The 112,225-nt window shown below is 72.3% G+C and carries 103 protein-coding genes and 3 pseudogenes (2 of these 106 running past the window's edge); 70 read left to right on the forward strand and 36 right to left on the reverse strand.

Going from position 1 to position 112,225, the window contains the following annotated elements; translation table 11 throughout:
• Positions 1-97: the start of a 50S ribosomal protein L28 gene (gene rpmB / locus N5I75_RS35100; RefSeq protein ID WP_476684196.1), read on the reverse strand. 140 nt of this gene lie to the left of the window's left edge; only the first 97 of its 237 coding nucleotides appear in the window; the start codon lies at positions 95-97; its stop codon lies beyond the left edge, outside the window.
• 166 nt (positions 98-263) lie between these two features.
• On the opposite strand from rpmB, the gene N5I75_RS35105 reads away from it, so the two are divergent.
• From N5I75_RS35105 to N5I75_RS35135, 7 genes and pseudogenes are all read left to right on the forward strand, one after another.
• A complete protein-coding gene (locus N5I75_RS35105) occupies positions 264-1,415 on the forward strand; it encodes a CobW family GTP-binding protein (protein WP_476684197.1) in 1,152 nt (383 codons plus the stop codon).
• A 142-nt stretch (positions 1,416-1,557) separates the two neighbouring features.
• Positions 1,558-2,163: a flavodoxin family protein gene (locus tag N5I75_RS35110; protein ID WP_476684198.1), complete on the forward strand. Its 606-nt coding sequence runs from the start codon at positions 1,558-1,560 to the stop codon at positions 2,161-2,163.
• 160 nt (positions 2,164-2,323) lie between these two features.
• The gene (locus tag N5I75_RS35115) at positions 2,324-3,274 is read left to right on the forward strand and encodes a D-alanyl-D-alanine carboxypeptidase family protein (protein WP_476684199.1); all 951 of its coding nucleotides are present in this window, start codon (positions 2,324-2,326) and stop codon (positions 3,272-3,274) included.
• Positions 3,275-3,368: 94 nt separating this feature from the next.
• Positions 3,369-4,109: a VOC family protein gene (locus N5I75_RS35120; protein ID WP_476684200.1), complete on the forward strand. Its 741-nt coding sequence runs from the start codon at positions 3,369-3,371 to the stop codon at positions 4,107-4,109.
• An 84-nt stretch (positions 4,110-4,193) separates the two neighbouring features.
• Positions 4,194-4,319: pseudogene (locus N5I75_RS35125) on the forward strand (exo-alpha-sialidase); the annotation flags it as partial.
• Positions 4,320-4,600: 281 nt separating this feature from the next.
• Positions 4,601-5,362, forward strand: a complete 762-nt coding sequence (locus tag N5I75_RS35130) for an alpha/beta fold hydrolase (protein WP_476684201.1) — start codon at positions 4,601-4,603, stop codon at positions 5,360-5,362.
• Entirely contained in the window at positions 5,359-5,868 is a 510-nt protein-coding gene (locus N5I75_RS35135) for a hypothetical protein (protein WP_476684202.1), read from the forward strand. Before N5I75_RS35130 ends, N5I75_RS35135 begins: the two co-directional genes overlap by 4 nt.
• 97 nt (positions 5,869-5,965) lie before the next feature.
• On the opposite strand, the gene N5I75_RS35140 is transcribed toward N5I75_RS35135, so the two are convergent.
• From N5I75_RS35140 to N5I75_RS35155, 4 genes are all read right to left on the reverse strand, one after another.
• On the reverse strand, positions 5,966-8,140 hold the full coding sequence (locus N5I75_RS35140; RefSeq protein ID WP_476684203.1) for a hypothetical protein: 2,175 nt from the start codon (positions 8,138-8,140) through the stop codon (positions 5,966-5,968).
• 85 nt (positions 8,141-8,225) lie between these two features.
• A complete protein-coding gene (locus N5I75_RS35145) occupies positions 8,226-8,849 on the reverse strand; it encodes a TOPRIM nucleotidyl transferase/hydrolase domain-containing protein (RefSeq protein WP_476684204.1) in 624 nt (207 codons plus the stop codon).
• Between the two features lie 17 nt (positions 8,850-8,866).
• Positions 8,867-9,397, reverse strand: coding sequence for a GNAT family N-acetyltransferase (locus N5I75_RS35150; protein WP_476684205.1), 531 nt, complete (start codon positions 9,395-9,397; stop codon positions 8,867-8,869).
• 9 nt (positions 9,398-9,406) lie between these two features.
• Positions 9,407-10,546: a helix-turn-helix domain-containing protein gene (locus tag N5I75_RS35155; protein ID WP_476684206.1), complete on the reverse strand. Its 1,140-nt coding sequence runs from the start codon at positions 10,544-10,546 to the stop codon at positions 9,407-9,409.
• 340 nt (positions 10,547-10,886) lie between these two features.
• Here N5I75_RS35155 and N5I75_RS35160 point away from each other — a divergent pair, with 340 nt between their 5' ends.
• The 4 genes from N5I75_RS35160 to N5I75_RS35175 all read left to right on the forward strand — a co-directional run bounded on the left by N5I75_RS35160 (position 10,887) and on the right by N5I75_RS35175 (position 16,406).
• Positions 10,887-12,464 carry an ArnT family glycosyltransferase gene (locus N5I75_RS35160; RefSeq protein WP_476684207.1) on the forward strand — a complete coding sequence of 526 codons (1,578 nt, stop codon included), beginning with the start codon at positions 10,887-10,889 and terminating at the stop codon, positions 12,462-12,464.
• Between the two features lie 143 nt (positions 12,465-12,607).
• Positions 12,608-13,846 (forward strand): choice-of-anchor K domain-containing protein, encoded by a 1,239-nt coding sequence (locus tag N5I75_RS35165; protein WP_476684208.1) that lies wholly within the window; start codon positions 12,608-12,610, stop codon positions 13,844-13,846.
• An 80-nt stretch (positions 13,847-13,926) separates the two neighbouring features.
• Complete coding sequence (locus N5I75_RS35170) at positions 13,927-15,183, forward strand: glycosyltransferase (RefSeq protein ID WP_476684209.1); 1,257 nt, start codon at positions 13,927-13,929, stop codon at positions 15,181-15,183.
• Positions 15,180-16,406, forward strand: a complete 1,227-nt coding sequence (locus N5I75_RS35175; protein ID WP_476684210.1) for a glycosyltransferase — start codon at positions 15,180-15,182, stop codon at positions 16,404-16,406. The genes N5I75_RS35170 and N5I75_RS35175 overlap by 4 nt, the downstream gene beginning before the upstream one ends.
• Here N5I75_RS35175 and N5I75_RS35180 read toward each other — a convergent pair.
• The 3 genes from N5I75_RS35180 to N5I75_RS35190 form a co-directional block, all read right to left on the reverse strand.
• Positions 16,358-17,245: a geranyl diphosphate 2-C-methyltransferase gene (locus N5I75_RS35180; protein WP_476684211.1), complete on the reverse strand. Its 888-nt coding sequence runs from the start codon at positions 17,243-17,245 to the stop codon at positions 16,358-16,360. The genes N5I75_RS35175 and N5I75_RS35180 overlap by 49 nt on opposite strands.
• 16 nt (positions 17,246-17,261) lie before the next feature.
• Positions 17,262-18,560, reverse strand: a complete 1,299-nt coding sequence (locus tag N5I75_RS35185; RefSeq protein ID WP_476684212.1) for a family 2 encapsulin nanocompartment cargo protein terpene cyclase — start codon at positions 18,558-18,560, stop codon at positions 17,262-17,264.
• A gap of 61 nt (positions 18,561-18,621) precedes the next feature.
• Positions 18,622-20,037 carry a family 2B encapsulin nanocompartment shell protein gene (locus tag N5I75_RS35190; protein ID WP_476684213.1) on the reverse strand — a complete coding sequence of 472 codons (1,416 nt, stop codon included), beginning with the start codon at positions 20,035-20,037 and terminating at the stop codon, positions 18,622-18,624.
• 472 nt (positions 20,038-20,509) lie between these two features.
• Here N5I75_RS35190 and N5I75_RS35195 point away from each other — a divergent pair, with 472 nt between their 5' ends.
• On the forward strand, positions 20,510-21,109 hold the full coding sequence (locus tag N5I75_RS35195) for a GPP34 family phosphoprotein (protein WP_476684214.1): 600 nt from the start codon (positions 20,510-20,512) through the stop codon (positions 21,107-21,109).
• On the opposite strand, the gene N5I75_RS35200 is transcribed toward N5I75_RS35195, so the two are convergent.
• From N5I75_RS35200 to N5I75_RS35210, 3 genes are all read right to left on the reverse strand, one after another.
• Complete coding sequence (locus N5I75_RS35200) at positions 21,106-22,797, reverse strand: methyltransferase (protein WP_476684215.1); 1,692 nt, start codon at positions 22,795-22,797, stop codon at positions 21,106-21,108. The genes N5I75_RS35195 and N5I75_RS35200 overlap by 4 nt on opposite strands.
• Before the next feature lie 39 nt (positions 22,798-22,836).
• On the reverse strand, positions 22,837-24,048 hold the full coding sequence (locus N5I75_RS35205; RefSeq protein WP_476684216.1) for a 4-hydroxybenzoate 3-monooxygenase: 1,212 nt from the start codon (positions 24,046-24,048) through the stop codon (positions 22,837-22,839).
• Between the two features lie 109 nt (positions 24,049-24,157).
• The gene (locus N5I75_RS35210) at positions 24,158-25,384 is read right to left on the reverse strand and encodes a CaiB/BaiF CoA transferase family protein (protein ID WP_476684217.1); all 1,227 of its coding nucleotides are present in this window, start codon (positions 25,382-25,384) and stop codon (positions 24,158-24,160) included.
• A gap of 283 nt (positions 25,385-25,667) precedes the next feature.
• Between N5I75_RS35210 and N5I75_RS35215 the strand changes: the two genes are divergently transcribed.
• From N5I75_RS35215 to N5I75_RS35255, 9 genes are all read left to right on the forward strand, one after another.
• Positions 25,668-26,567 (forward strand): PP2C family protein-serine/threonine phosphatase, encoded by a 900-nt coding sequence (locus N5I75_RS35215; RefSeq protein ID WP_476684218.1) that lies wholly within the window; start codon positions 25,668-25,670, stop codon positions 26,565-26,567.
• Positions 26,567-27,568: an MASE1 domain-containing protein gene (locus N5I75_RS35220; RefSeq protein WP_476684219.1), complete on the forward strand. Its 1,002-nt coding sequence runs from the start codon at positions 26,567-26,569 to the stop codon at positions 27,566-27,568. The genes N5I75_RS35215 and N5I75_RS35220 overlap by 1 nt, the downstream gene beginning before the upstream one ends.
• Before the next feature lie 137 nt (positions 27,569-27,705).
• Positions 27,706-29,355, forward strand: coding sequence for an MFS transporter (locus N5I75_RS35225; RefSeq protein ID WP_476684220.1), 1,650 nt, complete (start codon positions 27,706-27,708; stop codon positions 29,353-29,355).
• 269 nt (positions 29,356-29,624) lie between these two features.
• On the forward strand, positions 29,625-30,110 hold the full coding sequence (locus N5I75_RS35230; RefSeq protein WP_476684221.1) for a MarR family winged helix-turn-helix transcriptional regulator: 486 nt from the start codon (positions 29,625-29,627) through the stop codon (positions 30,108-30,110).
• A gap of 200 nt (positions 30,111-30,310) precedes the next feature.
• Positions 30,311-31,342 carry an AvrD family protein gene (locus tag N5I75_RS35235; RefSeq protein ID WP_476684222.1) on the forward strand — a complete coding sequence of 344 codons (1,032 nt, stop codon included), beginning with the start codon at positions 30,311-30,313 and terminating at the stop codon, positions 31,340-31,342.
• Between the two features lie 174 nt (positions 31,343-31,516).
• On the forward strand, positions 31,517-32,122 hold the full coding sequence (locus tag N5I75_RS35240; RefSeq protein ID WP_476684223.1) for a hypothetical protein: 606 nt from the start codon (positions 31,517-31,519) through the stop codon (positions 32,120-32,122).
• Positions 32,119-32,292: a hypothetical protein gene (locus N5I75_RS35245; RefSeq protein ID WP_476684224.1), complete on the forward strand. Its 174-nt coding sequence runs from the start codon at positions 32,119-32,121 to the stop codon at positions 32,290-32,292. Before N5I75_RS35240 ends, N5I75_RS35245 begins: the two co-directional genes overlap by 4 nt.
• Positions 32,292-32,996: a 3-oxoacyl-ACP reductase FabG gene (fabG, locus tag N5I75_RS35250; protein ID WP_476684225.1), complete on the forward strand. Its 705-nt coding sequence runs from the start codon at positions 32,292-32,294 to the stop codon at positions 32,994-32,996. The genes N5I75_RS35245 and fabG overlap by 1 nt, the downstream gene beginning before the upstream one ends.
• 54 nt (positions 32,997-33,050) lie before the next feature.
• A complete protein-coding gene (locus N5I75_RS35255) occupies positions 33,051-33,848 on the forward strand; it encodes an AAA family ATPase (protein WP_476684226.1) in 798 nt (265 codons plus the stop codon).
• 56 nt (positions 33,849-33,904) lie between these two features.
• On the opposite strand, the gene N5I75_RS35260 is transcribed toward N5I75_RS35255, so the two are convergent.
• A complete protein-coding gene (locus tag N5I75_RS35260) occupies positions 33,905-35,032 on the reverse strand; it encodes an NADH:flavin oxidoreductase (protein WP_476684227.1) in 1,128 nt (375 codons plus the stop codon).
• Positions 35,033-35,214: 182 nt separating this feature from the next.
• Complete coding sequence (locus N5I75_RS35265) at positions 35,215-37,770, reverse strand: discoidin domain-containing protein (protein ID WP_476684228.1); 2,556 nt, start codon at positions 37,768-37,770, stop codon at positions 35,215-35,217.
• A 316-nt stretch (positions 37,771-38,086) separates the two neighbouring features.
• On the opposite strand from N5I75_RS35265, the gene N5I75_RS35270 reads away from it, so the two are divergent.
• From N5I75_RS35270 to melA, 7 genes are all read left to right on the forward strand, one after another.
• On the forward strand, positions 38,087-39,313 hold the full coding sequence (locus N5I75_RS35270) for a hypothetical protein (RefSeq protein WP_476684229.1): 1,227 nt from the start codon (positions 38,087-38,089) through the stop codon (positions 39,311-39,313).
• 258 nt (positions 39,314-39,571) lie between these two features.
• A complete protein-coding gene (locus tag N5I75_RS35275; protein WP_476684230.1) occupies positions 39,572-40,363 on the forward strand; it encodes an endo alpha-1,4 polygalactosaminidase in 792 nt (263 codons plus the stop codon).
• A 36-nt stretch (positions 40,364-40,399) separates the two neighbouring features.
• Positions 40,400-41,731 carry an ABC transporter substrate-binding protein gene (locus tag N5I75_RS35280; protein WP_476684231.1) on the forward strand — a complete coding sequence of 444 codons (1,332 nt, stop codon included), beginning with the start codon at positions 40,400-40,402 and terminating at the stop codon, positions 41,729-41,731.
• A 9-nt stretch (positions 41,732-41,740) separates the two neighbouring features.
• Entirely contained in the window at positions 41,741-42,697 is a 957-nt protein-coding gene (locus N5I75_RS35285) for a carbohydrate ABC transporter permease (protein ID WP_476684232.1), read from the forward strand.
• Positions 42,694-43,587, forward strand: coding sequence for a carbohydrate ABC transporter permease (locus N5I75_RS35290; protein ID WP_476684233.1), 894 nt, complete (start codon positions 42,694-42,696; stop codon positions 43,585-43,587). Before N5I75_RS35285 ends, N5I75_RS35290 begins: the two co-directional genes overlap by 4 nt.
• A gap of 49 nt (positions 43,588-43,636) precedes the next feature.
• Complete coding sequence (locus N5I75_RS35295; RefSeq protein ID WP_476684234.1) at positions 43,637-44,587, forward strand: carbohydrate kinase family protein; 951 nt, start codon at positions 43,637-43,639, stop codon at positions 44,585-44,587.
• A complete protein-coding gene (gene melA / locus N5I75_RS35300; RefSeq protein WP_476684235.1) occupies positions 44,584-45,897 on the forward strand; it encodes an alpha-galactosidase in 1,314 nt (437 codons plus the stop codon). Before N5I75_RS35295 ends, melA begins: the two co-directional genes overlap by 4 nt.
• A 40-nt stretch (positions 45,898-45,937) precedes the next feature.
• Here melA and N5I75_RS35305 read toward each other — a convergent pair whose 3' ends face one another.
• The 3 genes from N5I75_RS35305 to rpsR all read right to left on the reverse strand — a co-directional run bounded on the left by N5I75_RS35305 (position 45,938) and on the right by rpsR (position 47,301).
• On the reverse strand, positions 45,938-46,708 hold the full coding sequence (locus N5I75_RS35305; protein ID WP_476684236.1) for a polysaccharide deacetylase family protein: 771 nt from the start codon (positions 46,706-46,708) through the stop codon (positions 45,938-45,940).
• Between the two features lie 150 nt (positions 46,709-46,858).
• Positions 46,859-47,023, reverse strand: coding sequence for a 50S ribosomal protein L32 (rpmF, locus tag N5I75_RS35310; RefSeq protein WP_476684237.1), 165 nt, complete (start codon positions 47,021-47,023; stop codon positions 46,859-46,861).
• A 41-nt stretch (positions 47,024-47,064) separates the two neighbouring features.
• The gene (rpsR, locus tag N5I75_RS35315) at positions 47,065-47,301 is read right to left on the reverse strand and encodes a 30S ribosomal protein S18 (RefSeq protein ID WP_476684238.1); all 237 of its coding nucleotides are present in this window, start codon (positions 47,299-47,301) and stop codon (positions 47,065-47,067) included.
• A 116-nt stretch (positions 47,302-47,417) separates the two neighbouring features.
• Between rpsR and N5I75_RS35320 the strand changes: the two genes are divergently transcribed.
• Positions 47,418-47,696 carry a hypothetical protein gene (locus N5I75_RS35320; RefSeq protein WP_476684239.1) on the forward strand — a complete coding sequence of 93 codons (279 nt, stop codon included), beginning with the start codon at positions 47,418-47,420 and terminating at the stop codon, positions 47,694-47,696.
• Between the two features lie 87 nt (positions 47,697-47,783).
• Here N5I75_RS35320 and N5I75_RS35325 read toward each other — a convergent pair whose 3' ends face one another.
• Positions 47,784-49,286: an MFS transporter gene (locus tag N5I75_RS35325; protein ID WP_476684240.1), complete on the reverse strand. Its 1,503-nt coding sequence runs from the start codon at positions 49,284-49,286 to the stop codon at positions 47,784-47,786.
• Positions 49,287-49,537: 251 nt separating this feature from the next.
• On the opposite strand from N5I75_RS35325, the gene N5I75_RS35330 reads away from it, so the two are divergent.
• Positions 49,538-50,035: a MarR family winged helix-turn-helix transcriptional regulator gene (locus N5I75_RS35330; RefSeq protein ID WP_476684241.1), complete on the forward strand. Its 498-nt coding sequence runs from the start codon at positions 49,538-49,540 to the stop codon at positions 50,033-50,035.
• 201 nt (positions 50,036-50,236) lie between these two features.
• Positions 50,237-50,386 (forward strand): hypothetical protein, encoded by a 150-nt coding sequence (locus N5I75_RS35335; protein ID WP_476684242.1) that lies wholly within the window; start codon positions 50,237-50,239, stop codon positions 50,384-50,386.
• 54 nt (positions 50,387-50,440) lie between these two features.
• Here N5I75_RS35335 and N5I75_RS35340 read toward each other — a convergent pair whose 3' ends face one another.
• Positions 50,441-51,310 carry a helix-turn-helix transcriptional regulator gene (locus tag N5I75_RS35340; RefSeq protein ID WP_476684895.1) on the reverse strand — a complete coding sequence of 290 codons (870 nt, stop codon included), beginning with the start codon at positions 51,308-51,310 and terminating at the stop codon, positions 50,441-50,443.
• Positions 51,311-51,388: 78 nt separating this feature from the next.
• Between N5I75_RS35340 and N5I75_RS35345 the strand changes: the two genes are divergently transcribed.
• Complete coding sequence (locus tag N5I75_RS35345) at positions 51,389-52,159, forward strand: SDR family oxidoreductase (protein WP_476684243.1); 771 nt, start codon at positions 51,389-51,391, stop codon at positions 52,157-52,159.
• A 58-nt stretch (positions 52,160-52,217) separates the two neighbouring features.
• Positions 52,218-52,427 (forward strand): 4-oxalocrotonate tautomerase family protein, encoded by a 210-nt coding sequence (locus tag N5I75_RS35350; RefSeq protein WP_476684244.1) that lies wholly within the window; start codon positions 52,218-52,220, stop codon positions 52,425-52,427.
• A gap of 48 nt (positions 52,428-52,475) precedes the next feature.
• Here the strand turns inward: N5I75_RS35350 and N5I75_RS35355 are convergent, their stop codons facing one another.
• Positions 52,476-53,759, reverse strand: a complete 1,284-nt coding sequence (locus N5I75_RS35355; protein ID WP_476684245.1) for an MFS transporter — start codon at positions 53,757-53,759, stop codon at positions 52,476-52,478.
• A gap of 131 nt (positions 53,760-53,890) precedes the next feature.
• Between N5I75_RS35355 and N5I75_RS35360 the strand changes: the two genes are divergently transcribed.
• The 4 genes from N5I75_RS35360 (at position 53,891) to N5I75_RS35375 (ending at position 57,144) form a co-directional block, all read left to right on the forward strand.
• Positions 53,891-54,463, forward strand: a complete 573-nt coding sequence (locus tag N5I75_RS35360) for a TetR/AcrR family transcriptional regulator (protein ID WP_476684246.1) — start codon at positions 53,891-53,893, stop codon at positions 54,461-54,463.
• Between the two features lie 9 nt (positions 54,464-54,472).
• Entirely contained in the window at positions 54,473-54,868 is a 396-nt protein-coding gene (locus tag N5I75_RS35365) for an Imm7 family immunity protein (RefSeq protein ID WP_476684247.1), read from the forward strand.
• A gap of 163 nt (positions 54,869-55,031) precedes the next feature.
• Entirely contained in the window at positions 55,032-55,976 is a 945-nt protein-coding gene (locus N5I75_RS35370) for an endo-beta-N-acetylglucosaminidase H (RefSeq protein ID WP_476684248.1), read from the forward strand.
• Between the two features lie 103 nt (positions 55,977-56,079).
• Positions 56,080-57,144: a PHP domain-containing protein gene (locus N5I75_RS35375; RefSeq protein ID WP_476684249.1), complete on the forward strand. Its 1,065-nt coding sequence runs from the start codon at positions 56,080-56,082 to the stop codon at positions 57,142-57,144.
• A 148-nt stretch (positions 57,145-57,292) separates the two neighbouring features.
• Here N5I75_RS35375 and N5I75_RS35380 read toward each other — a convergent pair whose 3' ends face one another.
• Positions 57,293-57,853, reverse strand: coding sequence for a GNAT family N-acetyltransferase (locus N5I75_RS35380; RefSeq protein ID WP_476684250.1), 561 nt, complete (start codon positions 57,851-57,853; stop codon positions 57,293-57,295).
• A 104-nt stretch (positions 57,854-57,957) separates the two neighbouring features.
• Here N5I75_RS35380 and N5I75_RS35385 point away from each other — a divergent pair, with 104 nt between their 5' ends.
• Both N5I75_RS35385 and N5I75_RS35390 read left to right on the forward strand, forming a co-directional pair.
• Positions 57,958-58,350 (forward strand): hypothetical protein, encoded by a 393-nt coding sequence (locus tag N5I75_RS35385; RefSeq protein ID WP_476684251.1) that lies wholly within the window; start codon positions 57,958-57,960, stop codon positions 58,348-58,350.
• Between the two features lie 33 nt (positions 58,351-58,383).
• Positions 58,384-59,145, forward strand: coding sequence for a nucleotidyltransferase domain-containing protein (locus N5I75_RS35390; protein ID WP_476684252.1), 762 nt, complete (start codon positions 58,384-58,386; stop codon positions 59,143-59,145).
• An 18-nt stretch (positions 59,146-59,163) separates the two neighbouring features.
• On the opposite strand, the gene N5I75_RS35395 is transcribed toward N5I75_RS35390, so the two are convergent.
• Positions 59,164-59,712 (reverse strand): EF-hand domain-containing protein, encoded by a 549-nt coding sequence (locus N5I75_RS35395; protein WP_476684253.1) that lies wholly within the window; start codon positions 59,710-59,712, stop codon positions 59,164-59,166.
• Positions 59,713-59,770: 58 nt separating this feature from the next.
• Entirely contained in the window at positions 59,771-60,481 is a 711-nt protein-coding gene (locus tag N5I75_RS35400) for a type III effector protein (RefSeq protein WP_476684254.1), read from the reverse strand.
• A 143-nt stretch (positions 60,482-60,624) separates the two neighbouring features.
• Between N5I75_RS35400 and N5I75_RS35405 the strand changes: the two genes are divergently transcribed.
• Together N5I75_RS35405 and N5I75_RS35410 are read left to right on the forward strand one after the other, a co-directional pair.
• Positions 60,625-61,068 (forward strand): Hsp20/alpha crystallin family protein, encoded by a 444-nt coding sequence (locus N5I75_RS35405; RefSeq protein ID WP_476684255.1) that lies wholly within the window; start codon positions 60,625-60,627, stop codon positions 61,066-61,068.
• Between the two features lie 126 nt (positions 61,069-61,194).
• Positions 61,195-61,725: a DUF2267 domain-containing protein gene (locus N5I75_RS35410; RefSeq protein WP_476684256.1), complete on the forward strand. Its 531-nt coding sequence runs from the start codon at positions 61,195-61,197 to the stop codon at positions 61,723-61,725.
• A gap of 29 nt (positions 61,726-61,754) precedes the next feature.
• On the opposite strand, the gene N5I75_RS35415 is transcribed toward N5I75_RS35410, so the two are convergent.
• Positions 61,755-62,699, reverse strand: a complete 945-nt coding sequence (locus N5I75_RS35415) for an SDR family oxidoreductase (RefSeq protein ID WP_476684257.1) — start codon at positions 62,697-62,699, stop codon at positions 61,755-61,757.
• Between the two features lie 134 nt (positions 62,700-62,833).
• Here N5I75_RS35415 and N5I75_RS35420 point away from each other — a divergent pair, with 134 nt between their 5' ends.
• A complete protein-coding gene (locus N5I75_RS35420; protein ID WP_476684258.1) occupies positions 62,834-63,427 on the forward strand; it encodes a TetR/AcrR family transcriptional regulator in 594 nt (197 codons plus the stop codon).
• A 145-nt stretch (positions 63,428-63,572) separates the two neighbouring features.
• Complete coding sequence (locus N5I75_RS35425) at positions 63,573-64,196, forward strand: dihydrofolate reductase family protein (protein WP_476684259.1); 624 nt, start codon at positions 63,573-63,575, stop codon at positions 64,194-64,196.
• 63 nt (positions 64,197-64,259) lie between these two features.
• Here N5I75_RS35425 and N5I75_RS35430 read toward each other — a convergent pair whose 3' ends face one another.
• Positions 64,260-65,507: a PucR family transcriptional regulator gene (locus N5I75_RS35430; protein WP_476684260.1), complete on the reverse strand. Its 1,248-nt coding sequence runs from the start codon at positions 65,505-65,507 to the stop codon at positions 64,260-64,262.
• 248 nt (positions 65,508-65,755) lie between these two features.
• Positions 65,756-67,219, reverse strand: coding sequence for an MFS transporter (locus tag N5I75_RS35435; protein ID WP_476684261.1), 1,464 nt, complete (start codon positions 67,217-67,219; stop codon positions 65,756-65,758).
• 280 nt (positions 67,220-67,499) lie between these two features.
• Here N5I75_RS35435 and N5I75_RS35440 point away from each other — a divergent pair, with 280 nt between their 5' ends.
• The 7 genes from N5I75_RS35440 (at position 67,500) to N5I75_RS35470 (ending at position 80,061) form a co-directional block, all read left to right on the forward strand.
• Positions 67,500-69,233: a fatty acyl-AMP ligase gene (locus N5I75_RS35440; RefSeq protein ID WP_476684262.1), complete on the forward strand. Its 1,734-nt coding sequence runs from the start codon at positions 67,500-67,502 to the stop codon at positions 69,231-69,233.
• Positions 69,230-73,321, forward strand: a complete 4,092-nt coding sequence (locus N5I75_RS35445; protein ID WP_476684263.1) for a beta-ketoacyl synthase N-terminal-like domain-containing protein — start codon at positions 69,230-69,232, stop codon at positions 73,319-73,321. Before N5I75_RS35440 ends, N5I75_RS35445 begins: the two co-directional genes overlap by 4 nt.
• Positions 73,322-73,344: 23 nt before the next feature.
• Entirely contained in the window at positions 73,345-74,355 is a 1,011-nt protein-coding gene (locus tag N5I75_RS35450; protein ID WP_476684264.1) for an alpha/beta hydrolase, read from the forward strand.
• A gap of 35 nt (positions 74,356-74,390) precedes the next feature.
• Positions 74,391-75,692 carry a crotonyl-CoA carboxylase/reductase gene (ccrA, locus tag N5I75_RS35455; RefSeq protein ID WP_476684265.1) on the forward strand — a complete coding sequence of 434 codons (1,302 nt, stop codon included), beginning with the start codon at positions 74,391-74,393 and terminating at the stop codon, positions 75,690-75,692.
• A 174-nt stretch (positions 75,693-75,866) separates the two neighbouring features.
• Positions 75,867-77,393 (forward strand): flavin-containing monooxygenase, encoded by a 1,527-nt coding sequence (locus tag N5I75_RS35460; protein WP_476684266.1) that lies wholly within the window; start codon positions 75,867-75,869, stop codon positions 77,391-77,393.
• Between the two features lie 31 nt (positions 77,394-77,424).
• Complete coding sequence (locus N5I75_RS35465) at positions 77,425-78,396, forward strand: AurF N-oxygenase family protein (protein WP_476684267.1); 972 nt, start codon at positions 77,425-77,427, stop codon at positions 78,394-78,396.
• A 51-nt stretch (positions 78,397-78,447) separates the two neighbouring features.
• Positions 78,448-80,061 carry an FAD-dependent oxidoreductase gene (locus N5I75_RS35470; RefSeq protein WP_476684268.1) on the forward strand — a complete coding sequence of 538 codons (1,614 nt, stop codon included), beginning with the start codon at positions 78,448-78,450 and terminating at the stop codon, positions 80,059-80,061.
• A 25-nt stretch (positions 80,062-80,086) separates the two neighbouring features.
• On the opposite strand, the gene N5I75_RS35475 is transcribed toward N5I75_RS35470, so the two are convergent.
• Positions 80,087-80,776 (reverse strand): TetR/AcrR family transcriptional regulator, encoded by a 690-nt coding sequence (locus N5I75_RS35475; protein WP_476684269.1) that lies wholly within the window; start codon positions 80,774-80,776, stop codon positions 80,087-80,089.
• Positions 80,777-80,940: 164 nt separating this feature from the next.
• Here N5I75_RS35475 and N5I75_RS35480 point away from each other — a divergent pair, with 164 nt between their 5' ends.
• From N5I75_RS35480 to N5I75_RS35490, 3 genes are all read left to right on the forward strand, one after another.
• The gene (locus N5I75_RS35480; protein ID WP_476684270.1) at positions 80,941-81,801 is read left to right on the forward strand and encodes a class I SAM-dependent methyltransferase; all 861 of its coding nucleotides are present in this window, start codon (positions 80,941-80,943) and stop codon (positions 81,799-81,801) included.
• Positions 81,802-81,921: 120 nt separating this feature from the next.
• Positions 81,922-82,296, forward strand: coding sequence for a hypothetical protein (locus N5I75_RS35485; protein WP_476684271.1), 375 nt, complete (start codon positions 81,922-81,924; stop codon positions 82,294-82,296).
• A gap of 12 nt (positions 82,297-82,308) precedes the next feature.
• A complete protein-coding gene (locus tag N5I75_RS35490) occupies positions 82,309-83,190 on the forward strand; it encodes an alpha/beta fold hydrolase (protein WP_476684272.1) in 882 nt (293 codons plus the stop codon).
• Positions 83,191-83,255: 65 nt separating this feature from the next.
• Here the strand turns inward: N5I75_RS35490 and N5I75_RS35495 are convergent, their stop codons facing one another.
• The gene (locus N5I75_RS35495; protein WP_476684273.1) at positions 83,256-83,867 is read right to left on the reverse strand and encodes an LOG family protein; all 612 of its coding nucleotides are present in this window, start codon (positions 83,865-83,867) and stop codon (positions 83,256-83,258) included.
• A gap of 350 nt (positions 83,868-84,217) precedes the next feature.
• Between N5I75_RS35495 and N5I75_RS35500 the strand changes: the two genes are divergently transcribed.
• The 3 genes from N5I75_RS35500 (at position 84,218) to N5I75_RS35510 (ending at position 89,738) form a co-directional block, all read left to right on the forward strand.
• Positions 84,218-85,576, forward strand: coding sequence for a glycoside hydrolase family 10 protein (locus N5I75_RS35500; RefSeq protein ID WP_476684274.1), 1,359 nt, complete (start codon positions 84,218-84,220; stop codon positions 85,574-85,576).
• 319 nt (positions 85,577-85,895) lie between these two features.
• Complete coding sequence (locus N5I75_RS35505) at positions 85,896-88,154, forward strand: PQQ-dependent sugar dehydrogenase (RefSeq protein ID WP_476684275.1); 2,259 nt, start codon at positions 85,896-85,898, stop codon at positions 88,152-88,154.
• 123 nt (positions 88,155-88,277) lie between these two features.
• Positions 88,278-89,738, forward strand: a complete 1,461-nt coding sequence (locus tag N5I75_RS35510; protein WP_476684276.1) for a glycoside hydrolase family 76 protein — start codon at positions 88,278-88,280, stop codon at positions 89,736-89,738.
• 3 nt (positions 89,739-89,741) lie between these two features.
• Here N5I75_RS35510 and N5I75_RS35515 read toward each other — a convergent pair whose 3' ends face one another.
• The gene (locus N5I75_RS35515) at positions 89,742-90,641 is read right to left on the reverse strand and encodes an NAD(+)/NADH kinase (RefSeq protein ID WP_476684277.1); all 900 of its coding nucleotides are present in this window, start codon (positions 90,639-90,641) and stop codon (positions 89,742-89,744) included.
• Positions 90,638-91,648 (reverse strand): SPFH domain-containing protein, encoded by a 1,011-nt coding sequence (locus N5I75_RS35520; RefSeq protein ID WP_476684278.1) that lies wholly within the window; start codon positions 91,646-91,648, stop codon positions 90,638-90,640. Before N5I75_RS35520 ends, N5I75_RS35515 begins: the two co-directional genes overlap by 4 nt.
• Positions 91,649-91,848: 200 nt before the next feature.
• Between N5I75_RS35520 and N5I75_RS35525 the strand changes: the two genes are divergently transcribed.
• Positions 91,849-92,550 (forward strand): scabin-related ADP-ribosyltransferase, encoded by a 702-nt coding sequence (locus tag N5I75_RS35525; protein ID WP_476684279.1) that lies wholly within the window; start codon positions 91,849-91,851, stop codon positions 92,548-92,550.
• A gap of 66 nt (positions 92,551-92,616) precedes the next feature.
• On the opposite strand, the gene N5I75_RS35530 is transcribed toward N5I75_RS35525, so the two are convergent.
• The 3 genes from N5I75_RS35530 to N5I75_RS35540 all read right to left on the reverse strand — a co-directional run bounded on the left by N5I75_RS35530 (position 92,617) and on the right by N5I75_RS35540 (position 94,850).
• Positions 92,617-93,189, reverse strand: coding sequence for a TetR/AcrR family transcriptional regulator (locus N5I75_RS35530; protein WP_476684280.1), 573 nt, complete (start codon positions 93,187-93,189; stop codon positions 92,617-92,619).
• A 70-nt stretch (positions 93,190-93,259) separates the two neighbouring features.
• The gene (locus N5I75_RS35535; RefSeq protein ID WP_476684281.1) at positions 93,260-94,651 is read right to left on the reverse strand and encodes an amidase; all 1,392 of its coding nucleotides are present in this window, start codon (positions 94,649-94,651) and stop codon (positions 93,260-93,262) included.
• Positions 94,638-94,850, reverse strand: coding sequence for a hypothetical protein (locus N5I75_RS35540; protein ID WP_476684282.1), 213 nt, complete (start codon positions 94,848-94,850; stop codon positions 94,638-94,640). Before N5I75_RS35540 ends, N5I75_RS35535 begins: the two co-directional genes overlap by 14 nt.
• 150 nt (positions 94,851-95,000) lie before the next feature.
• Here N5I75_RS35540 and N5I75_RS35545 point away from each other — a divergent pair, with 150 nt between their 5' ends.
• Positions 95,001-95,918, forward strand: a complete 918-nt coding sequence (locus N5I75_RS35545; RefSeq protein ID WP_476684283.1) for an MBL fold metallo-hydrolase — start codon at positions 95,001-95,003, stop codon at positions 95,916-95,918.
• A gap of 96 nt (positions 95,919-96,014) precedes the next feature.
• A complete protein-coding gene (locus N5I75_RS35550) occupies positions 96,015-96,791 on the forward strand; it encodes a hypothetical protein (RefSeq protein WP_476684284.1) in 777 nt (258 codons plus the stop codon).
• Positions 96,792-96,925: 134 nt separating this feature from the next.
• Here N5I75_RS35550 and N5I75_RS35555 read toward each other — a convergent pair whose 3' ends face one another.
• The gene (locus tag N5I75_RS35555) at positions 96,926-98,473 is read right to left on the reverse strand and encodes a carotenoid oxygenase family protein (RefSeq protein ID WP_476684285.1); all 1,548 of its coding nucleotides are present in this window, start codon (positions 98,471-98,473) and stop codon (positions 96,926-96,928) included.
• A gap of 192 nt (positions 98,474-98,665) precedes the next feature.
• On the opposite strand from N5I75_RS35555, the gene N5I75_RS35560 reads away from it, so the two are divergent.
• The 3 genes from N5I75_RS35560 to N5I75_RS35570 all read left to right on the forward strand — a co-directional run bounded on the left by N5I75_RS35560 (position 98,666) and on the right by N5I75_RS35570 (position 102,561).
• The gene (locus N5I75_RS35560) at positions 98,666-99,688 is read left to right on the forward strand and encodes a LacI family DNA-binding transcriptional regulator (RefSeq protein WP_476684286.1); all 1,023 of its coding nucleotides are present in this window, start codon (positions 98,666-98,668) and stop codon (positions 99,686-99,688) included.
• A 263-nt stretch (positions 99,689-99,951) separates the two neighbouring features.
• Positions 99,952-101,091 carry a glycoside hydrolase family 12 protein gene (locus tag N5I75_RS35565; protein ID WP_476684287.1) on the forward strand — a complete coding sequence of 380 codons (1,140 nt, stop codon included), beginning with the start codon at positions 99,952-99,954 and terminating at the stop codon, positions 101,089-101,091.
• A 207-nt stretch (positions 101,092-101,298) separates the two neighbouring features.
• Positions 101,299-102,561, forward strand: coding sequence for a Cmx/CmrA family chloramphenicol efflux MFS transporter (locus tag N5I75_RS35570; protein ID WP_476684288.1), 1,263 nt, complete (start codon positions 101,299-101,301; stop codon positions 102,559-102,561).
• Here N5I75_RS35570 and N5I75_RS35575 read toward each other — a convergent pair.
• A complete protein-coding gene (locus tag N5I75_RS35575) occupies positions 102,486-102,995 on the reverse strand; it encodes a nucleoside deaminase (RefSeq protein WP_476684289.1) in 510 nt (169 codons plus the stop codon). The two genes, N5I75_RS35570 and N5I75_RS35575, sit on opposite strands and share 76 nt — an antisense overlap.
• A gap of 181 nt (positions 102,996-103,176) precedes the next feature.
• Here N5I75_RS35575 and N5I75_RS35580 point away from each other — a divergent pair.
• Positions 103,177-103,278: pseudogene (locus N5I75_RS35580) on the forward strand (LysR family transcriptional regulator); the annotation flags it as partial.
• Positions 103,279-103,585: 307 nt separating this feature from the next.
• Entirely contained in the window at positions 103,586-104,959 is a 1,374-nt protein-coding gene (locus N5I75_RS35585; RefSeq protein WP_476684290.1) for a Fic family protein, read from the forward strand.
• Here N5I75_RS35585 and N5I75_RS35590 read toward each other — a convergent pair.
• On the reverse strand, positions 104,853-105,791 hold the full coding sequence (locus tag N5I75_RS35590) for a LysR family transcriptional regulator (RefSeq protein ID WP_476684291.1): 939 nt from the start codon (positions 105,789-105,791) through the stop codon (positions 104,853-104,855). The two genes, N5I75_RS35585 and N5I75_RS35590, sit on opposite strands and share 107 nt — an antisense overlap.
• A gap of 89 nt (positions 105,792-105,880) precedes the next feature.
• Here N5I75_RS35590 and N5I75_RS35595 point away from each other — a divergent pair.
• The 3 genes and pseudogenes from N5I75_RS35595 to N5I75_RS35605 all read left to right on the forward strand — a co-directional run bounded on the left by N5I75_RS35595 (position 105,881) and on the right by N5I75_RS35605 (position 108,440).
• A pseudogene (locus tag N5I75_RS35595) lies at positions 105,881-106,803 on the forward strand (zinc-binding dehydrogenase).
• Positions 106,800-107,774: an alpha/beta hydrolase family protein gene (locus tag N5I75_RS35600; RefSeq protein ID WP_476684292.1), complete on the forward strand. Its 975-nt coding sequence runs from the start codon at positions 106,800-106,802 to the stop codon at positions 107,772-107,774. Before N5I75_RS35595 ends, N5I75_RS35600 begins: the two are co-directional and overlap by 4 nt.
• A 321-nt stretch (positions 107,775-108,095) precedes the next feature.
• Positions 108,096-108,440 (forward strand): ANTAR domain-containing protein, encoded by a 345-nt coding sequence (locus N5I75_RS35605; RefSeq protein WP_476684293.1) that lies wholly within the window; start codon positions 108,096-108,098, stop codon positions 108,438-108,440.
• Here the strand turns inward: N5I75_RS35605 and N5I75_RS35610 are convergent.
• Positions 108,437-108,868, reverse strand: coding sequence for a VOC family protein (locus tag N5I75_RS35610; protein WP_476684294.1), 432 nt, complete (start codon positions 108,866-108,868; stop codon positions 108,437-108,439). The genes N5I75_RS35605 and N5I75_RS35610 overlap by 4 nt on opposite strands.
• Before the next feature lie 217 nt (positions 108,869-109,085).
• Between N5I75_RS35610 and N5I75_RS35615 the strand changes: the two genes are divergently transcribed.
• The 3 genes from N5I75_RS35615 to N5I75_RS35625 all read left to right on the forward strand — a co-directional run.
• Complete coding sequence (locus N5I75_RS35615) at positions 109,086-109,769, forward strand: ANTAR domain-containing protein (RefSeq protein WP_476684295.1); 684 nt, start codon at positions 109,086-109,088, stop codon at positions 109,767-109,769.
• Positions 109,770-109,826: 57 nt separating this feature from the next.
• A complete protein-coding gene (locus N5I75_RS35620; protein ID WP_476684296.1) occupies positions 109,827-110,582 on the forward strand; it encodes an ANTAR domain-containing protein in 756 nt (251 codons plus the stop codon).
• A 182-nt stretch (positions 110,583-110,764) separates the two neighbouring features.
• Positions 110,765-112,225 carry the 5' portion of an ATP-binding SpoIIE family protein phosphatase gene (locus N5I75_RS35625; RefSeq protein ID WP_476684297.1) on the forward strand. The gene runs 834 nt beyond the window's last position, so 1,461 of the gene's 2,295 nt are visible here — the first part of the coding sequence; it begins with the start codon at positions 110,765-110,767; the stop codon falls past the right edge of the window.

Raw genomic sequence — 112,225 nt, forward strand, 5'->3', positions numbered from 1 at the left:
TGTTGGGGTCGAAGCGGCGCGAGGTGCGCCGGTGCGAATGGGACACGGAGTTGCCGAAGCCCGGCTGTGCTCCGGTCAGTTGGCAGTGGGCGGACACGGGGTGACCTGCCTTTCAGAGGGCTTTCACGGGGCAAGCGCGGACATGCGACTTGGAAATGGAAACCATTGTCATTAGAGTACGGCATGGCATCCGGCGCGATGCTTACCCGCCCCGCACCCGCACCCGCACCGAGCCCCCCGGCTCGCCCGCCCGGAGGACCCCTATGAACCACGGAACCCGCATGCCCGTCCTGATCGTGGCCGGGCTCCACTCCACCGCACGCCGGGAGACGGTGGACGGCCTGCTGCGCACCGTTCCCGACAGCGTCGCCCTCCACCACGACCTGTCCACCGCCGGTGACGGCACCGTCCTGCGCGTCCTGCGCGACGCCTCGGGCGAGCTGTCCCGCGGCGAGACCCCGCTCGTGAACGACTGCGCGTGCTGCGCCCTGCGCGAGGACCTGATCCCCGAACTGGAGCGGCTGGCGGACGGCGGCCTCACCCGGCTCGCGATCGTCGAACTGTGGGACTCCGTCGAGCCGCGGGCGATGGCCGAGGTCGTCGCAGCGCACGGCGGCGACACACTCCGACTCACCAATGTCGTCACGGCCGTCGATCCCGCTCTCGTCCTGCCCTGCCTCGGCAACGGCGACGACCTCGCCGACGTGGGGCTCGCGGCCGCGGCGAGCGACCAGCGGACGGTCAGCGACACGTGGGCGAGGCAGCTGGAGTACGCGCCCGTCCTCGCCGTCGTCGACAGCGAGGAGGCGGACGACGAGGACCGCGCCCTCCTCGCTCAACTCCACCCCCTCGCCCAGCGCGTGACCGCCGGATCTCCCGAACTCGCACGCCTCGCCTTCGCGGGGTTCGACGTGGAGACGGCCGCCGCCGCCCAGCACCCGGCGTGCGCGCTGCTGCCACAGGATGCGGACGCGGCCGGCGTCGTCACCTTCGTCTGGCACCACGACCGGCCGTTCCACCCCGGCCGTCTCTACCAGGCGCTCGAGGACCTGTGCTGCGCCGCCGCGCGCAGCCGGGGCCGCTTCTGGCTCGCGGACCGCCCCGACACCCTGCTCGCCTGGGACGCGGCGGGCGGCGCCCTGTGCGTCGAGAACGCCGGGCCCTGGCTCGCCTCGCTGCCCGACGCGGCCTGGGACCTGGTCCCGCCCGTGCGCAGGGCGGCCGCCGCGCTCGACTGGCATCCCGCGCACGGCGACCGCTGCCAGCACCTCGTCTTCACCTCGCCCGGCCTCGACCGCGACAACCTGGCCCGGTTGCTCGACTCGTGCCTGCTCACCGACGCGGAGTACGCCGCCGGGCGCGAGGCGTGGAAGCGCCTGCCGTCCGCCTTCGACACCCTGCTCGACGCCGCTTGAGACACCCGAGCACACCTGGCCGGGTGGCCACCTGGACATCCGCGCACACGGCCGGGTGACCGCTTGAGACACCTGCGCACACGGCCGGGTGAATACCCGGCGGGCGCGCTCCTCAGGTGTGCGAAACGGGGAGGGACGCTCCATGCGAGCACTGGTCATCAACTGCACCCTCAAACCCTCACCCCAGCCCTCGAACACCGAGGCCCTCGCGGGCACGGTCATCGCGGCCCTCAAAGGGCACGGCGTCGACGTGGACCTCGTACGGGCCGTCGACCTGAACCTGAAACCCGGAGTCGAGACGGACATGGGGGAGGGGGACGACTGGCCGGACGTGCACGAGAAGCTGCTCGCGGCGCAGATCCTGGTCATCGCCTCGCCGACCTGGGTCGGCCGTCCTTCCTCCGTCGCCCAGCGGGTGCTTGAGCGGATGGACGCGATGCTCAGCGAGACCGACGACCAGGAGCGCCCCGTCGCCTTCAACCGGGTGGCGGGCGTCCTCGTCACCGGCAACGAGGACGGCGCCCACCACGTCATCAGCGAGATCAGCGGCGCCCTCGGCGACATCGGCTACACCGTCCCCGGCCAGGCGTGGACCTACTGGCACCTCGGTCCGGGCCCCGGCCCCGACTACCTCGACGACGAGCGCGGCCACGACTGGTCGGCGTCGACCGGCCGCGCCATGGCCTCCCATCTCGTCCACGTGGCCCAGGCGCTCGACCGTCACCCGGTGCCCGCGCCGCCCTCATAGGACCTGCCGAGTGTCTGCACGGCACCTTCATCGTTGTCCCTCCTGTTACCGGGCCATGACATGTCGATCTTGACAATGACTGTCCGCGCGCACGTAGGTTCGGTATGCACCGAGTTCTGCCACGAGCCGACGCGCCCGCGCCGGGAAAGAAGGACGCCTGATGGGTTCGCACGCCCGCCCCCACCGGATCCACCGCACCGGAGCCAGGATCGCGACGGTCGCGCTCGTCGGGGCCGTCCTGCCGATCACGGCCGGCGGCCTCGCCGAGGCGGCCACCGCCGCACCTGCCGTGCGGGACCAGGGCGCGGCGACCGCGAGAGACCAGGCCGCCCCGGACATCACCGCCGACCACGCCTTCCTCCTCGACGCCCGCGACGGCAGCCAGGAACGCGCCATGTGGGCGGGTGTCAAGGCCGACGTCAGCGTCTCGATGGCCAGCACGACCAAGATCATGACGGCCATGGTGGTGCTCCAGCACCCGGAGTGGCTCGACCGGCAGATCACCGTGAAGCAGGAGTACCGGGACTACGTGGCGGAGAACGGCGCCAGCACCGCCGACCTCCAGGTCGGCGACAGGCTGACCGCCCGTCAGCTTCTGCACGCCATGCTGATCCCCTCCGGCGGCGACGCCGCGATGGCCCTCGCCGACAGCTTCGGCGCCGGTGACACCATCGACGCGCGGATCGCCGACTTCCAGGACCGGATGAACGCCGAGGCGCGCGAACTCGGCCTCACCGGCACGCACTTCGACTCCTTCGACGGCATCTCGCACGGCGACAACCGCTCCACCGCCCGCGATCTCGCCAAGCTCGGCCAGCGCGCCATGCTCAAGCCGGTCTTCGCCGACATCGTGAAGCTCAAGCAGTTCAAGACGGAGGCCCCCGCCGCCAACGGCCGCACCCGGTACTACACCTGGAACACCACCAACGACCTGCTGAGCGCCTACGAGGGCGCCCTCGGCATCAAGACCGGCAGCGGCGCCGAGGCCGGCTACTCCCTCGTGTTCGCGGCCGAGCGCGACCACCGCACCCTCGTCGGCGCCATCGTCGGCTCCGACAAGGAGGTCTTCGACGACGCCGCGAAGATGCTCGACTGGGGCTTCGCGAACTAGCGAGCAGGCCGACCAGGGGCCGGGCGCGACAAGTTGATCTCTGTTCGGTGACGGCATCTGTCGGCGTCCGTGCCGAATGCGTAGGGTCACCGCCATGGCACTGCGACCTGTGAACGTGAACATCAAGGCCCTGGACGACGCGGTGGTCGGCGGTTTCTGGGCCGAGGCGCTCGGCTGGGGTGTCTCCAGCGAGGCACCCGGCGTCACCAACGTCGAACCCGGCGGCGGCTTCGTCTGGCCGGACGCGTCCGCCGTCTGCATCGACGTCGTCACCGTCCCGGAACCCAAGTCGGCCACCAAGAACCGGGTGCACCTCGACCTCGCCACCACCTCGACGGCGCACCAGGCGGAGCTGGTCGCCCGCCTGCGCGCGCTCGGCGCGACCCCCGTCGACGTGGGACAGGGCGACGTGCCCTGGGTGGTCCTCGCCGACCCCGAGGGCAACGAGTTCTGCGTGCTCGAACCGCGTGACATGTACCGCGACACCGGCCCGGTCGCCGCCATCGTGATCGACTGCGTGGATCCGCGCGCCATGGCCGAGTTCTGGGACGCGGCCACGGACTGGACCCTCCACGAGGTCGACGACGACCATGCGCGCCTGCGCTCCGCCCAGGGCGTCGGCCCGTACATCGAGTTCCTCCGCAAGGGCGGGAAGACGGTGCCGGACCGTGTCCACGTCGACCTGCTGCCGTACGCGGGCGACGACCAGGGGGCGGAGGTGGCGCGCCTGCGCGAGCTGGGCGCCACCGACCTCGACCTCGGTCAGGGCGACGTCTCGTGGAAGTGCCTGAGCGACCCCGAAGGGCACGAGTTCTGCGTGCTCGGGCGAGGCTGAACCCCGCTGGTTCCAGGCCGACTTCTTCTTCCGGCGCAGCCCCGCACTGTGCGGCGTGGATGTCCCTCGCCGCCGCACAGTGCAGCCCCCAACTACAGCTCGGCGCTGCTCCCCTCGGCCGATGGCCGGAGCCTCCTGGAGATCGCCACGGACTACGACGGAACGGTCTGCAAGCCCTACTACGCCACCGGCACGGTGCCCTCCGCGTAACCGCCCGGCCGCATCGCCCCGCGACCCCTGCACGGCCGCGGGGCGGGACCGATTACTCCCGCACGGCACGGGCAACCGGTCGCCATGACCTTGGCCCGAACACTGCCGGACAGCACGCCGCACGACGCCGGCGACGGAAGGCCGAGCCCTTACGTGAACCCTGGCCGCCACCGCGCACCGTTTGCCCCCGCCCCCCATTCGCCGTGTCCGAGGAGTGGATGTCCGTCGCGTCCGGCGGGGGCGCCGCGGTCGAAGGCCGCAGGCAGGGTAAGGGTGGGCCGATGGATCTGACGACAAGGGGCGGGTTCTTCACCCGCGCGTTCGGGACGCCTCCGCGCGAAGGCGAACCGGCCGTGGTGCTCGTCCACGGACTGGGGCTCTCGGGCCGCTACTTCGTACCGCTCGCCCGACGGCTCGCCGCCCAGGGAGCGAGCGTCCTGGTGCCCGACCTGCCCGGCAACGCGCGCTCACGGGGAGCCGCCACCCGCGCGCCGGACATCACCGAGCACGCCCGCGCCCTTGCGGTCTGGCACCGGCGGCTGTCCCTGGGCCCGGTCGTCCTTGTGGCCAACTCGGTCGGCTGCCAGGTCGCCGCGGCCCTCGCCGCCGGGCACCCGGACACGGTGAGCCGCATGGTCCTGGTCGGCCCGGCGCTCGACCCCGCCGTCCCAGCCTGGCGCCAGTGCGCGCTCCTCGCCCGGGACGCGCCCCGCGAGCCGCTGCGCCTGTTCGGCCTGGCGGTCTCCGACTACCTGGTCACCGGCCTGCTGCGGTGCGCCGCCGAGTACCGGCACGCGCTGCGGGACGCGGCCGGGTCGTTCGAGGCGAACCTGGCGCGGGTCCACGCACCGACCCTCGTCGTACGCGGAGAGGGCGACCCCCTCGCGTCCCCGTCCTGGACGCGCCGGATCGCGTCCCTCGTCGACGACGGCCACACCGCCGAGATCCCCGGCGCCGCCCACGCGGCCCACTACAGCGCGCCCGACGCCATGGCGACGCTGGTCCAGAAGTTCACGGCGGACGGCCCCGGAGGACCCGCATGATGTCGACACCCCTGCGCGACCGCGCCCGCGACAGCGAGGACACCAAGAAGTTCGCGCCCTGGCTGCGCCTGCTGCCCGGCATCTCACCGAAGCGCCGCGGCTACGTCCTCGCCTGGTACGGGTTCACGCTCACCTTCGGCGGGATGCGGCTGCTCACCTGGCTCATCCACATCGACGTGGGCGGCTTCGGCGACGTGAGCGCGGGCGGGGTCCACCTGCACCACTACGTGTGGGGCATCCTGCTGCTGATGATCGTCGGCGCGACGGCCCTCTCGGAGAGTTCACCGCGCGCCCGCGCCTGGATCGGCCTCGCCTACGGGGTCGGAATGGCCCTCGTCATCGACGAGGCGGCCCTGCTGATCAGCCTGGAGGACGTGTACTGGGACACCGAGGGCGGTCTCAGCATCGCCATCGCGATCGCGGTGATCGCGGTGGTGGGCACCGTCCTGGCGGTGACACGAGGACGGCGCGCGTCCCGTGCGGACGAGGAGGCGGAGGAGGGCTAGGGCAAGAAAAAAGGCGAGGAAAGCGAAGAGGCTTGTTTTCGTTGGAGGAAATGAGAAGGAAGCCCCTTCATGGCCTCGCCTTCGGCCACGCTAGCACTCACGCCGGGATCAAGTCGCGCAGATTTTCGAGGGTGATGACGCGGGAGTCCGGGTGCAGCCCCTCGGGCCGCTGCAGACCGATGTACGTGACGGGCTCGTCCGGCACCGGAGCACCGCTCTCCCACACGTCCAGGACCGTGCTGTCGTCGGACATCAGATCGGCAAGGTAGGCCACCGTCAGCTGGTCGCGCTCCGCGACGGCGCGGACCACTTTCGCCACCGACGCCTGGTTCTCCTCGACCTGGTTGCCGTCCGAGATGCCGCGCAGGTACAGGTGCAGCCACTTGGCGCGCCACCGTCCGTCGGCCCCGCGCCGGAACACCAGCGGCAGCGCCACCCGGCCCGTCCCGCGCAGCTCCGACTTCATCCGGACCGTTCGGGGCTCGAACGGGCGGCCCTGTTGCGCGCCGTCGCGCACCATGAACCCGAAGAACGACTCCTCGACCTCGTCGAACCCCTCGCCCGCGAAGACGTTCACCTGGGGCGCGATGAAAGCACTGCGGACACGGTCCAGGGACAGGTCGATGAACTCCGAGGCGCCGTCGGGCGCTTCGGTGATGTCACCGGAGTGCCGGCCCCCGACGGTCCTGAGCGACGTGTACGAGAGCCAGGTGTCGGTGCTGTAGTCGCCCCGCAGAAGCAGCGCGGAGAGGTCGAAGTCGGTCCGCCTGCCGGTCTCCTTCCAGTACACGAAGAAGCGCAGGCGGTCGCCGTCGACCCGGGAGACCGAGCCGCGCGGCAGGACGCCGAGCCCGGCCGCGGTCGCCCTGCCGCTGAGCGGGAGCGCCACGTCGAGCACGTCGGGGTCGAGCAGCAGCCGGTCCGCGGCCGGCAGTCGGCGGCGCAGCTCGGCGTCGAGGGCCGCGATCAGCCGGTCGCGGTCGGCGGCGGGCAGCGGCCGCCGGGCGTCCGGGGTCACCCGGGCGCGGCCCCGGCCGTTGACGAAGATGCGGGGTTCGCCGGTCTCCCGCTGCCGGTTGTGCAGGTGCTCGCGCACCGCGAGCACGACCCGGCCGGAGACACCGGGGGCGGCCCGCACCGCGGCGGCGACCACCGTGTCCCGCTCCTCCTGGCCGTCGGCGGCGCGCAGCAGGTGGTCGAGGGCGCGGAACAGCTGGCCGGGGGCGGACTCCAGCAGCTTCACCGCCCCGGGCACGTCGGCCGCGTCGAGCAGCGCCTCGACCCGGCTGCCGAAGGTGGGTGCCTGCTTCTCGCCGCGTGCGACGGCGAACACGTCCGCGGCGTGCGGCCAGCGCGGGTACTCGTGCGGGTGCAGCCGCTCGCCGAGCCGCTTAAAGGGCTCCCGGTGGGCGTGCACGTCGGCGAGTTTCGCCGGGTTCGCCGCGACCACCGCGTCGAGACCCGCGAGCAGCGCGCGGCGCACTGGCCGCGGCAGCGTACGGAACCGGGTCGGCTCCCGCAGGGACACGTCGCCGTCCGACAGTGCGCAGGCGAGGCGCAGCACGTCGGTGACGGTGTCGAGGAGCGGATCGGCGCCCATGGCGAGGCGGACCTCGTTGACGACCGCCCGGTTCTCCCGGACGGGGATCGCCTCCGGCTGCGGGCCGAGGGCGCACTGCCCGGCGAGCAGGCGCAGGTCGCGCAGGTCGTCCCCGCCGAGCGGAGTGGCACTGCCCGCGAGGGCCAGGTACAGCTCGGTCAGTTCAGCGTCCAGGTCCCGGCCGAGGTGCAGGACGGTGACCCGGTCGCCCGCCGCCGCGATCAGCTCGTCGTGGCGCGCGAGCATGTCCTCGTAGCTGTGCCGGTAGAGGCCGTAGGTGGGCAGGCTGAGCAGGTTGACGCTGTGCCGGGCCAGCTGAGCGAGGACGCTCTCGCGGGCGGTCTCGTCCCCGAGGGCCTCCGCCACACACCGCGTCCAGAACTCCAGGGTATTCGGCACATGTGCCGGGAAGTCGATGAAATACGTGTTGTGTTGTACGTGGTCGCCCACCATCTCGGCGACGGTGCGCAGGGTCCGCCTGGCCGTGTGCACGACCGCGGCCCCGGACAGCCCCGAGAGGTGGTGCAGCAGTTCGGCCGAGAGCTTGAAGCCGACCGAGGCCAGCGCCGCGTCGAACTGCCGCGCGGCGACACCCCCTTGACCGGTGGACGCGGCGGGGAGGGGGAGGCGATGGGTGTGCCGGACTACCAGCGATTCGAAACTCTGCGCCATGCGGGCAGGATTGCAGAGGCGGGTGGCTCGACGCATGTGAGTTGTTTGCGTGTGAGGCGGCGCTGTAGGTGTGTTCTCCGGTGTCTCACCCGTGCAGGTGTGCAAGCAAGTCGTCGAGCGGTGCCGGTACCTGGTCCGGGGCGAGGGCCTCCACGAGGAGGCGGCCGTACCGGATCTTGCGCCCCTTCTTCGTGCCGAGGAAGCGCCGGGCCTGCTGGTGCGCGGACCGGCCGAGCTGTGCGGGCTGGCGCCGGAAGGTCTGCCAGGCACGGAAGTCGCCCTCGGCGCGGAAGATGTCCTCGACCCTGGGGGTGCCGAGCGCGCGGATCAGTTCGTCCTCCAGATCCGCCGCGCACACGTGGATGTCGTCGGGACACGCCCGCGCCCGCGCGAGGCCGCGCTCGTAGTAACCCCTCTCGTTCTCGTCGCAGAGCCCTGTCAGACGGAGGCCGAGACCGGCCGGGCCGAGGAGAGCGGCGTACCGGCCGACGCTCATGGCTCCGCCCATCGCCACGACACACACGCCTTCGGCGCTCAAGTCCCGCTCCCGCGCCGCGGCCAGGGCCTCCACCGCCGCGAGATCGCTGAGTCCTTCGAGCAGTACGGCGGTCCGTACGCCGAGTTCCTCCGCGAGCCGGTGCGCCGGTTCCCCCGGGCCGCCCGCCGCCCAGTGGGCCACCGCGTCCTGGAGCGCCCTCATGTCCACCATGCCGGGAGTCTGCCCGGTCAGGCGACGCGCCGCGACAGCACCTGGCCGGGCCAGGTGCCGACCGCGAAACGGTCGGTGCGGGCGAAGCCGTTGCGTTCGTAGTACGCGACCAGGGCGCCTCCGCCGCCCGCCCAGCAGTCCACCCGCAGCAGCTCCACACCCGCGCGCCGGGTCTCGCGCACGGCGTGGGCGAGGAGCGCGGCCCCGATGCCGAGACCGGCGCGCCGACGGTCGGTGACCAGCAGCCGCACGTACCGTTCGGGTTCCCCGGCGGGGGCGATCGGCATCTTCGGACTGGGCCCGGAGTCGAGGACCACGGCACCGGCGACCTGACCGTGCAGCTCCGCGATGAACGGGGTGTTCACGCTCATGTACCCCTGAACCCGTGCGACCCCGCCGGGCTTCCGCGAGTACGGGGTCGTGCCCCATTGCTCGGTGTTGCCGCGGGAGTTCATCCAGGCGACGGCGGAGTCGAGCAGGTCGAGGACGGCGGGTGCGTCGGCCGGGGTGCCCGGCCGTATGCGGAGGTCGTGCGCGCTGTCGTTCACGGCGGCAGCCTATGCGGTGCGCCGGCGGGGGAGGGCGAACAGGGCGTCGGCGTCGCTGAGGATCAGGGCGAGTTCGGCCTGCAGCCGGTCGAGGGGGTGGTTCAGGTCGAGGCCGGTCAGCACACGGATGGAGCGCAGCCGGTAGGTGAGGGTGTGCCGGTGGATGTACAGACTGCGGGCGGCCGAGGCGGAGCACATGTTGTGGGCCAGGTAGGCGGCCAGAGTCTGCTGCAGATACCGGTGGCGGGGATCGGTGTGCAGCGGGCCGAGCCGCGCGGTGACGAAGGCGCCGCGGTCCTGCGCGGTCAGGTCGAGCGCCGCGACCAGGGGTGACACCTGCTCGGTGGTCAGGCAGCGGCCGTAGCGCCGCGCGACCACGGCAGCCAGCATGGCCTGCCGCGCGGCGCTCCCCGTGTCGCCGTCGGCGACCGGGACGAGCGCGTAGGGCGCCAACTCGTCGGCTCCGGAGGGCCGGTGCCGCGTGAACGAGGTCACATGTGTCTCCGCCACGGCGATGACGGCCAGCGGGTTGGCGGCCCGGAACCGGCGCAGCGCGTCCTTCGCGTCGTGGCCGGAGTTCCGCAGGGCCACCAGGCACCAGCGGGGTTGCGCGTGCGGGCGCGTACGGTCGTGCCCGGCGTGGGGTGCGTCGTGCGCCTCCGGTGGGGGAGACTCGGCCTGCGCGTTCCGGCCCGCGCCCTCCACCCGACCCCGTACGACGGACGCGTTGGCCACCCGCAGGGCCCGCAGCGCCGTGCTGAGGAACACCCTCTCCAGCGCCTCCCGGAAGCGGGTGTCGGGGAGGCGGCCGGTCAGGGCGCGGTGGAGCACCTCCACGCACGCGTGGTGCAGGACGAGGCTGTCCTCCGCGGAGAGCCCGGCCCGGGCGTGTGCCGTGGCGCGGGCCTCGAACGCGGTGTCCAGGGTGGTGGCGGACACCTCACCGGCGAGGACGGAGATCCAGAGCGCGATGTCGGCCGCGACCGTGGGGGCGGCGACCGGGCCGGTCGTGTGCCGCGCCACCTCGCCGAGGGTCTGGCGGACGAGACCCTCGGTGTGCTGGGGGGTCAGGCTGTGGACGGCCCGGGAGAGCACCGGCGTGCACTCGGGCGACAGGGCGGTCGGATCCGGCTGGGAACGATGCGGCACGGTGGCTCCTTGCATCAGGCGTCTGCTGGGGCGTCTGGACGATCGGCCGTGTTCGCCAGCATGTATTTGCGTCGCTCTGCATAGCAATCGACCAACTGCACAAAGATCGAGCGTTTCGGACCGGGCATGTGTGCAATGTGCTCAAAGTGAGCCCGCCCACCGCATTGTTGTGGCTCTTCTTGATTGGGCCTGTGCCTGGCCGGGCAGATTGTTGTCCGCTGTGGACGAGAAAGTCCCGGCTCTGTGCGCACTGCCCCTCCCCGTCCCGCCTAATGCACTGTGCGGCCACGCCCCGAAGGCGTGGCCGCTCTCATCGGCGAGGCGAGGGAGACACAAGCAAATGATGCGGCGCGCGCTGCTGATCGGTGGAGTCCTCGGCGCGGTCGCGCTGACCGTCGTCCTACGGGCCTGGAACCTTGCGGGCAGCCCTTTCCCCAACGACGACGAGGGAACATATCTGGCGCAGGCCTGGGCCGTCCGCACCGGAACGGGCCTGTCCCACTACACGTACTGGTACGACCATCCGCCCCTCGGCTGGGCCCAGTTGGCGGCTCTCTCCTGGTTCACGGACCACCTGCCCCCGCAGCGGATGGCGTTGGTGCAAGGGCGTGTCGCAATGCTGGCGGTGGCCGCCGCGACCGCGCTCCTCATGTACAGCGTGGCGCGCCGCCTGCGGATGAGCCGGCCGGCCGCGTGGGCCGCGCTCGTCGTCAACGCCGTCTCGCCCCTCGCCATCGACATGCAACGGCAGGTGTACCTCGACGGCTTCGCCGTCCTGTGGTTCCTCGCGGCCCTCGCCCTGGCCCTGTCCCCGCACCGGCGCCTGTGGGCGCACTGCGGCAGCGGTGTCTGTTTCGCGATCGCCGTGCTGTCCAAGGAGACCATCGCCGTCCTCCTGCCCGCCCTGGTCCTCGCGGTGTGGCAGCACAGCGACCGCAGACTCCGGGTCTTCTCCTTCACCGCCTTCACGGCGGGCTGCGCGGTGCTGCTCAGCTACCCGCTGTACTCCCTGCTCAAGGGTGAACTGCTGCCCGGCGGCTGTCACTCCTCGCTGCTGCGCGCACTGAAGTGGCAGCTCGTCGCACGCGGCGGATCCGGATCCGTGTTCCAGCAGGGCACCGTGGCGCATGAGTTGGCCGCGCAGTGGCTGAACACCGATCCGATCCTGCTGGCAGGCGGCGTGGTCGCGGGGTGCGCGATCCTCCTCGTACGTCCGCTGCGCCCGCTCGGAGCGGTGGTCACGCTGTTCGTGCTGGTCGCGCTGCGCCCCGGGGGCTACATGCCCAAGATGTACGCCGTGCAGATGCTGCCGTTCTGCGCTCTCGCCCTGGTCGCGCTGGTGGACCACCTGCTGCGCGCGGAGCGGGTACGGGCGCGCACACGGCGGGAGCTCCTGCGGATGGCGACCATGACGGCCGTGGCCCTGGCGCTGGTCCTGCTCGGCCCGGGGTGGCGCGCGCAGTGGGAGTGCGTGCAGACCGACGACCTCATGAAGGGCTACCGCGCCGCCGGCGCGTGGCTGCGGGACCCCGCGGTCCACCACAAGCGGTCGGTCCGTCTTGTCACCGACGACGTGCTGTGGCTGGACGCCGTGCGCGCCGGATACACACCCGGCGCCGGAGCCATCTGGCACTACAAACTCGACAAGGACCCGGCCGTCGTCGCCTCGATGCCGCGCGGATGGCGCGACATCGATCTCGTGCTCGCCACCCCGACCATGTACGAGGCGCAGAGCGAACTCCCCACCCTGCGGCAGTTGTTGCGCCTGGGGAAGACCGTCGAGAGTTTCGACTACGGGCAGATCAAGGCGCTGCGCATCCCCGAGAAGCCGCCCGAGGGAGCGTCCGGACCCGCACCCGTCCCGCCCGGACTGCGCAAGTGCCTGGAGGAGTCCGACGACATCTGGCCGTACGCGTGAGGCGCACCGGTTGCCCTCGCGGCCTTCGCCGCTCTGTCCAAGAACCCCTCGCATCCGCTCTGTGCCGCGATGCGGCCGGGCAGCTTCCGGGCGACCGATCAATGGCCCGGGGAGCCGGGCGACACAGCACGGAGGTGCGTCGAATGGGAATCATCAGGACCACGGGGAAATGGACGGCCGTCCTGCCGGAACCGCACAACCTCACGGGGGTGGGGTCGAGCCAGGTGCAATGGGGCACGGCCACCTCGGGCGAGGGCAGGAGCGGATACATCTTCACCGGAGGCGCCACGCAGGCCCAGCTCAACGGGAACGAGTTCACCCTCGCCTCCTTCAAGCACGAGAACTTCCCCATCAACAGCGGTATCAGCGACCGTGAATGGGATGTCACGCTCCAGGTCAACGTCACGTTCGAGGACCACACGTCACGGGACTTCACCTTCAAGTTCCACCACAACGAGACGGACAACGGCGGGGACCACCCGGACGACATCGTCTCGCTGCCCGAGTTCATCTCGCCGGAGACGGTGACGGTGGACGGACAGCCCTACAAGGTCATGCTCAGCGGCTTCAAGCGGGGCGGACAGGTCGTCCGGCAGTTCGACAGCCCGGAGGGCGGCGCCAACAGCGCCGACATCGTCGCGGTGTTCGCCAAGCCGGGCAAGCCGGACGTCGCGATCGTCCACGTGGAGGCCGAGGGCTCGGAGCCCGGCCAGCCGAACGAGTACGCCGAGATCTTCAACAAGGGCACCGAGGCGGCCGACCTCGGCGGGTGGAAGCTGCACGCGCGGAACTCCGGCAAGGAGTTCGCCTTCCCCGCGGGCACGAAGCTCGCACCCGGCACCCGCGTCCGCGTGTACACCAACGAACAGCACCAGGAGACGGGCGGCTTCTCCTTCGGCAGCAGCGACCCCGTCTGGGACGACCGCGCCGACGTCGCCCTCCTCAGCGACGGCCAGGGCAAGGAGACGGCCCGGCTGCGCTACGGCCAGCGGATCACGCCGGACCCGGTCCCCGAGGAGGTCCAGGGGCCGGGCGAGGCCCACCCGCACATCGTCGTCGCCAGCAACGACAGCCGGCCCGTGGGCAAGCAGAAGGTCGTCCTCACGCTGTCGCCGAACGGGCCGATCCGCTTCAACCCGGACCACAAGTCGATCTCCGCGTGGAGCAACGCGAAGAACAGGATGGTGGAGTACACCGGCACGCTCTCCGCCGACAAGCGCACCCTCACCATCGACGCCGACCTGGAACTCCCCGCCGACGGGCAGCCGCGCCAGTACCAGGTGCAGGTCGCCGTGGACAAGGGCGCGCCGAGCGGCTCCTACACCCTGCACTGGGAGCTGGGCGAGCTGGGCTCCGTGGACAGCGTGATCAACGTCAAGTGAGCCGGCGGGTGCGCACCGGGTCACGGGCGGCCCGGTGCGCACCCCCGCGCCCCGCCACGACCCGAACGCGAGGCCCCTTCGTGGTAGTCGCCTGCCTGCTCACCCTGACCGTCCTGCACACCCTCAACGCCGCGCTGACACTGCGCTGGATGCTCTACGCCTGGGAGACCCCCGACCGGCTCCGCGTCACCTCCTTCGCCGAACCGGACGCGCCCCGGCTCTCCTTCTCCCTGCTGCTGCCCGCCCGGCACGAGGAGAGGGTGCTGCGCCACACGGTCCGCACCATGCTGGCCGCCGACCACCCCGACTTCGACGTCGTCATCATCACCGGCGACGACGACCCGGGAACCGCCGCCCTCGCCGACGACCTGGCCGCCGCACACCCGGACCGGGTCCGGCACGTCGTCGACCACCACCCCCAGAAGAACAAGCCGCGCGCCCTGAACACCGCGCTGCCCGCGTGCCGGGGCGACATCGTCGGCGTGTTCGACGCCGAGGACGTCGTCCACCCCCGCCTGCTCCGCCACATCGACGCCGCCTTCCGCACCCACGGCGCCGACGTCGTGCAGGGCGGCGTCCAGCTGATGAACTTCCAGGACAGCTGGTTCGCGCTGCGCAACTGCCTGGAGTACTTCTTCTGGTTCCGCAGCCGGCTGCACCTCCACGCGCGCCAGGGGTTCATCCCGCTGGGCGGCAACACCGTCTTCGTCCGCGCGGCCCTGCTGCGTGAAGCGGGCGGCTGGGACGGCGACTGCCTCGCCGAGGACTGCGAACTGGGCGTACGGCTCTCCAGCCGCGGCGTCAACGTCGTCGTCGGCTACCACCCCGCCCTGGTCACCCGCGAGGAGACCCCCGCGACCCTGCGCGCGCTGCTGCGCCAGCGCACCCGCTGGAACCAGGGCTTCCTCCAGGTCCTGCGCAAGGGCGAGTGGCGCCACCTGGCCACCGCCCGCAGGCGCCTGCTCGCCCGGTACGTGCTCGCCGCCCCGTTCCTGCAAGCCGTCTCCGGCCTGTGCGTTCCGGTGACCTTCACCCTCGCGCTCCTGGACGGCATCCCCCTCGCGGCCGCCATGGCCGCCTGGGTGCCGATGCTGCTGCTCCTGGCGATGACCCTGTTCGAGTGCGCGGCCCTGCACAACTTCGGCCGCGAGTACGGGCTCGCCGTCCGCCCCGTCCACCATCTGCGCCTCCTGTGGGGGCTGCCCCCGTACTCCCTCCTCCTCGCCCTCGCCGCGCTCCGGGCCGTCTGGCGTGAATGCCGCCACCACAACGACTGGGAGCTGACCGCGCACAGCGGCGCCCACCACCCGCCACCGCACACCGGGAAGAGCCCATGAACGCGCACGCACCGCCCCCTCGCTCCCGGCCCGCCATGGCCGTGGTCATCCCGACCCGCAACGAGGCGCACAACGTCGACCGGCTGCTCGGCCGGCTCGACAGCGCCGTCCCGGCCGGCCTCCCCGCCGAAGTGCTCTTCGTCGACGACTCCTCCGACGGGACACCGCGGCGGATCCGCGCCGCCGCCGAACGCTGCCGCATCGCCGTCGCCGTCCACCACCGCGAGAGGCCGGAAGGCGGCCTCGCGGGCGCCGTCCTGGAAGGCATCGACCGGACGACCGCGCCCTGGATCGTCGTCATGGACGCGGACCTGCAGCACCCGCCCGAACTCGTCCACCCGCTGGTACGGCGCGGCGACGCCAGCGGCGCCGACCTCGTCGTCGCCAGCCGCTACACCGCCGGCGGAAGCAACGCGGGCCTCGCCGGCGGCTGCCGGACAGTCCTCTCGCGCTCCGCGACCTGGCTGGTCAAAGCCCTCTTCCCGCGCGCCCTGCGCGGCATCTCCGACCCCATGAGCGGCTTCTTCGCCCTGCGCCGCGACCTGCTGTCACCGCCCGCGGGAACGAGCTCGCCACTGCGTCCGCTGGGCTACAAGATCCTGCTCGAACTGGCGGTCCGCCGGCCACCGCGCACGGTCGCCGAACTCCCCTACACCTTCGCCGAACGCCACCTCGGCGACTCCAAGAGCGGCCTGCGCGAAGGCGTCCGCTTCCTGCGCCACGTCCTGCTGCTGCGCACCACGAGCGCCTGGTCCCGGATCACCGTCCTCGGACTCATCGGCCTGTCCGGCTTCCTGCCCAACCTGGGCGTCCTCGCCCTGCTCACGGCCCTGACGCCGCTGCACTACCTGACCGCCGAAGCGCTCGCCACCCAGGCGGCGGTCGTCTGGAACTTCGTCCTCGCCGAGGCGCTGCTCCCGCCCGAGAACGTACGGCGCTCCCGGTGGTGCCGCCGGTTCCCGGCCTTCGCGGCGATCGGCAACACCGACCTGCTCGCCCGCCTGTTCCTCACCGGTCTCCTTGTCGACGGCGGCGCCCTGACCCCGGTGGCCGCCACCGCCGTCGTCCTGCTCGGCGCCGTCCTCGTCCGCCTGACCCTGCTTGAGCGGCTGCTGTACGGACGCGGGACGGGGAGGGCCCGGACCTCCGGACCCTCCCCGTCGGCGCCGGACGGTCAGACGCGGTCGGCGGCGATCAGCACGTACTGGAAGGAGCCGTCCTGATACGAGTTGATGAACGCGTCCTCGATCCCCGTGACCAGCGAGGACGTGGCCCGCAGCTCCCAGTACGGCAGCGTGTCGGGCGTGAGGTCGATGACCGCCTGCGGCACGAGGCGGTTGTCGGCCATCGCCCGCAGGTACTCACGGCGCGAGTGGATGTTGCACTCGAAGTGCGCGTTGATCTGCGACACCCACTTCGAGGGCTGCCCGTACCGCGGGTTCCAGCAGCCGGTGATGGTCACGTAGCGGCCGCCGACCGACAGGATGCGGGAGTGCTCCGCCATCAGGTCGTGCAGGTCGACGTACATGCTCGACTCGTTGTTCCACGACGCGGCCATCCGCCCGCTCTCGAAGGGCATGTCGAGCATGTTGCACACGCGGGCCCGCACGTGGTCCTCGATGCCGAGTTCGGCGGCGCGGCCGTTGGCGAAGTCGGCCTGCTTGGCCGAGAGGGTGACACCTTCGACCTTGCACCCGAAGCGCTGGTGCGCCATCACCATCGAGCCGCCGCGGCCGCACCCGGCGTCCACCAGGGTGTCACCGCGGCCGATGGAGCCGAGGTGGCGCAACAGGACCTCGGCCTGCGCCGACTCCAGGCGGTGCAGCTCGGCGATGAGCTTCTGCTCGCTGTCCTTGGCATTGCTGTCGCCGAGCGCGGCGTGGTCGACCTCACCGATGCCGTAGTGGTGGTGGTACAGACCGTCGACATCGCCGAGCCGCAGGTTCACGGGCCGGGCCTCGCCGTCCCAGTACCGGGCGATGTCCCCCTGGTAGGGCGTGGCGGGGCCGGGGACGAGGTGAGGCAGGCCGGCGGTCGGGGCGGTGAGTTCGGTGCTGGTCACTGATGGTTCCAATCTCTTACCAGAAGTCGGGCAGGCTGTAGCGGTAGGTGTTGTTCTGGTGCCAGTAGTGGTTGCCGTCGACCCACGCGGCCACGCCGCGCAGGAAACGCTGGAGGTGCGGTTCGGGGCAGGCCGCGGCCAGGGCCGCCGCCTCGTCCTCGAAGGCGTGCATGAGGTCGTTGTGGACCTCGACCGCCTTCAGGTAGGCGTCCCGCTCGGAGAGGTCCTCCCGGTGCGCGAGCACGACCGGCAGGTTCAGGTGGAGGCCGGGTGCGTCGAGCTCCTTGGTGTACGAGTACAGGTCGTTGACGATCGTCGTCGCGTTGCCCGCGAGGGCGATGACCCGCTGCGTCTCGGGACGGGCGTGCAGGTCCGCGGGCAGCTCGTAGCCGCCGACGGTGTCGGTGATGGTGGGGCAGGGGCGGAAGTTGTTGAACTGGCGCATCGCCAGGTACTCCCACACCTCGGGGACCCGCTCCTCCTGCGCCCAGGCGGCCTCGGCGAGGTAGCCCATGTGCAGGCGGGCCATGTCGTGCCGGTACCGGTCGGCCTGCGAGGGGCTGCTCGCCCGGACGAAGTACTCCATGGCGGAGCGGTAGGCGCGCCGGGGCGCGTCCGAGTGCAGGGACTCCGCCCAGTGCGGGTGGTACTCCGCCGTGGTGTGCAGCGGGTCGAGGGCGGTGTGCGCGAGCAGGAGGCGCTCGCCGAGGCCGACGGGTGAGCCGCCGTGGTCCTCGCAGTAGCAGTCGTCCACCGCGTTCTCGGCCACCATCAGGCGCGTGGCCAGCATGACGTGGTCGACGCTGGGCGCGTCGGGGTGGCAGCCGACCATGTAACTGCCCACCGAGAACCCGTCGAACTCCTCCTCCCAGTCGTCCGGGTACAGGGAGACCTCGTCCATCGCCCAGGACTTGATGCGTTGGCTGACCTCCTCGACGCGCACCGGGTCGGGGTCGGGCACCGGGTGGTAGTACAGCCCGGGGACGGCCGGGCCCGGCTCGGCGGACGACGCGGGCAGCGGGGCCGCCGACGGCTCGACCGCCTCCGGCGGGCTCGGCGGCTCCTCCTCCCGCGGGCTCAGCCGCAGCCCGGCCGTGCCGAGTCCGCTGGGCCCGCGCAGGATCGCCGCCAGGTCGGCCCGCGGCGCCGGGGCCTCGACCACCGCGGTCTGCGCGGGCGGTGCGGCGGGGGCGCCGCCCAGAAAGGCGCTGATGTCGCGGGCGTGCGCCGCCGCGTCGGCCAGTACGCGGGCCCCGAAGCCCGCGGCGGCCTCCGGCAGGGTCGACTGGGGCGGGGTGAGCTCAGGCGGAGGCATCCATGACTCCTCGGGGACTCCTCGGTGGGGTGGGGGCCTGTCGTGTCACGAGCCGGGCCCGCTACCGGGGCCAGTTCGAGATCTGCACGTTCTCCAGAACGCCGCACGCGTCCGGCACGAGGATCGCGGCGGAGTAGTAGGTGGAGACGAGGTAGGACGTGATCGCCCGCTCGTCGAGGCCCATGAAGCGGACGTTGAGGCCCGGCTCGACCTCGTCCGGCAGATCCGTCTGGCGCAGGCCGATGACGCCCTGCTCCTCCAGGCCCGTACGCATGGCGAGGATGGAGCTGGTCCGCTCCGGGGTGATCGGGATCTTGTTGCACGGCAGGATCGGGACGCCGCGCCAGGCCGGGACCTGCTGGCCGCCGACGTCGACGTGGTCCGGGTAGAGCCCGCGCGCGTTGAACTCGCGCCCGATCGCCGCGATGGTGCGCGGGTGCGCGAGGTAGAACTTGGTGCCGCGCCGACGGCACAGCAGGTTGTCCAGGTCGTCCGGGGTGGGCGGGCCCGCGTGCGGCTGGATGCGCTGCTTGAAGTCGGAGTTGTGCAGCAGGCCGAACTCGCGGTTGTTGATCAGCTCGTCCTCCTGGCGTTCGCGCAACGCCTCGATGGTGAGCCGGAGTTGTTCCTTCGTCTGGTTGAACGGCTCGCTGTAGAGGTCGGCGACGCGGGTGTGGACCCGCAGGATCGTCTGCGCCACCGACAGCTCGTACTCGCGCGGCTTGGACTCGTAGTCGACGAACGCGCCGGGCAGTTCGTGCTCGCCCTGGTGGCCGGCGGACATCGCGATCTCCGCCTCGCCGCGGTGGTTCTGGCTGCGCTGCGAGCGCGCCTTGAACTCCTCCACGTGGGCCCGCAGGTTCGGCGCGTTGTCCAGCACGCTCGTGAAGTCGGCGCGCGACAGGGTGAGCAGTGTGCCGGAGGTCTCGGCGACCGCCGTCTGCTCCCAGAGCGCGTTCTCGTCGAGGAGCGCTTCGTCCCCGAACCGGTCGCCGTCGGCGAGTACGTCGAGCGTGACCTGGTCCCCGTACTCGCCCACGGTGTGCTGGCGGACGCGGCCGTGCGCGATGAGGTGCAGCTCCTCGGCGGGCGTCCCGCGCTGGACCAGGGTGTCGCCGGCGGCGAAGTCGCGCTGGACGCACTTGTCGGCGACGGCGGTCAGGACGTCCACGTCGTCGAAGCCGCGCAGCGGCGCCAGTTCACCTAGTTCGCGGGGGATCACGCGGACGTGGGCGCCGTCCTGGATGAACTCCACGCTGCCGTCGCCGACCGTGTACGTCAGGCGCCGGTTCACCCGGTAGGTACCACCGGTCGTCTCGACCCAGGGGAGCATCCGCAGCAGCCAGCGGGAGGTGATCTCCTGCATCTGCGGGGCGGACTTGGTGGTGGTGGAGAGGTTGCGGGCAGCGGCGGTGCCCAGACTGCTCTGCCGGGGCGGCTCGGTGCGGGCCTCCGGGGTCGAGTCAACGGTTGTCATCGGGGGAAGCTCTCCTTGGTCGGGCGGTTGCGCGCGTGCCCGGGCGGGGTGTGCGGGATGTGCGGGATGTGCGGGGGCGGGATGTGACAACAGGACGAAATGCCGGGATACAGACGGGAATCTGTCGGGATTTCGCGAGAACAGTAGTGGCGTCCTCGACCGCCGAACCAAGAGAAGCCCGGGACATTAACTCGAAACGATGATCACGGCCGCCGGATGTTTGACCGGGCACGGGCGGAACTCGGCCTGTTCCTGGTGGCGTGTCGGGGATCGCGGCGGCGCTGTGCCACTGGTTGACGGGGGTCCGGGGCGCGCGTGCGCGTGTCGCGGCGTCGGAAACCGGACAGGGGCCGGACGGCCGTGATGATCGTCGGCGTTCGATCCCGAGGGGGGCCGCATCGCGCGGGTGCGCGCCCGGCGGCCTACGCTGGCGCTCTCGTCCGTACGCCGTTCATCGCACAAGGAGCCGCTCATGACCACCGCACGGGACCTCGCGATCGTCGCCCTGGGCGGGTCGGCCGCCGGGACGGTGGAGCAGGGCGACCTGTCGCTCGCGCTCGCGGGCGCCGAGGTGCTCGACCTCGTTGCGGCCCGGGCCGTCGCACTGGACGGCGAACGCCTCGTGCCCGGCGACCGGTCGCTCACCGGCGACGGGCTGCTCGACGAGGCGGCCTCGGCGCTCGTGCGCGAGGAGCCGCGCGAAACGGTCGAGGACTGGCTGTGGCGCCGGGGGCGCGGTCTCGCGGCGGCGTACACCGACGAGTTCGAGCGCGCGGGACTCGCGGTGCCGCGCCGGGGCCGCCGCACCCCGCTGCCGACCGGGCGGACGCAGCTGGTGGAGTCCGCCGCCCGGCGCGCGGCGGAGGAGCGCTGGGCGGCGGCCGAGCCCGTCCTCACCGCGCTCGCCGCCGCGGCGGGGCTCCGCGACGAGGATCCGGTCGCGGAGCCGGGCGACGAGACGCTGCTGACCGTCCTGGTCGCCGTCGGCACGGCGGTGCAGGAGCTGCAGGCCGTACGGCAGCGCAGGCAGATCGAGAACGCCGCGTTCGACAACATCTGGCGCGGTCTCTAACCCTCGTCGCGGGACAGAGCCCGGCGCGCGTGCAGGACGCGGCCGTCCAGGGGGAGCGGACTGTGGCCGACGAGGGTGAGGCCCGCGTCGGTGAGGAGCTGGGCGTAGTGGTCGGCGGTGCGTTCGCGGCCGCCGACGTTGCACCGCATGTGCAGGTCCCAGGCGGGCGCCAGGGACGGTGAGCTGTCGGTGGGCAGCAGGCGTTCGACGATGAGGAGGTCGGCGTCGGCGGGCATGGCGCGGGCGATGTGCCGCAGGATGTCGCGGCACCGTGCGTCGTCCCAGTCGTGCAGGATCCGCGAGAGCAGGTAGACGTCGGCGCCTGGCGGCACGTCCGCGAAGTCGCCGGGCAGGAACGTGCAGCGGGCCGTGGAGAGACGGGCGCGGGCGGCGTCGATGACGTGGGGGCGTTCGAGGAGGACGGCGTCGAGGCCCGGGTGGGCGGCGAGGATGTGGGTGAGGAGTTCGCCGTTGCCGCCCGCGATGTCGACGACCGTGGCGCCGCGCGGCTCGCGTGCGGCGGCGGCGAGCACCGGGTGGGCGGGGAGCGGCTCGAACATGCGGCGGCTCGCGGCCATCGACTGGTCGAAGAGCGCGGCGAGTTCGGGGTCGCGCGCGAAGTGCTCGAAGTGGTGCCTGCCGAAGACGTGGTCGAAGGCGGTCTCGCCGGTGCGCACGGTGTGGTCGAGCGCGCCGAACGACTCGTAGAACGGGCCGCCGTACATCAGGGCCAGCGCGCGCATGGAGCCCGGATCGTCCGCGCGCAGCAGGGCGCCGAGCGGGGTGAGGCGGAACCCGGCGGGGTTCTCGTCGGTGACGACGCCGAGCCCGGTGAGGTGGCGGAGCAGCACGGCCAGGCTGTCCGCGTCGGCGCCGGCCGCGCGCGCCAGTGTCTCCGCGTCGACGGCCCGCCCGGTGTCCATGGCGTCGGGCACGCGCAACTGGGCGAACACCGCGAGCGCTTGAGTGGTCCAGGCGCCGGTGAGCAGGCGCAGCATCGTTTCCGCGGCCTGGCCGGTGCGGAACGCGTCGAGGTGCGCGCCGAGCTGGTCGCGGTGGTCGCCGGGCGCGTACAGCTCGATGCGGCGGTAGTCGGCCTTGGCGTCGGCGGGGGCGGCGAAGTAGAACACCGTGCCGTTCTCGTGCGGGTTGTAGCCGCCGCCGTCGGGCAGGGCGCCGTAGCGGTCGAACGCCGCGCGCAGGCCGCGCAGGACGAGCGGGTCGGGGGCGGCGACCTCGAAGGCGACGTGCGCCTCCTCGTGGCGGGCGCGCTCCCGCTCGGCGAGCGGCGCCAGGCCGGAGCCGGGCGGCACGGTCAGCGCGAACACCTCGACCGAACGGGGCTGTCCGTCGCGGCCCCGCACGGCCGGGCGCAGGATGGTCACGTCCAGGTCGGCGGCGGCGCGGTGGTGGCGCAGCGCGAGCCGGTCCCGTACGACGACGCTCGGCTGCGACGCCGTGTCCGGCGGCAGCCCGCACGCGGCGAGGGTCGCGGCAAGGGCGCGCGGGTCCGGTGGGAAGACGAGCAGCGCGGCGTGCGCGAAGCGGCAGCGCTCGACGAGCGCGCGCAGTTCCGGGCCGTCGAGCCCGGGCAGCAGGAGCGGCAGGAGGGTCTCGCTGTCCTGCGCGGAGACGAAGTCGACCGTCGCGCGCAGGCGCGACGTGTCGTCCGACAACGCCGTGATCATTACGGGCAGTTCCTCATCTGTGTGGAGCATGGTGCGGGGTCAGACGCCGACGTAGCGCTCGGCGAACCAGTCCTGCTGGCTGCGCGAGGTGCGCAGCGCCGTCATGCGGGCGCGCCGCAGGCGGTCGTGGAACGGCGCCTCGCCGTCGCCGCCGGGCGATCTGTGGAGCAGCTCGATCAGCCAGTGCGAGAACTCCTGGGCGGGCCAGACGCGGGCGAGGCAGCGCGCGGAGTAGGTGTCGAGCCCGGTGGAGTCGGAGCGGGTGAGGTCGTCGATCAGGGCGAGGGCGAGGAGCTCGGCCTCCAGGACGGCGAGGTTGGCGCCCTTGGCGGCGGACGGGCTGATCAGCCCCGCGGCGTCGCCCGCGAGGAACAGGGCGCCGTGGCGCAGCGGTTCGAGGACGTCGGACGCGAAGTCGACGAGGTCGCGCTGCACGATCCGGCCGCGGCGCAGCGGCCCGTACTCCTTGGCGCGCATCCGCAGGTCCAGCTCCTCCCAGATCCGGTCCTCGGACCAGGCGCCCGGCGGGGTGCCGCGCTCGCACTGGAGGTAGTAGCGGGTGATGTCGGCGGTGCGGGCCATGTGTCCGGCGAAGCCGCGCTCGTGCACGGCGTAGCCGACCGCGTCCATGCTGGGCGGCGCCTGTGCGAGCAGTCCCAGCCAGGTCACCCGGTGGTCGCGGCGGTAGTGGCGGACCGCGCCCTCGGGCAGGGAGCGGCGCGCGGCCCCGTGCCGCCCGTCGCATCCGGCGACGTACCGTGCCCGCCAGCGGCCGGGCCGACCGTCCGGGGCGCGCACACTCACCGACGGCGCGCCGCTGTCGGCGTCGTGCACGGCGAGCGCCTCGGTCTCGTAGCGGATACGGCCCCCGGCCTTCAGGTAGTGGGTCAACAGGTCGGTGACGAGCGCCTGTTGAGGGTAGACGGTGTGCCGCTCGCCGAGGCCGAGCTCGCTGTAGTCGAGGCGGAAGCGGCCGTCGTCCGTGCGGAACTCGCAGGTGCTGTGGGTCAGGCCGTGCCGGTGCAGCCCGTCCGCGAGGCCGTGCCGTTCCAGGATCCGTACGGTGTTGGCGGCCAGGAATCCGGCGCGCGCCCGGGTCTGGATGTGGTCGCGGGTGGCGCGCTCCAGGACGGCGCAGTCGATGCCGCGCGCCTGGAGCACGTTGGCGAGGAGGAGCCCGGCCGGTCCGGCGCCGAGGACGACGACGTCCGCCGACTCGACGGCGGCTGTGATGTGTTGACGTGATGTCACGGACTGGAGCTTATGCACTGAAAATGCACGTACTCTCACCAATTCACCTGAACGTACGCACAGTATCCGTAACGCGTCCGGGACCGACCTACGTCGACATGGGGGAGTGTCAGTGGTCCTGTCCTGTGGTCGGTATGTCGATGACGCCCTGCGCCCGCAACCGCTCGATGGCGGCGGCGTCGCGCCCGAGAGCAGTGAGGATCCGCTCGGTGTGCTCTCCGGCGACGGGCACGGGGTCCATGCGCGGCGCCACCCCGGACAGGTCCGCCGGTGGCAGCAGCGCCTGTACGGGGCCGGGGGCGCCCGGCACCTCGATGTCGCGCCAGCGGTCGCGCCCGGCGAGCGAGGGGTGCGCGAGGAACTCGGCGACGGAGTTCACGCCCGCGTTGGCGATGCCCGCCTCGTCCAGGAGGGCCATGGCGTCCTCGCTGCCGAGTCCGGCGAAGCGGGCGGCGACGGCGGCGTCGACCTCGGCGCGGTGGGCGACACGGGTGGCGCCGGTGGCGAACCGGGGGTCGTCGGCGAGTTCGGGGCGGCCGAGGACCGTTTCGCACAGGGCTTCCCACTCGCGCTCGTTCTGTACGGAGAGCAGCACGTCCTTGCCGTCGGCGGCGGTGAACGGGCCGTACGGGGCGATCGTGGCGTGCCGGGCACCGACGCGGGGCGGCTGGGTGCCGCCGTAGCGCGTGTAGTAGGCGGGCTGGCCCATCCACTCGGCCAGCGCCTCGAACAAGGAGACCTCGACGGTGGGTGCCCGGCCGGTCGTGGCCCGCGTGTAGAGGGCGGTGAGGACACCGCTGTAGGCGTACATCCCGGCGGCGATGTCGGCGACCGAGATTCCGGCGCGGGCCGGTTCGTCGGGCGACCCGGTGAGCGAGAGCAGGCCCGTCTGGCACTGGACGAGCAGGTCGTAGGCCTTGCGGTGAGCCCAGGGTCCTGTGGTGCCGTAGCCGCTGATGGTGCAGGGGATCAGGCGCGGGTGGCGGGCCTGGAGCGCGCCCGGGCCGAGGTCCAGGCGGTCGGCGGCGCCCGGCGCCAGGTTCTGCACGAACACGTCGGCGCCCGCGAGCAGCTCCTCCAGGACGGCGCGGCCTGCCGTCGACTTCACGTCCAGGGTGAGCGATTCCTTGGACCGGTTGAGCCAGACGAAATAGCTGGCCTGGCCGTGCACGGTGGTGTCGTACCGGCGGGCGAAGTCGCCGCCGCCGGGCCGCTCGACCTTGATGACACGGGCGCCGAGGTCGGCGAGCTGCCGGGTGGCGAAGGGGGCGGCGACGGCCTGTTCGAGGCTGACGACGGTGATGCCGTCGAGGGGGAGGGGGTGGGGGTCGGTCACGGGGTGCCTTTCCGGGAAAGGGGCGCGGGCTGCGCAGCGGTGCCTGCGCGTGGCGCGCGACGCGCCGCGTCGATCTCTTCTACGGCCCGTGGGCGCGCCGGACAAGGGAGCGGCCGCGGGGCGTGGCCGCGGGCTGGTGCGGCGCGCCCGCGGGGCTCCGCCACGGGCGGCCCCATGGCGCCGGTACGACAGGCCCTGGGGGCTCCGGCCCTGCTCACAAGATGCGCGGAGCGCACCGCGCGGGCACAGTGGACGAGGGTCTCTCGTGGAGCGGGGGCGATCGATGTTCCGCAGCGGGTCCGCCGAGGACGGTGAGGAGCTGCTGGCCAAGCTCGGCGCGCTCACCGCCCGCGCGCGTGAGCTCGCGCAGATGCAGCGCTCCCGGGTGGAGCTGGCGGTGGCGCTCCAGCAGGGCATGCTGCCCCGGGATTTGCCGCAGCCGCCGGGGGTCCACCTCGCCGTCGGCTACGTGCCCGCCAACCGCGGCCTCAACGTCGGCGGCGACTGGTACGACGCCTTCACCATGGCCGACGGCCGCATCGGCCTGTCCATCGGCGACGTGCAGGGGCACAACATCCGGGCCGCCGCGTTCATGGGCCAGGTCCGGGTGGGCCTGCGCGCCCTCGCCTCCGTCACCGGCGACCCCGGGGAACTCCTGAGCCGCACCAACGACCTCCTGCTCGCCCTGGACGCGGACCTCTTCACCACCTGCACCTTCCTGCGCCTCGACCCGGCCACCGGCATCCTGGAGTGCGCGCGGGCCGGGCACATCCCGCACATCTGGGCCACCGCCGACGGCCGCTCCGGCATCGACGACGGCGAGGGCGGACCCCCGCTCGGCGTCCTGCCCGGCGCCTCGTACCCCGTGAGCAGGCACCGGCTGGACACCGGCGGCGTCTTCGTCCTGCCCACGGACGGCGTGGTCGAGGGGCCGTCCCTGGACCTCGACGACGGGCTCGCGCAGGTGCGGCGGCTCGCCGAGGTCACCGCCGCAGCGGGCCTCGGCGTGGACACCCTGGTCGGCGGTGTCATGAAGCTGGCGGACTCGGTGGGGCACGAGGACGACGCGGCCGTGCTCGTCGTCGGCCACGACGGGGGAACCGCGTGGCGGCGCCCGCCCGGCGACCGGGGCGGACACGGGCGGGGGCGTCCATATGGCCGGGAAGGCCCGGCCGGTGTCTGATGGCTGCTGTGTTGGTCACCCGGCGGTCCCCCAGGCCGGCCCTGGAGACGGCTGCGAAGGCACTGGCCGTGGCCGCCTGCTACTACGTGGCCGGACGCCTCGGCCTCCTGGGCCAACTCACGATCGAGGGCGTGGTCGTCACGCCCGTCTGGCCGCCTACCGGCGTCGCCGTCGCCGCCCTGCTGCTCTTCGGCGTGGGCGTCTGGCCCGGCATCGCCCTCGGTTCCTTCTTCGTCATCCTCAGCCTCACCACGCCGCAGCTCACGACGGTGCTCACCGTGGCGGGCAACACGGCCGCGCCGCTCGTCTCCTACCTGCTGCTGCGCCGGGTCGGTTTCCGGCTCGACGTCTCACGCCTGCGGGACGGGCTCGGCCTGGTCTTCCTCGGCGGGCTCGGCGCCATGCTCATCAGCGCCACGATGGGGATTGCCCCGCAGGTGTGGACCGGCGGCCTGGAGGCGGGGGACTTCTGGACCGTGTGGCTCGCGTGGTGGGTGGGCGACGCGATGGGCGTCCTGCTCGTCACCCCGCTCCTGCTCGTGCTGTTCCGGGGCGTACGCGGACGGCCCCCGGGCCGCCACTGGCTGGAGGCGGTGTGCCTCGCGCTCGCCACCCTCGGGCTCGTGCCGCTGGACGTGCTGAACCGGACGAGCCTGCTGTTCCTCATCTTCCCGCTGCTGATCTGGGCCGCGCTCCGCTTCCAGCTGACCGGGAGCATGCTGTGCGCCCTGGCCGCGTCCGTCTTCACGACGTTCGCGGCGCACGAGCGGGAGGGAGCGTTCCAGGGCCTGTCCGGCGTCGAGGTCATGGTCAAGCTGCAGGCGTTCAACGGGACCGCCGCGCTGACCGCCCTGCTGCTCTCCGCCCTCGTCGCCGAACAGCGCGCCACACGCCGCTCGGTGCAGCGGGCGTGCAAGGAGCTGGCCGAGGTCCTCGAGCACCTCGCGGCGGGCGAGGACCCCACGGAGCCTTCCGACAGGCCACCGCCCGGTCCCGACTGACGTAGCGCCCGTTTTCGGACGGATCATGGCCGGAACGCCTGTCCTCCGTTGACAGACCTCCGGGGGATTCGTAGCTTCTCGGATCGTTGGTAATTCCGATGATTTAGATTCTTGATCATTAAGATTTCGGGGGAACGATGTCCGGACGAACGACGCCGACGACGAGCGGGCGGGGGTGGACCCTGGCCGTCGTGTGCGTGGCCACGTTCATGCTGCTGCTCGATCTGACGGTGGTGAATGTGGCGCTGCCCGACATCAGGGACGCGTTCGACGCGAGCTTCACCTCCCTGCAGTGGGTGCTCGACGCCTACGCCCTGGGCCTCGCGGCCGTCCTCCTGACGGCCGGGTCGCTGGCGGACCGCCTGGGGCGCAAGCGCGTCTTCAACGTGGGCTTCGTCGTGTTCCTCCTCTCCTCGCTCGCCTGCGGCCTCGCGGGCGACGTGGTCGTGCTCTCCGTGGCCCGCGGCATCCAGGGCCTCGGCGGAGCGGTGCTCTTCGCCGTCGGCCCCGCACTGATCGGCCAGGAGTTCCAGGGCAAGGACCGCGGCAAGGCGTTCGGGATCTTCGGCGGTGTGGCCGGCCTCTCCATCGCCTTCGGGCCGCTCATCGGCGGCGCCCTGACCGACGGCCTGAGCTGGCGCTGGATCTTCCTGGTGAACGTGCCGGTCGGCCTGCTCGCCCTGGCCATCAGCGGACTGCGGATGCGCGAGTCCCGCGACGAGGCGGCCCCGGCCGTCGACTGGTGGGGCCAGGCGCTCTTCACCAGCGCGCTGACCCTGCTCGTCCTCGGCCTGCTGCGCGGCGAGGCGGAGGGCTGGGGCAGCGCGCCCATCGTCGCCATGTTCGCGGGCGCCGCCGTCCTGTTCGCGGTGTTCACCCTCGTGGAGCGGCGCCTCGGCGAACGCGCCATGCTCCAGCTCGCGCTGTTCAGGAACAGGACCTTCAACGGCGTCTCGGTGGTGACGCTCCTCGGCCCCGCCGCCACCATGGCGGCGATCTTCCTCCTGGTGTCCTACGTGCAGAACGTGCTCGCCTTCTCCCCGTGGGAGACCGGCCTGCGCTTCCTGCCGCTGACCGGCACCCTGTTCGTCGCGGCGGCGATCGCCGGTTCACTGACCACGCGCGTGCCGCAGCGGCTGCTCATGGGCGCGTCCCTCGCGCTCATCGCGATCGGCCTCGCCCTGGTCGCCCTCACGGGACCGGACACCGCGTGGACCGCGCTGCTCCCGAGCATGTTCGGCATCGGCCTCGGCATGGGCCTGTTCAACCCGCCGCGCGCCTCGCTCTCCATCGCCGTCGTGGAACCGTCCAAGGCGGGCATGGCCTCCGGCATCAACGAGACGTTCCAGCAGGTCGGTGTCGCCATCGGCATCGCCGGGTTCGGCGCGGCGTTCCAGAGCCGGGTCACCGACCTGTTCGCGCAGTCCGACGCGGGGCGCCAACTGGGCTCCTCCGCGCACGAGTTCGGCGAGGCCGTGGCGGCGGGCGGCGGTGCGGAAGCCGCCTCCCGCGCACCGTCGGCGCTCGCCCCCGCGCTCGAGACGGCGGCACGCACCGCCTTCGTCGACGGGCTGACCGACGTGATGCTCGTCTGCGCGGCCGTCGCCGTGGTCGGCTCGCTCGTCGGCTTCCTCTTCATCCGCACGCGCGACCTGCACGAGAGCGCCAGGGGCGAGACCGCGCCCGCGGAGGACGTGCCGTACGAGGCTCCGGCGGCGGAGGGGGCCGCCGGCACGCCTGTCGCGGCCGAATCCGTGGCGGCCGTACGCGCCGGGGGAGAGCGGTAGGGGCCCAGGCGCGACGGACTGGCGGCGGCACCGGCCTTCTGGCCCGGAGCCGCCGCCAGTACGCTTTGCGGAACCGACGATCGGCACGACGGACGTTCGGCCACGGACAACGCCCGGCACGGAACGACCGCACACGACAAGCGGGACAGACCGCACACGACAAGCGGGACAGACCGCACACGACAAGCGGGACAGACCGCACACGACAAGCGGGACAGACCGCACACGACAAGCGGGACAGACCGCACACGACAAGGGGGAACGGCCCGATGACACAGGCGACGCCCGCCCCGGCACAGACCGCCGGCCTCGACTTCCCTCTCGTCCGCAGAACCGGCTACCTCCTCAACAAGGCCGGGTCGATCCTGATGGAGGACGCGGAGCGCGCGCTCGCGGAACAGGGCATGCGGCTGCGCTACTTCTACGTGCTCGCCGCCCTGGAGAGCGATCTGACCCTCTCCCAGCAGGACTTGAGCAAACTGCTCCACCTGGACCCCACCACCATGGTCGCCCTCATCGACGAGATGGAGGGCGCGGGCCACGTGGAGCGGCGGCGCAACCCGGCGGACCGCCGGCGCTACATCCTGCGGCTCACCGACGACGGCCGTGCGGCGCTCGCCCGCGCGGGAAGCGCCGTCGACGCCGTGGAGCGGGAGTTCCTCGAGGCGGTGCCCGCCGAGGACCGCGAGCGGCTGCGCACGCTCCTCGGCGACCTGCTCGCCGACCGCTGGCCCCGCGTGATCGCCTGCGAATGAACCCGGGCATGTCAATTCGACCCGCCGGTTTTGGAGAAACCGGAAATGGAATTGATTAGTCCCTTCTTGAGGATTACTTAGGGTTGATCTGTGGAGGGTGTCACACCTTCCCCCGTAAAACGCTTCCCGCACGGCTTGCCGTGTTAATGTCTTTCTGTCCGGGCCGCGCGGCCCGGACACGGGGGAAGGTAAAACGGGGAATGGACTGCATAGCGAACGGCAAGAAAAGCAAAGAACTCTTCTACGGATCTCTCGACAGCTGCCTCGGACCCGGCAGCACCCGCTTCTTCGGAAGCGGGTACAAGCGCGTCACCCAGACGCTCAGGGACATCTCCACCGACGGCAGCGCCCGGCCGGGCGCGCGCGTCACCGCGCGCGGCACCCTCACGTATCCGCGTGACTGGTCCCGCAAGGCGGGCAGCGGCGATCTGCGCCCGCACCTGAGCAGCATCGACGCCCTGGTCCTCGCCGCCAGCCTGGCGGAGGTGCACATCGCCCGCTCCTTCGGCCTCGACCCCGCGCAGCGGCGCCGGGTCTGGCTGCGCCACGCCGACGTCCGCGCCGGCAGCAGCCCGCACGAGGAGCTCGCGGACTTTCCCGTCCGGGGCGAGCTGATCGACGTAGCCACGGCGGACGGCGAGGAGTCCGCGCTGGCCAGTACGTTCGAGTGCCGCGTCGGAGCGCTCAAGGTGCGCTGCACGCTCGTGCACGGACAGGGCGCGGGACCCGTCGGCCCCGCCACCTACGCGGACGAGAAACAGGCGCTCGGACCTGCGGGAACGCGCCACTACGGGACCGGCTACAAGCAGCACCAGCAGTACGGCGAGCAGGTCCGCGTCGACCTGGAGCGGCAGCGGGTGCGCGTACTGCAGCGCGTCGTCGCCCAGGACGCGTCCGCGCCCACGCAGGGAGCCGAGGCGGCCTACGGTCCGTCGGTCTCCCTGGTCGACGCGCTCGTGGGCGTCGCCCAGCTCGCCCAGATCCTGCTCTACGCCCAGGACGGCCTGGAGCGCGGCGACAGCGACACCCTCTGGATGCGGCGCTTCGTCATCAGTGCGCGCACGCCGGTGCGTCCCCTGGGGCGCAGCTTCGTACCGACCGTCTCCACCGTGGGCGGCAGGATCCTGTCCATGGGCGACGCGCGCTGGCGCACCGCCGAGCTGGCCGTCGACGACTTCGCGGGGATCGGCGGCCGCTGCTGGCTCGCCCACCGGCTGCCCGCCGCCGCGTAACAGGAGAAACACGCCGTTCACGGCGTATTCATTGAACGGCAACGGCGTCCCGTACGTATTTCTGTACGGGACCGCCATGCCCGGCGCCACGCCTTTTCGCATTCACCGCACGGCGCTTTTACCGGGCTGCTCGTTCGCGAGAAATACAAGAAACAGCAACGGGGGCAATTCGCCATGCGTTTCACACCCACGCTCCGATTAGGAGACGTGCTCGTCATCCTCGAAGGACCGGCCCGGATGCTCTGGAACGAGCCCGCGGCCGTGCCCGGCAAGCGGGCCTGGACACCGACCGGGCTGTGGCCGGACGAGGCGCAGCACGCGCAGGTCCGCGCCCACGTGGACAGCGGGCGTCCGCTGCTCGTCCTCCTCGACGAGGCACGCAGCCGCGTACCCCTGCTGCGTGAGGAGTGGCAGGCCGCGTCCCGCCGCCTCGTGCGCGAACTGGCGGGCGTCCGCTGCGAGAACCTCACCGCCGACACCGACGAACTCGTCGAGGTCAGGCTGCCGTTCCTCGACTGGCTGCCGACGGCCCACCGCGAGCGCGCCCGGCGCTTCCTCGCCGAGAGCGACGCGGTCCTGGCCCGCACCCCCAAGGCGCTGCTGCCGCCGCTGCTCGCCGAGGAGCCGGTGGACGGGGCGGTGCCCAACCCGCGCTTCGCTCGCCGGCTCCAGCCGCACACGCTGGGCGCCGACCGGTTCGCGGCGGCCGTGCACCATCTGTTCGCCGACGCACCGCTGCGTCCGTGCGCCTCGGAGATGCTCTGCGGGGGGCCCCGATGAAGCAACCGCGACAGCCGCAGCACCGTGACGAGCACCCGGCCGACACCTTCGACGTGCTCAGCCGGCACGGGCTCGGGCGGCTGCTCGCCGCGACCGCCGCGCGCAACCTGGCGCGCACCGGCCGCGGCCCGCACGCCACCGGCGCCCGTACGACCGCGAGGAGCCGATGATGGGACGCTCGGTCCTGGTCACCGGCGGCAACCGCGGCATCGGACTCGCCGTCGCCACCGCTCTGGCGGCCGACGGCGACCGGGTCGCCGTCACCCACCGCGACAGCGGCCCGCCCGACGGACTGCTCGGTGTGCCCGCGGAGATGACCGACGCGGCGAGCATCGACGCCGCCTTCGCGAAGGCGGAGGCCGCGCACGGCCCGGTCGAGGTGCTCGTCGTCAACGCGGGCATCACCCGCGACGGCCTGGTCCTGCGCATGGAGGAGCGGGACTTCACGGACGTCGTCGACGTCAACCTGCACGGCGCCTTCCGCACCGTGCGGCGCGCGGTCCGCTCCATGATGCGGGCCCGCTGGGGCCGGATCGTGCTGATCTCGTCCATGACCTACGCCTACGGGGCCCCGGGCCAGGTCAACTATGCGGCGGCGAAAGCCGGGATGCTCGGCATGGCCCGCTCCCTCGCCTGGGAGCTGGGGCCGCGCAACATCACGGTCAACGTCGTCGCGCCGGGCCTCATCGACACCGCCATGAGCCGCGAGATCACCGACCAGCGGCGCGAACACCTGCTGTCCATCACGCCGTTGGGGCGTACCGGGGAGCCGGAGGACGTGGCCGCCGCCGTCCGCTTCCTGGCCGGGGAGTCGGGCCGCTTCGTCACCGGGGCGGTCCTCCCGGTCAGCGGCGGCCTGGGGCTCGGCGGCTGACAGCACCGCACCGCAGCGCATCACCACCCACACACCAAGGGAAGAGAACCCATCATGGGGAACACAAGCACCCCCGCACCCACTCAGCGGCGCGGTCTGCACCTGGCGATCTCGGGCACGTACTCCAGCGGCAAGAGCACCACGACCGAGACGCTGTCGATGGCGACGGGCATCCCCCGCACCCACGCGATGACGTCCCGGGAGATCCTCCTCGACCTCGTCCCCGGCAAGCAGGTCCAGGAACTCAGCGCGATGGAGCTGACGATGCTGGGTCTGCGCCGCCTGGAGGAGCGCATCCACAACGAGGCGGGCGAGGGCGCGTTCATCTCGGACGGCTCCGTCATCCACGAGTGGATCTACGGCGAGGCCCGGATGCGGGTCGGCATCAACCCCGGCGCCAACCTGTTCCTGCGCACGGTGAAGAACGTCGCCGGGCTGCCGGTCAAGCGGTTCTACCGCCAGTACATGGACGCGTACGGCGCCGTCGCGAAGGCGCGCGCCAAGCGGATCTACGACGCCTACGTGCATCTGCCGGTGGAGTTCGAGATGAAGGCGGACGGCCACCGGCCGGTCTCCGAGCCGTTCCGGAAGATGTCCGACGAGCTCCTGATCGAGACCCTGGAGGAGCTGGAGATCCCGTACCACGTGGTGCGCGGCAGCGTCCGGGAGCGGATCGAGCAGATCGTCGACATCTTCGACCTGCCGCTGGTGATGCCGCTGGACGAGGCGATCGAGCGGGCGGGCGCGAAGGTGACCGAGGCGACCCGGGTCCTGGAGCAGGACGCGCGCTTCCACGAGGCGCAGCGGGTGAAGTCGTTGCGGCGGCGCGTCTCGTACGCGCTGCGGTTCTGACGCGGCAGGGGGGCGGTTGCCGGTGGGCGCCCCGTGTCGCCCACCGGCCGCACCGGCTAGCTCAGGGTCTGGAGCGCCGCCACGTCGTAGGGCTTCAGCTCGTCGAAGCGGCCCGCGAGGACCTTCGCGGCCCACTCCGGGTCCTGGAGCAGCGCGCGGCCGACGGCGACCATGTCGAACTCGTCGCGCTCCAGGCGGTCGAGGAGGTCGTCGATGCCCTTGGTCCGGGAGTTCTCGCCGGCGAACGCGGCGATGAAGTCGCCGTCGAGACCGACGGAGCCGACCGTGATGGTGGGCTTGCCGGTGAGCTTCTTGGTCCAGCCCGCGAGGTTGAGGTCGCTGCCGTCGAACTCGGGGACCCAGTAGCGGCGGGTCGAGGCGTGGAAGGCGTCGACACCGGCGGCGGCGAGCGGGTTCAGGATCGCCTCAAGATCCTCCGGGGTCTCGGCGAGCCGGGCGTCGTAGGCGTCCTGCTTCCACTGCGAGTACCGGAAGATGACGGGGAAGTCCGGGGAGACGTTCTCGCGGATCGCCGCGACGATCTCGGCGGCGAACTTCGTGCGGGCCACGGGGTCGCCGCCGTAGGCGTCGGTGCGGCGGTTCGTGCCGGCCCACAGGAACTGGTCGAGCAGGTAACCGTGGGCGCCGTGCACCTCGACGCCGTCGAGACCGATGCGCTCGGCGTCCTTGGCGGCCTGCGCGAAGGCGCCGATGACGTCGTCCACGTCCGACTGGGTCATCACCTTGCCCTCGCCCTCGGTGCCGTCCGTGAGCAGCCCGGAGGGGCCGACCGGCGGAGCGTCCGCGAAGGGTGGGCGGCCCGGCTTGCGCACCATGCCGATGTGCCACAGCTGCGGCACGATGGCGCCGCCCGCCGCGTGCACGTCCTCGGCGACCTTCGCCCAGCCGGCCAGCTGCTCCTCGCCGTGGAAGCGCGGCACCCTGCTGCTCTCGCCCGCCGAGGGGTGACCGACGTAGGTGCCCTCGGTGATGATCAGGCCGACACCGGCCGCGGCCCGCCGGGAGTAGTACGAGCGGACGTCCTCGCCCGGCACGCCGCCGGGGGAGAACATGCGGGTCATCGGCGCCATCGCGATGCGGTTCCGCACGGTCAGGCCGTTGAGCGCGAGCGGGCGGGAGAGGGTGTCGGCGGCGCGGGACGCGGGCGTCGCGGTGTCAGTCACGGAGTGTTCCTCCTGGGTACCAGTCAGTATGTGCACGTGCATTCACTGCATACTCGCGTGCAAACCGACGAAGGCCCCGCGGCATTCCGTCACCACGCACCCGCGCGGTGTGATCCGGGCCACTCCCGGAGGAGGGCCCGGAGCACACCGCGCGCGGCGTTCTCAGTTGGTCGGGATCGCGCCTACGGGAACGACGTGATCTTGGACGGGATGGTGTCGGTGCCCGAGGTCGGGGCGCCGGTGTTGTTCACGACGTGGGCGTACTGGCCCTTGCCGCCGAGCGAGATGACCTGGATGCTGTGCAGCTTGATGCCCGACTTCACCGGGACCTGGAAGCCGTGCTGCTGCACGATGCTCGGGTCGGAGGTGAAGTTGCAGTAGCTGCCGAGCCCCCACGCCTCATGGGTGTTGACGCTGTCGGCGACCTTGTAGGCCGCGTAGCCGACGATGCCGTCATGAGTGATGGCGGCGGCGTTGGGCGCGTCGTACGCCTTCTCGTTCTGGAAGAAGATCGTGCGGCCGCGCTCGCCGTTCCAGAGCACGTCGTACTTGTTGAAGTGCTCCACGAACAGGCCGGTGGTGAGGACGTCGTCGCCGTTGACCACGAGCCCGTAGTCGGCGCGGTTGGTCTCCCAGCCGACGCCGTCGCCGTGGTCGGCGCGCCAGATCCAGGTGTGGTCGACGATCACGTCGTCGCTGTTGACGACCACGGAGTTGGTGGCGAGGCCGGGGCCCGCGCCGCCGATCCGCACGAACACGTCCTGCATGGAGGTCGGGTTCGCGGCGTGGTCGGCGCTCGCACCGGCCCCGCCGATCTGGAGGAGCGTGTCGGACTTCTTCGCACCCGCGTCGATGAGGAAGCCGGCGAGCTTCACACCGTCGACGTCGGCGACGTGCATGGCGTCGACGCCGTTGTCCGGGACGATCGTCGCGAGGCCGAGGCCGAGCACGACCGTGTTGGCGCGGTTGACGTTGATCGTCTGGTCGAGGTGGTAGACCCCGGGCGTGAACAGCAGGTTCAGGCCCTGCGAGAGCGCCTGGTTGATGGTGGCCGCCGTCGCGCCGGGCTTGACGACGTAGAACTGGCTCAGCGGGAGCGAGGAACCCGCATTGGCGGGCCAGGAGACGCCGCGCGCGTTGGTGCGCTTCGCGGGCACGAACACCTTGTACTCACTGCCGTCCAGGTACAGGAACGGCTTCTCGCGCGAGATCGGCGTGGTGTCGAGGGTGGTGTACGGGCCGGTGTCGAAGTTGGTCGCCGGGGCGCCCTGCACACCGGTGAACGTCATGTTCCACACGCCGTTGGTCCAGCCGCCGACGGAGCTGTCGCGGGTGTACCACTGCTGCTGCGAGTACGGGCCGACCGTGCCGTCGATCTTGGAGTCGGCTATGTAGCCGCCCGAGGCCCACCCGTAGCCGTTCGGCGCGAGGTTGAGGCCGCCGGTGACGTGCATGCGGCGGAACGGCGCGGCCTGGGCGACGGCCCAGCGGTCGGTGCCGTTGACCGGGTTGAGCGAGAGGTTCTCGGCGGAGCGCCAGAAGTTCTGCGTGGCGTTGCCGTTGAACCAGCCCGCGTCGACGGTCACGTCACCGTTGATCTTCGTGTCGTCGGGGTTGAGGCCGAGACCGGAGATCGAGGTGTAGAAGCCGAGCTGGGCGTTGATGTTGTTGTACGTGCCCGGCTTGAGCAGGAACTGGTAGCGCTGCGAGCCGAACTGGTTCGACTCCTGCTGCTGGAAGACCTGGTCGAACTTGGCCTGGAGGTTCGGCGTGCTCGGGTCCACGACGATGACGTTCGGGCCGAGGTCGCCGCCGCCCTCGACGGGCCCGCCGGAGCCGCCGGAGCCGGTGTGCACCCCGACCTCCCACAGTGAGTAGCCGTAGGCGGTGGCCCGGGTGGTCCCCTGTATCCGCAGGTAGCGGCCGGTGCCGCTGACGTCGTACGAGGTCTGGCCGCCGGTCCCGTTGGTGACGTCCTTCAGGGTGGTCCAGCTCTGGCCGTCCGCGGACGCCTGGATCTTGAACGCCTTGGCGTACGCGGCCTCCCAGTTGAGGTCCACCTTGCAGATGCTCTGCGAGGAGCCGAGGTCGACCTGGACCCACTGCGGGTCCGAGGCGGCGCTCGACCAGCGGGTACCGGTGTTGCCGTCGAACGCGGCCGAGGCGGGCGTGCCCGCGTTCTCCGTGGACGAGGCGGTCGCCGGGCGGCCCTGGGCGGCGTTCGCGGTCGAGCAGCCGTCGCCCGGGGTGGTCCCGCCGGTGCCGAAGACCTGGAACTCCCAGAGCGAGTAGCCGTACGGGGTCGCGCGGGAGACGCCCTGCATGCGGACGTAGCGGCCGGTGCCGGAGACGTCGAGGGTGTCGGTGCCGCCGTCCGAGCCGGTGACGGACTTCAGGTCCGACCAGCTGCTGCCGTTGGCGGAGACCTGGATCTTGTAGTCCTTGGCGTATGCGGCCTCCCAGTTGAGGACGACCTTGCCGATGCTCGCCGAGGCGCCGAGGTCGACCTGGAGCCACTGACTGTCGCTCGCGGCGGACGACCAGCGGGTGCCGAGGTCGCCGTCGACCGCGGCCGACGCGAGCGTCCCGCCGTTCTCGGTGGAGGAGGCGGTGGCGGTCTTGCCCTGGGAGAGCGGCGTGTCCGCCGCGGCGGCCGGTGCGGCCGTCACGGCCTGGGCGGGGATGGTGAGCAGCGCCGCCGCCGTGGCGAGCGCGATCCCCATGGATCTGTGTCTCATGCGTTTCACTCCGTGCGGGGGTGGGTGATGACCCCTGCCGCGCGGCGGCAAGGGTCGACGGGTGATCAACTGACAACTGGAACGGCTTAGTTCGAGGTTTGATTTAAGGGTGAAGGCAACTGTTCGGCAATACCCCGGGAACGACTTATTTTCAGAACCTGAACGGACCGCCTCCGGCTCCGGGGGTCGTGTCGTCAGTAAGTGGAGGCCGGGGGAGGTGGCCGCATGTCGTCAAGGGCTTGAGTGGGTGTATCGAGCAGGTAGATCATGGACCTGGGGTCGGCCGGGCATCGGCCGAAGTGAGGGGGGAGTGGCGATGGGGCACAAGCCGTTGTTCCGCTGGGTGTTGACGCTCGGCGTGTTGCTGTTCGGGTGGGCGGCGTATCTCTACTGGTCGTATCCCGATGTCGAGCAGGTCGAACTCACCGTGCTCAGCGAGAAGGCCGACGGGCGCTGCACGGTGCGCTGGACGGACCCGTACCACGACGGGGGCCGTCGGATGGAGGGCGCCTATCAGTGCGAGGCCGCCCGAGGCTCCACGCTCAAGCCGTCGCACTCCATCCTGGGTACGGACTACGGCTGGGACACCGGGTTCATGTACACCGAAGGCTCCCGCCAAGGCCATCTCGAGCCGGCGGACGACGACTTCGAACCCTTCGCCGCGTCCGACATGTTCCTGCTGGCCGGCGTCGCGCTGGTCGCCGTCGGCCTCGTCGGGGGGAACGTGCGCGCCGCGGCGCGACTGAGCGGCGTACGCCCGAAGGCTGTCGCCCGCGCCCGGAAGTTGTATACGGTCGCCGACCAAGTGGCCCACGACCACGCGCAGGCGTGCGACGCCGTGCGCGCGGGCTGGGACGCGCTGCGTCACGAGCGGACCGGGGCGGAGTTGAGCCGTGTCCCCGTCGCCGAACTGTCCGAGGGCGCGACCGCGGACCAGGATGCGCTACGGGTCCTGGAGGCGGCCGGGGTGCGCACCGCGCGCGATGTGCTCGACGCCGGTGTGTCCGGGCTGCGACACATGGGTGTGAGCACGTGTGCCGCTGAACAGCTCCACGCCGCCACCCGCAGCCGCGCCGACGCCATCGAGGCCGCTCTGCCCATGCGCCTCGAAGGCGATTCCGGCACGGAGCGGAACGTGGCCCTGCTCGCCGCGCTCCAAGTCCTCCTGGACGCGGGCGACGAGGCCCGCAGGACCGCCCGCGCCGGAGCGTCGCTCGCCGCCGAGCTCGAACGGGCCCTCCAGCGGGCCGAACCCGCGTCGACGTACCGCACCATGCTGCGCGCCGGCCGGGACCGGCGCGAGACCGCCCGCGACGCCGTCGACCATCTGCGGCGCCTCGTGGCCCGTGCCGAACGCGACGGACTGCCCGCCCGTTTCGCGCAGACGTCCGTGGACCTGCTGCGCGCACCCGACGCCCGTCGGCAGGCGGGCCTGTCCGCACGCGCGGACTTCGAGAAGCGCCCGGGTCGTTACTACGGGCTGCTCGCACACATCGTGGACGAGGCGGAAGCGGTCGGCACGGGTGTCCCCAGCCTCCCCTGACACCGGCACCCCATGCGTGTTTCTGCTCGAAAAGCTCTCACTCCGATCATGTTCGAACTATTGACACGACTCCTGCGGCTCGATTTACTCCCTGGCATGCCGATGCCGAGCAGTCGGCGCAGAGGTACGCCTAGCCGGTATGTGGCCGTCGCCACGAGCCCGGACTGAGTCGCCAGGGACGTGCGCGCCCGAGGCGGGGACGTACCCTCCACCTCTGGAGCTCTGCGAATGAGCCTCAAGCACGTAGTGCGCAGATGCATGACCGTGACCGCCGCCGCCACGGCCGCAGCGGCGGCCGGTCTGGCCGTCCTCCCCACCCCGGCCTCCGCCGCCGCGTCCGCGGTGACCCTCCCGCCCGCCCACGCCGGTTTCGACTACCAGATCGGCGGCGCGTACACCCCGCCGGCCGGGGTGAAGGTCGTCAGCCGGGACCGGAGCGCCGCCCCGGCGGCCGGTCTCTACAACATCTGCTACGTCAACGCCTTCCAGGCCCAGCCCGGCGCCGAGTCCTCCTGGGACGCCGACCTGCTCCTGCGCGACGGCAACGGCGACATCGTCTACGACGACTCCTGGGGCGAGGCCGTCCTCGACATCCGCACCGCCGACAAACGCAAGCGCATCGCCGCCAAGGTCAACACCTGGATCGACGGCTGCGCGGGCAAGGGCTACAAGGCCGTCGAGCCCGACAACTACGACACCTTCACCCGCTTCCCCGCCTACCTGACGGGCGCCCAGGCCAAGGCCTACATCTCCCTCCTCGCCGCCCACGCCCACGGCAAGGGCCTGGCCGTCGCCCAGAAGAACACGGGCGAACTGGCCGACGCGGGCAAGGAGACCGGCCTCGACTTCGCCGTCGTCGAGGAGTGCGGCTACTACGACGAGTGCGGCGACTTCACCGCCGAGTACGGCAACAACGTCATCGTCGTCGAGTACACCGCCAAGGGCATGGACAACGCCTGCGCGAAGTGGGGCTCCAAGCTGAGCGTCGTCCGCCGCGACCTCGACGTGTCGCCCGCGGGCAGCAGCGGATACCTGCGCAAGACCTGCTGACGCGTTCCGCTCGGCCGTTCCTCCAGGGAGGTAGTGATGACTGCAACATCCGGTGCGCCCGGGGCCCCGGCACGCCGCACCGTCCTGCGCACCGGGTCCGCCGTGGCGCTCGCGGCGGTAGCGGGCGCGACCGTCACCGGCTGCGGCGGCGGCGCGGCCGACGGGGTGGCGGCCGACGGCACGGTCACCATCCAGGTGTGGCACGGGCAGACGGACACCGCCCTGAAGGTGATCAAGAGCCTCGTCGCCGAGTTCCACCGCGCACACCCGAAGATACGTGTCGACCTGGGCGGGGGAGTCCTGGCCGACACCATGCTGCAGAAGGTCACCGCCGCGCTCGCCTCGGGCGCCTATCCGGACGTGGCGTTCATCTTCGGCTCGGACCTGGCGAGCGTCGCCCGCAGCCCCCGGGCCGTCGACCTGACGTCGTACGTGCAGAGCCGGAAAACCCCCTGGAACAGTTACTGGCCCTCCGCCCGGCAGGCCGTCACCATCAACGACCGCGTCCGCGCCCTGCCCGCGGTCGTCGACTGCCTCGCCATGGTCTGCAACAAGAAGATGTTCGCCGACGCCGGGATCGACCTGCCCGAACCCGGCTGGACCTGGGACGACTTCACCGACCTGTGCCGCCGCCTGACCGACGCGGGCCGGGGCCGGTTCGGCACGGGATGGCCCGGCACCGGCGACGAGGACACCGTATGGCGCCTGTGGCCCATGATCTGGGGGCTCGGCGGCGACGTCATCGCCGAGGACGGCAAACACATCGGCTTCGCGGACGAAGGCGTACGCGCCCTGGAGGTCGTCCGGAGACTGGTGCGCGACAAGAGCGTCTACATCGACCCCAAGCCCGGCAGCGACCAGATGTACAAGGTGTTCCTGGCCGGGCGGATGGCCATGGTGCCGACCGGGCCCTGGCAACTGCCCGACATCCAGCAGGCGAAGGTCGACTACCACGTGGTGCCGCTGCCCACCTTCGACGGCAAGGCCGTGACCATCTCAGGACCCGACACCTGGACGGTCTTCGACAACGGCGAGGCCCGCACCCGCGCCGCCCGCACCTTCGTCAGCTGGCTCATCGACCCCGCCCAGGACAGCCGCTGGGACGCGCGGGCGGGCAGCCTCCCGCTGAGCCGGGGCAGCGAGGACACACATGTCTGGCGCGAACACACGAAGCGGACACACGGCCTGGAGGTGTGGACCGACGCGCTGCCCTCGGCCCGCGTCCGCCCCGTGCACCCCGCCTACCCCAGCATCTCCCAGGCGCTCGGCGAGGCCACCGTCTCCGTGCTCCTGGGCCGCTCCAGCCCGCGGGCGGCCATCCGCGCCTGCGCCGACGACGCCAACGCCACCCTGCTCATCCCGCGTTGAGGACCTGACATGCCCCGACTTCCCACCCCCGTGACGCTGTCACCCACCCGGTCGCAGCCGCGCGCCCTGCGCAGGCGGCGCCGTCGTGAGTCCGCCACGGCCTGGGCGTTCGTCTCCCCGTCCGTCCTGGTCATCATCGGCCTCAGCGTCGTCCCCGTCCTGTGGTCGCTGCTGCTCTCCTTCCGCGCCGACGACCTCGTCACCCCCAGCCGGTGGGTCGGCCTGGACAACTACGACGCGCTCGTGCAGGACCCGCACTTCCACGAGGCCGTGCGCAACACCCTGCTCTACACGCTCCTCTACGTGCCGCTGTCCATCGTCGCGGGCCTCGCGCTCGCCCTGGCCCTCAACCGCAGCATCCGTTTCGTGGGCTTCTACCGGACCCTCTTCTTCGTCCCCTTCGTCGTCTCCGCGACCGCGCAGGGCGTGCTGTTCTCCTTCGTGCTCGACCCCGAGTTCGGCGCCGCCAACTCCGTGCTCCACCGCCTCGGCATCTCCCCGCAAGGCTTTCTCACCGACCCCTCGCAGGCGCTGTACGTGCTGATCGTCATCAGCCTGTGGAGCGGCACCGGACTCTGCACCGTCATCTACCTGGCCGCGCTCCAGGACGTACCCAAGGAACTGATCGAGGCGGCCCGGCTCGACGGCGCCGAACACCGGCACGTGCTGCGCCACGTCACCCTGCCGGTCGTCACCCCCGTCACCGTGTTCCTGCTCCTGTGGCAGACGATCCAGGCCCTCCAGGTCTTCGACCTCGTCTACGTCACCACCAAGGGCGGCCCGCTCGGCTCCACCACGGTCATCGTCTACTTCATCTGGGAGCAGGCGTTCAAGAACTTCACCGCCGGATACGGGGCCGCCGCGGCGTACGTCCTTGCCCTGGCGCTGCTCGTGCCGGCCGTGGTGCCGCGCCTCGTCCGCGCCGGCCGCGAGCGCCACTCCCGCAAGGAAGCAGCCGCCTCATGACCACGACGACCCACCTGCCCCGCCACACCGGCCGGCGGCCGGTCGCCGAACCGGTGGAGACCGCGCGCCCGCGCCGCCGCCTGCCCTTCAGCCCCTGGCACCTGCTGCTCGCCCCGCTCGCCGTGCTCTTCGCGCTGCCGCTGCTCTGGCTGCTCCTCAGCTCCGTGATGAGCGACGCCCAGTTCAACCGGTTCCCGACCGCGCTGCTCCCCGACGGCATCGACCTCAGCGGCTACCGCTACGTCCTCAGCAACGGCATGTTCCCGCGCTGGCTGCTCAACTCGGTGATCGTCTCGGCGGTCGCGGTCGCCTCCAACCTCGTCCTCGGCGCCCTCGGCGGCTACGCCTTCGCCCGGATGCGGTTCGCCGGGTCGCGCCTCCTGATGATGCTGATGCTGGCGACCATGGCCGTGCCGTTCCAGCTCACGATGGTCCCGACCTTCCTGGTCATGAAGAAGCTCGGCCTCATCGACACGCTCGGCGCCCTCATCGTGCCCTCGCTCGTCACCCCGTTCGCGGTGTTCCTGCTGCGCCAGTTCTTCCTCTCCCTCCCGCGCGAGCTGGAGGAGGCCGCGTGGATCGACGGCTGCGCGCGCCTGCGGGTCCTGTGGTCGATCGTGCTGCCGCTGGCCCGCCCCGCGCTCGCCACCGTCGCCGTCCTCACCTTCCTGACGACGTGGAACGACCTGTCCTGGCCCCTCATCGCCATCAACCACGACACCCAGTACACGCTCCAGCTGGGCCTCACCACCTTCCAGGGCACGCACCACACCCGGTGGTCCGCGGTGATGGCGGGCAATGTGATCACCGTCCTTCCGGTGCTGCTCGCGTTCCTCTTCGCGCAGAAGACGTTCATCCGCTCCCTCACGTCGAGCGGCCTCAAGGGCTGACCGCCCGCACCTGTGGACACACCTCCGAAACCGACCGCAAGGACATGTGATGCCGCACCGATACGACCTGCTCGTCATCGGCGACGCCAACCCCGACGTGATCGTCGGCCCCCTGACCGAACCGCTCGCCTTCGACCAGCGCGAACAACTCGTGGACACCGGCTCCCTGACGCTCGGCGGCTCCGCCGCGATCATGGCGTGCGGCGCCGCGCGGCTCGGCCTGGACGTCGCGTTCGCGGGCCGTGTCGGGGACGACGACGCCGGACGCTACGTCCGTGACACCCTCGCCGGGCACGGCGTCGACACCCGCGCCCTGCACGTGGACCCGGCCCTGCCGACCCCGATGACCGTCGTCCTCACCCAGTACGAGGACCGCGCCATCCTCACCTCGCCCGGCACCCTCACCGCGACCAGCGGCGCGGACGTCCCCGCCGGGCTGCTGGCCGCCGCCCGGCACGTCCACAGCGCCTCTTACTTCCTCCAGCCACGCCTCGCCGCCGACCTGCCGGACCTTTTCCGGGCCGCGCGCTCGCACGGCGCGACCACGTCCCTGGACACCCAGGACGACCCCTCGGGCGCCTGGACCGGCCTCGGCGCGGTCCTCGCCGAGACCGACATCCTGCTGCCGAACGCCGCCGAGGCCCGACGGCTGGCCGGACCCCGGGCCCGTACGCCGGAGGAAGCGGCCGAACTGCTGGCCGCGCGCGGCCCGTTGACGGTCGTGAAGAACGGCGCGGACGGCGCCCTGTGCCACGACGGGCGGCAGTTGCTGACCGCCCCCGCGCTGCCCGTGGAACCCAAGGACACGGTCGGCGCGGGCGACAGCTTCGACGCCGGGTTCGTCGCCGCCACCCTCGACGGCCTGCCCCTGCTCGAAGCCCTGCGGTTCGCCGCCGCGTGCGGGGCGCTGTCGACCCGGGCCCACGGCGGCACCCCGGCCCAGCCGACCCGCGACGAAGTCCTCTCCCACCTCACCCGCACCGGAGCACCCACCTCATGAACCACCCCAGGATCGCCTTCGTCGGCGCCGGCAGCGTCGTCTTCACCCAGGGCCTGCTCGCCGACCTGTTCGCCCTGCCCGAGCTGACCGGCGCGCACATCGCCCTGCACGACATCGACCCCGAGCGCCTGACCACCGCGCGCGTGGCCGCCGAGTACATCGCCAAGGAGCGGGGCGCGGCGCACGCCACGATCACCGCGCACGCGGACCGCCGTGCGGCCCTGACCGGCGCCGACTTCGTCATCAACATCGTGCAGATCGGCATGGGCGAGGCCACCCGCACCGACTTCGAGGTCCCGGCCCGGTACGGGCTGCGCCAGACGATCGGCGACACGCTGGGCGTCGGCGGCATCTTCCGCGCGCTGCGCACGTTCCCGTTCCTCAAGGAGCTGGGCGCGGACATCGCCGAGGTGTGCCCCGACGCGTGGCTGCTGAACTACACCAACCCGATGGCGATGAACGTCCAGTACCTGACGGCGGCGACGGGCCTGACGAAGGTCGTCGGCCTGTGCCACTCCGTCTACTGGACGATGCAGGACCTCGCCCAGCTCGTGAAGGTCCCCTACGAGGAGATCACCTACCGGGCGGCGGGCGTCAACCACCAGGCGTGGGTGCTCCGCTTCGAGCACGAGGGCCGGAACCTGTACGAGAAGCTCGACGAACTGATCGCCTCCGACGCGCAGTTGCGGCGCCGGGTACGTGTCGACATGTATCGCCGCCTGGGCTACTACCCGACCGAGACGAGTGAGCACTCCAGCGAGTACGTGCCCTGGTATCTGCACCACGACCGCGAGGTCGAGCGCCTGCGGCTGCCGATCGGGGCCTATCTCGGCATCGTGGACGACAATGTCGCCGAGTACGAGCGCACGCGCGAGGCGCTGGGCGCGGGCGAGCCGCTCACGGTCGAGGGCACGATGGAGTACGCCCCGCAGATCATCCACTCCGTCGTGACCGGCACCCCGCGCACCGTGTACGGCAACGTGCCCAACCAGGGCCTGATCGAGAACCTCCCCGCGCACGGGGTCGTCGAGGTTCCCTGCCTGGTGGACGCGACGGGCCTCCAGCCCACGCGGGTGGGCGCGCTGCCGCCGCAACTCGCCGCGCTCAACCGCACCTATCTGAGCGCCAACGACCTCGTGGTCCGCGCCGCTCTGGAGGACGACCCCCGCCACATCCGGCACGCGGCCATGACCGACCCGGCCACCGCGGCGGCCCTCCCCGTGGAGCGCATCTGGCAGCTCTGCGACGACATGGTCGCGGCGCACGGGGAGCGGTTGCAGCCGGGGCTGCGGGCGCGGTTGGGGGACTGACCGGGACGGGCCCGGCCGGCCGGCCGACCGGCCGGCCGGGTCAGCGGACCGGGAACCCGAACGTGTAGCCCTGCTCCTTGAGCTCCGGGAGGAGGCGGCGCAGGGCTTCCACGGTCTGGGTGCGGTCGCCGCCCGCGTCGTGGAAGAGGAGCGTCGGTCCGTTGGACAGCTCCTCCTTCGCCGTGATGACGATGGCCTCCGTGCCCGGGCGCTCGAAGTCCTTGGTGTCCACGTTCCAGCCCAGCGGACGCATCCCGTGCGCAGCGGCCAGCTTGCGGCTGTACGGGGTGAAGGCGCCGCCCGGCGCCCGGTAGTACATCGGCCGGACGCCGCCGGACGCCTTCGTGATCATGCGCTCGGCGTCGAGGATCTGCTGGGACTGGTAGGACTCGGACGCCTTGTCCATGGCGGTGTCGTGCGCCACCGTGTGGTCGCACAGCCGGTGCCCCTCCGCGACGACCCGCTTCACCAGGTCGGGGTGGGCCTGCGCCTGCGTCCCCACCATGCAGAAGGTCGCCTTCACCTCGAACTGCCGCAGGATGTCGAGGACTTGCGGCGTCCACGTCGGGTCGGGGCCGTCGTCGATGGTGAGATTGATGCCGCGCTCGCCCTTGTCGGAGGCGTGCACGATGCTCACCGCGACCGGCTTGACGGCGTCCCGCGCGGCCGGGGCGCTCGCCTTCGGCGGCGGGCCGTCGACGGAACCGGCCTGCGCGGTCCACACGGAGGCGCCGGTCGCGAGCAACGTCACTCCGAGTGCCGCGCCGATCATCTTGCTGTTCCAGCCCCGCCCGCCGCCGTGCTGCGCCATGCCCGCCCCTTTGTCACGCTGTCTCTCGCCGTTCCCCGGTCACCCTGTGACCACATGGGAGGACGAGACGCGCAGGTCGGGGGATGCCTCTGTTACAGAGCGCGGACAATTCCGGGAAAGCCCGCGGACAACGCCTGCGAACGACGGCGCTCACGGACGGAGCAGCCCGCGCTCGTAAGCCTTCCGCAGGTGCTGGGGCACGAGATACGTGTGCCCGTCGAGGGTGAAGGGGACGAGCGCGGGGGTGTCCGCCCGCCACTGGGCCCGGCGGTGCCGGGTGTTGCTGCGGGACATCTTGCGTTTGGGAACGGCCATGAAGTTCCTTCCGTAGGTGTGTGTCTTGTCCTGTGACCGGCTCAGCGGCCGGGGTAGGGGAGCAGCGCCATCTCGCGCGCGTTCTTGACGGCCGCGGCGAGCTGCCGCTGCTGCTGCCGACTGACCCGCGTCACCCGCCGGCTCCGGATCTTGCCGCGGTCGGAGATGAACTTCCGCAGCAGGTCGGTGTCCTTGTAGTCGATACGCGTGATCCCGGCCGCGTCGAGCGGATTGGGCCGGTTCTTGCGCGCGAGCGCGGACTTGGCGGGGCGGGGCATGACGGCTCCTCATGATCGAGCGGTACGCGGTCGTGCACGCAGCTTACGACAATGATTTCCATTATCGAAAACGGGGTGACGCGGTTGCCTCGGCTCGGCCTGCGACCATTCCCGCCATGACTGTTGTGTGGAGCGGCGACGACATCACCTTCAGACGCGCCCGGGGCTCGGACACCGCCGAGGTCGTGAGCGTCCTGGACGAGGCCGCGCAGTGGCTCGCCGCGCGCGGGGTGTCCCAGTGGCCCCGGCGCTTCGACCCCGGCTGGGTCACGGATGCCATCGCGCGCGGCGAGACCTGGCTGATCGACCTCGCCGGTGAGGCGGCCGGCACCGTCACCTTGGACTGGGCGGACCCGCTGTGGAGACGTGGGTCAGCCGCTACGAGCTGCGACTGACGCCGGAACGGCCGTAATGCCGTGCGTACGCGAAGGGCCCACGGAACCCCTCGGTTCCGCGGGCCCTTCGGGCGGTCGGTTCAGGGGTCAGTGGGCGCCGTGGCGTACCGGCTTCGCGTTGACCAGGAGGGCCGCCGCGCAGCCCGCGAGGAGCATGGCGATGACCGCGTAGCCGATCGCGTGGGTGTAGCCGTGGACCACGCCGGAGGCGACGACCTGCGCCTTCTTCGACGGGTCGGTGAGGTGGCTCGCGATGTACGTGGACGTCGCCGACGTGGCGATGGTGTTCAGGAGGGCCGTGCCCAGCGAGCCGCCGACCTGCTGCGAGGTGTTCACCATGGCCGAGGTGACACCGGCGTCCTGCGGTCGCACACCGTGCGTGGCCGTGGAGAAGACCGGCATGAACGTCAGACCCATGCCGAGGCCCATGATGAGCTCGGCGGGCAGGACGTGCGTCGCGTACGCCGAGTCGACGTCGAGCTGGGTCAGGATCGCCAGGCCGCCCGCGGCGAGCAGCATGCCGGGCACCATCAGGGCGCGGGCCTGGACGCGGGGCAGCAGCCGGGCGGAGATCTGCGTCGAGCCGAGGATGATCGCGACCGACATCGGCAGGAAGGCGAGGCCCGTCTTGACGGGGGAGTAGCCGAGGATGCCCTGCAGGTAGTAGGTCATGAACAGGAACAGGCCGAACATGCCGATCGTGGCGAGGCCCATCGTCAGGAAGCAGCCCGCGCGGTTGCGGTCCCGCAGGATGTGCAGCGGCAGCAGCGGCGACTTCGCGCGCGCCTGCCACAGGACGAACGCGATCAGCGCCACCACACCGCCGATGAGCAGTGAGACGACCATCGCGTCGCCCCAGCCGCGCGGCTCGGCCTCGGAGAAGCCGTACACGATGGCGACGAGGCCGCCGCAGCCCAGGATGACGCCGGGGACGTCGAGCCTGACGTCCTTGTGGCCGGGGCGGTCGTGCAGCAGGATCTTCGCGCCGATGACGGCGACGATCGCGATCGGGATGTTGACGTAGAGGCACCAGCGCCAGTTCAGGTACGAGGTCAGGATGCCGCCGAGCAGCAGACCGACGGCGCCGCCCGCGCCGGCGAGCGCCCCGTAGATGCCGAACGCCTTGCCGCGTTCGCGCGGGTCGGTGAACGTCGTCGTCATCAGGGACAGCGCCGACGGCGCGAGGACCGCGCCGAAGACACCCTGCGCCGCGCGGGCGGCGAACAGCATGCCGGAGCCGGTGGCCGCGCCGCCGACCGCGGAGGCGAGGGCGAAGCCGACCAGGCCGATCATGAAGGTGCGCTTGCGGCCGACGAGGTCGGCGACGCGGCCGCCGAGCAGCAGCAGGCCGCCGAAGGCCAGGGTGTAGGCGGTGATGACCCACTGGCGGTTGGCGTCCGACATGCCCAGATCGGTCTGGGCGGACGGCAGCGCGATGTTCACGATGGTCGCGTCGAGCACGACCATGAGCTGGGCCAGGGCGATGACGACCAGGCCCCACCAGCGCCGGGGGTCGGGTGCCTCCGCCGCGCCGGGGGAGTGCGAGCCCGGCGCCGTCCGCGTGGCGCCGGTGGATATGGAGTCGCTCATGTCGAGGACGTCGCTTCCTTGCTGAGGGCTTGCTGAGAGCTTGAGAGCTTTTGGGTGGTGCGATGCGCCGCTTGATTGCGGTGCCTGCCGGTGACGCGGGATGCCTGCCGGGACGTCGATGTCCGGGCGAAATGTCCGGGTACCCAGGGTCGGGTGGGTCCCACGTCGGGTGGGCCCCACATGTCCGCGCTTCGTTCGTGTGGGGAATCGTCAGTAGTGCTGATTATCAGATACAGGATACGCTATCAGGCATGACGGACGACGCCGGTCTGGCCGGCCTGCTCACCGAACGGCTCGGCTACCTGATGAAGCACGCGTATCTGCGCCTGGCCGATCTGCTGGGCGAGGCGCTGGCCCCGTACGACGTGCATCCCAAGGAGCTCGGCGTGCTCTCCGTCATCGCGGCGGACGGCGCGGAGCGCTCGCAGAACGAGCTGGCCTCGGCCATCGGCATGGACCGCACCACGATGGTCGCCGTCATCGACGCGCTGGAGAGCAAGGGCCTCGTCGAGCGCCACCGCAGCGCCCGGGACCGCCGGCGCAACGTCGTCACGCTCACCGAGGCCGGCGCCACCTGCCTCCATGACGCCGACCGCGCCCGCACCGAGGCCGAAGCGGCGTTCCTCGCCCCGCTCGACGACGACACGGCGCGCCAGTTGGCGGCGGCGCTGCGCACGCTGTACGACGCGCACGGCGCCGGGCCCGCCTCCATGCGGGCCGTCGTACCCGGTCAGGACGGGTCCACCTGATACGCGGCGAAGAGCTGATCCCCGGAGCCGACCCCCGACAAGGCGTTCACCGGGACGCTTGCGCTCTGCACGTGTCGCGGACCCGCATCTGCCCCTGCCATGTGACCGGAAGGACAGACGAACCCCCGGCACCGCACGAAGGGCCCGGGGTACGGCCGACCGGATGGAGTCGCTGTGGCCGAGAGTGTGGATCCTGGACCAATGAGGGGCGTGACAGCGCCCTACACGCATGTCGACGTGGCGTATCGCGCGCTGCTCGACCATGCGACGAGCTGCCACCGCTGCGTGGCCAACTGGCGCCAGTGCGCCACCCGTCGCGCGCTGTCCGAGATGCTGCGGCAGGCGCGCTGAGACCTCGCGGGCCCGCGCCCCCACATCGCGGGCCCGCCGGTGGCGCGCCGCCCGTCAGCGCGCCGGGCCGGAGACCTGCTGCGTACCGACGACGGCCAGCAGATCGAGAAGGTCAGCGCTGTCCGTACCGACAGCCGGGGTGAACCAGAGCAGCCGCTGCCGTCCGTCCTCGCTGAACAGGTTGAGGCAGTTGACCTCAAGGAGGCCGAGGTCCGGGTGGATGAGGCGCTTGCGGTCGTCGCGGCGGACGGCCACGTCGTGGACGGCCCACACCTCCGCGAACTCGGCGGACGCCTCGCGCAGCGCCGCGATCATCGAACTGGCCTCCGTGTCCTTCGCGTCCCGCCGCGCGGCGGCGGCCCGCAGATCGGCGACGAACGCCCTCGACTGCCGCGCGTGATCGGCCTCCGGATACAGCTCCCGCGCCGCGGGCTCGGTGAACCACCGGTGCACGAAACTCGCCCGGGCGCCCCGGAACCCGGACTGGTCCCCGAGCAGCGCCACGGCCAGCGGATTCTGTACGAGGGTGACGTGCAGGTCCGTGATCACCTGGGCCGGGGTCGAGGTCAGCCGGGACAGCAGGTCTAGCATCCCGGGATGGACGTGCGAGGCCGCTCCGCCGTGCGCGGGCACCGGACGGTCGGCCAGGTGGAAGAGGTGGTCCCGCTCGTCGGCGGTCAGGCGCAGCGCCCTGGCGAGCGCGGCGAGCATCTGCTCGGACGGCTGGGACCCGGCGCCGCGTTCGAGTTCGTTGTAGTAGTCGACCGAGGCGCCGGCGAGCTGGGCGACCTCGTCGCGGCGCAGGCCCGGCACGCGGCGGCGCGGCCCGTGGGGGAGGCCCACGTCGGCCGGGCGGATGCGTTCACGCCGCGAGCGCAGGAACGCTCCCAGCTCGGTGTGTCTCACAGAACCCATGCCCGCCATTGTGCGCCGGGCCGGGGCGCTCACCCAGGGGATGACATCCCCTGGTTCCCGTCGGCGGCGCCGCGCATCGTGGAGGACATGACTACGAACCCTGACCTCACCAGCACAGCGCCCTCGGCGTCGGTGCGCGTCGCCGTCGTCACCGGCGGATCACGCGGCATCGGCCGGGCCGTCTCCCTCGAACTGGCCCGGCAGGACTTCGCCGTGATCGTGAACTACGCCCGCGACGCGGCGGCGGCCGACGAGACGGTCGCGGCGATCACCGACAAGGGCGGGCGGGCCGTCGCCGTACAGGCGGACGTGGCGGACGAGGACGCGGTCGCCGCGCTGTTCGACCGGGCGGAGCGGGAGTTCGGCGGCGTCGACGCGGTGGTGAACTGCGCCGGACGGATGTCCCTGTCGACCGTCGCCGAACTGGATTTGGCGCAGCTCGACGCCATGCACCGCACCAACATCCGGGGCGCCTTCGTCGTCGCCCAGCAGGCCGCGCGGCGGCTGCGCGCGGGCGGGTCCTTCGTGGGCTTCTCCACCTCGGTGGTCGGCACCCAGTTCCCCGCTTACGGCGCGTACGCCGCGAGCAAGGCGGCCACGGAGGCGCTCACGCTGATCCTCGCCCGTGAGCTGCGCGGCCGGGACATCACCGTGAACACCGTCGCTCCCGGTCCCACCGCGACGGACCTGTTCCTGGAGGGCAAGACGCCCGAGGAGGTCGACCGGCTCGCGAAGGTCCCGCCGCTGGAGCGGCTCGGCACCCCCGAGGACATCGCGCAGGTCGTCGCCTTCCTCACCGGCCCGGCGGGGCGCTGGGTCAACGGCCAGATCCTGCGGGCGAACGGCGGCCTGGTCTGAGGACCGCACGACCGACCACGCATCCGTACTCACCCCCGCACACCCGAGGAGAACATCCATGCCCTTCGCTCAGTTCAAGGTTCCCGCCGGCACCCTCACCGTCGACGACAAGAAGAAGATCGTCGAGCGCACCACCGATCTGTACGCCGAGATCTACGGCGAGCGCGCCCGCCCCACCACCGTCGTCCTGGTCGACGAGGTCCCGGACGGCGGCTGGGGCGTCGCGGGCGACGTCCTGACCGCCGCCATGCTCAACGGCGAGGCGTGACGCGGCTTCCGTAGCGGTGGCCGGGTGGGGCGGGCGAGGGGCCGGCGCTCACTTCGCCGCCGGGCTCTCGGCATCCGCGTCCGTGTCTTCGGCCTGCGAGGCGTCGGGTGCGGCGCCGTCGGACCCGGTGCCGCGGGCCACCGAGGAGGCGCGGGTGTCGGCGGCGGAGGCGAGGGCGATGGCCGCGACGACGAACACCAGCACCACCAGCATCGCGGAGCGCAAGCCGTAGTGGTCGCCGAGGAAGCCGAGGGCGGGCGGGCCCACGAGGAAGGCCACGTAGCCGATGGTGGCGACCAGGCTGACGCGGGCCGTCTGGTCGGGGCCCGAGTCGCCCGCCGCCGACAGGGCGACGGGGAAGCCGAGCGCCGCGCCGAGCCCCCAGAACACGACGGCGGCGGCCGCGACGACGGCGCTGTCGGAGAAGATGACCAGGACGAGCCCGATCGACCCGGAGACGGCGCTGGCCCGCACGACGGCGACCCGTCCGAACCGGTTGAGGAAGAACGTGCCGCTGAAGCGGCCCAGCGTCATCGCGGCGGCGAACCCGACGTAGACGAGGGAGCCGAGGGCCGCGTCCACGCCGTGGCCGTCCACCATGAGGAGCGGGAGCCAGTCGTTGGCGGCGCCCTCGGCGAGGGCCATGGCCAGGACGATGCCGCCGATCAGCAGCAGCCTGCGGTCCTTCCACACGGGTTGCCCGTTCTGCGCCGTCCCTGTCGCCGCGGAGGCTGTGGTCGTGCCGGGCGTGTCGCTGATGCCGATGCCCTTGGGGACGGAGCGCAGGGCGTAGGCGAGGATGGCCGCGGAGACGGCGGCGATCGCCGCGAGGTGCCAGGCGACCGGGAAGTTGCCCGCGGTGGCCGCCATGCCGGTGAGGCCGCCGAGGACGGTGCCGAGGCTGAAGCAGCCGTGCAGGGTGGGCAGGACGGCGCTGTCGGTGAGGCGTTCGACGTCGGCGCCGTCCACGTTGACCGCCACCTCGCCCGACCCCATCCCCGCGCCGAACAGGCACAGCCCGGCCGCGACCATCGGCGCGGAGGACACCGCGCTGCCCGTTCCGACGACGGCCATGCTCACGATGATGAGGCTGGTGCCGAGCGCGATCACGGGCCGGGTGCCGAACCGCGACACGAGACGCCCCGAGCAGAGGATGCCCGCCATGGAGCCGACGGAGAGCCCGAACAGGACGAGCCCCATCTGGCCGGTGGAGACGCCCAGTTGATCGCGCACGTCCGGGGTGCGGGTGACCCAGGACGACATCGAGATGCCCGGGAGGAAGAAGAAGAGGAACAGGGCCTGGCGGCGTCTGCGCAGGGCGCGGTCGATCACGGGGAGGCTCCACTGGGATCCGGAAGAATGCGGGGCGACAGGGTCGGCACCTGAGTATGTACAAACGTACACAGTCGGCGGCGGAGAGAGAAGACACCGCCGGCGGCTGGGAGAGAAAGCGGAGCGAAGAGATGACCGGCAGCAATCGCGGCCCCAACGACCCGCGGCGGCGCGACCGCATCCTCGACGCCGCCCTGGACGTCGTGGCCGAGCACGGCGCCATCAAGGTGACCTTCCGCAAGATCGCGGAGGCGGCGGGCGTCCCGCTCGGCTCGCTCACCTACTACTTCGACGACATGCAGCACCTGCTCACCGAGGCGTTCACGCGGCTCGCCGAGTCCGTCTCCGTGCGCTACGGGGCGCTGCTGAAGGCCGCGCGCACGCCCGAGGAGGCCGAGGCCGCCGTCGTGGAGATCATCTGCGGCAAGGTCTGGGGCACCGACCGCAACCTGCTGCTCAGCTATGAGCTCTACGCCTTCGCCACCCGCCACCCCGAACTCCGCGCGGTGACCCGCTCCTGGATGCAGGCCAGCCGCGACTCCCTGGCCCGCCACTTCGACCCCCTCACGGCACGCGCGCTCGACGCCCTCGTGGAGGGCTTCTCCATCCACAACTCCTTCGACACGAGACCCACGGACCGGGCGAGCGTGGCGGCGGTGGTCCACGCGGTCGCCTCCCGCGGGGCGCACGGGGCTGATGCGTAGAATCCCGGCGTGTTCGAGTACCACGGCTGGATCACGGTCAGGGAGAGCGCGACAGCGGACGACGACGAAGCCGGTCTGCGGCGGATCGTCGACGCCCTCCGGCTCCGCATCGACCGGCTCGACAGCCCCTACCTCCTCGACCTGCGCTGGATGAACGGCGAGCCCTTCCTCCACGTGGGCGGACACTCCAACCACCGCTCGTCGCCGGACATCGTCGGCCTGTTCGAGCATGTGGCGGAGGTGGCCCCAGGCTCCTACGGACTCCTCCACATCCGCGACGACGAGGATCCGGGCCACGAGAACGAAATGCGGGTGCTCAGGCTCGTGCGGGGCGCGGTCACCCGGCACACCGAGGCGCTGCTCTCCCCGTGCGTTCCGGTGGTCGAGGACCCCTTCGGAGCGTGATCCGGCCATCCTGCGGCGCGGCTGTTTCGGGGATGTGCGGGGGGATCGTGAAGAGTTGGCGCGCGGTGCTGGGGGGCCGGGCGTGGGGGCGGGAAGATCGAGGGCTCATTCGGTGCTCGCGCATCCGTCGGGCGCCGGTCGGGCGATGGGAGACCGATCAGCCATGTTCACCCGGATACGGAGCAGAGCGCGGAGCGCCGCGCTCGCCTTCTCGGCCGCCGTAACTCTCACCCTAAGCTTCAGCTTTACGGCTGGCGCGGCGGCGTTCCATGATCCCGCCCCCGCGACCCCCGTCGCCGCTGTCGCCAAACAGGGGCCGACCTCGGTGGCCTACGTCGAAGTGAACAACAACAGCATGCGCAACGTCGGGAAATACACCCTCGCCAGCGGCGGTGACAACGTTTTCGACGTTGCCGTGATCTTCGCCGCGAACATCAACTACGACACCGGCACCAAGGCCGCCTACCTGCACTTCAACGAGAACGTGCAGCGCGTCCTCGACAACGCCGCCACGGAGATCCGGCCCCTGCAGCAGAAGGGCATCAAGGTCGTCCTGTCGGTGCTCGGCAACCACCAGGGCGCGGGCTTCGCCAACTTCCCCTCGCAGGCGGCGGCCTCGGCGTTCGCGAAGCAGCTGTCGGACACCGTGACCAAGTACGGCCTCGACGGCATCGACTTCGACGACGAGTACGCCGAGTACGGCAACAACGGCACCGGCCAGCCCAACGCGAGCTCGTTCGTGTACCTGGTGTCGGCGCTGCGCGCGAACCTGCCGGGCAAGATCATCAGCCTCTACAACATCGGCCCGGCGGCGACCCGGCTCTCCTACGGCGGCGTGAACGTCTCGTCCGCGTTCACTTACGCCTGGAACCCGTACTACGGCAGCTGGCAGGTCCCGAACCTCGGTCTGCCCAAGTCGAAGCTGTCACCCGCGGCGGTGGAGATCGGCCGGACCGCGCAGAGCACGGCGGCGTCCCTCGCGCGCCGCACCGTCAGCGAGGGGTACGGCGTCTACCTGACCTACAACCTCGACGGCGCGAACCGCAGCGCGGACGTGTCGGCGTTCACGCGGGAGCTCTACGGCAGCGACGCGGTCTATACGCCGTAGAGCGGTCGGCTGTGACCCGTGCGGGACAGGCCCTCCCGCGTGCCGAACGCGGCTCCGCCGCTCATCCTGAGGAGGGACTGACCAGTCGAACGGGAGCGGCTTGATGGCGGTGTCCAAGGCGAACAGAGATCCGGCGCGCGACGCGGTGCGGGCGCTCGAGCGGATCGCGTTCCTGCTGGAGCGCGACCGCGCCCCGACCTACCGGGTCCGCGCCTTCCGCACGGCCGCCGAGGTGATCACCGGCCTGCCGGAGTCCCAGTTCACCGAGCGGATGCGCACCGGCTCGCTGGAGGCGCTGAAGGGGATCGGCCCCAAGACCGCCGCGGTGATCCGGGAGGCGTACGCCGGAGACGTCCCCGCGTATCTGACCCGCCTGGAGGAGGAGGCGCGCACGACACCCCTGGTGGCGGACGGGGCGGGCAGCACGCTGCGGGCGCTGCTCCGCGGCGACTGCCACCTGCACTCCGACTGGTCGGACGGCGGCAGCCCGATCGAGGAGATGGGGCGGGCCGCCCGGGAGATCGGGCACGAGTGGGCCGTTCTGACCGACCACTCCCCGCGCCTGACCGTGGCCCGCGGCCTGTCTCCAGAACGGCTCCGCGAGCAACTGGCGGTGGTGGCCGGCCTCAATGAACGCTGGGCGCCGTTCCGGCTGCTCACCGGCATCGAGTGCGACATCCTCGACGACGGCTCGCTCGACCAGGAGCCCGAACTGCTCGACCAGCTCGACGTCGTGGTCGTCTCCGTCCACTCCAAACTGCGGATGGACGCCGACGCGATGACCCGGCGCATGATCGCGGCGGTCCGCAACCCGCGCGCCGACATCCTCGGCCACTGCACCGGCCGCCTGGTGACGGGGCGCGGCAGGCCCGAGTCGCAGTTCGACGCCGACGCCGTCTTCGAGGCGTGCGCCGCCGCGGGCACCGCCGTCGAGATCAACAGCCGCCCTGAACGCCTCGATCCGCCACGCCGCCTGCTCCGCCGCGCCGTCGCGGCCGGGACCCTCTTCTCGGTGGACACCGACGCCCACGCCCCCGGCCAGCTGGACTGGCAGGTGATCGGCTGCGCCCGCGCGGAGGAGTGCGAGGTGCCCGCCGAGCGGGTGGTCACGACGTGGCCCGCGGGGAAGGTGCTGCGGTGGACGCGGGCGAAGCGCGGAGTCGGTTGAGTACTGGTGCCGCCGTGGCGGGCGCTGTCGCATGGCGCTCATGGCAGACCACAACGCGGCCCCGGCCCGCTCGACCACGACATCAAGTGGCATGTGCTGGCCGACCCGGAGGGGCCGAGTTCTGCGTCTTCGTCCCGTGACCTGACCGCTACCTGCGCCGCTCCCACTCCGCCCGGTCGAGGACGTACTCCACCTCGCCGTGCTCGGAGCCCGCGATCCGGTCCGGCCAGTCACCGGTGAAGTGCCGCAGGAAGGAGAGGCCCGCCTTCTCCATCACCCGCCGGGACCGTACGTTCACCGCCATGGTGTTCGCGGTGACCCGTTCCACGCCGAGGTCGGAGAACGCCTTGTCGACCAGCGCCCTGGAACCTTCCGTGGCGTACCCCGCGCCCCAGGCCGCCTTGTTCAGCCGGTAACCGAGCTCCACCACGGTGGCGCTGTCTTCGTCCAGGGGCCGGAGTTCGAACCAGCCCAGGAAGGTGCCGGTGCTCCTCTCCTCCGCGGCCCAGTAGCCGCGGGTGCCGAAGCACGGATACGTGTGAAGGAGGCGCGGCAGGGTGCGCGTGAGGATCGACTCGCGGCTCGTCGCCTTGCCGCCGTTGATGAAGCGCATGACGTCGGGGTCGTTGTCCAGGGCGAGGAGATGGTCGGCGTCGGCCGTGGTGAAGGGGCGCAGCGCGAGCCGGCCGGTTTCCAGGAAGACGTGCATGGCGCGATCCTCCCCGAGCACATGGGGAACAGGGCAGTCATTTTCCGACGGCCGACCGGTTGTCAGTGGGCCGTGCCAGCATGAGTGGTGAGGGAGGGGGAGCCGTGGTGTGGATCGACAGGTACTGGCGCAGGGACGGTACGGAGGTCAGGGCGCACGCCCGATGGGCCGCCGGGGCCCGCCGTGAGGTGGCCGTGTTCGTCGGCATAGCCGCGCTGGTCGTGATCGGTGGGAACTCCATGCAGCCCCCTTCCGACGCGGCCGGTTCGCGCTCGGGGACCTCCGGTTCGCACTCGGGGACCTCCGGTCCGAACTCGGGGGACCCCACGCGGACGTCGCAGTCCGAGCGCGACGCGAACCGGTCCCCCCAGCGCTCCCCTCACCCCACGCCCACCTCGGTCTACCCCGTGCGCTTCCCGGGTTGGGAGGAGCCGAAGAAGCAGCCGAAGCCCACGGTCTCGTACCCGATCCGCTTCCCGCGCGACGGCGAACGATGACCGGGCGGGCTCCCACGAGGAGGTTTCCGGCCCATGACGACGAACGAGACCGATCTCCTGCTCAAGCGCTTCGTCTCCGAGATACAGCAGGCGGTGCCCACGGTGGCGGTGTGGGCGCACGGTTCGCTCGCGCTGGGCGACTTCCAGCCGGGCCGCAGCGACCTGGATCTCCTCGCGGTGGTCGAGGAACCGCTGACCGCGGACGAGAAGAAAGCGCTGGCGCGCATCCATCGAAGACTGCTGGCCGAGGAGCCGGCCGCCGCCAAGCTGCACTGCTCGTACATGGTGGTCGCGGAGCTGGGCGAGGTCGGGGCCGACCATGTCACCTGGGCGCACCGCACGCTCTACGCCCGTCCGGTGACACCGGTGACCCGCCAGGAACTTCTCACCGGCGGCCTCGCGCTCCACGGCCCCGCCCCGTCCGGGCTGCTGCCGCCGCTCGCGCCCGGCGAGTTGCAGCGGTTCGTCCGGTACGACCTGGAGAGCTACTGGCTTCCGGCCACCCGCAGATACTGGCGCTGGCTCAAGGACCCTTGGGTCGACCTCGGTCTCCTGGTCCTGGCCCGCGCCGACGCCACCCTGCGCGACGGGCGGCTGATCTCCAAGCGTGAGGCGCTGACGGACCTGGCGGCCCTCGGCGCTCCCGAGGATGTCGTCCGTGACATCCACGACCGCCGCTACGGGGACCCGACCCCGATCGGTTTCCCGCGGCGCGTACGGCGGGGAGCGCGCGCCCGCGCCTTCGTGCGGCACGGCATCGAGCGGACGCTCGCCAGGACGCGGCACCTGGAGTAGAGCCGGGTCGGCGCGGCCTCAGGCGAGGCGGCCGAAGAGGTGGTTCGCCGGTGCGTCGGGGTCGTCGCCGTAGAAGAACTCGGAGGCCGCCTTGTGGTACTCGGCGCGGCTCAGGGCTCCTGAGGCGTCGAGGTCGAGGGCGTTGAAGACCTCGGCGCACTCGGCGTCGTCGGCCCGGCCGGTGCTGCCGAAGATGTGGGTGAACTCGGTGCGGGTGATCGCGCCGTCGCCGTCGCTGTCGGCCAGGTCGAAGAAGTGGTCGGCGACCGGGGCGAGTTCCTCCGGGTAGCGGGCGCGGTCGGAGAAGGCGGCGGTGAAGGCCTGCGTCAGTTCGGCCGAGGTCACCCGGTCGTCCTTGTCGGTGTCGAACGGGGCGACGACGGACTCCCAGAACCGGTGCATGGTCTCGTACATCTGCCGTGCCTGCGGGGCGTCCGGGAGCATGCCGCGGGCCTGGACGTAGCGTTCGCTCATGAGGACGACGTCCTGCCGGGTGATCGCGCCGTCGCCGTCGACGTCCGCGGCGTGGAACCACCGCTCGTACTTGCGTGTGCGCAGCTCGGTCATAGGCGCAACGTAGAGCCGCCGACGCGGTTCGGCCAGGTCCATTCCCGGTCGCCACGCTTCACTGCGCCTGTTCGCGTCGCGCGGTGGCGGCGGCGCGCTCGGCGTCCGCGTGCCCGAGGGCGCGGCCGACCTGCCGGGCGAGCGAGGGGTGGTCGGTGAGGTGCGTGCGCAGGTCGGCGAGGGGGCCGAGGAGCCGGGCCGCGTCACTGTGGCCGAGCGCCTCGCGGACGCGGTCGAGCGGTGGCTGGGCGGTGCTCGGAAGGTCGGCGAGGGCGGCGAGCTGACCGGCGAGCCGGCGCAGTTCGCCGGCGTGCGCGCGGGCCCAGGAGGTGACGTGGCGGTCGGCGGCGCGTTCGTCGCGGACGGCCTGGGCGCGCTGATCGCCGGTCGAACCGGGGGCGCCGGGGCGCAGGCGCAGGTAGCGGCGCTCGGCGGCCTGGCGGCTGTTGACGCCCATGGGCCGGGCCAGGCTCGCCCAGCTGGCGCCCGCGTCCCGCGCCGTCTCGATCAGTGACGCCTCCCAGCCCGCGATCTGACCGCGCAGCTCGCGCAGGAGGATCAGGGCGTCCAGGGCGGCGTCGACTCCGGGAGCGGGGACGGCGGGAGCGTCGTCGTGCGCGCGGCGCGCGGAACGCGTCATGTCCTGCAGCGCCGCGTAGGCGGCATGGAAGGAATCGGGGGCCTGCGAGTCCTGGGCCTGCGAGCCCGGGGCCGGGGAGTCGGAAGCCTCGGGGTGCGGGTTCGGGTGCGGGTGCGGGGGCTTGGCCACGATTGCTCCTCCTGCGGGTGCCCTGCGAGTGTCATCGCCTCGCTGACAGAGTCACTTGTCATCGTTCCGATGACATGCTACAACGATGGCAGGTGCAGCGCATGAGGCAGGAAATGCCCTGGAACCTTGGAGGTGTAGCGACAATGCTGATGCGCACTGACCCCTTCCGTGAGTTCGACCGACTCGCCCAGCAGCTGTTCGCCACAGGCGCCGGTACGTGGTCGAAGCCCTCGCAGATGCCGATGGACGCCTACCGCGACGGCGACGCCTATGTCATCGCCCTCGATCTGCCCGGGGTCGACCCCGACGCCGTCGACATCGACGTGGAACGCAACATGCTGACCGTGAAGGCGGAGCGCCGCCCGGCCGTGACCGGCGAGGGCGTGCAACTGGAGCTCTCCGAGCGGCCGATGGGGGTCTTCTCCCGGCAGCTGGTCCTGGCCGACTCGCTCGACACCGAGCGGATCGACGCCACGTACGACGCGGGCGTGCTGACGCTGCGCATCCCGATCGCCGAGCGCGCCAAGCCGCGCAAGATCAACATCAGCCGCGCGAGCGACGGCGGGCCCAGGCAGCTGTCCTCCTGAGTCCCCGCGACTCCCACCACCCCCGCCCACCCCGCTGACCGCAGGGGGCCGGACGCCCGCCCGTTCCAGGCGACGTGCGCGGCCCCCGGCGGTCAGCCGTGCGATGCGTGAAAGGCCACCGCTCCCATGCCCACCCCGACCCCGACCCCTGCCCGGGCGCCCCGCCCGACCCTGACGCCCGCCCCTGCCCCGGCCTCGCTCCCGATGCCGTCCGCGACGGCGAACCGCTCCGACTCCGCCCTGCTGGAGCAGATCCGGTACCAGGGCGCCTACGCCACCACAGAGCAGGCGGAGCGCGTCACCGCGACCGTCCTCGACGCGCTCGGTCAGCAGATCGTCGGCGACGAACGCGTCGACCTCGCACGCCAGTTGCCGCCGCGAGCCGCCCGGCACTTCACCCAGGCCCTGCCCGCTCCGCGCCCGCTGACGGCGCACGCCTTCGTCAAGGCGCTCGCCGAGGCCACGGACGCGCCGTACGCCACCACCCGCTGGCACGTCGGATCCGTCCTGGGCGTCCTCGCCCGTACCGTGGACAAGGAGCTGCTCCACCGCATCCTGGCGCAACTCCCCAGCGGCTACGCCCTGTTGTTCGGGCAGGCGGACCTCATGGTGGCGGCGCGCAGCCTTCCGGCCGACGACGTGGTGCAAGCGGCCTGACGTTGCGCGCCGCGCACCGTCAGGCCCCTTCAACCGCCGGGACAGGACACCTTGGTCAGCTCCTCGGAGACGCGCCAGACGCGTCGTGCCTCCTCGGGGTCGCGCAGGCGGGAGTACAGCTTCTGCTCGGCCGGAGGTCCGCCGAGGTGCCCGGGCCCGCTCGGCCCGTACAGGCGACCGGGCAGCGCGTCGGGCGCTGTCGCCGCGTGGAGGGCGGGGAGCTGGGCGCTCTCGACGGTGCCGAGGAGGATGCCGCGCCGGGAGAGGGCGCTGATCAGCTTCCTGCCGCCGGTCTCCGTGGCGCGGCCGACCTCGGGGCGCGCGGCGAGCAGGTTGGTCGGGGCGACTCCGGGGTGGGCGAGGTTGCTGGTGATGCCCCAGTCGTGGACCGTGCTGAGCCGCTGCAGTTCGAGGCCGAAGAGGCCGAAGGCGATCTTCGACTGGCTGTAGGCCTTCATGCCGTTGTACGAGCGTTCCCAGTTCAGGTCCTGCCAGTTGATGGCGTGGCGGTTCGCGGCGACGCTGATCTGCGAGGTCACCCGGGCCCGCCCGGCGCGCAGCAGGGGCAGCAGATGGGCCACCAGGGCGAAGTGGCCGAGGTGGTTGGTGCCGAATTGCAGCTCGAAGCCGTCGGCGGTCGTCTGCCGGTCGGGCGGGGTCATCACCCCGGCGTTGTTGACGAGGAGATGGATCGGGCGGCCGTCCTCGCGCAGCGTGTCGCCGAGCGCCGCGACCGAGTCGAGGGACGACAGGTCCAGGGTGTGCAGGGACACGTCGGCCCCGGGGACCGCTTGAGTGATCTTGTCGACCGCCGCCCGTCCCTTCCGGGGATTGCGTACGGGCAGGAGGACCTCGGCCCCGGCCGCGGCGAGCCTCGTCGCGATGCCGAGGCCGATGCCGTCGCTCGCGCCGGTCACGAGCGCCCGCCGCCCGCCGAGGTCGGGCAGGGTGATGTCGATGGGTGTGCGCGGCATGGCGCTCCTCCTGGGTCGTCCCGCTGAGTCCGCTGAGTTCCGCTGAGCCACAGGTAGGGGCCCGCCTCCAATGTATGCACCGATCACAATGTATGCAACGTCTACATGCATCGTGTCCGGTTTAGGCTGACGCCATGACGAAGCGCCCCTACCACCACGGAGACCTCCGCGCCGCCCTGCTCGAACGGGCCGAGCACACACTGCGCGAGCGGGGATCGGGCGCGCTGTCCCTGCGGGAACTGGCCCGCGACCTCGGCGTGAGCCCGGCCGCGCCCAGCCGCCACTTCCGCTCCAAGCAGGCGCTGCTCGACGCGCTGGCCCTGACCGGTTTCGAGCGGCTCGCCGAGACGCTCGCGGCGTCCCGGGACGGTGTCGGGCCGGCCTTCCCCGAGCGCCTGGCCGCGATGGCCCGCTCCTACGTCGGCTTCTCCCTGGCGAACGCCGCCCTGCTCGACCTGATGTTCTCGGCCAAGCACAGCCCGGAGGCGTCCCAGGCGCTCGGGGACGCCGCGCGCCGGTGGATCGAGCAGGGCCTGGAGCTCGTCGGCACCGGGCAGCGGCGCGGGGAGGTCAGGGAAGGCCCCCTGGAGCACGTCGCCCTGACGGTGTTCGCCCCGCTGCACGGGTACGTCAGCCTGGCCGTGAGCGGCGTGCCGCTGCCGGAGACGGACGACCGCGGGCTCGACGATGTCATCGCGTCGATCGTGCGCGGCTGCAGTCCGGATTGAGGTGCGGGCGGTTGTCGATCCGGCCGCTCCCCGTTCGACGTCGTGATGTGCGGGGCATTCCCGCACCCTGATCGCGCAGCGCGACAGGAGCCGGACGACAGAACGGACGGGCAGGCCCGTGGAGCGAGAGCAACTGCTGAGAGTCATGAACTTCATGGTGTCGGCCGACGGGATCGCCGCCGGTGTGCACCAGAGCCTTGAGCGGCCGTTCGGGGTGGACCGTCCCGAGCGGCTGTTCTCGTGGGCCGGGGCCACGGCGAGCTGGCCCAACCGCACGGAGCCCGGCGGCACCCGGGGCCTCGACGACTACTTCACCCGGGACTTCGCCAGGAACATCGGCGCCGAGATCATGGGCCGCAACAAGTTCGGGCCGCAGCGCGGTCCCTGGCAGGACCACGAGTGGCAGGGCTGGTGGGGCGACGAGCCGCCGTTCCGTACCCCGGTGTTCGTCATGACCCACCACCCGCGTCCGTCGTTCAGCCTCTCCGACACCACGTTCCACTTCGTCGACGGCGACCCCGTGACGGTCCTGGAGCGGGCGCGCGAGGCGGCGGGGGGCCAGGACGTCCGGCTCGGCGGCGGCGTCACCACCGTCCGCCAGTTCCTCGACGCCGGTCTCGTCGACACCCTGCACGTGGCGGTCGCGCCCGTGAAGCTCGGATCGGGGCTCCGGCTCTGGGACTCCCCGCACGAACTGCGCGACCGCTTCCACCTGGAGGTCGTGCCGAGCCCGAGCGGCGTGACGCACCACTTGTTCTGGCGGCGGTGAGGCGGCCCGGCGGTGAGGCGGCCCGGCGGTGAGGCGCTGACGTGCGGCAGGCGGGCGCCGGGCTCACGCCCCCTTGCTGCTCGCCGGCGCCCCGGCCGCGTTCGGCGGGTGGCGCAGACTCAGGGCCCGTAACGCGAGCTGCATCTCGAACTGGGCCGTCGTGTCGCGGAGCCGGTCGCCGAAGACCTCCTCCAGCTGGCGCAGCCGGTAGCGGACGGTCTGCGGGTGCACGGCGAGGCGCTGGGCGACCTCGCTCGCGTTGCGGGCGCAGCTCAGCCAGCACAGCAGGGTCTCGGCGAGCCGCTCGCGCTGCGGGGAGCGGACGGCGTCGAGCGGGCCCAGATGCTGGCGGGCGAGCGCGTCGACCAGGTCCTCGTCGCGGAAGAGCAGCAGCGTGGCGAGGTGGTCGGTGCAGCGGACGAGCCCGGCGGCGGGCAGCGCGCCACGGCGTACGAGGTCGAGCGCGTCGCGGGCCCAGCGCAGGGAGCGGGCGCCCTCGTCGAGCGCGACCGTCGGGCCGAGCGCGGCGCGCAGGCCCCGTAACGCGGCGGTGATCGCCCGCTGCCGTCCGGGACCCTCCGGGTCGGGTACGACGACGACGCCGGACTGCCCCTCGAAGCGGGCCAGGAACTCGGGCGGCACGATGGGGCGGACCGCCTCGCCCCGGCCCTCGGCCACCACGAGGGCGATCTCCTTCGGTACCGGCCACTGCGCGGTGTGCGCGAGGTCGGCGATGGCCTCGGGGGAGACCGGGGGATCGACGGTCAGCAGGTCGATCAGCCGGCTGCGCCGCTGCTGCAGCTCACCGGCCGTGTGCAGCCGCGCCTCCGTGTACCCGGCGGTGGTCGCGGCCGCCATCTCGTCGAGGTGCAGGAACATGGCCTCGCCGAACGCGACGAGGACGTGCGGCGGGAGCCGGTCGGCCTGGACCAGTTCGCTGACGCGCCGCCAGGTGACGCGGGCGCCGAGCCGCAACGCGGCCTGGAACGAGTCCAGGCTGCGGCCCTCGTCGGCCTCGCCGCGCCCGATGCGCTGGTACGTCGCCTTGACGTCCTCCCAGTCGGTCTCGGAGTCCGCGACCCGGGCGAGGAAACCCTCCAGGGCCTGCTCGACACCGCGGTGCACGACGTGCATGTACGTCTCGTCCATCGGCCGGGCGTACTCGGCGATCTCGGTCCTGATGGCCCGTACGACGTCGTCGGTGAGGTCGCCGAGGAACGGCCGCAACTGCTCGTGGAGTTCGGCGGGGAAGGACCGGAACGCGGTGGTGGCCGTGGGGCGTTCGGCCGTGGTGTGGGCTCCGTCGACCATGGGGCTCCCTCTGCGCGTGGGGTCATCAGGGGCTCGGCGACGATACTGCCCGGTCGCCGGACGCGCCCCGTCGGGGACACACAGATTCGACGGTGCGCTCTGTCACCCGAGTGACAACGCGGCCGCCCGTTCCGCGCGTGCGGGCGAGGCGGCGGTGGTTCTGGTCACCGGGGTGACAACACACATGGGTGTTCTGCGCGGGCGGACACAAGTGAGCGGCATGTGTCATCCGCCACCCCGCGCAGGTGTCATCCGCCACCCCGCACCGCGCGCGACGGAAGTGTCCGTGCGCGCTCCGCCGGACCTCCGCGACGGCGGTGACGGCCCCTGCGCCGCAGCGTCATGACGGTGACCAGGGCGCCCACCGACACACACGCGGCCGCCAGCCGCAGCCCGGTGTCGTAGCCGTCGAGGAACGCCGTGGGCGGATCGGCGCCGTCGCGCAGCGCGGCGCGCTCCGTGCGGGTGAGGACGATGCCGATCAGGACCACGCCGAACACGCCGCTGATCTCACGCGCCGCGCTGACCAGGCCGGACGCCGTCCCGGTGCGGGAGGCGGGGACCGCTTCGACGGACCGTACGGTCAGCGGGGTGGTCAGGGACGAGCCGACGCCGATGAGGACGAGGCCGGGCTGCAGGTCGGCGTAGGCGGCACCGGCGCCCACCTGGGCGACCAGCAGCAGGCCCACCGCGACGAGCGCCAGACCGGCGGCGATGGAACGGTGGGCGCCGCCCATGAGCCGGGCGGCCCGTTCGGCGAACGGCGTGCACAGCAGCAGCGCACCGGCCAGCGGCAGGAACGCGAGGCCCGCCTCGACCGGGGAGAACCCCAGGACCTGCTGGAGGCAGAGGGCGGTGAAGAAGAACACGCCGTTGACGCCCATGCCCCAGAGCACCTGTGCGGCGACCCCGCCGACCAGGAGCCGGTCGCGCAGCATCCGCAGATCGAGGAGGGGCAGGGCGGTGCGCGCCTCGACCACCAGGAAGGCCACACCTGTCGCCGCCGACAGCCCGAGGCACAGCGGGACGGGCGGTGTGCTGAAGCCGTCCTCGCCGCCCTTCACCAGGGCGTAGGTCAGGAGGAACAGGGAGAGGGCGGACAGCGTCGCGCCGGGCAGGTCGAGGAGCGCGGTCAGGCGGCCCGCGCGGCCACGGCCGGCCGACGGGATCGCCGGTACGAGCAACAGGGCCAGCGCCCCGAACGGCACGTTGAGCAGGAACACCCAGCTCCAGCCCCAGTGTTCGGTGACGAAGCCGCCGATGACCGGGCCGAGCGCGAGCGCCACGGCGAGCGCCGCCGTCCACAGCCCCACGGCGGTCGAGCGGCGCCGCTCCGGCAGATCGGCGGCGACGACCGCGAGCGAGGCCGGGATGGTGAGCGCGGCTCCGGCGCCCTGGACCGTACGGGCCGCGATGAGCGCGGCGCCGCTGCCCGCCAGGGCCGCCGCGCCCGAGGCGAGGGTGAACACGACGAGCCCGGCGGCGAGCACGGCGCGGCGCCCGACGAGGTCGGTGAGGCGCCCTCCGGCGAGCAGCAGCGCCCCGAAGGAGAGCACGTAGCTGCTCGCCACCCACTCCAAATCGCCGACCGACAAGCCGAGTTCGGACTGGAGCGTGGGCAGGGCGACGTTGATGACGGTGTTGTCGAGCGTGGTCAGGAACCCGGCCACGGACACCAGGGCGAGGAGCGCCGACAGTCTTCCCCGGTGCATGGCCGCCCCGCCCCTCGGTCGATCGCACAGGTCGCGTCCTCGGTCTCGGCACACGTCTCTGCGCGCCCCATGGATTGTGGGCGCGCGAACGTGCCGCGCTCTCCTGCGCCGGCTGCCGAATCACGCCGGACGCGTTGTCACCTCGCTGACAGTCCGTCTCACCACAACTGTCAGCGCCTCGTCTTTCTCAGCCGTCCCACGGCAGCCAACCTGGGGCCTTGGCCGCACGGTCCGTCACCACTGCCCGTCCCCACCCTCCGTCACGCAGGGAGCAGCCGAGATGACCGCTACGTTGACGCCCGCGCCCACGCCCGAGCCGCTGCTCACCGACCGGCTGCGGCAATGGGCCCACGACCGCCCCCACCAGCGGGCCTTCACCTTCGTCGAATTCCCCGATCCGCACTCGCCCGGACTGCACCGCAGCCTCAGCTGGCGCGGTCTGGACACGCGGGCCCGCGCGCTCGCCGGGCAGCTCGTGTCCACGGTGCGGCCCGGCGACCGGGTCGCGCTGCTGCTGCCGCAGGGCCTGGAGTACGCGGTGGCGTTCCTCGGCTGCCTGTACGCCGGGGTGATCGCGGTGCCGCTCTTCACGCCCGACCTGCCGGGCCACGCCGGACGGCTGCGGGCGGTCCTCGACGACTGCGAACCGTCCTGCGTACTGGCCTTGTCCGACGACGCGGCCCGCACCTCGGCGGAGACATTCACGGGCGGGCGCCTGCCGGTGCTCGCCGCGGACGGCCTCCCGCAGGCACCGCCCGCGGCCGAGCTGCCCCGGGCCGCCCCGGACGACGTGGCGTACCTGCAGTACACGTCCGGCTCCACCCGCACCCCGTCCGGCGTGATGGTGACGCACGCAGGCGTCGTCGCCAACGCCCGCCAGGCCGTCACCGCCCTCGGCATCGCACCCGGACGCAACACCTCGGTGGGCTGGCTGCCGCTCTTCCACGACATGGGGCTCGTGCTGAGCGTCGCCGCCCCGGTCTGCACGGGGTACGCGTCCGTCCTGCTCGACCCGGTGGCGTTCCTGGAGCGCCCGGTGCGCTGGCTGCGGCTGCTCGGCGGCTATCCGGGGACGATCAGCGCGGCGCCCAACTTCGCGTACGACTACTGCGTCGGCCGCGTCGATCCGCAGGAGGCCGCCGGGCTGCGCCTCGACCGCGTGGCGACGCTGCTCAACGGCAGCGAACCGGTGCGGCCGGGCACGCTGGAGCGGTTCTCCGCCGCGTTCGGCCCGGCAGGGCTCCCCGAGGCGGCCATGAGCCCGGCCTACGGGCTCGCCGAGGCCACCGTGTTCGTGACGGCCGACCCGCCGGGCCGTCCGGCGGCGACCGTGCGGGCGAGCGCCGCCGCCCTCGCGGCGGGCCGGATCGAGGAGGTCCCCGACGCGGCGGCGGAGCCGGTCGTACGGCTCGCCGACTGCGGGCGCCCCGTCGGGCAGGAGGTACGCATCGCCGCGCCCGAGACGGGGACCGTGCTCGACGAGGACCGGGTCGGCGAGATCCAGGTCCGTGGCCCCAACGTCGGCGCGGGCTACTGGAAGCAGCCCGAGCGCACCGCCGAGACGTTCCGCGACGGATGGCTGCGCACCGGCGACCTCGGCGCCCTGCACGGCGGCAGGCTCCTGGTGACCGGGCGGCTCAAGGACCTCATCATCGTGGACGGCCGCAACCACTACCCCCAGGACATCGAGGAGACCGTGCAGTCGGCGGTCGGGCTGGTCCGCAGGGACCGCCTCGCCGCGTTCCTCGTGCCCCGCGACGACGGCGCGGAGGGCGAGGAACTGGTGGTCGTGGCGGAGACGCGGCGGGGTGCCGCCGCCCCGGACGAGGCCGCCGCGTGCGACGCCTCGGTCACCGCGCGCGCGGCCATCGCCACCCGGCACGGTCTGCGCCTGGCCGAACTCGTCCTCGTACCCGCAGGGACGGTGCCCCGGACGTCGAGCGGCAAGATCGCCCGCGCGGCGTGCCGGCAGCGGTTCCTCTCCGGTGAGCTGCGCGCGGGGACGCCGCGGTGAGCGCCGCTCAGCGGGTGCGCGAGGTGCTCGTCGAGCGGCTCGGCGAGTGGTACGGGGTGGCGCCCGACGAGGTGGGCGACGACCGTCCGCTCGCCGAGCTCGGCCTCACCTCGCGGGACGCCGTCGCCCTCACGGCGCAGCTCGGGGACGTCGTGGGGCGCCGCCTGCCCGCCACACTGCTGTGGGACACGCCGACGCCGGGCGCGCTGGTGGCGGCGCTCACGACGGACGAGATGCCCGAGCCGCTCAACGAGCCTGCTGCGCACGCCGGTTGTGCTGTCGCCGTCGTCGGGATCGGCTGCCGCTTCCCCGGCGGGGCCGACTCCCCGGCCGCGTACTGGCGGCTGCTCAGCGAGCGCCGGGACGCCGTCGGGACGGTGCCCGAGGGGCGCTGGGAGCAGTTCGTGCCGCCCGGGTCCGTCCTGCCCGCCGATCTCAGCCGGCACGGCGCCTTCCTGGACGGCATCGCCGACTTCGACGCCGAGTTCTTCGGCATCGGCGCCGACGAGGCGGTCGCCCTCGACCCGCAGCAGCGCCTGCTCCTCGAAGTGACCCGGGAGGCGCTCGACCACGCGGCGCTGCCCGCGCCCTCCCTCGCCGGGACGCGGACCGGGGTGTTCGTCGGCATCAGCGGAACCGAGTACGCGCACCTCACCGCCGCCCGGCCGGAGGCGGTGACGCCGTGGACCGCGCCCGGGGGAGCGCTGAGCATCGCCGCCGGCCGTCTCTCGTACGCGCTCGATCTGCGCGGGCCGAGCCTCGCCGTGGACACGGCCTGCTCGTCCTCGCTGGTCGCCGTCGACCACGCGGTGCGCAGTCTGGCGGACGGCACGTCCGACACGGCGCTCGCGGCGGGCGTCAACGTCCTGCTCTCGCCCGCCGTGACCCTGGGCTTCCAGCGGGCGGGCGCGCTGGCCGCGGACGGACGCTGCAAGGCGTTCGACGCGGCGGCCGACGGGATGGTGCGCGGCGAGGGCTGCGGCGTCGTCGTCCTCAAGCGCCTCGCGGACGCCGAGCGCGACGGCGACCGCGTCCTCGCCGTCATCACCGGTACGGGCGTCAACTCCGACGGCCGCTCGAACGGGCTCACCGCGCCGAACGCGTCCGCGCAACGCGCCCTGCTCAACCAAGTGCACGGCTTGGAAGGCCAGTTATTGGACTACGTCGAAGCGCACGGCACCGGTACACCGCTCGGGGACCCGGTCGAGGCGGGCGCGCTCGGCGCCGTCCTGGGCCGCGACCGCGACCCCGCACAACCCCTGCTCCTCGGCTCGGTGAAGACCAACCTCGGCCACTTGGAGGCCGCCGCCGGGATCGCCGGGCTCATCAAGACCGTTCTCGCGCTGCACCACGACGAACTGCCGCCCCAGCTCCACTTCACCGAGCCGGGCCCGCACGTCGACCTCGACGCGCTCGGCCTGCGCGTCGTCACCGACCCCGAACCGTGGCCGCGCTACTCGGGAACGGCGACGGCGGGCGTCTCGGCGTTCGGCTTCGGCGGCACGAACGCGCATGTGGCGCTCGCCGAGTACCGGGAGGCGACAGGCGCTTCGGTGCCCGCCCCTTCGTCGGCCGACGGCGAGCAGCCCTCCGTGCTGCTGCTCGACGCGCCCACCGACGCACGGCTCCGCGCGCAGGCGGGCGCCCTGGCCGATTGGCTCGGCTCGGGAGCCGGTCGCGGCGTGCGCCTGACGGACCTGGCCCGCACGCTGACGGGCCGCACGGGACGCGGCCGCCGCCGCGCCGCCGTGGTCGGCCGGGACCCGGCGTCCGCCACGACGGCCCTGCACCGCCTTGCGGCGGGCGCCCCCGACACCCACCTGGTCACGGCCGACCGCGCTCCACTCACCACCGGCGCGCCCGGACCCGTCTGGGTCTTCTCCGGCTACGGGTCGCAGTGGCCCGGCATGGGGCGCGAACTTCTCGCCACGGAACCGGTGTTCGCGGCCACCGTCGACCGGCTCGAACCCGTCCTGCGCGAACACGCCGGGGTCTCCCTGCGCGCCGCGACCGAGCCCGACGCCGACCTGTCCTCCCTCACCGTCGTCATGCCGGTCCTGTACGGGCTCCAGGTCGCGCTCGCCGAACTTTGGCGGTCCTACGGTGTCGAACCCGCCGCCGTCATCGGGCACTCCCTGGGCGAGATCGCGGCGGCCGTCGCGGCGGGCGCCCTCGACCCGTCGACCGGGGCACGGATCGTCGCGGTGCGCTCCCGGCTCCTCGCCACGCTGAGCGGCGGGCTGATGGCGGTCGTCGACCTCCCGGCCGAGGCCGTGACCCGCCTCGCCGGGAGACTGAGGTCCCTGAACATCGCGGTGCACGCCTCGCCCGCGCAGTGCGTGGTGACGGGCTCGGCCTCGGACGTGGAGGCGCTCGTCGCCAAGGTGACCGCCGAGGGCGGCTTCGCGCGGGCCATGCCCGTGACGGCGGCGGGCCACTCACTGGACGTCGAACCGCTGCTCCCCGAGTTCGCGTGGGAGCTCGGCGGCATCCGGCACACGCGGCCCGAGTGCCGCCGCTACTCGACGGTCCTGGACGACCCGCGCGCCGCCGACCCGTACGACACGGCGTACTGGCTGGCCAACGCCCGCCGCCCTGTCCGGTTCGCGCAGGCGGTGCGGGCCGCCGCCGAGGACGGGCACCGCGTCTTCGTCGAGGTCGCCCCGCACCCGACGCAGCTGCATCCGCTGACCCGGACGCTGGAGGACGCGGGCGTGGACCGCCCGCTGGTGCTGCCGACCCTGCGCCGCGGCACCGACGACGCGCTGACGTTCCGCTCGTCGCTCGCCTCGCTCCTCGTGCACGGTGTACGGGTGCCCGCGGCGCGCGAAACGCTGCACCGCACCGGCCGGATCATCGACGTCCCCTCACCGCCGTGGCAGCACCGCCGGTTCTGGGTGGGCGAGGCGCCCGAGGAGCCGGCGGTCCCGGAGGCGGCCGCACCCACGTCGCCGACCACCCCGCTCGACCGCCTGCGCACGGTGATCGCCCATGTCATGGGCTACGCCCCCGACCGCCTCGACCCGGACGTCCCCCTGACGGACCTGGGCCTCGACTCCCTCACGGCGGTCCGCATCCGCACAGCCGTGGAGCACGAGTTCGGGGTGGCCCTGGAGGCGGGCGTACTGCTGCGGCAGGGCACGTTGCGGGGGGTGGGGACGCTGCTCGACAGCGCGGGGGACACCGGCTCCGCGCCCAGGCTCTTCGCGGGGGACACCGGCCTCGCGCCCAGGCCCCCCGCTGCCCTCGCCCACTCCGCCGAACCGGCCCTCGGCACCCCCGGCCCCCTGCGCTCGTTCCCCGGCACCGGCCCCCACCCCCCGCTCTTCCTCGCCCACGCCGCAGGCGGCTCATCCGCCGTGTACGGGCGGCTGGCCGAGCGGCTCGACGGGTCGCGGCCCGTGTTCGGGTTCGACCGGGTCGAGCGGCCGGACGATGTGGCGGGGCGGGCCGAGGAGTTCGCGCGCCGCATCCGCACGGTGCGGCCCGACGGGCCCTGGACCCTGGGCGGCTGGTCCTACGGCGGGGTCGTCGCGCAGGAGGCGGCGCGCTTGCTGGCACCGCACGGGGAGGTCGACGCGCTCGTCCTCATCGACTCGGTGCTGCCGCTGCCCGCCCCGCCCGACGAGAGCCCGGCAGGCGAGGCACGGCGCCGCTTCGAGGGCTTCGCCGCGTACATCCGGACCGCCTACGGGGCCGAACTCCCGCTCCCGTACGACGCACTGGCCGACCTCGACGACCGCGGCCAGATCGACCTCGTCCTCAAGATCCTGGAACAGGCCGTCGAGCTGCCCGCCGCCGTCCTGGCCCACCAGCGCACCTCCTACCTGGACCTGCGCAGCGGCGAACGCCACACCCCGGGCCGCTACGACGGCCGCACCCTGCTCCACCGGGCCACCCGCCCCGCCCCCCACACGGTCCGCGACCGCCGCTACGAGCGCACCGACGCCGCCCTCGGCTGGGACGCGTACTGCACGGACCTCACCGTGACCCCGCTGCCGGGACACCATCTGGCCCTGCTCGACCCCCCGGTGGTGGACGTCCTCGCCGAGCACCTGCTGCGCGCCCTCGCACCCCGCCTCCCCTGAATCCCCTCACCTCTGGAGCCGCCATGCCCCTCGGACCCCGCCGCACCCGGCTCGCCGCCTGCACCGCCACCGCCGCGCTCCTCCTCACCGGCGGCGCACTCGGCGCGTCCCCCGCCCAGGGCGCCCCCGCCGTCACCGCGAAGGCCGCGACCGCCGCCGACGGCGCCCAGATCATCGCCCGGAAGTGGCTCGACGCGCGGACCGTCGACCTGACCGTACGGTCGCCGGCCGTGGGCGCCGACGTACCGGTGCGCGTCCTGCTCCCCGCCTCGTACGCCGAGGATCCCGACCGCGAGCGGCCCGTCCTGTACCTCCTCCAGGGCGCGCACGACGACTACACGTCCTGGACGCGGGAGACGGACATCGAGTCCTTTCTCGCCGGGCAGGACGTCATCACCGTCATGCCGTCGTCGGGCGCCACCGGCATCCCCACGGACTGGTGGAACCTCGGCCGCCGCAGCCCCGACTACGAGACGTTCCAGGTCGACGAGGTCATGCGACTGCTCCGCACCGAGTTCCACGCGGGGGAGCGGCGGGCCGTCGCCGGGGTGTCGACGGGCGGCTACGGGGCGCTGGCGTTCGCCGCGCGCAGACCCGGCACGTTCGCGGCGGCGGCCTCGTACAGCGGGGTTCTCGACACGACGGCGCTCGGCATGGTCACCGTCGTCAACGCGATCGTCGCCCGGGAGCTGCAACTGCCAGGACTGCTGTGGGGCGACCCGCTGCTCCAGCGCTCGAACTGGACCGCGCACAACCCGTACGCCCTCGCCGAGAAACTGAAAGGCACCCGCCTGTACGTCTCCCAGGGCAGCGGCATCCCCAGCGACGACTACGGGAACCTCCAGGGCGCCGTCCTGGAAGGCACCTTGTACGCGCAGGCCCGGAAGTTCACCAGCCGCCTCACCGCCCTCGGCGTGCCCGCGCAGACCCACCTGTACACGGGCGGCTCGCACGCCTGGTCGTCCTGGCAGGGCGAGTTCAAGGCGTCGTGGCCGACGCTCGCCGCCGGACTCGGACTGCCCACCAGCCCTTGATCACTGTCCGCCCCTTCAAGCCCGAAAGGAACGCCATGGAAGCCGATCCCCTCGCCGCGGCCGTGGTGGCCGACGCCCCCGCCGCCACGCTCGCCGAACTGCCCGTGCCGACGCACTACTTGGCGGCCCATCTGCGCGCCGAGGACCAGGACACGTTCAGCGGCGTCGACGACAAGGACGTCCGCAAGTCGATCCACCTCGGCCACGTGCCGATGCCGGAGCTGGCCCCGGACGAGGTACTCGTGGCCGTCCTCGCGAGCGGCATCAACCACAACACCGTCTGGTCGGCGATGTTCGAGCCGGTGCCGACCTTCTCCTTCCTGCGCAAGTTCGGCCGCGACGGCGGCTGGGCGGCGCGCCACGACGCCCCGCACCACGTCATCGGCTCGGACGCGTCGGGCGTCGTCGTCCGGGCAGGGGCGGGGGTGCGGCGCTGGCGGGTCGGCGACCGGGTCGTGGTCTCGCCCGTGTACGTCGACGACGAGGACCCGGCGGGGCACGCCGACGGCATGATGGGCCCCTCCCAGCTGGCCTGGGGCTTCGAGACGAACTTCGGCGGCCTCGCCCACTACTGCGTCGCCCGCGCCAACCAGCTCCTGCCCAAGCCCGCCCACCTGACGTGGGAGGAGGCGGCGAGCAACCCGCTGTGCGCGGGCACCGCCTACCGGATGCTCGTCAGCGAACGCGGCGCCCGCATGAAACAGGGCGACGTCGTGCTGATCTGGGGCGCCTCGGGCGGCCTCGGCGCGTACGCGGCGCAGCTCGTGCGCAGCGGCGGCGGCATCGCGGTCGGCGTCGTCGGCAGCGAGGAGAAGGCGCGCGCGGCCCGGGAGTTCGGCTGCCACGTCGTCATCGACCGCCGCGAGGTCGGCCTCGACGGCACCGTGCCCGAGGATCCGGCGGTCCCCGGCCGCCGCCTCGGCAAGCTGATCAGAAGCGCCGTCGGCGCGGACCCGGACATCGTGTTCGAGCACGTGGGACGGGCCACCTTCGGCGTCTCCGTGTACGTGGTCGGGCGCGGCGGCACCGTCGTGACGTGCGGCTCGACCACCGGCTACCAGCACGAGTTCGACAACCGGTTCCTGTGGATGCGACTCAAGCGGATCATCGGCAGCCACGGCGTGAACCTGGCCGAACTGAACGAGATGCAGCGTCTGCTGGGGCTCGGCCTGCTGCGCCCCGCGCTCTCGGCGACGTACCCCCTGGAGGAGACGCGGGAGGCCGCCCGCCTGGTCCAGCGCAGCCTGCACACGGGCAAGGTCGGCGTGCTCGGCCTCGCCCCGCGCACCGGTCTCGGCGTCTCCGACCCCGGGAGGCGGCGGGCGCTCATGCGATGATGTGACCCAGAACACGTTACCGAGGGTATCTGAAACACCGTGTCGCAGGTAAGTTGCCTTTACACGCAGAAGTGGAACCACGTGTCTGAGCAACTGCCGTGCCCCGAGGGGCGGGGCGCACCTCCGCCCCTGCCTCTCCCGGGGGCCCGCGAGCGAGAGTGAGGACCCTCCGCGATGGAGCAGACCCACGCCACCCCCGAGACCTCCGTCACTTACGTCGACGTGTTGGTCATCGGCGCCGGCATATCCGGCATCAGCGCCGCCCGCCATGTCCTGCGCGACAACCCGGCCGCCTCGCTCGTCGTCCTGGAGCGCCGCGCCCGGGTCGGTGGCACCTGGGACCTCTTCCGGTACCCCGGCATCCGCTCCGACTCCGACATGCCCACCTTCGGCTTCGGCTTCCGCCCGTGGCGCGACAAGCGCATCCTCGCCGACGGCGCGAAGATCCGGCAGTACGTGGAGGACGCCGCGGCCGACGGCGGCATCCTGGACCGCACCCGCTTCGGGCGCCGCGCGCTCAGCGCCGACTTCTCGCACGACAGCGGGCGCTGGACCGTCGAGGCCGAGGACGAGACCACCGGCGCCCGCGAGACGTACAGCGCGGGCTACCTCGTCGGCGCGACCGGCTACTACGACTACGACACCCCCTACCGGCCGCGGTTCCCCGGCGAGGCGGAGTTCCGGGGCACGCTCGTCCACCCGCAGCAGTGGCCCGAGGACCTCGACCACACCGGCAAGCGCGTCGCCGTCATCGGCTCCGGCGCCACCGCCATCACCCTGCTGCCCGCGATGGCCGGCAGCGGCGCCGCGCACGTCACCATGGTGCAGCGCTCGCCCACGTACGTCCTCGCGTTGCCGGAGGTCGACCCGCTGACCTCCGTCATGCAGAAGCTGCACGCCCCGGCCCGGCTCACGCACAAGGTCGTCCGCGCCCGCAACATCGCGCTGCAGCGCGGCAGTTACGCCTTCTGCCGCAAGTACCCGCGCCTCGCCCGCCGGGTGCTCCTCGGCCTCGTCCGCGCCCAGGCGGGCAAGAGCGTGGACATGCGCCACTTCAGCCCGAAGTACAAGCCGTGGGACCAGCGTCTGTGCGTCGTCCCCGGCGGCGACCTGTTCAAGGTGCTCAAGCGCGGCGAGGCGTCGATCGCCACCGGCCAGATCGACACGTTCACCGCAGACGGCATCCGGCTGAAGTCGGGCCGGGAGATCAAGGCCGACATCATCGTCACCGCCACCGGCCTGACCGTGCGCCTCATGGGCGGCATGGCCCTGTCCGTCGACGGCGAGCCCGTGGACGTCAAGGACCGCGTCCTCTACAAGGCCGTCCTGCTCGAAGGCGTCCCGAACATGTCCCTCGTCATCGGGTACACCAACGCCTCCTGGACCCTGAAGGCCGACCTCGCGGGCGCCTACACCGCCCGGCTCCTCGCCCACATGCGGCGCCACGGCCACGCCATCGCCACCCCCGTGGCCTCCGACAGCGACCGCTCGGAGTTCTCCGTCATGGGCGAGGCGCTGACCTCCGGCTACATCGCCCGCGCCAACGAGGTCATGCCGCGCCAGGGCACCCGCGACCCCTGGCGCCTGTGGAACAACTACTACCGCGACCGCGCCCTGCTCCAGGACGCACCGCTCGACGACAGCCCCCTGCGCTTCGAGAAGGCGGGCGTGGCCCAGGACGCCCCCACCCGCGCCGCCTGACCGTACGGCCGTACAACAGGAACCGAGGACGATGATGACCGCGAACCTGACCAGGAAGCTGTACGACGAGCGCCTGCGGACCCTGTCCGAGGGCTCCGTGAACGTCAACTTCAACGCCTTCAAAGACATCGCGTGGGACGACCCCGAGTTCGCCGTGGACCTGAGCGACCCGCGCTGGGTCCTCACCAGCGCCGACGCCCTCGGCGCCCACCCCTGGTACAAGGAACAGCCGCTGGAGACGCAGATCCGCATCGGGATCTGGCGCTGGGCGGTGATCGCCAAGGTCGGCATGCAGTTCGAGAACATCCTCATGCGCGGCGCCCTCGACTACCTCTACGAACTCGGCAACCGCAACGAGGAGTTCCGCTACCTCACGCACGAGATCACCGAGGAGACCCACCACACCCAGATGTTCCAGGAGCTGGTCAACCGGACCGGCGTCGACACCGCGGGCGGCAAGCGCTGGTTCCGCAAGGTCAGCCGCTTCCTGCCGCTGGCCGGATCGCTCTACCCCGAGGCGTTCTTCACCGGCATCCTCGCCGGCGAGGAGCCCATCGACCACCTCCAGAAGTCGGCCCTGCGCAGCGGCGAACCCGTCCACCCCCTGCCGCAGCGGATCATGCAGATCCACATAGCCGAGGAGGCGCGGCACATCTCCTTCGCCCACGAGTTCCTGCGGCTTCGCGTCCCGCACATGCGCAAGGCCCGGCGCGGCGCCCTGTCCGTCCTCTTCCCGCTGATCATGCGGGTCCTGTGCGACGTCATCATGATCCCGGACCGCAAGTCCGCCGAGCAGGTCGGCATCCCGGCCTGGGTGGTCAAGGACGTCTTCTGGAAGTCCGAGGCGGGCCGCAAGATGCTCCACGACCTCTTCTCCGACGTACGGATGCTCGCCGAGGACATCGGCCTGATGAACAAGGTGTCCCGGCCGGTGTGGAGGGCCCTGCGCATCGACGGCCGCCCGGCCCGCTTCCGCGGCGAGCCCGCCCTGCACACCGACTGAAAGACCGCCGCTCCTCTTCCTCGAACGTCCCCGAACGGAGACCAGCCAGCCGTGCCGTACGTCGTCACCCGATCCTGCTGCGCCGACGCCTCCTGCGTGCTGGCCTGCCCGGTCAACTGCATCCACCCCGCGCCGGGCGAACCCGGCTTCGGCACGGCCGAGATGCTCTACGTCGACCCGCGCACCTGCGTGGACTGTGGCGCCTGCACGACGGCCTGCCCCGTCGACGCGCTCAAGCCGCACACGAAACTCGGCGCGGGCGAGCTGCCGTTCCTCCAGCTCAACGCCGACTACTACAAGCGCAACCCGCACAGCGACCGCACCCCCATGTACGTCGTGCCGCGCCAACGCGACGTACCCGACGGCGAGTTGTCCGTGGCCGTCATCGGCGCGGGCCCGGCCGGGATGTTCGCCGCCGACGAACTGCTGCGCCACCCCGGCGTCCGCGTCACCGTCCACGACCGGCTGCCGACGCCGTACGGACTCGCGCGGGCCGGTGTCGCCCCCGACCACCAGGACACCAAGCAGGTCACCCGGCTGTTCCGGACGATCGAGTCGCAGCCCGGCTTCAGCTACCGCCTCGGCGTCGAGATCGGCACCGACCTCACCCACGACGAGCTGCTGCGCGAGCACCACGCGGTGCTCTACGCCGTCGGCGCCGCGACCGACCGGCGCCTCGGCGTCGATGGCGAGGACCTGCGCGGCAGCGTCTCCGCCACCGACTTCGTCGGCTGGTACAACGGCCACCCGGACCGCGCCCACGACACCTACCCCCTGGACACCGAGCGCGCCGTCGTCATCGGCAACGGCAACGTCGCCCTCGACGTCGCCCGCATCCTCACCGCCGACCCCGACACCCTGGCCCGCACCGACATCTCCGACCGCGCCCTCGCCGCGCTGCGTACGAGCAAGGTCCGCGAGGTCGTCCTCCTGGGCCGCAGGGGACCCGCCCAGGCGGCGTTCACCGTCCCCGAACTCCTCGCGCTGTCCGCTCTGAAGGACGTGGACGTGCTGGTCGAGGGCTGGCCCGAGGAGCTCGACGCGGAAGCGACCGACAAGACCCGGCTCCTGTCGCAACTGGCCGCCCGTGCACCGGTCGAGGGCCGCCGCCGCATCGTCCTGCGCTTCCTGACGAGCCCGGTGCGGCTGGTCGGCGAGACGGCCGTACGCGCCCTGGAGATCACCCCGACCGAGCTGCACACGGACGCCGACGGCACCGTCCGCGCCCGCCCCACCGGCGACACCGAGACCCTGGAGACCGGCCTCGTCCTGCGCTCCGTCGGCTACCGCGCCCGGCCCGTGCCAGGGCTGCCCTTCGACGAGGCGAGCGCGACCGTGCCGCACGACGGCGGCCGGGTCGAGCCCGGCGTCTACGTCGCGGGCTGGATCAAGCGCGGCCCTACCGGCTTCATCGGCACCAACAAGACCTGCGCCCAGGAGACCGTCGAGTCGCTCCTCGACGACTTCGCCGCAGGCCGCCTCACCGCGCCCGCACCCGCACGCGCCGTCCGTACGACGACGCGGGCGCTCGACCTGGACGCCTGGCGGGCGATCGACCGGGCGGAACGCGCGGCGGGCGAGGCGCAGGGCCGCCCGCGCGTCAAGTTCACGGACACCGAGTCCCTGCGGCGGGCGGCGGAGGCGGTCCCGGCGGTACGCGGCTGATCATCCCGGGGGACACGGAGCGGGGTCAGGCCCGCTCCAGGTCCGCCACCCGCTGCTCCGGGGACAGCTTCACACCCAGATCCCTCAGCGTGGCGTCGAGAACCGCCCACACCGAGCGGCACAGCATCGCGCGCAGCTCCTCCTCGGACTGCTCGCGCCGCTCGTCCCGCATCCACTGGTTGACCGAGGTGTCGACGAAGCCGACGATGCCGATCGCGACCGAACGGATCGGCGCCTCGCTGATCCCGAGCGCCTTGAGCACGTCACCGAACCGGTCGCTGAGCATCATCGCGATGGCCGTCTTCGTGTCCGCGACCAGCGACCCGTCGCCCATCGCGTGTTCCCCGACGCCCATGAACGCGTACAGGCGCGGATGCTGGGACACCCAGTCGAGGTGCGCGCCGACCACGCGCCGCACCGCCTCCTCGATCGTCCCGTCGAAGGTGAGCGTCGGCTCCATGCGCCGCATGAACGACTCCACGACCCGGCGGCGGATCAACCCGTCCAGATCGGCGCGGTCCTTGAAGTGCCGGTACAGCACCGAGCGGGGCAGACGCACCCGCTCCGCGAGCCGCTGCACCCGGAACCGCGCTCCCTCCTCCTCGATGAGGGCGACCGCCGCGTCCACCAGCTCGACCTGACGCTGCGCCTTGTGCTCGTCCCACCGGGTGGAGCGCCCGTCGATCTGCGGCTCGCCGCCGGTTCTGTCCGCCATCGCGCCAGGATATCGGGCACCCGAACGTCAAGGGCGGGCATCTTCGTTCATACGGCCGAATTGCGGCGCCACCGCGGGTGTTGCCCCGGCCGCGACCCGGTGGTGACGGAGTCGTTCACCGGGCACGTACCCGCCCGCCGGAAGCCGACCGAAGGTGGCAAGCAATGACCGAGCCCATGGACAGCGGAGCCGACTACCGCGAACGCGTCCTGCCCTACTACCGGCGCTGGGAGTCCCGCTGGGGCTACGCCATGCTGCTCGGCCGCACCCGGCACTTCGGCTGGTACGAGCCCGGCGGTTCACCCTGGGCCTTCGGTGCGGCCTTGCGCCGCATGGAGGCCGTCGCGGCGCGCGAACTGGCGGTGCCCGCGGCGTCCGCCGTCCTCGACGCGGGCTGCGGGGTCGGCGACGTGGCCCGTACGGTCGCCCGGGAGACCGGCGCGCTCGTCACCGGGATCGACGGCATCGAGGCGGACATCGGCCTCGCCCGCGGACGTTCGAGGCGGCTGCGGCACGTCCGGGGCGGGACACGGTTCCTGGTCGCCGACTACCACGCGCTGCCGTTCGCCGCGGACTCCTTCGATGGCCTCTACACCATGGAGTCCTTCGTCCACTCCGCCGACCCGGAGACGGCCCTGTCCGAGTTCCACCGGGTGCTGCGGCCCGGGAGCCGCCTGGTGATGTTCGAGTACTCGAGCACTCCGCCGGACCGGCTCACTCCGGAGGCGGACCGGGCGCTGCGCCGGGTCTGCGAGCTGTCGGCGATGCCCGCGATGCTGAGGTTGCACCACGGTCACCTGGAACGGCTTCTCACCGACGCGGGGTTCGTGGTCGACGCGACCCTGGACGCCACGGCCCACGTCCTGCCGATGCTGCGGGCGTTCGCGGTGCTCGGCGCGCTGCCGTACGGGGTCGCCGAGAGGTTCGGGTACGGCGACTCGCTGATCAACGCGATGAGCGGGGTGGAGATGTACCGCCACCAGGAGGCATGGCGCTACAACATCCACACGGCGAGGAAGCCGTGACGGGGCCGGGCATGTGCGCTACGGCGCCGGGTAATCGGAGGGGCGAAACTCCTCTACCCGGGGCGGTCGTTCCTCGCGATACTGGCCCGCCTGGCGGGAATCTCCCTCGGCGGTCTCGCGGTGATCCTCTCCGTCCGCCGCAAGGAGCGGAAGGCCGCCGGAGGCACGGACGGCCTCGTCACCCTCGACCAGCGGCTGCGCCGCGGCGACCCGCCGACCGACCCCGGGGAGCAGCGGGCGATGCGCGAACTCGTCGACGAGCGTCTGCACCGCTCCCGGCACCGCGTGGCCGCGCTCGTCATGCTGGCGGTCATGTTCGTGACGATCACCGTCCTGACGGGCCTCACCGCGGGCACCCGCCAGACCGTCGGCTTCGCGCTGCTCACCGTGGTCTTCCTCGGCTGGCTGACCTACGCGGGCAATCTTCAGACGCGCCGTCTGCGCGCCATGGACGAGGCGCTGCGCACGCGTACGGTGACACCCCAGCGGCGTTAGGGGCCATGCACGGTGTTCGAGGGTTTTCGTTCGACGCGGGTCGAACTCGGCGAGGCGTCCGCCTTCGTCCGGTACGGCGGGGAAGGTCCGCCCGTGGTGCTGCTGCACGGCCACCCCCGCACCTCGGCGACCTGGCACCGGGTCGCCCCGCTCCTGGTCCGCGCCGGGCACACCGTGGTCTGCCCCGACCTGAGGGGCTACGGGCGCTCCAGGGGCCCGCGCTTCACCGCCGACCACGCGGGCTACTCGAAACGCGCCGTCGCCGGTGACGTGGTGGCCGTCATGCGGCACCTCGGACACCGCCGCTTCGCGCTCGTGGGGCACGACCGCGGCGGCAGCGTCGCCCTGCGCCTCGCTCTCGACCACCCCGGGTCCGTCTCCCGCGTGGCCTTCGCCGACGCCCTGCCCGTGACGGAACACCTGTCCCGGATCACCGTCGACTTCGCCACGCGGTGGTGGCACTGGTTCTTCTTCGCCCAGCCGGACGTCCCCGAACGCGTCATCACCGCCGACCCCGACAGCTGGTACCAGGGCGACCCCGCGGTCATGGGCGCCGAGAACCACGCCGAGTGGCGGCAGGCCACCCGCGACCCCGACGTCGTCCGCGCCATGCTGGAGGACTACCGCGCGGGCCTCACCGTCGACCGCCGCCACGAGGAGACCGACCGCGCCGCCGGCACTCGCCTCACCTGCCCCACCCAGGTCCTCTGGTCCCTCCGCGACGACCTGGAGGACCTCCACGGCGACCCCCGCGCGATCTGGCGCGCCTGGTCCGACGACGTCACCGGCCACGGCATCGACTCCGGCCACCACATGGCGGAGGAGGCCCCGGAGGCACTGGCCGAATCGCTCACCGAGTTCCTGCGGCCGGAGCGGGACAGCACGGCGAGGTAGCCGCTGCGTCACGGCGTGCGGCTTCGGGCCGACGGACGCGGAACTCATCGCGCTGCGCTGACCGCTCAGGTGCCGAGCCGGTGCCAGGTCTCCCCGTGCGCGGGCTCGGGGACGCTGGTCAGCCGTGTCTCCAGTGCCTCCAGAAGACCCGGCAGGTCGGGGGAGACGGCCAGGTCGTCCAGGGTGGACGCGGGCAGGAAGCCGGAGTCGGCGATGGAGCGCAGGGAGGCGAGCAGGGGTGTCCAGAAGCCCGCGGCGTCCAGGAAGCCGACGGGCTTGGTGTGGAAGCCGAGCTGGCGCCACGACCACACCTCGAAGATCTCCTCCAGGGTGCCGAGGCCGCCGGGCAGGGCGACGAAGGCGTCGGCGTGCTCGGCCATGATCGCCTTGCGCTCGTGCATGGAGTCGCAGAGGATCAGCTTCGTCACGCCCTCGTGCGCCCATTCCCGCTCGACCATGCTGCGCGGCATGACGCCGACGACCTCGCCGCCCGCCTCGAGCACGCTGTCCGCGATGACACCCATCAGGCCGCTGTGACCGCCCCCGTAGACGAGCCCGATGGAGCGCCGGGCCAGCTCCTTGCCGACGGCGGCGGCGAGTTCGGCGTGGGCCGGGTCGTGGCCGTTGGACGAGGCGAGGAAGACGGCGAGGCGGCGCATGGAGGATCCCCAGGACATCGGCGACAGGTCCTCCGGTCTACCACGCGGGAGGCTTTGGTGGTGAGGACGGGGGCGGGTCGGCGGCTTCGAAAACTATCGGCGACTTCCTCCGACGTCTCGTCACCCCGGCCGCACCAGCGCCATCGGCGCATTCTCCGGCCATCTCGACCCAAGTGGTTGACCTGCTTCCCGTCTGTCCGTACGGTCTCCGCAGTGTTTCGGGAACAAGACTGAAACTTTCGGCGTCGCGCCCCGCCCTGCATCGTCCTGCATCGCCTGCACCGCATCGCACCGCCCGCCGCACGTCCGTCCGCTCCTCACGCACCACCCGTCCCCGGCGCGTCGCGACGCCTCCGGAAAGGGATGAGATGGCAACGAGCAACCGTTCACGTGCCCGCGTCGCCCTGCGCACCGGCGTGGCCTCGATCCTCGCCGCGGCGACCGTCGCGGCGCTGTCGCAGACCGCCGCGGCGGCCGACAGCCTCGGCTCGGCGGCGGCCGCCAAGGGCCGCTACTTCGGCGCCGCCGTGGCCGCGAACCACCTGGGCGAATCCGCCTACGCGTCCACACTGGACCGGGAGTTCAACCAGGTGACCCCGGAGAACGAGATGAAGTGGGACGCCACCGAGTCCACCCGCGGCTCCTTCACGTTCACGAACGCCGACCAGATCGTCGGCCACGCGCAGAGCAAGGGCATGAAGGTCCGCGGGCACACCCTGGTGTGGCACTCGCAGCTGCCCTCGTGGGTCGGCGGCCTGTCCGCGACGGATCTGCGCTCGGCGATGAACAACCACATCACCCAGGTCATGCAGCGCTACAAGGGCGACATCTACGCCTGGGACGTCGTCAACGAGGCCTTCCAGGACGGCGGCAGCGGCGCCCGGCGCAGCTCCCCGTTCCAGGACAAGCTCGGCGACGGCTTCATCGAGGAGGCGTTCCGCACCGCCCGCTCCGTCGATCCGGCCGCCAAGCTCTGCTACAACGACTACAACACCGACGGTGTCAACGCGAAGAGCAACGCGGTGTACGCGATGGTCAAGGACTTCAAGGCGCGCGGGGTGCCGATCGACTGCGTCGGCTTCCAGTCCCACTTCAACAGCGCGTCGCCGGTCCCGTCCGACTACCAGGCCAACCTGCAGCGCTTCGCCGATCTCGGCGTCGACGTGCAGATCACCGAGCTCGACATCGAGGGCTCCGGCACCGCCCAGGCGACCAACTACGGCAATGTGGTCAAGGCCTGTCTCGCCGTGTCCCGCTGCACCGGCATCACCGTCTGGGGTGTGACCGACAAGTATTCGTGGCGCAGCAGCGGCACCCCTCTCCTCTTCGACTCCAACTACACCGCCAAACCGGCCTACTCGGCGGCGCTCACCGCGCTGGGCGGCTCCGGAACCCCCGGTGGCGGCGACGGTTCGGGGGCGACGTGCAGCGTCTCGTACACGACGTCGGAGGCGTGGAACGACGGGTACAACGGCAAGGTCACCGTCACCGCGGGCAGTTCGCCGATCACCGCCTGGTCGACGACCGTGACGGTGCCGGCCCCGCAGAAGGTCGTCACCACCTGGAACGGCACGCCGAGCTGGGACAGCGGCGGCACCGTCATGACCGTGAAGAACGCCGCCTACAACGGCGGCCTCGCGCCGGGCGCCTCGACCAGTTTCGGCTTCACCGTCCAGAAGAACGGCAACGGGGCCGCACCCGTACTGGGCGCCTGCACCGCGTCGTGACGACGGCGGAGAGCCGCTGATACCTCGTCAGTAGAAGACATGTGTGCAGGTGTCGTGCCCGGAGTGCTTCCTGTATGCGGGGCGGAGTCCTGGGTTCACACCCTCCGCGCAGGTCACAGCGGCCCCGGCACACCGGCACCGCCCCCGCCCGCACGGCCCCCGGCGCAGTCGCCGCTTGGGCCGTCGCGGGCGGGGGCAGTTACGGGCTCGGCATGCCCCGGACGCCGCGGCGCCCGGGGGCACGTTCCGCACGTCCCCTTCCCGACGGGAGAAACCTGTGCTGAGCCTGAGCTCGTCGCACCCACTTCTGCGAAGACACGTGTCCCGCGCAGCGGGAGCCCTCCTCACCCTGACCTTCCTGGGCGCCGCCGTCGCCGCTCCCACCCATGCGCGCGCCGACACCACCTTCTCCGCGAAGGTCGACTTCGCCACCGCCACCACCACGCCCGTGAGCGGCTACGCACTCGACCACGGCCAGTCCTACGCCGCCCGGACCGGCCCGAACCAGGGCACCGGCCTCACCTACGGCTGGGTGGGCCTGACGAACTCCACCCCGCTCGACCTGACGGGCAACGGCCGCGACCGGGGCACGGCCGAACCGGACCGGCTGCTCGCCACCTTCGTGCACATGCAGCTCCCGGCCTCCTCGGCAGGTGTGAAGACGCCCGGCCGGTGGGAGATGGCCGTGCCCGACGGCACGTACACCGTGACGGTCGCCGTCGGCGACGCGACGAGTGTGGACAGCGCGCACGCGATCCAGGTCGAGAACCAGAACGCGGTCGACGGATTCGTGCCGACCTCCACCACCAGGTACCGGACCCGGACCGTGCACCCCACCGTCACGGACGGCCGGTTGACCATCAGCCCGCTCGGCGGCACCAACACCAAGATCGCGTACGTGACCGTCGCCCCGCTCGCCGATCCCGCCGACCACCCCGAGGTCAGGACGGTGACTCCGGGGAACACGGCGACCGGCGCGGCACCGACCGGCAGCGTCGTGGCCGACCTCAAGCTGGTCGGGTCCGGCGTCGACACCGCGACCCTCACCTCGGCGACGGTCACCTTGACGGAGTCGGCGACCGGAGCCGCCGTGCCCGCACACGTGCTCACCAGTGGCGGCGGCGACGTCATCAACCTGTCACCCACCGCCGGGCTCAAGGCGAACACCCGCTACCGCTTCGCGGTCACCAGCGGCGTCCGCGACCTGGCCGGACACACCTTCACCCCCTGGAGCTCGGTGTTCACCACGGGCGCCGGGAGCGGCGGTGGCACCGTCGCCTTCGACAAGGTGGCCACGGCGGCGACGGGCCGAAGCTTCGCCTCCGTGGTCAAGGGGCCCGACGGCAAGCTGTACGCGTCCACCCTCGACGGGTACATCCTGCGGTACGCGATCGCCGCCGACGGCACCCTCGGCGCGGCGGAGACGATCTCCACGGTGCGTACGGACGCGACAGCCCGGGGCCTGCCCGGAGCGCCCCACCGCACGATCATCGGCATGGCCTTCGACCCCGCGTCGACAGCGGCGGACCCCATTCTGTGGATCACCTCCAACACCATGTACGCGGGCGGCACTCCGAGCGAACCCGACTGGTCCAGCAGCATCGCCAAGCTGACCGGCCCGAACCTCGCCACGTACACCGAGGTCGTCAGCCGGCTGCCCCGCTCGGTGAAGGACCACGAGACGAACTCGCTCGCCTTCGGCCCCGACGGCGCGCTCTACATCACCCAGGGCGCCAACAACGCCATGGGTGCCCCCGACCCCACCTGGGGCAACCGCCCCGAGCACCTGCTCAACGCGGCGGTGCTCCGCCTCGACCCGGCCAGGCTCCCCGCCTCCGGCGCCGTCGACGTACGGACGGAGAGCCCGGGCACATACGATCCCTACGCCGCGAACGCGCCGCTCACCCTCTACGCGACCGGCATTCGCAACGCCTACGACCTGGTGTGGCACACCAACGGTCACCTGTACACACCCACCAACGGCTCCGCGGCAGGCGGCAACACACCCGCGACCCCCTCCCCGCTGCCCGCCGCCTGCACACGCCGGATCGACGCGGCGACGGCAGGCGCCTACACGGGTCCGGCCGTCCCGGGGATCACCTCCAACCCCGTCGCGGAGACCGACTACGTCTTCGACGTGAAGAAGAACCGCTACTACGGACACCCCAACCCGTCCCGCTGCGAATGGGTCCTGGCCGGCGGCAACCCCACCTCGGGCACCACCCCCTTCGAGGTCACCGGCTACCCGGTCGGCACCCGGCCCGACCGGAACCTCGACGCGGCCGGCATGTACGACGCCGGACTGCACGCCTCCGCCGACGGCGTCGTCGAGTACCGCGGCAACGCCTTCGGCGGCGCGCTCAAGGGCAGACTCCTCGTCGTCCGCTACAGCAGCGGCCAGGACATCGAGGTGTTCGACGTCGACACGCAAGGCGGGCTGTCGGCGCCCACGACGGGCATCACCGGCTTCACCGGCTTCCAACAGCCTCTGGACATCACGGAGGACACCGCCAAGGGCAACCTCTACGTCACGGAACAGGGCGCATCCCGCATCACCCTGCTGCGGCCTCGTACATGAGACTTCGTACGTGACCCGTCCGCACGTCGCTGTGGGGGAGTGCCCGGGCCGGGGGAGTGCCCGGGCCGGTAACGCACGTCACGGTATTCCCCTCCGGCCCACCCATGCCGGACAGTGAGCGGTATGAAGTGCTTACGTGTCCTCCTCGTGGCCGCGGCACTCACCGCGTGCCAGGCACTCGTCCCCACGGCCATGGCGGCCGCCGCACCCCGCGCGGGTGCGGCGGCCGCCGTCTGCAACACCTACTGCGACGCCCGCGACCCCGCGCAGGCGGGCGGCGACCGCACTCCCGTCTCCGCGAAGCTCGCGAACCGCACCCTCGCCCTGCACCTCGACGACGGCTCCGCCATGGGCTGGGCCTCGATCGACGGTGGCGCGGCGGGCGACGAGGTGTGGCTCGACCGCTCCTTCGACGGCGGCCGCACCTGGGCCTCCGGCAGCCGCCTCGGCAACACGGCCGTGCCCGCGGGCCGCACCGGCTGGCGCACGCTCATGTACAACAACGACGACTGGGCGCAACGCGGCGTCGGCGCCCTGCGCGCCTGCGGCAAGGCCGCCGACCGGGCCGACATCGCCTGCACCCCCTGGGCGCGCACCACCTGGAACGCGGGCAGCCGCGCCAAGGCCGCCGCGACCGCCCAGATGATGTTCTACGACCGGAGCACAGGCCTGTTCGCCACCACCGGCTGGTGGAACTCCGCCAACGCCCTCACCGCGCTCATCGACAACATCCGCACCACCGGCATGGGCAGCTACCGCTACGCCATCTCCACCACTTACGAGAAGCAACTCGGCGCCGCCCAGGGCCAGTTCCGCAACGAGTACCTGGACGACACCGGCTGGTGGGGCCTGGCCTGGATCGCCGCCTACGACCTGACGGGGGAGCGGCGCTACCTCGACACCGCGCGCGCCGACGCCGACCACATGGCCGCCTACTGGGACAACACGTGTGGCGGCGGGGTGTGGTGGAGCACGGCCAGGACGTACAAGAACGCCATCCCCAACTCCCTCTACATCGAGCTGAACGCGGCACTGCACCAGCGCATCCCCGGCGACAGCACGTATCTGGGGCGGGCCCGCGCGGGCTGGGACTGGTTCAGGAACAGCGGCATGATCAACAGCGGCCATCTGGTCAACGACGGCCTCGACCTCGCCACCTGCCGCACCAACAACGGCACCGTCTGGTCCTACAACCAGGGCGTCCTCCTGGGCGCCCTCACCGAACTGCACCGCGCGACCGGTGACGCGGCGACGCTGACGGCCGCCCGTCAGATCGCCGACGCCGCGACCACGTCCTCCGCGCTCAACACCGCCGACGGCATCCTGCGCGATCCGTGCGAGAGCGGCGACTGCGGTGCGGACGGCCCGTCCTTCAAGGGCGCCCACGTCCGCGGCCTCGCCACCCTCGACGCGGCGCTCTCCGACCACCCGTACCGCACCTACCTGCGCAGACAGGCCGACCGCGCGTATCAGGCGGACCGCAACCCGCTCGACCAGTACGGGCTGCGCTGGTCCGGCCCGCTCGACCGCACCGACGCGGCCCGTCAGCAGAGCGCGCTCGACCTCATGAACGCGGCTCCGTAGCCGTCATCCGACGAGCCGCAGCTTGGTGGGGCACAGGCCGAGGCGGATCGTCTGGCCCCAGGTGAGTTCGAGCGCGTCGCTCTCCATGCCGTCCCCGAAGGCGACGAGGCGCTCGGACTCCACGGTCACCGTCAGCCGCGTGCCCACCGCCAGTTCGCCCGCGTTCAGCCGCGTCCCCGTGGTGGGGGACGGCCACGCCTCCCGGACGAACCACGCGAGCCGCTCCTCCGTGGGGTGCGGCAGCCGGAGTTCGATCGAGCGGTCCTGCCACACGGACCGCAGCCAGCCGCTCGCCCCCGTCCCCGTGCCGATCAGCACCCCCGAGGAGGCCTGGGTCTCGACGGCACCCCTGTCGCCGTCGAGACCCAGGCGGTACCGGGCGGTGCGGTGACCGGCCGCACCGACGTAGATCTCGTTCAGCGCCACCAGGCGCTGCGTGTCGTCGGTGACGGCCTCGACCATGGTCAGTTCGTCGCCGCCCGCGGAGGCGGAGAAGGCGGCGGGCAGCAGCCGGGCGACGTCCGCCGGGCGGTGCCGCACCAGGACCCCCGGGTTGCGGCCCGGCTCCGCGTCGACGCCGATCACCGGCCGGTCGCCGACGTACTGGGCGACGTTGGCCACGAGCCCGTCCTGCCCGACCACCACGACGACGTCCTCGGGACCGAACAGGAAACGGTCCAGGTCCGCCCGCTCCACCTGCGCGCGCCGCCAGTTCAGCGGCACCGCGGCCGACACGAGCGCGAGCGCCCGTTCCGTCCTGCGGTGCCGCTCGACGACCTCCTCGATGGACCGGCCCCGCGAGGACAGGAAGAACGCCGCCTGCCCGTGGGTGCCGTGCCGGGCGACCAACTCCTCGTACTCCGTGGCGCGATGCACGAGGACGGCCCGGGGCGCGAGGCTCACGCCGCCGGCTCCTGGCCCGCCCCGAGCCGAGCGAGCAGCCCGGTCAGCACGTCGGGGGTGACGGTGACGCTGTCGATGCGCGGCAGGTTCTCGGCCAGCCGGGTGCCGGTCAGCGCGCGCAGGACCGCCACGTCGACATCGCCGTGCACCCGCAGCCAGGCCGCCTGCGCCTGGGCGCGGGCCTCGCCGACCGTACGGGCGCCCTCGGCCTCGGCCTGCGCGAGGCGCACCGCGCGCTCCGCCTCCGCGCCGGTCCGGACCGCGTCGGCCGCCGCCTTCTCCTCGGCCTCCCGGCGGCTGTTGGCACCGCGCTGTTCGACCAACTGCTTCTCGCGGCGCGCGAGTTCGATCTGGCTGGCCAGCTCGTTCTCGGCGATCGCGCGCTCCCGCTCCACGGCGACCGCGCGCCGCTCGTACGTGGCCCGGTCCGCCTCCTGCTGGATCAGCTCCCGGGCAGGTGTGCGCAGGGCGCGCTCCACCTCCGGCTCGGGCCGCACCGCCATCACCCGGACCGCCACGATCTCGATGCCGGTGGCGGGCAGCCGCGGCTCCTCGCGCAGCCCTTGCACCACCCGCTCCCGCACCGCGGGCACCCCTTCGGCGAGCGCCGCCGCGAGAGGTGTGCGGGCCAGCACCTCCAGCGCGTGCTGCTGAGCGCTCTCGGTCAGCAGCGTGGCCAGCTGCTCCAGCGGGGCGCCGCGCCACACTCCCGTGTCGGGGTCGACGGAGAAGTCGAGCCGCTCGGCCGCGACGGCCGGATCGGCGATGCGGTAGGTGACCGTCGCCTGCACGGCCACGTCCTGGAAGTCGACGGTCCGGGCGTGGAACGTCATCGCCAACTCCCGGTCGTCGACCGGCACTTCGGAGAGCGCTGCGGCCAGCGGCCGGAACCAGAAGCTCAGCCCGGGGCCGTCGTGCGCGAGCCGTCCCGAACGGTGGTGCCGTACGTGGGCCGTGGGCGCCGCCCGCAGATGGCGCCAGCCGAAACGCTTCGTGATGTCGGCCATGAGAGCCCCCTCCTTCTTTAAGGTCACATTGACTCTAAAGAGGGAGTCGGCTCTCGTCAAGGGGACGAGAAGGTTCTTAAGGCGGCGTCCGATATGACTGTTGCCCCAAGCAGGTGACTGGGCGTGCGTTCCGGCCCGTTCTTGATCGGAACGCCGATAGAAAGGGCCCGTTCTGTCGACCTCCTGATGGGGTGCACCACATGTTGAAGGCCGCTCTCGGCGTCCTCGCCGCTTCCGCTCTCGCCACCGCCTCGCTGACCGTCGCCGCCCCGGCGGGGGCGACCGACGGCGACCGCGCCTCCACCGCACGGGTCGCGGCCCCGGACACCGGACCCTGCGGACCGGTCACGCAGTACGACCCGACGGACTGGTGGCGCACGACCACCTCCCGCTCGATCGCCACGGCCATGTGGCAGAAGGCCGGCGAGGAGGACTGGCAGTGGCGCGACGACACCAACACACTCTGGCGCGGCGACCGGCGCGAGAACGTGGAGCAGCTCTTCCACGAGGGCTTCACCCCGCGCGGCAACACGCTCACCCCGCTGGCCGAGTACATCGTCAAGGGCGGCGGCCAGGACACCGCACACCTCAGCACGAGCTGTGAGAAGTGGGTGGCGCAGAAGTTCGCCACGTACGGGTCCGCCAAGACCGGGTGGGTCTACGAGATCGAGGCCCCCGGCGGCATCGACGTCAACGCCACCGCCCACCGCAACGGCTACGAGTCCCCGTACCTGTGGAACAAGGAGATCGACTTCCCCGGCGGCGTCGCGGGCGACCACATCAAGAGCGCCTGCAAGTACCACCTGGTGCGTACCGACCCGAAGACCAAGGTCAACACGTACGAGGAGCTGGGCTGCCGGACCAACCCGGACTTCCGGCGCCCCCTCGAACCGGCGCTCTGAGCCCGCCCCGCTTCGACGCTGCCGCGGGCCGGTCCGTCACGGACCGGTCCGTCACGGGCCGGTCCGTCACGGGCCGGTCCGCGCGAGGACCTCGGCGACGAGGCGGCGCGCGTACGCCGCGTCCAGCCCCTCCGGGCGGAAGAGGATGCGGTACATGATGGGTGCGACGACGCGGTCGACGACCGTCTCCACGTCGGGCAGTCCGCCCTTGTTCTCCGTGCCCTCGGCCGCGTGGGCGAGGACGAGGCCGATCTGCTCGGCGGCGTAGGCCGAGCACTGCCCCGCGTTGCTGCCGTCCGGGTCGCCGAGCAGGGCGTCCCGGATGTAGGCGCGCCCGGCGGGGGAGGCCATCTCGTCGAGGAACTGCTCGGCCCACGCCGTCAGGCTGGACGCCAGGTCGCCGAGGTCCTTGGGCGCGGTGTCGGGCCGCAGCCGCTCGACCGCCACGTCCGAGAGCAGCGCTTGCAGGTCGCCCCAGCGACGGTAGACCGTCGACGGCGTCACACCCGCGCGCTGGGCGACCAGCGGCACCGTCAGTGCGTCCCGCCCCACTTCCGCCGCCAGTTCGCGCACAGCGGCGTGGACCGACGCCTGGACCCGGGCGCTGCGGCCGCCGGGGCGCACCATCTGCCTGCTCATGGCGCCCAGCCTAAAGCGACATCTTGGCGTCTGACCAACGGGCCGCCCGCCCCCCGGGCGGTGTCATCGGTCATGCCGCCTGCGCGAGAGGGCGGGCGGGCCGCGTCTGCTCATAGGCGTGGCCGACCCGCAGGAGCGTGTGCTCGCCGAGCGGGCGCCCGATGAGCTGCATGCCGATCGGCAGCCCCGCGCTGTCCTGGCCGACGGGGACGGACAGCGACGGCACCCCGGTGATGTTCGCGGGGGACGACAGGCGCACGTATGCGTCGGAGACACCTTCCACGGTGCCGTCGGCCCAGGTGACCGTCGGCCGTCCCGCCTCGACGGCGGTGGCGGGGACGGTCGGGGCGGCGATCACGTCGACCTCGCGCGCCATGTGTGCCCACTCCTCGCGCATCCGGGTGCGGGCGCGTTGTGCGCGCAAGTAGTCGCCCGCGGGCATGAGTTCACCGGCTTCGAGGAGGAGGCGTACGTCGTCCTGGTACAGCTCGGGGACCGTGCGCAGGGTGTGCGCGTGGTAGGCGGTCGCCTCGGGCACCATCAGGCCCCAGTGGGTGGCCTTGATGTAGCGGGTCATGGGGATGTCGACCTCGACCGGGCGTGCGCCGAGGGAGCGGAGCCGGTCGACGGCGTCCCGGACGGCGGCCTCGACCTCCGGGTCGACGTGGTCGAAGTAGTAGGTGCGCGGGATGCCCACACGTATCCCTTTCAGGTGCGTGTTCGCGCGGGGACGGAAGTCGGTCGGGGGTGTGACCAGGGAGGCGGGGTCGCGCGGGTCGTGACCGGTCAGGGCGGTGAGGACCAGGCCCGCGTCCTCGACGGTGCGGGTGATCGGGCCCACATGGTCGAGGGACCAGGACAGGGAGGTGACGCCGTGGCGGGGGACGAGGCCGTAGGTCGGTTTGAGCCCGACGACCCCGTTGAGCGCGGCGGGCACCCGGATCGATCCGCCGGTGTCGGTGCCGAGCGCGAAGGTCGCGGCACCCGCCGCCACGGCGACGGCGGACCCGCCGCTCGAACCGCCCGCGACGCGCCCGGTGTTCCAGGCGTTGCTGGTCTGCGGGGTCGTCAGCCCGTAGGCGAACTCATGGGTGTGCGTCTTGCCGACGAGCAGCGCGCCGGCCGCGGTCAGGCGGGCGGTGACGGTGCTGTCGGCCCGCGCCCGGTGGTCGGCCCGCACGCGTGAACTGGCCGTCGTCGCCGCGCCCGCGACATCGATGAGGTCCTTGAGTCCCATCGGGATGCCGTGCAGCGGGCCCCGGTGACGGCCGGCCGCTATCTCGCGCTCCGCGTCGCGCGCGGCCCGGCGGGCCCGCTCGGCCGTGACGGTGACGTAGGCGTGGAGCTCAGGCTCCACCCGCGCGACGCGGTCGAGGACGGAGTCGGTCAGCTCCACGGGTGACAGCCGCCGTGTCCGGATCGCGTCGGCGGCCGCGGCCAGGGTGAGTTCATACGGCTGCATCGGGGGCCTCCTGCTCGGCGGCGCGGTAGGCGGTCGCGGGCGGGGTGTCCCCGAGGTCCAGTTCGCGCAGGACCGCGACGACGGAGTGGATGTGATCGGCGGTGGCCGCGACCGCGGCGTGCCGGTCGGCGGGCAGGGCAAGCCCGGCGCGTGCGGCCCAGACGGCGGCTTGCGCGGGAGTGAGTTCGGCGGAGGACATGACGGTTCTCCCTGGACTGGTGACGGTTAAAGCAAAGCTTTTGCGTTAGTCGACGGTAAGGCCTACGGTGACCTAACGCAAACGAATAGCCTTTAAGGGCTTGTCCGTACTGCCCGTACTGTCCTTACCGCACCAAGGAGACGACCGATCGTGAGCGCTGCACCCACAACGGACTCGGCCGACTTGACCGGCACGCCGTCCTGGACCGTCGGTGACGCGACCGTCCACCGCATCGACGAGGTCGCCCTGCCGCCCGCCACCGGTCCATGGCTGCTGCCCGACGCCACTCCGGAGGTCGTCACCGGACAGGACTGGCTGCACCCGCACTTCGCCGACCGGGACGGGGCGCTGCGCCTCGACAGCCACAGCTTCGCGTTCGTCCTCGACGGCCTGCGCATCGTGGTCGACACGGGCATCGGCAACGGCAAGGAGCGGGCCAACCCCGCCTGGCACGACCTGGACACCGACTACCTCCGGCGTCTCGAGGCCGCCGGATTCCCGCCGGACGCCGTCGACCTCGTGCTCCTCACCCACCTGCACGCCGATCACGTCGGCTGGAACACCCGCCGCGAGAACGGCACTTGGGTGCCCACCTTTCCCCGCGCCCGCTACGTCACCTCGCGCGTCGAGCGCGAGTTCTGGGCCGGGTACGCCATGGACGAGGCGCGGGCGCAGTTGTTCCGGGACTCCGTGCTTCCGGTCGAGGAAGCGGGGCTGCTCGACCTCGTCGACGTACCGGGCGACGGCGTCGAGGTCGTCCCGGGCCTTCGTCTGCTCCCCACACCCGGACACACCCCGGGACATGTCGCGGTCGAGCTGACGAGCCGCGGGCGGACTGCGGTGATCACCGGGGACTGTGTGCACCACCCGGTCCAGTTCGCCCACCCCGCCATCGGCGCAGGCGTCGACATCGACCCCGTACGGTCCGAGGCCACCCGCCGTACGCTGCTCGGCTCGCTCGCCGGGACGGACACGCTCGTCCTGGGCACCCACTTCGCGCCACCCACCGCGGGACGGGTCGTGGCACACCGAGGGGCCTACCGGTTGGCGCCGGTCGCACCACGCTGACCTGGGCCCTTGCCGCGCACCCTTGACATGTACTCTTTCGCTCCGACAACGCGGCGATCGCCCGACAGCGGGCGCGTGCCGCACAGGGGAGGGACATTGCGCAAGGGAAGGCTGTGGGCCGTCGCAGCGGCGGCCGCGGCGACGAGCGTGCTGGTGACACCGGCCGCGCACGCGGAGGGCACGGGGGACATCCGTGTCATCAAGACGGTCGTCGACCACGGGACCAACGTCATCGTCGGCACGTCGAAGACGATCAACTACCCGGTCCAGATCACGATCAAGGACAACTCCGGCGTCAAGGGGCTCAGTCGCGTGAGCACCTTCAACCGGTACAACGGCTACGGCTTCGCGGACTGGACCGGCACGTCGTGCGTCAAGAAGAGCGCCACGACCTCGGTGTGCACGGCCACCATGACCATCAAGCCGGAGTGGATCGCGTCCAGCGACGACATCGACTCCAACAAGGTCGCCGGAGTCTGGCAGGTCAACGCCACCGTGCGGGCGAAGGACGGGAACTACTGGATCTCCGACAACATCGCCCAGTACAAGGTGAAGCGGGCGTCCGTCCTCGTGACGAACGCGGCGCCCGAGCCGGTGAAGCGCGGCGGAAAGCTCACCGTCACCGGCAAACTGACCCGCGCCAACTGGGAGGACCGCAAGTATCACGGCTACTCGGGCCAGTCGGTCACCCTGCAGTTCAAGAAGGCCGGGAGGACGTCGTACAAGAGCGTCAGGACGGTGAAGACGAACGGCACCGGCGACCTGCGCACCACCGTCACCGCGAGCGCGGCCGGAACCTGGCGCTGGTCCTTCCCGGGCACCACCTCGACGGCCGCGGTCACCTCGACCGGGGACAACGTGAAGCTGGGGTAGTGGCCGACACATCGGTGAGTCGGTGAGTCGGTGAGCCAGTAAGCCGATCCGTCGCTGAAGCGGTTCCCCGTCGGCCGTCGTCGCTGGTGAGCGCGGTGCTCGGCGGGGAAGCCGCGGCCGGGGCCCGCACGGGCCTACGCGTCCGGGACCCAGCTTCCGTGGAAGCCCAGCGGCACCCGGCCGGGCAACTGGACCCGGGCGAGCGGACGGCCGCCGAAGTCCTGGGCGGACAGGATCAGCAGGTCGGTGGCGCCCCGGTCGGGGTCGTTCACGTAGGACAGGACATAGCCGTCGTCCTCGTCGCGCGCACCGCGCCGGGGCACGAACACGGGCTCGCTGACGGCCGCGCCCCTCGGGCAGCGGTGCAGCTGCCGACTGCCGCGCAGCATGTCGTGTTTCACCAGGTAGTTCGAGAACTTCTCGTCCGGCGGCACACCGTCCACGGTCTCGTACGCGCGCCACATCTCGGCCGTGCTCGCCGTGTAGGCGTAGCGGTGCCTGCGCGCGACCAGGGCCTCGTTGACGCGGGGGAATTCCTGCGGGCGGTCGTCGAGGCACGTCGCGCCGACCCGGCCCGTGCGGAGATCGACGGTCCAGCGGTTCAGCGTCGGGGAGCCGGTCGCGGACGGGCCGCCCGAGCCGCGGCCCGCGACGTAGAACGGTGCGGGGAACCCGATGTACTCCACGACGACGGTGTCCCCCTCGTCGTAGGCGTTGAGGGTGTGCGAGTAGTACACCGCGGGTATCTCGAACCAACGTGTGCAGCCGCCGGTGCGCGGCAACAGGCCGATGCGCATGGGGTGTGCGTCGTTCCACACGTAGGGGACGGCCGCGCCCGCCTCCGCCGCGGCGGCGTCGAAGGTGATGGGCACATCCACGATCACCACGTACTTCCCGGTGAGCGCGAAGTCGTGCATCATCGGCGCGTCCGCCACCGGGACGTGTGTCGTCCGGGCCACCCGGCCGGTCCCGTCGATCATGATGTGGCGCACGTGGTCCCAGGCCGGGTAGTACGCGACGGCGTGCAGTTCGTCGGCCGCCGCGTCGTACTTGGTGTGCGCGGTGAACGCCCCCGAGAGCGTCGAGCGGAAGTCGTACGGGCGCAGGGTGCGGAGTTCGCCGTCCAGCTCGTACGGCAGCGGCCCGCTCTCCTGCATTGCAAGGATGCGGCCCTTGTAGGGGATGACATGTGTGTTGCACGCGAAGTCGTCCGGCGGCACCCGGCCCGGATATGTCTCACCGAGTTTCCCGGCCACCTGCGAGGAGCGCACCCAGCGGTTGCGGTACCACTCCGCGCGCCCGCCGCGCAGCCGGACCCCGTGCACCATGCCGTCGCCGAGCATCCAGTGGTGGGCGCGGACGTCCTCCAGGCCCAGCGCGTTCGGGCCGTTGCGCAGATAGCGGCCGTCCAGGTCGCGGGGGATGCGGCCGATGACCCGGAGATCGAAGGCGGTCAGCTCCTCGGTGGCCGGCGCGAACGCCCCCTCCAGGAACGGGAACGAGCCCGCCCCCGTACGTGTTCGCGTGCCTCCGCCGCTCGCCCTCACATGCGTACGCGCGTCTCCGCCGCTCGCCCGTGCCGTGGCCGTGAGGGCGCCGGGCAGCGGACCGCCCGCGACCACACCGCCCGCCGCCGCGACCGCGACACCTTTGAGTACGTTCCGCCGTGTGTGCCCGGACATCATGAACTCCCCGCGTCGTGGTCCCGTTACTGCGTCGTCGTGGCTGGTGGCTTCACCACGAACCACCCTCCTCCTCGGCCTGCGGCGGCACAGTCGGCCCAGGCCCCGGACCGGGGGTGGTGCTGACACCACCGCCGGGCCCGGACGGGCCGTAGTATCGGGTGATCTCAGGCGGGGAGGCGGGGGTGGGGTATGGGCCGGCAGCGTCCTGACGTCCCGACGCTGGAGGAGGTGGCGGCCCGCGCGGGTGTGGGGCGCGGCACCGTCTCCCGCGTCATCAACAACGCGCCGGGCGTGCGGAGTTCGACCCGGGACGCGGTCCGCCGCGCCATCGCCGAACTGGGCTACGTGCCCAACTTCGCCGCCCGCTCCCTCGCCGTCCGGCGCGCCGACGCCGTGGCGCTCGTGATGATGGAGTCGGACTGGCGGCTGTTCGGCGAGCCCTTCTTCAGCGAGATCGTCCGCGCCGTCGGCAACGCCCTGACGGACAGCGGGATGCAGCTCCTGCTCACTTTGATCCGCTCCGGGACCGAGCGGCAGCGCTTCCTGGAGTACGCCCGGGGCGGCCGGGTGGACGGCGTCCTGCTGATGTCCGTCCGCGCCCAGGACCCACTGCCCGACATGCTCGCGGACGCGGGCCTGCCCACCGTGCTGCTCGGCCGCCGCACCGGCGAGGAATGTGTGACCTACGTCGACGCGGACAACGTCGGCGGTGCGCGCAGCGCAGTCTCCCACCTCCTCGACAGCGGGCGCCGCACCATCGCCGCGATCACCGGACCGCTCGACATGTACGTCGCCCAGTGCCGGCTGCGCGGCTACCGCGAGGCCCTGCGGCGCGCGGGCGTCGAGGACGTGCCGTCGCTGGTCGTGGAGGGTGACTTCACCGAGGAGCGCGGACGCCTCGCCATGGCGGGACTCATCGAGCGACACCCGGGGATCGACGGGGTCTTCGCCGCGTCGGACACCACGGCGGCCGGCGCGCTCACCGCCCTGCGCGCGGCCGGCCGCCGGGTCCCTGACGACGTCAAAGTGATCGGCTTCGACGACTTCCCGTTGGCCGAGCGGACGGACCCGAAGCTGACCACCGTGCGCCAGCCCGTGGACGAGATCGGCCGGACGATGGTGCGGTTGCTCCAGGAGGAGATGCGGGAGCCCGCCGCGGCCTGGCGCCACGTCATCCTCCGCACGGAGCTGGTGCTGCGCGACTCGGCCTGAAGCCCGATCGCATGACCGCAGGGCTGTCGGCGCGCGGTGCACGGAAGCGCTCCCAGCCAACGTTGTGCACGGGAGCGCTCCCAGCCAACGTCGCCCCCTCCAGCCCGATCCTGCCCAGTCTCTTGTCAGGGACATGCGCGACTTCTACAGTCCCTACCGCATCGCGATTGGGAGCGCTCCCAACCGGCCGGGTGTCCCACTGCCCCGGGCGGAGCGCGCCCAGACGTCTCGGCTGTCCTTCCCCCACTCAGAGAGGCCCCCGCATGCGATCGTCACCGCATCCGCGCAGTACGCGCAGCACCGCACACGGCCTGCTCGGCGCACTGCTCACCGCCGTGGCCCTGATGGCGGCGCTCATCACCGCCACGCCCCCGGCGCACGCCGACACCACCCTGTGCGAGGAGTTCGGGTCGACCACGGTCCAAGGGCGCTACGTGGTCCAGAACAACCGCTGGGGCACGAGCGCGACCCAGTGCATCACCGCCACGGACACGGGTTTCCGGGTCGACCAGGCCGACGGCTCCGTGCCCACCAACGGCGCCCCGAAGTCGTACCCGTCGATCTACAACGGCTGCCACTACACCAACTGTTCACCGGGGACCAACCTCCCCGCGCAGCTCAGCACCATCTCCTCCGCACCGACCAGCATCAGCTACAGCTACGTCGGCAACGCGGTCTACGACGCCGCGTACGACATCTGGCTCGACCCCACCCCCAAGAAGGACGGGGTGAACCGGACCGAGATCATGGTGTGGTTCAACAAGGTCGGGGCGGTCCAGCCCGTGGGGTCGCAGGTCGGGACCGCGACCGTGGCCGGGCGCACCTGGCAGGTCTGGTCCGGCAACAACGGCGGCAACGACGTGCTGTCCTTCGTCGCCCCCTCGGCGATCTCCAGCTGGAGTTTCGACGTCATGGACTTCGTGCGGCAGGCCGTCTCGCGCGGACTCGCCCAGAACAACTGGTACCTGACGAGCATTCAGGCCGGTTTCGAGCCGTGGCAGAACGGCGCCGGGCTGGCCGTCACCTCCTTCTCCTCCACGGTCAACACCGGCGGCGGCAGCGACCCGGGCGGCCCCGGCGGCTCGACGGCCTGCAAGGTCGCGTACGGGACCAACGTCTGGCAGGGCGGCTTCACGGCCGACGTCACCGTCACCAACTCCGGGTCGACGCCGGTCGACGGATGGCAGCTCGCCTTCACCCTGCCCTCGGGGCAGCGCGTCACCAGCGCCTGGAACGCCTCGCTGTCCGCGCAGTCGGGCGCGGTGACCGCGAGCGGCCTGGCGCACAACGCGCGCATCGGCGCCGGTGGCAGCCAGAGCTTCGGCTTCCAGGGAACCTACGGCGGCACGTTCGCGAAACCGGTGGCCTTCAGCCTGAACGGGACCGCGTGCGCCGTGGCGTAGCGCCCCCGGCCCGGGACGAAACCGAGGTGCCCCGAGAGGGGCAGGTCGGGTAGCGTACGGGCCATGTCGAGTCCTGAATCAGACGAGGTGGGGGCTTTCGGTCACGCCGTCAGCCCCCTGCACCACTGAACCACGCAGTCCAGCGATGAGGGCTGGCCGCGGTGACGAGATGACCTTCCGTCCTTCTCCTCACCCCGGAGCGACTCGATGCCTCTCCCTCTCCCCGTCCCTCTCTACCTGCTCGCCGTGGCGGTCTTCGCCATGGGCACGTCCGAGTTCATGCTCGCCGGTCTGCTGCCGGACATCGCCGCCGACCTCGGCGTCCCGGTCGGGACCGCGTCCACCCTGACCTCCGCCTTCGCGATCGGCATGATCGTCGGCGCGCCCCTCGCGGCCGCGCTCTCCCGCAGCTGGCCCCCGCGCTCCAGCCTCTTCGGGTGCGTCGTGGCGTTCGCCGCGGCGCACGTGGTGGGCGCCTGTGCCATGAGTTTCCCGGTGCTGTTCGCCGCCCGCGTCGTCGCCGCGCTCGCGAACGCCGGGTTCCTCGCCATCGCCCTCACCGTCACCGCCACGCTGGTCGCGCCCGGCAAGCAGGGCCGGGCGCTGGCCGTGCTCCTCGCAGGCACGACACTGGCCACGATCGCCGGCGTCCCCGGCGGCTCACTGCTCGGCACGCTGCTCGGCTGGCGGGCCACCTTCTGGGCCGTCGCCGCGCTCTGCGCGCCCGCGGCGTACGGCATCCTGCGGGGCGTCCCGGCGGGCCGCACGAAGGAGCGGACGGCGGACGGACCGGCCCTCCGGGCGGAGTTCGCACAACTGGCGAGGCCGAGGCTGCTGCACGCGATGCTGCTCGGCACCCTGGTGAACGCCGCGACCTTCGCCGGGTTCACGTTCCTCGCGCCCGTCGTCACCGGCGTCGCCGGGCTGAGCGACGCGTGGATCCCCGCCGCGCTCGTGCTGTTCGGCGTGGGCGCGTTCGCGGGAGTCACCGTGGCCGGACGGCTGTCCGACCGGTACCCCGGCCGGATCGTCGCGGTCGGCGGACCGACGGCGCTGATCGGCTGGTGCGCCCTGGCGGCGTTCGCGGACCAGCCGGTCACGCTGCTCGCCCTGGTGTGCGTACAGGGAGCGCTGTCGTTCGCGCTCGGCTCCACCCTGATCGCGCGGGTCCTGCACGAGGCGGCGGCGGCCCCCGTCATGGCCGGCTCGTACGCGACGGCGGCGCTCAACATCGGCGCCGCCGGCGGCCCGCTCCTCGCCGCGGCCACGCTCGGAACGGGTCCGGGGGAGGTCGGGCCGCTGTGGGCCAGCGGGGCCCTGATCGCCGTAGCACTGCTCATCGCGCTTCTCGCCGCACCCTCGGCCGTACGAGGACGGGGGCGGGGGCGCCGGCGTCAGTTGCCGTCGTCGGAGGCCGGGGCGCCCGGGACGCGGCGGTCGCCGCCGTTGCGGTCCTGCCACAGGCGGTAGACGTCCACGGCGCCGTCGCGCGGCTCGTGCCGCATCGGCAGCCGGCGCTCCTGCCACGGCTTGGCGAACTCGTCGTAGAACGTGGACAGCTCGAAGTACTTGCGGTCGTCGACGTAGTGCGGCTCGTAGGCCTCACGGGTCGCGACGAAGACGACCTCGTCGGGGGAGCAGTAGTAGAGCGCGCCCAGACACATCGGGCACGGCTGCGCCAGGACGTAGATCGTGGCGCCGGTGAGGTGCTCGGTGCCGAGCTTCACGCAGGCGTCCCGGACGGCGAGGATCTCGGCGTGCGCCGTCGGGTCGTTGGTCTGGGCGACCTGATTGCCGCGCTCCGCGACGATCTCGCCGTCCTTCACGATGACGGTGGCGAAGGGACGGCCGCCGTCCAGGACGTTGGTGCGGGCCAGGTCGATGGTGCGCTGGACGTAGTCCATGGAATGCCTCCGGTCGTTGGCGGGCTGTTTCTCGTGCGCTGCTTCCATCGTGGCTGAGCAGGCGGTATAGCGTCCAAGACGCGCTGATGATGCCTCCTATAGAAGTCACCTATATGTGGCGGGTGCGCGGCGTAGGCTCGGCGGATGGATGGCTCCCGTGCAGCTCCGGCACCTGCAGTAGCTGCTCGCCGTCGTCGAGCACGGCACCTTGACCTGGGCCGCCGAGGTGCTGCACGTGTCCCAGGCGACCCTGTCGCAGCAGATCCGGTCGCTGGAGCGGACGCGCCGCCCTGCACGCCAGGTCGGGCGGCCACCGTTCGGCGGCGCTACGCGCTTTCGGGGCGTTGGTGCGGGCGCAGATGGCGGAGCGGGGCCTGCCACCCGCGACCTGAGGCGGCAGGCATCCATGGCCCGCAGGCACATCGACGGCCGAGTCGGCGCAGCTGTCGCGCCGCTGGACCCGGACCAGGCCACGAAACTGGTGGCCGTCTTCCGGGCGTTGGGTGGGCCCACTACTGGCTGCTCCCGGCCATGACGGACCGCCTGGCGAACCTCCTCACGCGCCCGGCGCCGACGTATGGTCGGGGCGCATGATGATGCGTTGGCACCCGGCCACCCTGAGCTGGGACGAAGTGGACCCGGCACGCCACGCGTTCGACGACGCGGCCGCGGCACGGCTGGTGCGCTCACTTCCGCACGGCGAGACCACGGAGTGGGCCGACGCCGTGTCGTACGCCCTCGTCCAGCGGTACGGGACCTGGGCCGTCGGATGGCGCTGGTCCCACGACGAGGGGGACTTCGACGGTGGCCCGGTCGGCAGCTGGTGCTGTCCGCGGCACTCCCTCACCACGCCGGAGGAGACGCGGGCCCGCGTCGTCGCGGCGCTCGGCGAATGGCGCGAGTGGCTGGAGACCCTGGCCGACTGGTTCGAGGCGTACCCGCTGGACCTGGGCGACATCGAGGACCAGCGGATCCTGTGGGAGCGCGCGGCGCGGAATCTGATCCTTCAGGTCGTCGACCGCACCGGGTGCGGCAGCGGCTGGCACCACCACTGTCGCCAGGTGCTCACCTGGTTCCTCGCGCGCTGGGGCGTCGCACCCGACAAGGCGCGGGACCTGGCCGACGCGGCGATCGGCGGACGCTTCCACAGCTGGACGGAGCCGCGCACCGTGCTGGTCGACGACATCGCGGAACAACTGGCGTACTCCGTCCACGCGGAGGACGCCGCCGCGCCCTCGGAGACGCCGCCCCCGGACCACCTGGCACGCTGGCTGGCGGTGCGTGCGGCGGTGCCGTGGCACGAGGCACCGGAGACCGGGACGACAGGGCCGGTGACGCCGTCCCGCGACGGGGCGGCGGAGGACATCCGGGCCTTCGACGGCGTCATCGACCCGGCCCGCGCGGACGGCATGCTCGCCGCCCTGCGACTCCTCCGGGCCGACGCGGCACGCGGCGCCCGACTCGACTTCGCGCTGCTCAGCACATGGCAACGGCACGTCCTCACCACCCCGCAGCCACCACCGTTCCGCGACGGACCGGCCTTCGCCAAAGGAGGCCGCGAACGGTACGGCATCGGTCCCGACACCCGGGCCCTCTTCGACACCTGCCTGAGCGAGGCCGCTCCCGACGCGAGCCCCTCGCTCCCGCTGACTGCCCGCGCCGCCCGCGCCTACCTGGACGTCTGCTTCTTCCACCCCTTCGACGACGGCAACGCCCGCTCCGCCTTCCTCACCCTCGTCCACGTCCTGGCCCGCGAGGACGTCACCCTCGACGGGGTCTCCCTGCTGCGCCGCGTCAGCTTCCCTCCGGACAGCCCCGAGGACGCGCTCCTCCTCGCCCGCTTCATCGGCGTCCATCTCAGGGAAACGCTCGGCCGCGCACAGGCAGCTCCGGCAGCCAGTCGTGGCCCGGGTCGTACTCCAGCCACCGGTTCCGCGACGCCTGTTCCGCGCACGCTGCGGTGAGGCGGTCGAGGCCTGGATGTGTGTGTTCGGTGCGCCAGAGGAGGGACCAGGCGTAGAGCGGTGTCGGGTCGACCAAGGGGACGGAGCGGATTCCGGGGGCGTCGGGCAGAGGGACGTCCGCCGGGAGGAGGGAGAAGCGTTCCGGGGACTCGGCTATCTCGCTCAGGAAGTGGGGGAGCCCGAGGTTGATGCTCGAAGCCCTGTCGCGCAGACCGAAGCGTTCGGCGAACTGGTGGAGGAAGTCGAGCCGGTCCAGGGTGCCGGGCGCCCACAGGACGCTGCCGCGCAATTGCGCGGGGCGTAGCGCCCGCGCGGAGGCGAGCGGATGCTCGGAGCTGAGCACGGCGTCGACGGGTTCGAGGCGGATGAGCCGGTGCGTGAGGTCCGAGTGCAGCGGAGGGTGGACCCGGCCGAACGCCGCGTCGATGTCTCCGTTGAGCAGGGCCGTGGTCACCGAGGGCAGGTCGCGGCCATGGCCGAGGGTCAACTCACCTGCCTGCGAGGCTACTTGCGTCAAGGTTCGCATCGGTGCGTACAGGTGTCCCCAGACGTCCACGCGCAGCGGGCCCTCGTCCCCGGTCACCGCAGCCACCGCGGCGTCGGCGGCGTTCACCGTGTGGCGGGCCGGCGGCAGAAAGCGCTGCCCCGCCTCGGTGAGACGGACTCCGGTACCACCACGCTCCAACAACCGCGTCCCGAGCAGAACCTCCAGCCGCGCGATCCGTTTCGACAGGGCCTGCTGGGAGATGCCGAGGGTGCCGGCGGCCCGCCCGAAGTGCAGTTCCTCGGCGGTGCGGACGAAGGCGCGTACCTGGGCCACATCGAGATCCACGGCGCTCACCATAGGCGACAACCGTCGGTTGTCGGCGGCGGGTGGGGGTTGTTGGAGCTAAGGGCGGTGCCGAGGGTTGCATCCCCGGTATGCGAAGACTTGTTGCCACAGGGGAAGCGGCGTGTCCGGTCGCCTTCACCGACGTCTCCCAGCCCGTCCCGGCACCGGACGAGGCACTGATCAAGGTCGAGGCGTTCGCGCCGAACCGCGGTGAGACGTTCCTCGTCGAGCGCCCCGCGCCGGGGTGGCTGCCCGGCAAGGACGTCGCGGGCCTGGTCGTGCAGGCCGCGGCGGACGGATCGGGCCCAGCCATGGGCACCCGTGTGGTCGGGCACCCGGCGCACAGCGGCTGGGCCGAGTACGCGGCCGTGCCCACCCACTCCCTCGCCCCACTCCCGGACGGCGTCGACACCGTACAGGCGGCGGCCCTGCCCCTGGCCGGAATCACGGCCCTGCGCCTCCTGCGTACGGCCCCTTGCTCAGCAGGCCTCCGGGTGCTGCTGACGGGCGCCTCCGGCGGAGTCGGCCACTACGTCACCGAACTCGCCCTGGGGGCCGGCGCCGAAGTGACCGCCGTGACGGCGACGCCCGTACGCGGTGCACGGCTCAAGGCGTTGGGCGCCCGGGTGGTCCACGACATCGCGGACGCGGAAGGACCGTTCGACATCGTCCTGGAGTCCACTGGCGGCCCCGCACTCGCGGCCGCACTGCGCAGAACGCGCCCTGGCGGCACACTCATCTGGTCGGCCAGGCGAGCCGTACCCCGGCCACGCTGGACTTCTTCGACCTGTTGCACGGACCCGAACGCGTCACGATCCAGCACTTCCACTACGCGGGCGCCCCCTACGGCCCCGACCTCGCGGCACTGGTGCGCCTCGTCGCGCAGGACCGCTTGCATCCCGAAATCGACCGGGTCGCTGACTGGTCGCAGGCCGCCCCGACCCTCGTCGACCTGCGCGAGCGCCGTATCCGCGGCAAAGCCGTCCTGCTGACCGGAGGAACCGCACGATGAACGTTCACGAGTTCGCCGCCGCCCAAGGGACCCGTGCGACCGGCGCGGGCGTCGATCCGCACGAGTACCGGCGGGTCACCGGCGCCCTCACCTCCGTCACCGGCTGGGGCCCGGCCCTCGTACGCACCGCACACGCCCATCTCGCCCGCGCGGAGGCGGCGGACTCGGCCGTCTCCTGTGGTGAACACGTGCTGATGGCGGCCCGGTGGTTCCACCTCGCCACGCTCGCGCCGTACACGGATGCGCACCGCGCCGCGGCCGAGGCGGACCGGGCGCTCGGCCGCGCCCTGAAGCTGCTGGAGCCGGGCGCGCGACGCGTGAGCGGTGACGGCTTCACCGGCTGGCTGCGCGGCCCCCGCGACGCCTCCGGGACCGTGCTCGTCATCCCCGGCCTCGACTCCGCCAAGGAGGAGTTCCTCGACCTGGCGTCGGCGCTCCTTGCCAGGGGCCTCGCGGTGTTCGCGATGGACGGCCCGGGGCAGGGCTCGCTCGCGGGCACGACGACCATGCGGCCCGACTACGAGCAGGTCGTGGGCCGGGTCATCGACGCCCTGGGCGTTCCGCGGGTCGCCGTCGTCGGCCTGAGCCTGGGTGGATACTTCGCCGCCCGCACCGCCGCACTGGAACCGCGCGTGAACGCGGTCGCCACCGTCAGCGGGCCGTTCCGCCTCGACTGGGAGCAACTGCCCGATCCCGTACGGGACATCATGGCCGACCGCACCGGAAGCGCCGACGCCGCCCGCGACTTCGCCCGGCACGTGGACCTCTCCGCACTGGCGCCCCGCATCACGGCCCCCTTGCTGGTCGTGGACGGCGGCCAGGACACCATCCCCGGCGTGACGAACGGCGAACCACTGGCCGCACTGGCACCGCACGGCACCCACCTGTCCGTCCCGCACGGCGACCACCTGCTGGGCAACGCCCGCTCCGACTGGCTGCCCCAGGTGGCCGACCACCTCACGGGCGGGTGAAAGGCGCGTTCACCGCAGACGCTCACCGGAGCAGTGCGGACTACGCTTAAACGCGCACCGTGAGCCGTTCAGGCCGGGTGGGACCGGTGGAGGAGTGGCTCGGACGGTCCACGGGGATCGAGGACAGCCAGCTCCGTCAGCGGACACTTCACGGCTGTGTGCCGGCCGGCCAAGGCCGTGTCCGACCTGGCCGCGCGCCCGGAGGGGTGCGCTCGGAGGGGTGCGCTCGGTCGGGGTGACCGTGCTGCACGGCGACGGCAGGGTCGACCACCTCACCGCCTCCGACGAGGTGTGCAGGCGTCCGGAGGAGGCCCGGATCGAGTGGGGCGAGGGGCCTTGCCTGGACAGCGCGCGCAGCGGTCGGGTCCTCGATCCGGTGAACCTGCGGACCGAGGGCCCCGGTTCGGAGCGCTGGCCCAGGTTCATGCCGCGGGCCCGGGCCGCCGGATACACCAGCGTCGCCTCGGTGCCGCTGCGCGTCGCCGTGGGCGCGGTGAACCTCCTGCACGCGGGCCCGCCCGCAGCGACGTCATCGCCCGGCTGGAGACCGCCCTCGACTCCCGCATCGTCATCGAGCAGGCCAAAGGCGCCCTGGCCTCCCGGCTCGGCACCGACGTGCATGAGGCGCCCCGAGCGCCCTGGTCCTCGTCCTCGTACTCGTCCTAGTCGATGCAGAACTCGTTGCCCTCGATGTCCAGCATGGGGATGCAGGCGTCGTTGCCGTCGTACAGCGTCTGGACGTGGACCGCTCCGAGCGGTTCGAGCCGGGCGCGTTCGGCCTCCAGGGCGGCCAGGCGCTCCTCGCCGACGAGACCGGTGCCGACCCGGACGTCGAGGTGCACGCGGTTCTTGACGGCCTTGCCCTCGGGGACGCGCTGGAAGTACAGCCGCGGCCCCTCGCCGGTCGGGTCCACGCACGCGAACCAGGCGTCCCGTCGCTCCGGGGGCTGTGCGCGCTTGTACTCGTCCCACGTGGCGAACCCCGAGGGCGGCGGGGGCACGACGTACCCGAGCACCTCGCACCAGAACCGGGCGAGACGCTCCGGCTCCGCGCAGTCGAAGGTGACCTGGAACTTCTTGATCGACGACGTCATCGGGCCACGATATGAGCACACGCCGGACGGCGACACCGATTATGACGGGACGGCAGGAGCGGTACGGACGCGGTTCGTTGCGTGCAACGCCCCTCGCCGACCCCCTCCGTCCTCGGGACCGCGACCCGTCGGCGCGCTACGGTGGTGAGGGCGGACGGCGCGCGGAGTGCGCCGCCCGCGTGAGCGATCCGCTCCCGACCCCGGAAGGGGGCTGCGGATGGGCAGCGGCGGCGTGACGATCCGGCAACTCCTCGACCGCATGGACACCGTGACGAGCGAGGAGCAGCGCCGTTCCTGGGCGGTCGACTGCGCGCACGCCCTGGGCCTGGACGGCGTCGCCGTCTCGGTGCAGGGGGAACTGCTCTGGTTCAGCGACGACACGAGCGCCCGGCTCGAGGACGTGCAGGCCGTCCTCGGACAGGGCCCCGGCCTGCGCTTCCCCGTCGGCGAGGGCGTGCGGGAAGTCCCCGACGTGGACCGGCTCGTGATGCGGTTCTGGCCGCAGTTCGTGCCCGAGGCGCAGGAGCTGGGCGTGGCCGCGGTGTTCGTGTGGCCGGTGCGCATCGGCGCGGTCGACAGCGGCACCCTGACCGGCTACCGGCGCACCGAGGGCGCGCTGAGCGAGCAGCAGCGGGCCGAGGGCTGGCTGGTCGCGGACCATCTCGCCGCGCACATGCTGGCCCGCTGGCCCGACAACACCGCCGGTCACAACGGGCCGGGGCGCGCGGGCGCGGTGGATCTGCACCGGGCCGAGGTGCACCAGGCCACCGGCGTCCTCAGCGGAAAACTCGACATCCCGTTGCCCGAAGCGCTGGTCCGGCTGCGCGCCGAGGCCTACTCCTCCGGCCGGACCCTGACGGAGACGGCCCAGAGCGTCCTGGAGCGCGAACTGCCCGCCTAGTCCGGCACATCTCCCCTCACACGACCCTGTGCTGAGAACGCAGAAAGAAGACGCCGCATGAGCAGGGAAGAACACATCGCCCGCACGTTCCTGGAGCTCGCGGACACGCTGGTGGAGGACTTCGACCTGATCGAGTTCTTGCAGCAGATGACGGTCCGCTGCCGGGAGCTCCTCGACATCACCGACGCCGTCGTCCTCCTCGCGCACCCCGCCCCGCGCCTCTACAGCCCCGCCCCGTGCGACCCGCAGCCCGCCCTGCAGCGTGTCATCGACGCGGCGTGCGTGGAGGGCCCGGCTGTCGAGGCGTACCGCCTGACCCACGCGGTCATCCCCGACTATCCTGCCCCCGGCGAACAGTCCGCCGAGTGGCCGGAGCTGCACTCCGCGCTCGATCAGGCGGGGTACGCCCTGCCGACCGCGGTGCCCATGCGGCTGCGCGGCGAGAGCCTGGGCGCGCTGCTCCTGCTGCACACCGGGGACCGTGCCCTGTCCCCGGACGACCTGCTGCTGGCCCAGGCGCTGGCGGACGCCGCCACGATCGGCCTGCTGCACGCCCGTACGCTGGGCCGGCAGGAGACGATCAACGGGCAGCTGCACACCGCCCTGCACAACCGCATCATCATCGAGCAGGCGAAGGGCATCGTCGCCGTCCGCCGCCAGATCTCCCTCAACAACGCCTTCGCGGCCCTGCGCGCGCACGCCCGCGACCACGACGCCCGGATCAGCACGATCGCCATGGACGTCATCGACACCGGCCTCCTGCCCGCCGTCCCGGCCACCGGCCCGCACCAGGAACCCGGCGGCTCCGCATAGCGGACGATCACCATCGGCGCCCCCACAGCCCCACACCGCGCCAGGCACGACCCCCGTTTCAGGACACGCCAGTCGACATCTGGACAAGGCCGTCGGCCGCGCCCGAGCATGGTCCTGTCCTTGTGACCGGTCAATGTCAAAGGCGCATGAGTGCCGCGCCCCGCCCTGGAGAGCCGATGCCCGTGACGGACCACAGTCTGGCAGCCGCGATCCGGCGCATCGCCCGCACCGAGGGGTTCGGCCCGGCGGCGCGCGAGCTGTGCTCGTCGACGGTGCCGCTGCTCGCCGACGCCGTACTCGTCCACCTCGAGGAGACGGGCGCCGACGGCGCGCCCCGGGAGCTGCGCCTCGTCGCCTCCGCCGGATGCGGCCCGCTGCCGCCCGAGCGCACCGGCGTCCTGCTCGGTGGGAAGCTGTCCCAGCTGCTCCTGGCGAAGGCACCGCTGTGCGGCGAGGACCCGGACGTCGAGGCCGCCCTGACCGAGATGTGGGGCACGGGAGCGTGGTCGACCGGCGCGGACCGTGTACTCGTCGCCCCGTTCCGTGGACCCGAGCGGGCATCCGGCCTGGTCGTCATGGTGCGCAGGACCGACCGGCTCGCGTTCGCCGCCGACGACGTCGCGGCCGCCGACCAGTTGTCCACCCACCTGTCCCTCACGTCTGCCACGGCTCCCGCGTCCCCTGCGGCCCCCGCGTCCACGAACGGAGAAGTGCCCCGGGAGGCGGCCGAGGAGGCCATCCGGGCGGCCCGGTCGCTCCCGGCCGAACAGCCGACCCCGACCATGCGCCGCGACGGCGACCGCCTGCGCTTCGTCGGAGCGGCGACCCGGAGGATCGCGCGCGGATTCGACCTCGACGAGATCGTCCTCGGCCTGTGCCGGGCGACCGTGCCCACCTTCTCCGACGCGATCCTGGTCTACCTGTGCGAACCGCTGCCGGTCGGCGACGAGCGCCCGGCCGGGCCGATGGTGCTGCGCCGCCGCCGCACCGACCGGGTCCCGGGCGGCTACGGCAGGGACCCGGACCTCGGACCGCTGTCCGCGCCGCCCCGCGCCGAACTCCTGCCGCCCACCGTCGAGTTGTGCGAGGTGCGGCCCGGCGGCGCGCTCGCCGAGGTGCTGCGCGGGGTGCGGCCCGTCTTCGCGGACTCGCCCGTGGCGCTGTCCGCGCTGCCCGAACTCTTCGGCGGCGATCCGCAGGTGCCGCTGGGGCGCCGCGCGATCCTGGCGCCCCTGCGCGGGCGCCGCCGGGTGATCGGCGCGGCGGTGTTCCTGCGCTCCTCGGACCGGCCGCCGTTCCACTCCGAGGACCTCCTTGTGGCGGGGACGCTGGTGACGCACGGCGCGCTCGGCATCGACAAGGCGGTCCTGTACGGGCGCGAGGCGTACATCGCGGACGAGTTGCAGCGCCGGATGCTCCCCGCGTCGCTCGTCCACCCCGCGGGCGCGCGGCTCGCCTCGCGCTATCTGCCCGCGGCGGAGACGGCACGGGTCGGCGGCGACTGGTACGACGCGATTCCGCTGCCCGGCAGCCGCGTCGCCCTCGTCGTCGGCGACGTCATGGGCCACTCCATGACCTCCGCCGCGATCATGGGCCAGCTCCGCACCACCGCGCGGGTCCTCGCCGGACTCGACCTGCCGCCG

The sequence above is a fragment of the Streptomyces sp. R818 genome (genome assembly GCF_056172735.1).

Excerpts from the sequence above, each read along its gene's own strand:
- N5I75_RS35390 (WP_476684252.1), top strand. The coding sequence starts at position 58,384 with ATGACGACGAACGAGACCGATCTCCTGCTCAAGCGCTTCGTCTCCGAG.
- N5I75_RS35540 (WP_476684282.1), bottom strand. The coding sequence starts at position 94,850 with ATGTCCTCCGCCGAACTCACTCCCGCGCAAGCCGCCGTCTGGGCCGCA.
- N5I75_RS35440 (WP_476684262.1), top strand. The coding sequence starts at position 67,500 with ATGACCGCTACGTTGACGCCCGCGCCCACGCCCGAGCCGCTGCTCACC.
- N5I75_RS35495 (WP_476684273.1), bottom strand. The coding sequence starts at position 83,867 with ATGTCCTGGGGATCCTCCATGCGCCGCCTCGCCGTCTTCCTCGCCTCG.
- N5I75_RS35405 (WP_476684255.1), top strand. The coding sequence starts at position 60,625 with ATGCTGATGCGCACTGACCCCTTCCGTGAGTTCGACCGACTCGCCCAG.
- N5I75_RS35225 (WP_476684220.1), top strand. The coding sequence starts at position 27,706 with ATGTCCGGACGAACGACGCCGACGACGAGCGGGCGGGGGTGGACCCTG.
- N5I75_RS35190 (WP_476684213.1), bottom strand. The coding sequence starts at position 20,037 with ATGACAACCGTTGACTCGACCCCGGAGGCCCGCACCGAGCCGCCCCGG.
- N5I75_RS35295 (WP_476684234.1), top strand. The coding sequence starts at position 43,637 with ATGCCGCACCGATACGACCTGCTCGTCATCGGCGACGCCAACCCCGAC.
- N5I75_RS35395 (WP_476684253.1), bottom strand. The coding sequence starts at position 59,712 with ATGACCGAGCTGCGCACACGCAAGTACGAGCGGTGGTTCCACGCCGCG.
- N5I75_RS35560 (WP_476684286.1), top strand. The coding sequence starts at position 98,666 with ATGGGCCGGCAGCGTCCTGACGTCCCGACGCTGGAGGAGGTGGCGGCC.
- N5I75_RS35290 (WP_476684233.1), top strand. The coding sequence starts at position 42,694 with ATGACCACGACGACCCACCTGCCCCGCCACACCGGCCGGCGGCCGGTC.
- N5I75_RS35165 (WP_476684208.1), top strand. The coding sequence starts at position 12,608 with ATGGGAATCATCAGGACCACGGGGAAATGGACGGCCGTCCTGCCGGAA.
- N5I75_RS35340 (WP_476684895.1), bottom strand. The coding sequence starts at position 51,310 with ATGGCGGGCATGGGTTCTGTGAGACACACCGAGCTGGGAGCGTTCCTG.
- N5I75_RS35350 (WP_476684244.1), top strand. The coding sequence starts at position 52,218 with ATGCCCTTCGCTCAGTTCAAGGTTCCCGCCGGCACCCTCACCGTCGAC.
- N5I75_RS35345 (WP_476684243.1), top strand. The coding sequence starts at position 51,389 with ATGACTACGAACCCTGACCTCACCAGCACAGCGCCCTCGGCGTCGGTG.
- N5I75_RS35325 (WP_476684240.1), bottom strand. The coding sequence starts at position 49,286 with ATGAGCGACTCCATATCCACCGGCGCCACGCGGACGGCGCCGGGCTCG.
- N5I75_RS35320 (WP_476684239.1), top strand. The coding sequence starts at position 47,418 with ATGACTGTTGTGTGGAGCGGCGACGACATCACCTTCAGACGCGCCCGG.
- melA (WP_476684235.1), top strand. The coding sequence starts at position 44,584 with ATGAACCACCCCAGGATCGCCTTCGTCGGCGCCGGCAGCGTCGTCTTC.
- N5I75_RS35460 (WP_476684266.1), top strand. The coding sequence starts at position 75,867 with ATGGAGCAGACCCACGCCACCCCCGAGACCTCCGTCACTTACGTCGAC.
- N5I75_RS35335 (WP_476684242.1), top strand. The coding sequence starts at position 50,237 with ATGAGGGGCGTGACAGCGCCCTACACGCATGTCGACGTGGCGTATCGC.
- N5I75_RS35245 (WP_476684224.1), top strand. The coding sequence starts at position 32,119 with ATGAAGCAACCGCGACAGCCGCAGCACCGTGACGAGCACCCGGCCGAC.
- N5I75_RS35330 (WP_476684241.1), top strand. The coding sequence starts at position 49,538 with ATGACGGACGACGCCGGTCTGGCCGGCCTGCTCACCGAACGGCTCGGC.
- N5I75_RS35220 (WP_476684219.1), top strand. The coding sequence starts at position 26,567 with ATGGCTGCTGTGTTGGTCACCCGGCGGTCCCCCAGGCCGGCCCTGGAG.
- N5I75_RS35480 (WP_476684270.1), top strand. The coding sequence starts at position 80,941 with ATGACCGAGCCCATGGACAGCGGAGCCGACTACCGCGAACGCGTCCTG.
- ccrA (WP_476684265.1), top strand. The coding sequence starts at position 74,391 with ATGGAAGCCGATCCCCTCGCCGCGGCCGTGGTGGCCGACGCCCCCGCC.
- N5I75_RS35500 (WP_476684274.1), top strand. The coding sequence starts at position 84,218 with ATGGCAACGAGCAACCGTTCACGTGCCCGCGTCGCCCTGCGCACCGGC.
- N5I75_RS35280 (WP_476684231.1), top strand. The coding sequence starts at position 40,400 with ATGACTGCAACATCCGGTGCGCCCGGGGCCCCGGCACGCCGCACCGTC.
- N5I75_RS35360 (WP_476684246.1), top strand. The coding sequence starts at position 53,891 with ATGACCGGCAGCAATCGCGGCCCCAACGACCCGCGGCGGCGCGACCGC.
- N5I75_RS35450 (WP_476684264.1), top strand. The coding sequence starts at position 73,345 with ATGCCCCTCGGACCCCGCCGCACCCGGCTCGCCGCCTGCACCGCCACC.
- N5I75_RS35160 (WP_476684207.1), top strand. The coding sequence starts at position 10,887 with ATGATGCGGCGCGCGCTGCTGATCGGTGGAGTCCTCGGCGCGGTCGCG.
- N5I75_RS35375 (WP_476684249.1), top strand. The coding sequence starts at position 56,080 with ATGGCGGTGTCCAAGGCGAACAGAGATCCGGCGCGCGACGCGGTGCGG.
- N5I75_RS35415 (WP_476684257.1), bottom strand. The coding sequence starts at position 62,699 with ATGCCGCGCACACCCATCGACATCACCCTGCCCGACCTCGGCGGGCGG.
- N5I75_RS35115 (WP_476684199.1), top strand. The coding sequence starts at position 2,324 with ATGGGTTCGCACGCCCGCCCCCACCGGATCCACCGCACCGGAGCCAGG.
- N5I75_RS35410 (WP_476684256.1), top strand. The coding sequence starts at position 61,195 with ATGCCCACCCCGACCCCGACCCCTGCCCGGGCGCCCCGCCCGACCCTG.
- N5I75_RS35600 (WP_476684292.1), top strand. The coding sequence starts at position 106,800 with ATGAACGTTCACGAGTTCGCCGCCGCCCAAGGGACCCGTGCGACCGGC.
- N5I75_RS35200 (WP_476684215.1), bottom strand. The coding sequence starts at position 22,797 with ATGATCACGGCGTTGTCGGACGACACGTCGCGCCTGCGCGCGACGGTC.
- rpsR (WP_476684238.1), bottom strand. The coding sequence starts at position 47,301 with ATGCCCCGCCCCGCCAAGTCCGCGCTCGCGCGCAAGAACCGGCCCAAT.
- N5I75_RS35565 (WP_476684287.1), top strand. The coding sequence starts at position 99,952 with ATGCGATCGTCACCGCATCCGCGCAGTACGCGCAGCACCGCACACGGC.
- N5I75_RS35425 (WP_476684259.1), top strand. The coding sequence starts at position 63,573 with ATGAACTTCATGGTGTCGGCCGACGGGATCGCCGCCGGTGTGCACCAG.
- N5I75_RS35585 (WP_476684290.1), top strand. The coding sequence starts at position 103,586 with ATGATGATGCGTTGGCACCCGGCCACCCTGAGCTGGGACGAAGTGGAC.
- N5I75_RS35465 (WP_476684267.1), top strand. The coding sequence starts at position 77,425 with ATGATGACCGCGAACCTGACCAGGAAGCTGTACGACGAGCGCCTGCGG.
- N5I75_RS35510 (WP_476684276.1), top strand. The coding sequence starts at position 88,278 with ATGAAGTGCTTACGTGTCCTCCTCGTGGCCGCGGCACTCACCGCGTGC.
- N5I75_RS35235 (WP_476684222.1), top strand. The coding sequence starts at position 30,311 with ATGGACTGCATAGCGAACGGCAAGAAAAGCAAAGAACTCTTCTACGGA.
- N5I75_RS35140 (WP_476684203.1), bottom strand. The coding sequence starts at position 8,140 with ATGGCGCAGAGTTTCGAATCGCTGGTAGTCCGGCACACCCATCGCCTC.
- N5I75_RS35530 (WP_476684280.1), bottom strand. The coding sequence starts at position 93,189 with ATGAGCAGGCAGATGGTGCGCCCCGGCGGCCGCAGCGCCCGGGTCCAG.
- N5I75_RS35265 (WP_476684228.1), bottom strand. The coding sequence starts at position 37,770 with ATGAGACACAGATCCATGGGGATCGCGCTCGCCACGGCGGCGGCGCTG.
- N5I75_RS35275 (WP_476684230.1), top strand. The coding sequence starts at position 39,572 with ATGACCGTGACCGCCGCCGCCACGGCCGCAGCGGCGGCCGGTCTGGCC.
- N5I75_RS35230 (WP_476684221.1), top strand. The coding sequence starts at position 29,625 with ATGACACAGGCGACGCCCGCCCCGGCACAGACCGCCGGCCTCGACTTC.
- N5I75_RS35555 (WP_476684285.1), bottom strand. The coding sequence starts at position 98,473 with ATGTCCGGGCACACACGGCGGAACGTACTCAAAGGTGTCGCGGTCGCG.
- N5I75_RS35255 (WP_476684226.1), top strand. The coding sequence starts at position 33,051 with ATGGGGAACACAAGCACCCCCGCACCCACTCAGCGGCGCGGTCTGCAC.
- N5I75_RS35305 (WP_476684236.1), bottom strand. The coding sequence starts at position 46,708 with ATGGCGCAGCACGGCGGCGGGCGGGGCTGGAACAGCAAGATGATCGGC.
- rpmF (WP_476684237.1), bottom strand. The coding sequence starts at position 47,023 with ATGGCCGTTCCCAAACGCAAGATGTCCCGCAGCAACACCCGGCACCGC.
- N5I75_RS35110 (WP_476684198.1), top strand. The coding sequence starts at position 1,558 with ATGCGAGCACTGGTCATCAACTGCACCCTCAAACCCTCACCCCAGCCC.
- N5I75_RS35270 (WP_476684229.1), top strand. The coding sequence starts at position 38,087 with ATGGGGCACAAGCCGTTGTTCCGCTGGGTGTTGACGCTCGGCGTGTTG.
- N5I75_RS35525 (WP_476684279.1), top strand. The coding sequence starts at position 91,849 with ATGTTGAAGGCCGCTCTCGGCGTCCTCGCCGCTTCCGCTCTCGCCACC.
- N5I75_RS35215 (WP_476684218.1), top strand. The coding sequence starts at position 25,668 with ATGTTCCGCAGCGGGTCCGCCGAGGACGGTGAGGAGCTGCTGGCCAAG.
- N5I75_RS35195 (WP_476684214.1), top strand. The coding sequence starts at position 20,510 with ATGACCACCGCACGGGACCTCGCGATCGTCGCCCTGGGCGGGTCGGCC.
- N5I75_RS35370 (WP_476684248.1), top strand. The coding sequence starts at position 55,032 with ATGTTCACCCGGATACGGAGCAGAGCGCGGAGCGCCGCGCTCGCCTTC.
- N5I75_RS35285 (WP_476684232.1), top strand. The coding sequence starts at position 41,741 with ATGCCCCGACTTCCCACCCCCGTGACGCTGTCACCCACCCGGTCGCAG.
- N5I75_RS35120 (WP_476684200.1), top strand. The coding sequence starts at position 3,369 with ATGGCACTGCGACCTGTGAACGTGAACATCAAGGCCCTGGACGACGCG.
- N5I75_RS35420 (WP_476684258.1), top strand. The coding sequence starts at position 62,834 with ATGACGAAGCGCCCCTACCACCACGGAGACCTCCGCGCCGCCCTGCTC.
- N5I75_RS35240 (WP_476684223.1), top strand. The coding sequence starts at position 31,517 with ATGCGTTTCACACCCACGCTCCGATTAGGAGACGTGCTCGTCATCCTC.
- N5I75_RS35520 (WP_476684278.1), bottom strand. The coding sequence starts at position 91,648 with ATGGCCGACATCACGAAGCGTTTCGGCTGGCGCCATCTGCGGGCGGCG.
- N5I75_RS35145 (WP_476684204.1), bottom strand. The coding sequence starts at position 8,849 with ATGGTGGACATGAGGGCGCTCCAGGACGCGGTGGCCCACTGGGCGGCG.
- N5I75_RS35475 (WP_476684269.1), bottom strand. The coding sequence starts at position 80,776 with ATGGCGGACAGAACCGGCGGCGAGCCGCAGATCGACGGGCGCTCCACC.
- N5I75_RS35175 (WP_476684210.1), top strand. The coding sequence starts at position 15,180 with ATGAACGCGCACGCACCGCCCCCTCGCTCCCGGCCCGCCATGGCCGTG.
- N5I75_RS35535 (WP_476684281.1), bottom strand. The coding sequence starts at position 94,651 with ATGCAGCCGTATGAACTCACCCTGGCCGCGGCCGCCGACGCGATCCGG.
- N5I75_RS35610 (WP_476684294.1), bottom strand. The coding sequence starts at position 108,868 with ATGACGTCGTCGATCAAGAAGTTCCAGGTCACCTTCGACTGCGCGGAG.
- N5I75_RS35435 (WP_476684261.1), bottom strand. The coding sequence starts at position 67,219 with ATGCACCGGGGAAGACTGTCGGCGCTCCTCGCCCTGGTGTCCGTGGCC.
- N5I75_RS35430 (WP_476684260.1), bottom strand. The coding sequence starts at position 65,507 with ATGGTCGACGGAGCCCACACCACGGCCGAACGCCCCACGGCCACCACC.
- N5I75_RS35130 (WP_476684201.1), top strand. The coding sequence starts at position 4,601 with ATGGATCTGACGACAAGGGGCGGGTTCTTCACCCGCGCGTTCGGGACG.
- N5I75_RS35570 (WP_476684288.1), top strand. The coding sequence starts at position 101,299 with ATGCCTCTCCCTCTCCCCGTCCCTCTCTACCTGCTCGCCGTGGCGGTC.
- N5I75_RS35575 (WP_476684289.1), bottom strand. The coding sequence starts at position 102,995 with ATGGACTACGTCCAGCGCACCATCGACCTGGCCCGCACCAACGTCCTG.
- N5I75_RS35380 (WP_476684250.1), bottom strand. The coding sequence starts at position 57,853 with ATGCACGTCTTCCTGGAAACCGGCCGGCTCGCGCTGCGCCCCTTCACC.
- N5I75_RS35620 (WP_476684296.1), top strand. The coding sequence starts at position 109,827 with ATGAGCAGGGAAGAACACATCGCCCGCACGTTCCTGGAGCTCGCGGAC.
- N5I75_RS35185 (WP_476684212.1), bottom strand. The coding sequence starts at position 18,560 with ATGCCTCCGCCTGAGCTCACCCCGCCCCAGTCGACCCTGCCGGAGGCC.
- N5I75_RS35105 (WP_476684197.1), top strand. The coding sequence starts at position 264 with ATGAACCACGGAACCCGCATGCCCGTCCTGATCGTGGCCGGGCTCCAC.
- N5I75_RS35615 (WP_476684295.1), top strand. The coding sequence starts at position 109,086 with ATGGGCAGCGGCGGCGTGACGATCCGGCAACTCCTCGACCGCATGGAC.
- fabG (WP_476684225.1), top strand. The coding sequence starts at position 32,292 with ATGGGACGCTCGGTCCTGGTCACCGGCGGCAACCGCGGCATCGGACTC.
- N5I75_RS35135 (WP_476684202.1), top strand. The coding sequence starts at position 5,359 with ATGATGTCGACACCCCTGCGCGACCGCGCCCGCGACAGCGAGGACACC.